The 115343-nt window shown below is 52.8% G+C and carries 100 protein-coding genes, 1 tRNA gene and 1 riboswitch (2 of these 102 running past the window's edge); of the genes, 59 read left to right on the top strand and 42 right to left on the bottom strand.

Annotation, left to right across the window (positions count from 1 at the left end):
- Positions 1–222, top strand: the 3' end of a protein-coding gene (locus tag ACT3TR_RS11185; protein WP_192535925.1) for an L-serine ammonia-lyase. It extends 1149 nt beyond the left edge of the window; the window shows 222 of its 1371 coding nt (coding positions 1150–1371); the start codon falls outside the window, past its left edge; the stop codon is at positions 220–222.
- Here ACT3TR_RS11185 and ACT3TR_RS11180 read toward each other — a convergent pair.
- Positions 219–1115 (bottom strand): LysR family transcriptional regulator, encoded by an 897-nt coding sequence (locus tag ACT3TR_RS11180; RefSeq protein ID WP_444625169.1) that lies wholly within the window; start codon positions 1113–1115, stop codon positions 219–221. The two genes, ACT3TR_RS11185 and ACT3TR_RS11180, sit on opposite strands and share 4 nt — an antisense overlap.
- 161 nt (positions 1116–1276) lie before the next feature.
- Between ACT3TR_RS11180 and ACT3TR_RS11175 the strand changes: the two genes are divergently transcribed.
- The 3 genes from ACT3TR_RS11175 (at position 1277) to mtgA (ending at position 4053) form a co-directional block, all read left to right on the top strand.
- Positions 1277–2386: an S-(hydroxymethyl)glutathione dehydrogenase/class III alcohol dehydrogenase gene (locus ACT3TR_RS11175; RefSeq protein ID WP_096278539.1), complete on the top strand. Its 1110-nt coding sequence runs from the start codon at positions 1277–1279 to the stop codon at positions 2384–2386.
- Positions 2387–2471: 85 nt separating this feature from the next.
- The gene (fghA, locus tag ACT3TR_RS11170; protein ID WP_444625170.1) at positions 2472–3326 is read left to right on the top strand and encodes an S-formylglutathione hydrolase; all 855 of its coding nucleotides are present in this window, start codon (positions 2472–2474) and stop codon (positions 3324–3326) included.
- Between the two features lie 10 nt (positions 3327–3336).
- Positions 3337–4053, top strand: coding sequence for a monofunctional biosynthetic peptidoglycan transglycosylase (mtgA, locus tag ACT3TR_RS11165; RefSeq protein WP_444625171.1), 717 nt, complete (start codon positions 3337–3339; stop codon positions 4051–4053).
- An 11-nt stretch (positions 4054–4064) separates the two neighbouring features.
- On the opposite strand, the gene ACT3TR_RS11160 is transcribed toward mtgA, so the two are convergent.
- Entirely contained in the window at positions 4065–4937 is an 873-nt protein-coding gene (locus ACT3TR_RS11160; protein WP_444625392.1) for a DMT family transporter, read from the bottom strand.
- A gap of 204 nt (positions 4938–5141) precedes the next feature.
- On the opposite strand from ACT3TR_RS11160, the gene ACT3TR_RS11155 reads away from it, so the two are divergent.
- The 3 genes from ACT3TR_RS11155 to ACT3TR_RS11145 all read left to right on the top strand — a co-directional run bounded on the left by ACT3TR_RS11155 (position 5142) and on the right by ACT3TR_RS11145 (position 8379).
- Positions 5142–5534: a DUF4168 domain-containing protein gene (locus ACT3TR_RS11155; RefSeq protein WP_096278547.1), complete on the top strand. Its 393-nt coding sequence runs from the start codon at positions 5142–5144 to the stop codon at positions 5532–5534.
- A gap of 204 nt (positions 5535–5738) precedes the next feature.
- Positions 5739–7652, top strand: a complete 1914-nt coding sequence (locus tag ACT3TR_RS11150; RefSeq protein WP_096278549.1) for a DUF294 nucleotidyltransferase-like domain-containing protein — start codon at positions 5739–5741, stop codon at positions 7650–7652.
- 1 nt (position 7653) lies between these two features.
- Positions 7654–8379 carry a 3'-5' exonuclease gene (locus ACT3TR_RS11145; protein ID WP_096278551.1) on the top strand — a complete coding sequence of 242 codons (726 nt, stop codon included), beginning with the start codon at positions 7654–7656 and terminating at the stop codon, positions 8377–8379.
- Between the two features lie 147 nt (positions 8380–8526).
- Here the strand turns inward: ACT3TR_RS11145 and ACT3TR_RS11140 are convergent, their stop codons facing one another.
- The 4 genes from ACT3TR_RS11140 to ACT3TR_RS11125 all read right to left on the bottom strand — a co-directional run bounded on the left by ACT3TR_RS11140 (position 8527) and on the right by ACT3TR_RS11125 (position 13353).
- On the bottom strand, positions 8527–10167 hold the full coding sequence (locus tag ACT3TR_RS11140) for a BCCT family transporter (RefSeq protein ID WP_096278553.1): 1641 nt from the start codon (positions 10165–10167) through the stop codon (positions 8527–8529).
- A 222-nt stretch (positions 10168–10389) separates the two neighbouring features.
- A complete protein-coding gene (locus ACT3TR_RS11135) occupies positions 10390–11265 on the bottom strand; it encodes a glycine betaine ABC transporter substrate-binding protein (RefSeq protein ID WP_096278555.1) in 876 nt (291 codons plus the stop codon).
- A 55-nt stretch (positions 11266–11320) separates the two neighbouring features.
- Positions 11321–12151, bottom strand: a complete 831-nt coding sequence (locus ACT3TR_RS11130) for an ABC transporter permease (protein WP_096278557.1) — start codon at positions 12149–12151, stop codon at positions 11321–11323.
- Entirely contained in the window at positions 12151–13353 is a 1203-nt protein-coding gene (locus tag ACT3TR_RS11125; RefSeq protein ID WP_096278559.1) for a quaternary amine ABC transporter ATP-binding protein, read from the bottom strand. The genes ACT3TR_RS11130 and ACT3TR_RS11125 overlap by 1 nt, the downstream gene beginning before the upstream one ends.
- A gap of 415 nt (positions 13354–13768) precedes the next feature.
- Here ACT3TR_RS11125 and ACT3TR_RS11120 point away from each other — a divergent pair, with 415 nt between their 5' ends.
- Complete coding sequence (locus ACT3TR_RS11120; RefSeq protein WP_444625172.1) at positions 13769–14287, top strand: hypothetical protein; 519 nt, start codon at positions 13769–13771, stop codon at positions 14285–14287.
- Between the two features lie 216 nt (positions 14288–14503).
- Here ACT3TR_RS11120 and ACT3TR_RS11115 read toward each other — a convergent pair whose 3' ends face one another.
- The 7 genes from ACT3TR_RS11115 to ACT3TR_RS11085 form a co-directional block, all read right to left on the bottom strand.
- On the bottom strand, positions 14504–15904 hold the full coding sequence (locus ACT3TR_RS11115) for a sigma-54-dependent transcriptional regulator (protein WP_096278560.1): 1401 nt from the start codon (positions 15902–15904) through the stop codon (positions 14504–14506).
- 11 nt (positions 15905–15915) lie between these two features.
- Complete coding sequence (locus tag ACT3TR_RS11110; protein ID WP_096278563.1) at positions 15916–17361, bottom strand: sensor histidine kinase; 1446 nt, start codon at positions 17359–17361, stop codon at positions 15916–15918.
- A 76-nt stretch (positions 17362–17437) separates the two neighbouring features.
- Complete coding sequence (locus ACT3TR_RS11105; protein WP_444625173.1) at positions 17438–18619, bottom strand: PQQ-dependent sugar dehydrogenase; 1182 nt, start codon at positions 18617–18619, stop codon at positions 17438–17440.
- Positions 18620–18726: 107 nt separating this feature from the next.
- Positions 18727–19602 carry an AEC family transporter gene (locus tag ACT3TR_RS11100; RefSeq protein WP_096278567.1) on the bottom strand — a complete coding sequence of 292 codons (876 nt, stop codon included), beginning with the start codon at positions 19600–19602 and terminating at the stop codon, positions 18727–18729.
- A gap of 78 nt (positions 19603–19680) precedes the next feature.
- The gene (locus ACT3TR_RS11095; RefSeq protein ID WP_444625174.1) at positions 19681–20595 is read right to left on the bottom strand and encodes a LysR family transcriptional regulator; all 915 of its coding nucleotides are present in this window, start codon (positions 20593–20595) and stop codon (positions 19681–19683) included.
- A gap of 188 nt (positions 20596–20783) precedes the next feature.
- Positions 20784–22841 (bottom strand): TonB-dependent receptor domain-containing protein, encoded by a 2058-nt coding sequence (locus ACT3TR_RS11090; protein ID WP_444625175.1) that lies wholly within the window; start codon positions 22839–22841, stop codon positions 20784–20786.
- 271 nt (positions 22842–23112) lie between these two features.
- Positions 23113–25320 (bottom strand): TonB-dependent receptor domain-containing protein, encoded by a 2208-nt coding sequence (locus tag ACT3TR_RS11085; protein ID WP_444625176.1) that lies wholly within the window; start codon positions 25318–25320, stop codon positions 23113–23115.
- A gap of 275 nt (positions 25321–25595) precedes the next feature.
- Between ACT3TR_RS11085 and ACT3TR_RS11080 the strand changes: the two genes are divergently transcribed.
- From ACT3TR_RS11080 to ACT3TR_RS11060, 5 genes are all read left to right on the top strand, one after another.
- Positions 25596–26519, top strand: coding sequence for an ABC transporter substrate-binding protein (locus tag ACT3TR_RS11080; protein WP_441684248.1), 924 nt, complete (start codon positions 25596–25598; stop codon positions 26517–26519).
- A gap of 129 nt (positions 26520–26648) precedes the next feature.
- Positions 26649–27662 carry a FecCD family ABC transporter permease gene (locus ACT3TR_RS11075; protein ID WP_096278575.1) on the top strand — a complete coding sequence of 338 codons (1014 nt, stop codon included), beginning with the start codon at positions 26649–26651 and terminating at the stop codon, positions 27660–27662.
- 102 nt (positions 27663–27764) lie between these two features.
- On the top strand, positions 27765–28841 hold the full coding sequence (locus ACT3TR_RS11070; protein ID WP_096282305.1) for a FecCD family ABC transporter permease: 1077 nt from the start codon (positions 27765–27767) through the stop codon (positions 28839–28841).
- Positions 28838–29647, top strand: coding sequence for an ABC transporter ATP-binding protein (locus ACT3TR_RS11065; RefSeq protein WP_444625177.1), 810 nt, complete (start codon positions 28838–28840; stop codon positions 29645–29647). The genes ACT3TR_RS11070 and ACT3TR_RS11065 overlap by 4 nt, the downstream gene beginning before the upstream one ends.
- 69 nt (positions 29648–29716) lie before the next feature.
- Positions 29717–31525, top strand: a complete 1809-nt coding sequence (locus ACT3TR_RS11060) for an ABC transporter ATP-binding protein (RefSeq protein WP_444625178.1) — start codon at positions 29717–29719, stop codon at positions 31523–31525.
- Positions 31526–31541: 16 nt separating this feature from the next.
- Here the strand turns inward: ACT3TR_RS11060 and ACT3TR_RS11055 are convergent, their stop codons facing one another.
- Complete coding sequence (locus ACT3TR_RS11055) at positions 31542–32117, bottom strand: hypothetical protein (RefSeq protein WP_444625179.1); 576 nt, start codon at positions 32115–32117, stop codon at positions 31542–31544.
- A gap of 183 nt (positions 32118–32300) precedes the next feature.
- Between ACT3TR_RS11055 and ACT3TR_RS11050 the strand changes: the two genes are divergently transcribed.
- The 4 genes from ACT3TR_RS11050 to ACT3TR_RS11035 all read left to right on the top strand — a co-directional run bounded on the left by ACT3TR_RS11050 (position 32301) and on the right by ACT3TR_RS11035 (position 34947).
- Positions 32301–32377, top strand: a tRNA-Ile gene (locus ACT3TR_RS11050).
- Positions 32378–32474: 97 nt separating this feature from the next.
- A complete protein-coding gene (locus ACT3TR_RS11045) occupies positions 32475–33536 on the top strand; it encodes a site-specific integrase (RefSeq protein ID WP_444625180.1) in 1062 nt (353 codons plus the stop codon).
- A gap of 113 nt (positions 33537–33649) precedes the next feature.
- Positions 33650–34447, top strand: a complete 798-nt coding sequence (locus ACT3TR_RS11040; protein WP_444625181.1) for a hypothetical protein — start codon at positions 33650–33652, stop codon at positions 34445–34447.
- Between the two features lie 170 nt (positions 34448–34617).
- Entirely contained in the window at positions 34618–34947 is a 330-nt protein-coding gene (locus ACT3TR_RS11035; RefSeq protein ID WP_444625182.1) for a hypothetical protein, read from the top strand.
- A gap of 68 nt (positions 34948–35015) precedes the next feature.
- Here the strand turns inward: ACT3TR_RS11035 and ACT3TR_RS11030 are convergent, their stop codons facing one another.
- Entirely contained in the window at positions 35016–35246 is a 231-nt protein-coding gene (locus ACT3TR_RS11030) for a hypothetical protein (protein WP_444625183.1), read from the bottom strand.
- A gap of 911 nt (positions 35247–36157) precedes the next feature.
- On the opposite strand from ACT3TR_RS11030, the gene ACT3TR_RS11025 reads away from it, so the two are divergent.
- The 11 genes from ACT3TR_RS11025 (at position 36158) to ACT3TR_RS10975 (ending at position 44963) form a co-directional block, all read left to right on the top strand.
- On the top strand, positions 36158–36370 hold the full coding sequence (locus ACT3TR_RS11025) for a DNA-binding protein (RefSeq protein WP_444625184.1): 213 nt from the start codon (positions 36158–36160) through the stop codon (positions 36368–36370).
- A 9-nt stretch (positions 36371–36379) separates the two neighbouring features.
- The gene (locus ACT3TR_RS11020; protein ID WP_444625185.1) at positions 36380–36706 is read left to right on the top strand and encodes a hypothetical protein; all 327 of its coding nucleotides are present in this window, start codon (positions 36380–36382) and stop codon (positions 36704–36706) included.
- Positions 36707–37607: 901 nt separating this feature from the next.
- A complete protein-coding gene (gene trbJ / locus ACT3TR_RS11015) occupies positions 37608–38381 on the top strand; it encodes a P-type conjugative transfer protein TrbJ (protein WP_444625186.1) in 774 nt (257 codons plus the stop codon).
- A 2-nt stretch (positions 38382–38383) separates the two neighbouring features.
- Positions 38384–38581, top strand: coding sequence for a hypothetical protein (locus ACT3TR_RS11010; protein ID WP_444625187.1), 198 nt, complete (start codon positions 38384–38386; stop codon positions 38579–38581).
- Between the two features lie 2 nt (positions 38582–38583).
- Positions 38584–40176 (top strand): P-type conjugative transfer protein TrbL, encoded by a 1593-nt coding sequence (gene trbL, locus ACT3TR_RS11005; RefSeq protein WP_444625188.1) that lies wholly within the window; start codon positions 38584–38586, stop codon positions 40174–40176.
- A gap of 263 nt (positions 40177–40439) precedes the next feature.
- The gene (locus ACT3TR_RS11000) at positions 40440–40538 is read left to right on the top strand and encodes a type I toxin-antitoxin system ptaRNA1 family toxin (protein ID WP_444625393.1); all 99 of its coding nucleotides are present in this window, start codon (positions 40440–40442) and stop codon (positions 40536–40538) included.
- Between the two features lie 13 nt (positions 40539–40551).
- Positions 40552–40926, top strand: coding sequence for a conjugal transfer transcriptional regulator TraJ (gene traJ, locus ACT3TR_RS10995; protein WP_444625189.1), 375 nt, complete (start codon positions 40552–40554; stop codon positions 40924–40926).
- 522 nt (positions 40927–41448) lie between these two features.
- The gene (locus ACT3TR_RS10990; protein ID WP_444625190.1) at positions 41449–41667 is read left to right on the top strand and encodes a helix-turn-helix domain-containing protein; all 219 of its coding nucleotides are present in this window, start codon (positions 41449–41451) and stop codon (positions 41665–41667) included.
- 12 nt (positions 41668–41679) lie between these two features.
- Positions 41680–43839, top strand: coding sequence for a DEAD/DEAH box helicase (locus ACT3TR_RS10985; protein WP_444625191.1), 2160 nt, complete (start codon positions 41680–41682; stop codon positions 43837–43839).
- Positions 43836–44519 (top strand): DUF2290 domain-containing protein, encoded by a 684-nt coding sequence (locus tag ACT3TR_RS10980; RefSeq protein WP_444625192.1) that lies wholly within the window; start codon positions 43836–43838, stop codon positions 44517–44519. Before ACT3TR_RS10985 ends, ACT3TR_RS10980 begins: the two co-directional genes overlap by 4 nt.
- A 255-nt stretch (positions 44520–44774) precedes the next feature.
- Positions 44775–44963, top strand: a complete 189-nt coding sequence (locus ACT3TR_RS10975; protein WP_444625193.1) for a hypothetical protein — start codon at positions 44775–44777, stop codon at positions 44961–44963.
- A gap of 62 nt (positions 44964–45025) precedes the next feature.
- Here ACT3TR_RS10975 and ACT3TR_RS10970 read toward each other — a convergent pair whose 3' ends face one another.
- Complete coding sequence (locus tag ACT3TR_RS10970; RefSeq protein ID WP_444625194.1) at positions 45026–45241, bottom strand: hypothetical protein; 216 nt, start codon at positions 45239–45241, stop codon at positions 45026–45028.
- Positions 45242–45465: 224 nt separating this feature from the next.
- Between ACT3TR_RS10970 and ACT3TR_RS10965 the strand changes: the two genes are divergently transcribed.
- The 3 genes from ACT3TR_RS10965 (at position 45466) to ACT3TR_RS10955 (ending at position 48214) form a co-directional block, all read left to right on the top strand.
- Positions 45466–46230, top strand: coding sequence for a hypothetical protein (locus ACT3TR_RS10965; protein WP_444625195.1), 765 nt, complete (start codon positions 45466–45468; stop codon positions 46228–46230).
- A gap of 567 nt (positions 46231–46797) precedes the next feature.
- Entirely contained in the window at positions 46798–47871 is a 1074-nt protein-coding gene (locus ACT3TR_RS10960) for a type II toxin-antitoxin system RnlA family toxin (protein WP_444625196.1), read from the top strand.
- A gap of 4 nt (positions 47872–47875) precedes the next feature.
- A complete protein-coding gene (locus ACT3TR_RS10955; protein WP_444625197.1) occupies positions 47876–48214 on the top strand; it encodes a type II toxin-antitoxin system RnlB family antitoxin in 339 nt (112 codons plus the stop codon).
- 202 nt (positions 48215–48416) lie between these two features.
- Here ACT3TR_RS10955 and ACT3TR_RS10950 read toward each other — a convergent pair whose 3' ends face one another.
- The 4 genes from ACT3TR_RS10950 to ACT3TR_RS10935 form a co-directional block, all read right to left on the bottom strand.
- Positions 48417–48659 carry a hypothetical protein gene (locus tag ACT3TR_RS10950; protein WP_444625198.1) on the bottom strand — a complete coding sequence of 81 codons (243 nt, stop codon included), beginning with the start codon at positions 48657–48659 and terminating at the stop codon, positions 48417–48419.
- Positions 48660–48925: 266 nt separating this feature from the next.
- The gene (locus ACT3TR_RS10945; protein WP_444625199.1) at positions 48926–49387 is read right to left on the bottom strand and encodes a DUF5681 domain-containing protein; all 462 of its coding nucleotides are present in this window, start codon (positions 49385–49387) and stop codon (positions 48926–48928) included.
- 39 nt (positions 49388–49426) lie between these two features.
- Positions 49427–49846, bottom strand: a complete 420-nt coding sequence (locus ACT3TR_RS10940; protein WP_444625200.1) for a hypothetical protein — start codon at positions 49844–49846, stop codon at positions 49427–49429.
- 439 nt (positions 49847–50285) lie between these two features.
- Complete coding sequence (locus ACT3TR_RS10935) at positions 50286–51116, bottom strand: ABC transporter ATP-binding protein (protein WP_441684518.1); 831 nt, start codon at positions 51114–51116, stop codon at positions 50286–50288.
- 275 nt (positions 51117–51391) lie between these two features.
- Between ACT3TR_RS10935 and ACT3TR_RS10930 the strand changes: the two genes are divergently transcribed.
- Positions 51392–53533, top strand: coding sequence for a TonB-dependent receptor (locus tag ACT3TR_RS10930; protein WP_444625201.1), 2142 nt, complete (start codon positions 51392–51394; stop codon positions 53531–53533).
- On the opposite strand, the gene ACT3TR_RS10925 is transcribed toward ACT3TR_RS10930, so the two are convergent.
- From ACT3TR_RS10925 to ACT3TR_RS10870, 12 genes are all read right to left on the bottom strand, one after another.
- The gene (locus tag ACT3TR_RS10925) at positions 53530–54513 is read right to left on the bottom strand and encodes a FecCD family ABC transporter permease (RefSeq protein WP_096278607.1); all 984 of its coding nucleotides are present in this window, start codon (positions 54511–54513) and stop codon (positions 53530–53532) included. The genes ACT3TR_RS10930 and ACT3TR_RS10925 overlap by 4 nt on opposite strands.
- On the bottom strand, positions 54510–55514 hold the full coding sequence (locus tag ACT3TR_RS10920) for a FecCD family ABC transporter permease (protein WP_096278609.1): 1005 nt from the start codon (positions 55512–55514) through the stop codon (positions 54510–54512). The genes ACT3TR_RS10925 and ACT3TR_RS10920 overlap by 4 nt, the downstream gene beginning before the upstream one ends.
- Positions 55508–56449: an ABC transporter substrate-binding protein gene (locus tag ACT3TR_RS10915; RefSeq protein ID WP_096282310.1), complete on the bottom strand. Its 942-nt coding sequence runs from the start codon at positions 56447–56449 to the stop codon at positions 55508–55510. The genes ACT3TR_RS10920 and ACT3TR_RS10915 overlap by 7 nt, the downstream gene beginning before the upstream one ends.
- A gap of 105 nt (positions 56450–56554) precedes the next feature.
- The gene (locus ACT3TR_RS10910; protein ID WP_096278612.1) at positions 56555–56887 is read right to left on the bottom strand and encodes an AzlD domain-containing protein; all 333 of its coding nucleotides are present in this window, start codon (positions 56885–56887) and stop codon (positions 56555–56557) included.
- Positions 56884–57606 carry an AzlC family ABC transporter permease gene (locus ACT3TR_RS10905; protein ID WP_444625202.1) on the bottom strand — a complete coding sequence of 241 codons (723 nt, stop codon included), beginning with the start codon at positions 57604–57606 and terminating at the stop codon, positions 56884–56886. Before ACT3TR_RS10905 ends, ACT3TR_RS10910 begins: the two co-directional genes overlap by 4 nt.
- Positions 57603–58133 carry a helix-turn-helix domain-containing protein gene (locus ACT3TR_RS10900; protein ID WP_441684515.1) on the bottom strand — a complete coding sequence of 177 codons (531 nt, stop codon included), beginning with the start codon at positions 58131–58133 and terminating at the stop codon, positions 57603–57605. The genes ACT3TR_RS10905 and ACT3TR_RS10900 overlap by 4 nt, the downstream gene beginning before the upstream one ends.
- A 237-nt stretch (positions 58134–58370) precedes the next feature.
- Complete coding sequence (locus tag ACT3TR_RS10895; RefSeq protein WP_096278618.1) at positions 58371–59159, bottom strand: SDR family oxidoreductase; 789 nt, start codon at positions 59157–59159, stop codon at positions 58371–58373.
- A 24-nt stretch (positions 59160–59183) separates the two neighbouring features.
- On the bottom strand, positions 59184–59879 hold the full coding sequence (locus ACT3TR_RS10890) for an SDR family NAD(P)-dependent oxidoreductase (RefSeq protein WP_096278620.1): 696 nt from the start codon (positions 59877–59879) through the stop codon (positions 59184–59186).
- Complete coding sequence (locus ACT3TR_RS10885) at positions 59876–61390, bottom strand: tripartite tricarboxylate transporter permease (protein WP_441684513.1); 1515 nt, start codon at positions 61388–61390, stop codon at positions 59876–59878. Before ACT3TR_RS10885 ends, ACT3TR_RS10890 begins: the two co-directional genes overlap by 4 nt.
- Positions 61390–61860 (bottom strand): tripartite tricarboxylate transporter TctB family protein, encoded by a 471-nt coding sequence (locus ACT3TR_RS10880; RefSeq protein ID WP_444625203.1) that lies wholly within the window; start codon positions 61858–61860, stop codon positions 61390–61392. Before ACT3TR_RS10880 ends, ACT3TR_RS10885 begins: the two co-directional genes overlap by 1 nt.
- A gap of 12 nt (positions 61861–61872) precedes the next feature.
- Positions 61873–62847 carry a Bug family tripartite tricarboxylate transporter substrate binding protein gene (locus tag ACT3TR_RS10875; RefSeq protein WP_441684511.1) on the bottom strand — a complete coding sequence of 325 codons (975 nt, stop codon included), beginning with the start codon at positions 62845–62847 and terminating at the stop codon, positions 61873–61875.
- Between the two features lie 67 nt (positions 62848–62914).
- Entirely contained in the window at positions 62915–63439 is a 525-nt protein-coding gene (locus ACT3TR_RS10870; protein WP_096278628.1) for a 2,4'-dihydroxyacetophenone dioxygenase family protein, read from the bottom strand.
- A gap of 124 nt (positions 63440–63563) precedes the next feature.
- Here ACT3TR_RS10870 and ACT3TR_RS10865 point away from each other — a divergent pair, with 124 nt between their 5' ends.
- Complete coding sequence (locus ACT3TR_RS10865; RefSeq protein WP_096278630.1) at positions 63564–64340, top strand: IclR family transcriptional regulator; 777 nt, start codon at positions 63564–63566, stop codon at positions 64338–64340.
- A gap of 51 nt (positions 64341–64391) precedes the next feature.
- Here ACT3TR_RS10865 and sstT read toward each other — a convergent pair whose 3' ends face one another.
- From sstT to ACT3TR_RS10845, 4 genes are all read right to left on the bottom strand, one after another.
- The gene (gene sstT, locus ACT3TR_RS10860; protein ID WP_444625204.1) at positions 64392–65615 is read right to left on the bottom strand and encodes a serine/threonine transporter SstT; all 1224 of its coding nucleotides are present in this window, start codon (positions 65613–65615) and stop codon (positions 64392–64394) included.
- A gap of 343 nt (positions 65616–65958) precedes the next feature.
- Entirely contained in the window at positions 65959–74553 is an 8595-nt protein-coding gene (locus ACT3TR_RS10855) for a GH36-type glycosyl hydrolase domain-containing protein (RefSeq protein WP_444625205.1), read from the bottom strand.
- 190 nt (positions 74554–74743) lie between these two features.
- A complete protein-coding gene (locus ACT3TR_RS10850) occupies positions 74744–75472 on the bottom strand; it encodes a Crp/Fnr family transcriptional regulator (protein ID WP_444625206.1) in 729 nt (242 codons plus the stop codon).
- Between the two features lie 47 nt (positions 75473–75519).
- Positions 75520–76149 (bottom strand): CDP-alcohol phosphatidyltransferase family protein, encoded by a 630-nt coding sequence (locus ACT3TR_RS10845; protein ID WP_444625207.1) that lies wholly within the window; start codon positions 76147–76149, stop codon positions 75520–75522.
- A gap of 292 nt (positions 76150–76441) precedes the next feature.
- Here ACT3TR_RS10845 and ACT3TR_RS10840 point away from each other — a divergent pair, with 292 nt between their 5' ends.
- The 5 genes from ACT3TR_RS10840 (at position 76442) to ACT3TR_RS10820 (ending at position 83768) form a co-directional block, all read left to right on the top strand.
- A complete protein-coding gene (locus tag ACT3TR_RS10840) occupies positions 76442–78073 on the top strand; it encodes an SLC13 family permease (RefSeq protein WP_096282311.1) in 1632 nt (543 codons plus the stop codon).
- A gap of 111 nt (positions 78074–78184) precedes the next feature.
- Positions 78185–79330, top strand: a complete 1146-nt coding sequence (locus tag ACT3TR_RS10835) for an exonuclease SbcCD subunit D (protein WP_444625208.1) — start codon at positions 78185–78187, stop codon at positions 79328–79330.
- A complete protein-coding gene (locus ACT3TR_RS10830; RefSeq protein ID WP_444625209.1) occupies positions 79327–82392 on the top strand; it encodes an AAA family ATPase in 3066 nt (1021 codons plus the stop codon). The genes ACT3TR_RS10835 and ACT3TR_RS10830 overlap by 4 nt, the downstream gene beginning before the upstream one ends.
- Before the next feature lie 150 nt (positions 82393–82542).
- Entirely contained in the window at positions 82543–83292 is a 750-nt protein-coding gene (locus tag ACT3TR_RS10825; RefSeq protein ID WP_444625210.1) for a tellurite resistance TerB family protein, read from the top strand.
- Positions 83292–83768 (top strand): phosphatidylglycerophosphatase A family protein, encoded by a 477-nt coding sequence (locus ACT3TR_RS10820; RefSeq protein ID WP_444625211.1) that lies wholly within the window; start codon positions 83292–83294, stop codon positions 83766–83768. The genes ACT3TR_RS10825 and ACT3TR_RS10820 overlap by 1 nt, the downstream gene beginning before the upstream one ends.
- An 81-nt stretch (positions 83769–83849) precedes the next feature.
- Here the strand turns inward: ACT3TR_RS10820 and ACT3TR_RS10815 are convergent, their stop codons facing one another.
- Positions 83850–85232 carry an NAD-dependent succinate-semialdehyde dehydrogenase gene (locus tag ACT3TR_RS10815; protein ID WP_444625212.1) on the bottom strand — a complete coding sequence of 461 codons (1383 nt, stop codon included), beginning with the start codon at positions 85230–85232 and terminating at the stop codon, positions 83850–83852.
- 406 nt (positions 85233–85638) lie between these two features.
- Here ACT3TR_RS10815 and ACT3TR_RS10810 point away from each other — a divergent pair, with 406 nt between their 5' ends.
- The 3 genes from ACT3TR_RS10810 (at position 85639) to ACT3TR_RS10800 (ending at position 90005) form a co-directional block, all read left to right on the top strand.
- Entirely contained in the window at positions 85639–86811 is a 1173-nt protein-coding gene (locus tag ACT3TR_RS10810; protein ID WP_444625213.1) for an iron-containing alcohol dehydrogenase, read from the top strand.
- A 79-nt stretch (positions 86812–86890) separates the two neighbouring features.
- On the top strand, positions 86891–88312 hold the full coding sequence (locus ACT3TR_RS10805) for a hypothetical protein (RefSeq protein ID WP_444625214.1): 1422 nt from the start codon (positions 86891–86893) through the stop codon (positions 88310–88312).
- Positions 88313–88406: 94 nt separating this feature from the next.
- Complete coding sequence (locus ACT3TR_RS10800) at positions 88407–90005, top strand: sigma 54-interacting transcriptional regulator (protein ID WP_444625215.1); 1599 nt, start codon at positions 88407–88409, stop codon at positions 90003–90005.
- 28 nt (positions 90006–90033) lie between these two features.
- Here ACT3TR_RS10800 and msrA read toward each other — a convergent pair whose 3' ends face one another.
- Positions 90034–90654: a peptide-methionine (S)-S-oxide reductase MsrA gene (msrA, locus tag ACT3TR_RS10795; RefSeq protein WP_096278655.1), complete on the bottom strand. Its 621-nt coding sequence runs from the start codon at positions 90652–90654 to the stop codon at positions 90034–90036.
- Between the two features lie 313 nt (positions 90655–90967).
- Between msrA and ACT3TR_RS10790 the strand changes: the two genes are divergently transcribed.
- The 9 genes from ACT3TR_RS10790 to ACT3TR_RS10750 all read left to right on the top strand — a co-directional run bounded on the left by ACT3TR_RS10790 (position 90968) and on the right by ACT3TR_RS10750 (position 102355).
- Entirely contained in the window at positions 90968–92626 is a 1659-nt protein-coding gene (locus tag ACT3TR_RS10790) for a GMC family oxidoreductase (protein ID WP_444625216.1), read from the top strand.
- 223 nt (positions 92627–92849) lie between these two features.
- Positions 92850–93053: a cold-shock protein gene (locus tag ACT3TR_RS10785; RefSeq protein ID WP_008958127.1), complete on the top strand. Its 204-nt coding sequence runs from the start codon at positions 92850–92852 to the stop codon at positions 93051–93053.
- Positions 93054–93295: 242 nt separating this feature from the next.
- Entirely contained in the window at positions 93296–95065 is a 1770-nt protein-coding gene (locus ACT3TR_RS10780; RefSeq protein ID WP_444625217.1) for an SLC13 family permease, read from the top strand.
- Positions 95066–95167: 102 nt separating this feature from the next.
- The gene (locus tag ACT3TR_RS10775) at positions 95168–95833 is read left to right on the top strand and encodes an alpha/beta hydrolase (RefSeq protein ID WP_096278661.1); all 666 of its coding nucleotides are present in this window, start codon (positions 95168–95170) and stop codon (positions 95831–95833) included.
- 72 nt (positions 95834–95905) lie between these two features.
- Positions 95906–96586, top strand: coding sequence for a hypothetical protein (locus tag ACT3TR_RS10770; protein ID WP_096278663.1), 681 nt, complete (start codon positions 95906–95908; stop codon positions 96584–96586).
- Positions 96583–98073, top strand: coding sequence for a complex I subunit 5 family protein (locus ACT3TR_RS10765; RefSeq protein ID WP_444625218.1), 1491 nt, complete (start codon positions 96583–96585; stop codon positions 98071–98073). Before ACT3TR_RS10770 ends, ACT3TR_RS10765 begins: the two co-directional genes overlap by 4 nt.
- The gene (locus tag ACT3TR_RS10760; RefSeq protein ID WP_444625219.1) at positions 98070–99575 is read left to right on the top strand and encodes a complex I subunit 5 family protein; all 1506 of its coding nucleotides are present in this window, start codon (positions 98070–98072) and stop codon (positions 99573–99575) included. Before ACT3TR_RS10765 ends, ACT3TR_RS10760 begins: the two co-directional genes overlap by 4 nt.
- Positions 99572–101344: a complex I subunit 5 family protein gene (locus ACT3TR_RS10755; RefSeq protein WP_444625220.1), complete on the top strand. Its 1773-nt coding sequence runs from the start codon at positions 99572–99574 to the stop codon at positions 101342–101344. The genes ACT3TR_RS10760 and ACT3TR_RS10755 overlap by 4 nt, the downstream gene beginning before the upstream one ends.
- Before the next feature lie 36 nt (positions 101345–101380).
- A complete protein-coding gene (locus tag ACT3TR_RS10750; RefSeq protein ID WP_096278671.1) occupies positions 101381–102355 on the top strand; it encodes a YihY/virulence factor BrkB family protein in 975 nt (324 codons plus the stop codon).
- A 117-nt stretch (positions 102356–102472) separates the two neighbouring features.
- Here ACT3TR_RS10750 and ACT3TR_RS10745 read toward each other — a convergent pair whose 3' ends face one another.
- Together ACT3TR_RS10745 and ACT3TR_RS10740 are read right to left on the bottom strand one after the other, a co-directional pair.
- Positions 102473–103882, bottom strand: a complete 1410-nt coding sequence (locus tag ACT3TR_RS10745) for a PhoH family protein (protein ID WP_096278673.1) — start codon at positions 103880–103882, stop codon at positions 102473–102475.
- A 208-nt stretch (positions 103883–104090) separates the two neighbouring features.
- Positions 104091–104975, bottom strand: coding sequence for a LysR family transcriptional regulator (locus ACT3TR_RS10740; protein ID WP_096278675.1), 885 nt, complete (start codon positions 104973–104975; stop codon positions 104091–104093).
- 115 nt (positions 104976–105090) lie between these two features.
- Between ACT3TR_RS10740 and ACT3TR_RS10735 the strand changes: the two genes are divergently transcribed.
- The 5 genes from ACT3TR_RS10735 (at position 105091) to ACT3TR_RS10715 (ending at position 109334) form a co-directional block, all read left to right on the top strand.
- The gene (locus ACT3TR_RS10735) at positions 105091–105957 is read left to right on the top strand and encodes a cation diffusion facilitator family transporter (RefSeq protein WP_444625221.1); all 867 of its coding nucleotides are present in this window, start codon (positions 105091–105093) and stop codon (positions 105955–105957) included.
- Between the two features lie 102 nt (positions 105958–106059).
- A complete protein-coding gene (locus tag ACT3TR_RS10730; protein WP_444625222.1) occupies positions 106060–106329 on the top strand; it encodes a hypothetical protein in 270 nt (89 codons plus the stop codon).
- Positions 106330–106417: 88 nt separating this feature from the next.
- The gene (gene ybaK, locus ACT3TR_RS10725) at positions 106418–106885 is read left to right on the top strand and encodes a Cys-tRNA(Pro) deacylase (RefSeq protein ID WP_096278681.1); all 468 of its coding nucleotides are present in this window, start codon (positions 106418–106420) and stop codon (positions 106883–106885) included.
- An 89-nt stretch (positions 106886–106974) separates the two neighbouring features.
- A complete protein-coding gene (gene dbpA, locus ACT3TR_RS10720; RefSeq protein ID WP_444625394.1) occupies positions 106975–108408 on the top strand; it encodes an ATP-dependent RNA helicase DbpA in 1434 nt (477 codons plus the stop codon).
- Between the two features lie 65 nt (positions 108409–108473).
- Positions 108474–109334 carry a PA4780 family RIO1-like protein kinase gene (locus tag ACT3TR_RS10715; RefSeq protein WP_096278683.1) on the top strand — a complete coding sequence of 287 codons (861 nt, stop codon included), beginning with the start codon at positions 108474–108476 and terminating at the stop codon, positions 109332–109334.
- A 108-nt stretch (positions 109335–109442) separates the two neighbouring features.
- Here ACT3TR_RS10715 and ACT3TR_RS10710 read toward each other — a convergent pair whose 3' ends face one another.
- The gene (locus ACT3TR_RS10710) at positions 109443–109919 is read right to left on the bottom strand and encodes a 6,7-dimethyl-8-ribityllumazine synthase (protein WP_444625223.1); all 477 of its coding nucleotides are present in this window, start codon (positions 109917–109919) and stop codon (positions 109443–109445) included.
- A 100-nt stretch (positions 109920–110019) separates the two neighbouring features.
- Positions 110020–110190, bottom strand: a riboswitch (FMN riboswitch).
- 219 nt (positions 110191–110409) lie between these two features.
- Between ACT3TR_RS10710 and ACT3TR_RS10705 the strand changes: the two genes are divergently transcribed.
- The 3 genes from ACT3TR_RS10705 to ACT3TR_RS10695 are packed head-to-tail and all read left to right on the top strand — an operon-like array spanning position 110410 to position 114473.
- Entirely contained in the window at positions 110410–111471 is a 1062-nt protein-coding gene (locus tag ACT3TR_RS10705; RefSeq protein ID WP_444625224.1) for an AbrB family transcriptional regulator, read from the top strand.
- A gap of 55 nt (positions 111472–111526) precedes the next feature.
- The gene (locus ACT3TR_RS10700) at positions 111527–113413 is read left to right on the top strand and encodes an ABC transporter ATP-binding protein (protein WP_444625225.1); all 1887 of its coding nucleotides are present in this window, start codon (positions 111527–111529) and stop codon (positions 113411–113413) included.
- Positions 113414–113465: 52 nt separating this feature from the next.
- Entirely contained in the window at positions 113466–114473 is a 1008-nt protein-coding gene (locus ACT3TR_RS10695) for a zinc-dependent alcohol dehydrogenase family protein (RefSeq protein ID WP_444625226.1), read from the top strand.
- Between the two features lie 100 nt (positions 114474–114573).
- Here the strand turns inward: ACT3TR_RS10695 and ACT3TR_RS10690 are convergent, their stop codons facing one another.
- Complete coding sequence (locus ACT3TR_RS10690; RefSeq protein ID WP_441671981.1) at positions 114574–114840, bottom strand: hypothetical protein; 267 nt, start codon at positions 114838–114840, stop codon at positions 114574–114576.
- A gap of 166 nt (positions 114841–115006) precedes the next feature.
- On the opposite strand from ACT3TR_RS10690, the gene ACT3TR_RS10685 reads away from it, so the two are divergent.
- Positions 115007–115343, top strand: partial view of a hypothetical protein gene (locus tag ACT3TR_RS10685; RefSeq protein WP_444625227.1) — the start only. The gene runs 809 nt beyond the window's last position; the window shows 337 of its 1146 coding nt (coding positions 1–337); it begins with the start codon at positions 115007–115009; its stop codon lies beyond the right edge, outside the window.

Genomic DNA, 115343 nt, shown 5'->3' with positions numbered 1-115343 from the left:
GACCCGGTGGGTGGGTTGGTGCAAGTGCCCTGCATTGAGCGCAATGCGATAGCGTCCGTCAAGGCGATCAACGCTGCGCGTATGGCGATGCACGGCGATGGTGAGCACTTTATATCGCTCGATAAAGTGATCCGCACGATGCGCGATACGGGCCGTGATATGCAGGACAAATATAAAGAAACGTCTAAAGGCGGGCTCGCGGTTAACGCGATTGAGTGTTAAATAGCTGCATGGCGTTGCAGCGTAGTGTCGATATTGGCCACCAGATAATCAACCATTTGGCGGATCTTCGGCGATAGGTGACGATGGCGGGGATACACCGCCCATACCGCGGTATCGTGGTGTTGAAAAGGCTCAAGCACCGCTATCAGTTCGCCGCTGGCAAGGTAAGGTGCAACGTAATAGTCGGGTAGCTGGGCAAGCCCCAGTCCCTTGCGGGCAGCATCAAGTAGGGCGGGGCCGGAGTTGCCTGTCCAGCAGCCTTCTATGCGCACTTCGCGGCGCTGGCCGTTCATATCAAATAGCCAGTTAGGCCGCGAGCCAATCAGACAGCGGTGCTGACTTAGCTCCCCCAGTGTGTGAGGGCGAGGTGCTTGGCGAAAATATCCCTTAGAGCCGACGATATATTCGCGCCGGTCGCACAGGCGCCTAGCGATCAAGCTAGAGTCCTTTAATACCCCCATCCGAATCGCAATATCGTACCCCTCATCAATTAGCTCGACCGGGCGGTTAGTAAAGTGCATGTGAATGTCGAGCTGTGGATGTAGGCGTTGAAAATCATTGACGAGTGGGGCGATAAAGCGCTCGCCGAAGGTAGTGGCTGAGGTGAGTTTAAGTAGCCCGTTAGGCGTGGCCTGGAGTTCGCTAATCGCTTGCTCGGCATCGCGTAGCCCATCAAACAGATGACGACAGTGGTCAACGTAGATAGCCCCCGCATCGGTCAAGCGAATTTGCCGCGTGGTGCGATACAGTAGCTGTACGCCCAGCTGGTTTTCTAGCTGGCTGACTAAGCGGCTGATGTGTGAGGTCGACACGTTTAGATACCGAGCAGCGGCAGAAAATGTGCCCAATCGCACTACTTCCACAAATGCTTCGATGCGATTCCAGTGCTGCATGCTATTTCCTTGCCGTAACGACGATTGTTGCTGTGTGGCAATAATCTTATGAGTATATCCCGGTTTATCAAGACCTCCCAGCTGATCTACACTGCAATCACACCAATTACGTCAAGCAGGCGGGCTTTGTCTGCTGTTGGCGATGCATTAGGAGTTAGTCAATGAAGTCACGCGCAGCTGTTGCATTGGAAGCGGGCAAGCCGCTTGAGCTGGTTGAAATTGATGTACAAGGCCCGAAAGCGGGCGAAGTACTGGTGAAAATGGCTGCGACAAGCGTTTGCCACACCGATGCTTACACGCTTTCGGGTGCTGATCCGGAAGGTAATTTCCCCGCCGTGCTTGGCCACGAAGGTGCCGGCGTGGTTCAAGAAGTTGGCGAGGGCGTTACGAGCCTTAAGCCGGGCGATCATGTTATTCCGCTTTACACCGCCGAGTGCGGCAAGTGTAAATTCTGTTTGTCGGGTAAAACTAACCTGTGTGGCAGCGTACGCGCCACCCAAGGTAAAGGCGTAATGCCTGACGGCACCTCGCGTTTTTCGCTAGATGGCAAGATGCTTCATCACTACATGGGCACCTCCACCTTTAGTGAATACACGGTGTTACCCGAGGTCTCTCTGGCGGTGGTATCTAAAGAAGCCCCCATGGATAAAATCTGCCTGCTGGGCTGTGGTGTGACTACTGGCATCGGTGCGGTACTGAATACCGCCAAGGTAGAACCGGGCGCTACGGTGGCGGTCTTTGGCTTGGGTGCTATCGGTTTAGCCGTTATTCAAGGTGCGGTGATGGCTAAAGCCGGGCGTATCATTGCTATTGACGTTAACGCTGACAAGTTTGAGCTGGCCAAGCAGTTTGGCGCCACCGACTGTGTGAATCCTAAAGATTACGCCGATTCTATTCAGCAGGTGATTGTCGATTTGACCGACGGTGGGGTCGACTACTCCTTTGAGTGTATCGGCAACGTCAATGTGATGCGTTCAGCGCTTGAATGCTGCCATAAAGGATGGGGTGAATCGATTGTGATTGGTGTTGCTGGGGCCGGTGAAGAGATCTCCACACGGCCGTTCCAGCTGGTGACGGGGCGTGTCTGGAAAGGTTCTGCCTTTGGTGGCGTTAAAGGTCGTAGTGAGCTGCCCGGTTATGTTGAGCGCTATATGAACGGCGAGATCAATATCGACGACTTTATTACCCACGATATGCCGTTCGAGAAAATCAACGAAGCATTTGATTTACTGCATGCGGGTAAGAGCATTCGTACCGTGTTGCATTACTGAGTATCATTACTGACACTATCGCTAGCATGTCTAAAACGCGGTGGGGGAGACCTCCCGCGTTTGCTGCATTTAGAGGAACCTGCCCATGAGCATGAGTGAAACTTTAGAACTGGTGTCCGCCAACCGTAGTTTCGGTGGCTGGCATAAGCGCTACCGCCACTACTCCCGCGCGCTGGACTGCGACATGATTTTTGCGGTTTACCTACCGCCTCAGGCCGAAAATGATCGTGTGCCTATGCTTTGGTGGCTCTCTGGGCTGACGTGCAATGATGAAAATTTCATGCAGAAGTCGGGCGCTCATTGCGTGGCAGCCGAATTAGGTATTGCTATTGTTTGCCCCGATACCAGCCCACGAGGCACTGATTTGCCCGGCGAACATGAAAGCTACGATTTAGGTTCAGGAGCGGGCTTTTACGTGAATGCAACCGAAGCGCCGTGGAAGCCTCACTATCGTATGTACGATTATTTAGTGGAAGAGCTGCCTTCTGTTGTACGCCAACATTTTCCGGTCAACGGGCGCGAATCGATTAGCGGCCATTCTATGGGTGGGCACGGGGCGCTAATTCTTGCGTTACGTCATCCTGGGCGCTTCCGTTCAGTCTCGGCGTTTTCTCCGATCGTTAATCCGATGAACTGCCCGTGGGGCCAGCAAGCGTTTACCGCCTATTTGGGCGAGGATCAGTCACGCTGGCGTCAGTATGATGCTTGCGAACTTGTGGCTAATGGCGCATCGCGCCAGCGTCTGTTTATCGACCAAGGTGAAGCGGATCAATTCCTGGAAGAGCAGCTGCAGCCAGAGCGTTTAGAGGCCGTTTGCGAGGAGCACGATCATCCTCTAACGCTGCGCCGTCAACCTGGCTATGATCACAGCTACTTCTTCATTGCCTCGTTTATTGAGGATCATCTGCGCTATCATGCAGACCACCTCATGAAGCGTTAAGGATACCTGGATGCTCAATCGCTCGCTGCGTCGTTTCATGCGTCTGCTATGGCGTTTTGTATGGCGCGGCCTGCTAGCGTTTGCGCTCTTATCAGTGGCGATTGTGCTGCTTTTTAGCGTGGTTCCCCCGCCGGGATCAATGGTCATGGTCGAACGCAAAGTGCAGAGTTGGATTAACAGCGAGCCAATTCGCATACAGCGGCAATGGCGCAGCTGGGATTCTCTTTCTGCTAATGCCAAGCTGGCCGTTATTGCCGCAGAAGATCAGCGTTTTCCTCATCACGGTGGGTTTGATTTAGTGGAGCTGCGGCGGGCATTGCAGGCTAGTCAAGACGGTGGGCGGCTGCGTGGCGCTAGTACGCTTAGCCAACAAACGGCCAAGAATGTTTTTCTATGGACGGGACGAAGCTGGGCGCGAAAAGGCTTAGAGGCGTGGTTTACGCTGCTGATTGAAACGCTATGGAGCAAGCAGCGTATTCTGGAGGTATATCTTAACGTGGCCGAATGGGATAGCGGTGTGTTTGGCTTAGAGGCGGCTTCTCAGCATTATTTTGGCGTTTCTGGCAACAGTCTTACTGAGCGCCAAGCAAGCCTGCTTGCCGCTATTCTACCCAGTCCTCGTACGCGTAGCGCTGCCCGCCCAGACGCCCAGGTTGAACGGCGCAGCCAATGGATACGCCAGCAAATGCGTAATTTAGGTGGCCCAGGCTATCTAAATAATCTGTAAATGTTTTGCCGCTATGCCGCCTTGTCTCTGGGTTTTCGAACCACCATGACCACACCGACCAAAGCAATCAGCATGCCTCCCAGCCCTAGCAGTGGGAGGCGTTCGTCAAATAGCCACCACGCTTGAAGCGCCGTGACCGGTGGCACCAGGTAAAAAAGGCTCGCTACCCGCGAGGCTTCGCCCTTTTTTATCAATGCCATGAGCAGCAAAATAGCGGCGACTGAGAGAATCAGCACCAGCCATCCAAGCGTCAGTGCAAAGGTGATGGTCCATTCAACCTCGCGTGTTTCAAACAACAGTGCTCCACATCCCAGCAAAACCCCTGCTGCCAAATATTGAATAACAGCTCCTGACAGCAGCGGCATACTAGTGCAGTAGCGTTTTTGATACAGCGTGCCCACTGAAATACCTATTAAAGCGGTCGTCACACACAGCAGCGCGTTTATGCCGAAGCCATCGAAAAGCGATTCGCCAATCTCAAGCTTACTGCCCAGTACAAAGACGATGCCGATTAACCCCAGCATTAACCCTAGCCATTGGCGTCGAGTAAGCCGTTCGCCTAAGAGCGGCCCCGCAAACGCTGCGGTCAGTAGCGGCTGAAGGCCGACAAGAAGAGCCGCAAGGCCCGCAGGCATGCCTAGACTAATGCCATAAAAAACGCCGCCTAAATAGGCCCCGTGGACCAAGCAACCGGCTATCGCGATATGCACCCATAGCATCGGTGATGATGGCCAGGAAATACACATCGCCACGACGAGGGGCGTTAGCAGCAACAGCGTTAGGACAAAACGAATAAACAAAAACGTAAAAGGTTCTGCATAGGGAAGGCCGAATTTCGCACCAATGAAGCCAGTACTCCATAGCAGCACAAAAAGAATAGGCATGGCCGCAAGCCCTAACGAGGTTCGGTATTTTTTGTGCAAGCTATTGAAATTAATCACTATAGTTTTCCTGAAAAGAAGGGCGTAAGCGCGCATCAGTTACTTATTGTTCTTTTTGTTACTAACTTTTACATCATAAATTGAACCTGCTTGGATACGGCGCGTCACAGTTGGCACATCCATAACGTGTGAATGAGGTTTCTTATTATGCAACGTATAACTGCTCTGTTCTCTGCTGCCCTACTTGCCACTGGTCTGATGACGGCTACTGCCCACGCCCAGCAAGAGCAAGATCCAGCGCAAGATCCGATGGCTACACAGCAAGCAGCGCCAGCCCAGGATTTCTCTGATGATCAGCTCCAGCAGTTTGCCGATGCTTCTCAAGAAATTGCGGTAGTTTCGCAAGAGTACACTCAGCGTCTGCAGGAAGCGGAAGATGAATCATCGCAGCAGGAAGTGCGCACTGAAGCCAACGACCGAATGATTGAAGTGGTCGAAGACAGCGGCCTAGATGTTGATACCTTCAACGCTATCGGTCAATCCATTCAGCAAGATCCAGAGATGATGCAGCGCGTTCAAGAAATGGCCGGTCAATCATAAGGTCGATGAGCAAGATCCGCTGACATTATTTGACTTGATTCGCAAAAATTAATGCCAGTGTGGCCTTTGCCACTTAAAGCCCGGTGCTCTCAGCACCGGGCTTTTTGCTGTTAACTGCTTTTATTATGCGCACAGGGTTTACGTCCAGGGGCCATCCCTACACAATTCACCTTAACTTTTGAACGTTACGCTCTAGGAGATTCCATGGACGTTGAGCTGTTAGAAATACGCCAGCATATGGGGCGGTTCCCGCCTTTCGACGGCCTATCGGATGATCTTCTTGATACCATTGCCGAGCAGGTGGAAGTCAGCTACTTCAAAAATGGCAGCGCTATTTTAGTGCTTAACGAGACGCTCAATGATTTGTGCTATATCCGTAGCGGCGCTGTAGAAGTTTACCGTAGCAAAGGAGAGTTACATAACCGCCTGGGTGAAGGCGATATTTTTGGTCACTTTAGCCTGCTGCGTAATCACAAGGTGCGTTTCCCCGCAGAGGCTATAGAAGATACGTTAATCTATTTTATTCCTGATGTAGTGTTCCAGCGGCTGTGTGAAGAAGACGATCATTTTGCCGACTTTGTAGAGCTTGAGCGACCACGGTTAGAAACGATCGCTGAGCAGCAAAAAAAATCCAACGATATGATGGTCACGCGGATACGCAAGCTGCTTACCCGGAATCCGGTAATGGTTGAAACCTCGACCAGCGTTCAGCTTGCCGCACAGCAGATGAGTGAAGCACAGGCCTCTGCGCTACTCGTCATCAAAGAGGGCATTGGTGATAACCCACGCTTCAGCTTTCAAGATAGCGAAGGTCGAACCTGGCAAATGTGTGGCATTCTGACCGATAGCGATTTTCGTACCCGCGTGGTGGCTGAAGGCCTACCGCCGCAAACGCCAGTAGGCGAGGTGATTTCCTCACGGCTCATCACCGTTCAATCCGACGTTTCTGTCAATGAAGCGATGCTGACGATGCTGCGTAATAACGTGCACCACTTGCCTGTGCTGTATCGTCAGCGACCCGTAGGCGTCGTACATTTATCCGATATTATCCGCTATGAAACACACAGTGGCCTCTATTTGGTTAGCAATATCTTTAACCAGTCAAGCGTGCAGGGGCTTGCCCGTTTAGCGTCGGATGTCAGGGCCTCGTTTGTGCGTATGGTGCAAGAGGGTGCTAACTCTCAGATGGTCGGTAGCGCACTCTCAACGGTTGGGCGTAGTTTTACAAGACGACTGTTGGAAATGGCTGAAGCCGAGCTTGGACCTCCGCCCGTGCCCTATTGCTTTATGGTCAATGGCTCTATGGCGCGCAATGAACAGAGCATTGTCACGGATCAGGATAATGCGCTGATCCTTTCAGATGAGTTTAACCCTGAGCAGCATGATGCATATTTTCTCGCTATGGCAAACATTGTCAGCGATGGCCTAGATGCCTGTGGCTATACCTATTGCAAAGGCGATGTTATGGCCACCAATACGCAATGGCGTCAGCCGCTAAGTGTTTGGAAACGTTACTTCCAAGATTGGATGGCTAATCCAACGCCGGAAAGACTGCTACATAGCTCGATTTTCTTCGATCTGGATAGCTGCTATGGCGAGGATCACTATGTGGAAGCACTGCAAGATCAGATTGCTCTGACGGCGCCCAAATCGCCTCTCTTCTTAGCGGCTATGGCGCGTAATGCGTTAAACCGCACGCCGCCGTTGGGATTTTTTCGCACCTTTGTGATGGAGCAAGACGGTAAGCACAATAACTCCATCAATCTTAAGCGGCGAGGCACGGCGCCGATGGTAGATTTGGTGCGGATACACGCCTTGGCCTGTGGTTCTAAGGCACAAAACTCGTTTCAGCGTTTGAATGACATCAGTCACACGCAGCTATTGGCGACCGGCATGAGCGAAAAGCTGAGCTACGCATTTGAGTTTTTATGCATGTCGCGAATACGCCATCAGATGATTGATCTTCAAGAGGATCGTCTGCCTGATAACAATATCGAGCCAGAAAATGTTGAAGATAGCGAACGTCACACGTTGAAGGATGCTTTCCAAGTGCTCAGTAACGCACAGAAGTTTTTAAAATTCCGCTATCCGATGCCCGCCCAGCGGCAGGGGCGCTAGGATGCATGGAATACGCCCACGCCAAAAAATAACGCAGGCCGACTGGGCAGGTTATATGGCTCAGCGGCTGGAGAAAGCACGTAATCCAGCCATTCAAAATTTTTTTGGTACGTTACTTCCAGATCCTGAAACGCCTATTTCGCAGGTGCCTATGGTGGCGCTGGATATGGAAACCACTGGGCTTGATGAGCGGCGGCACGCGATCGTAAGTGTCGGCATTGTGCCGTTTACGCTAGACCGTATAAAACTCGCCGAACGGCGCTATTGGGTCGTTAACCCTTCGCGCCCATTGGCAGAAGCGTCCATTGCCTATCATCATATTACCCACTCCGAAATTGCGCAGGCACCGGACTTAGAGGCAATACTCGACGAGCTATTGATGCAGCTAGCCGGGCGCTTAGTCGTGGTGCATTTTCGCAATATTGAGCGACCCTTCTTAGATGCGGCCGTTAATGCGCGGCGAGGGGAAGGGGTGCTGTTTCCAATGATTGATACGATGTCTCTGGAAGCTAGGCTACACCGTCAAACGCTATGGGCCCGTTTTCGTCGCTGGCTGGGCCGCCCACCGGTTTCGATACGCCTGAATGCTAGCCGTGAGCGCTATGGGCTGCCTGTTTATCAAGGGCACCATGCGCTGGTGGATGCCTTGGCGACGGCAGAGTTGCTGCAGGCACAGATTGCTACTCACTATCGACCGGAAACGCCATTGAAAGATCTATGGTGCTGAGCGCATAAGATTGAAAGGCTAGAAAGCAAAACGGGCAACCCAGAGGGTTGCCCGTTTGCATTGCAGCGATAGTACTTAAGACAGTCCTTAAGATAGTCCTTAAGACAGTTCTTAAGACAGTTCTTAAGACAGTTCTTAAGACAGTTCTTAGACCGCTTTAGGTTCGCTCATTAATCCTTTGATGATGGCATAACACGCCACCAGCAGGATAATAGTGAACGGGAAGCCGGTAGATACTGCCATGGTTTGCAGAGCGGTTAAGCCACCGCCTAGCAGCAGAGCAATCGCAATAGCGCCCTCAATGATCGCCCAGAACACGCGCTGAGGCGTGGGTGCATCTACTTTGCCGCCCGCTGTGATTGAGTCAATCACAAGAGAGCCTGAGTCGGATGACGTCACAAAGAAGATAATCACCAGCAAAATAGCGATGAAAGAGGTGATTTGCGACAGCGGCAGCTGCTCCAACATGATAAAGAGCTGTAGATCGACACCTGCATCCCGCACGGCCGTAATACCCTGGCTCACAAATTGGTCAATAGCCGTGCCGCCAAAGGTGGTCATCCAGAGTACCGATACCAGCGAAGGTATTAGCAGCACTGAAATCAAAAACTCACGCACTGTACGGCCGCGTGATACCCGCGCGATAAACATGCCGACGTAAGGGGACCAGGAAATCCACCATGCCCAGTAGAAGGCCGTCCAGCCTTGGCTGAAGTTAGCGTCTTCGCGGCCAAACGGGTTTGACAGCGCTGGTAAGTGAACCGCATAGCTCCACAGGTTCTCAAAGAAGCCAGTTAAAATCAGCAGCGTCGGGCCGACAGCGATGACGAAGACAAGCAGCAGCGCCGCCATGGCGATGTTGATCTTGGAGAGCAGCTGCACACCCTTGTCGACGCCCGCCACAATTGAGCCAATGGCGATAATCGTAATCCCGATAATCAGCAGGATCATCGTGACATCGCTTTCAGGCGCGCCGAATAGGTAGCTTAGGCCCGCGGCTGCTTGGCTAGCACCAAGGCCGAGCGAGGTAGCCAAACCAAACAGCGACGCAAATACCGCTAAAATATCGATGACATGACCTGGCCAGCCCCAAACGCGCTCACCCAAAATTGGGTAAAACACTGAGCGCATAGAAAGCGGCAGGCCCTTGTTAAAGGCGAACAGCGCTAGCGACAGTGCCACAATCGCGTAAATCGCCCAGGGGTGTAAGCCCCAGTGATAGATAGTCGCTGCCATGGCGAGCGATGCCGCGGCGGCAGGATCACCTTCGGCACCGCCTAATGGCGCCCAGTCACTGCCACTGAGTGAGGTGCCAAAATGTGTCAGCGGCTCATTGACGCCGAAGAACATCAGGCCAATGCCCATGCCTGCGGCAAACAGCATTGAGAACCAGCCCATGTAGGTGTAATCAGGCTTGGCATCAGCACCGCCAATACGGATTTTACCCAACGGTGAGAAAATCAGGCCAATACAGAGAATGACGAATATATTCGCCGCTGACATAAAGAACCACGCTAAATTACCGGTCAGAAAGCCGAAAATAGCGTCATAAATAGGCGCGATAGTGTCTTGTAGCGCCAGTGTTAGTACCACAAACAGCAGGACGACGATCGCCGAAATGCTGAACACCTTTCCATGTAGGTCAAGATTAAGACCCATGGTAGTGGTGGTAATGTTGTCCTGACCGATCACGTAATCCGTGTCGATTAGATTAGCCGCGCCATCTGGAGAGCGTATGCCCTCAGAGCTCGGCTCTTCAGGGGAGCGTTTATCGTCGTGGTTATCCACAGGAGCCTCTCTATGGCGATCAAAAAATAGGGTGTACAGAAACCAAAATGTGGTCGTCAACCAACATCGAATAGCGCATGGTTAGTCGCCCACAATAGCAAATCTGTTAGCAGAGCATTCAACGTATTATGCTTCGCCTTGCATAATAAATAGATTTACAACGACGGCAGAGGGCAAACGTCCTTTGCCGTCGTATCGACAAGCTTGTTTAGCTGTTTAGTCTTAGCTACCTAGCCACTGTTCGACTATGTCTTGGTTGTCTTCAATCCACTGTTTAGCATTTTCGTAAGGATCGCTTCCATCTTCCTGATTTAGCAGCATGACTTCGCCCATCTGCTCTGGTGTCCACTCGAAGGCATCGAGAATTGCATAGGCTTCGGGCATGTCGTCCTTCAGGCCTTGACGAACGACCGTGTGAATCTGCTCCGCACCACCGTAAACGTTTTTCGGATCATCTAGGTATTTAAGGTCAAAGCGCGCGAACATCCAGTGAGGGGTCCAGCCGGTGACAACGATATTTTCTTCGTTGTTGATGGCGCTAGAAAGTGCCGCTGTCATGGTGGCACCACTGCCACTACGCAGGTTCAGCCCAAGGTCATAGGTATCCACAACCTTTTCGGACAGCGCCATCAAGCCTGCACCGGGGTCAATACCGATGATCTCGCCATTAAAACTGTCGGCGTTATCGTTAAGATCAGCAATGGAGTCGATATCGGCGTACTCGGGCACGACGAGGCCCAGCTTAGTGCCGTCGAGATTAGCGCCTAGATCTTCAGTGCTGTCGCCTACGCGTTCCATGTATTCAGCGTGGGTGGTCGGCAGCCAAGCGGCAACGATAGCGTCCGCGTCACCCGTAGAAAGCGCCTGGAACATGGCCGCTGCTGAGAGAGAGGTAAGGTCAACCTCATAGCCCGCTTGTTCAAGCACGGCGGCGATAACGTTGGTGGAAGCAACTTCAGATGACCACTCCACGTAGGCCAGGTTAATCGAGCCTTTGTCTTCTTCGGCTTGCGCCGCGCTGCTAACCGCGATACCGGTTCCGGCTAATAGCGCCAGCGAGGCCATACGGATGCGGAGGTTCAATGTGCGATATTTCATTCACGTTCTCCCTTGGGTATAGATTTATTAATGTGTCGTTCTACTGCTATTTGCACTATTGCCGTGTTTTCCTGAGCGACTGTGTTAAGCGATCAAGCAACATCGCCAGAATCACGACCGCAATACCTGCTTCAAAACCATCACCAGGGCGCAGACGCTGAATGGCCCGCCACACCTCGCTGCCTAGCCCATCTGCACCAATCATCGCGGCAATCACCACCATGGAAAGGGCGAGCATAATGGTCTGGTTAATACCTGCCATCACCGTCGGTAACGAGAGTGGCAGCTGTACTTTGAATAGTTTCTGGCTCCGCGTTGCGCCATAGGCGTCGGCGGCTTCAATCAGCTCTACCGGGACTTGGCGAATACCTAGCGTTGTAAAACGTATCGCTGGCGGCATTGAAAAAATAACGGTCGCGAAAATAGCCGATACCGAGCCAATGCCGAAAAATGGAATCGCGGGAATCAAATACACGAAAGCCGGCATGGTCTGCATAAAATCTAGCGTCGGCATGATGAACCGATAAAGACGGTCCGATAAGGCCGCTGTGATGCCCACCGGTAGCGCAATAATCACGGCAACGAAGGTAGCAAAGACGACCAGAGTGAGCGTCTCAATCATAGGGTTCCACAGCCCCAGATTCCAAATCAACGCTAGGCCAGCAATAGCGCCAATGGCTAAGCGAGGGCCGGCCAGTTTCCAGCATAAGAGCGCAATCAGCGCCAGCAGCGCCCATTCAGGCAGCCACATTAAGCTATCGTTTAAGACATCAATGCCGGTTTGAGTGAAGCGCGAGATGCCCCGGGTTACCGATGAGTATTCGCTGGTCAACCAGGTCAGGCCCGTTTCGATCCAATTACCAAGCGGAATGCGAGGGATATCCATTATTGCTCTCCTGCTCGTGCCAGTTCATCGAGTACCGCGCCTTTTACCACCACGCCCAGCAGCTGCTGTTGCTGGTCAGTAACGGCGATGGGGAAGCTTTTTTCACTGAACATGGCAAACAGGTTATGCAGCGGTTCGTCCATGGGAACTTTGCGGAAATCTTGGGTTAAGTAGGGGATGATGGAGCTGGCACCTTCGTCAATTGCGCGGCTAGCCGCATCAGCCTCTAATAAACCGAGCAAGCGACGGTCACGGTCGACAACATAGATAGAGTCGATGCTATGGTCACGCATACGGTGTAGCGCAGTGCGGGGGCCATCGCTATCGCGAGCGGTCGAGCGCAACGGTCGCATAGCACTTTCAGCGGTTAATATGCGTGCGCGATCAACGCCTTGGATAAAGCGCCGTACGTAGTCATCTGCCGGCTGGGTGAGGATCTCTTCGGGCGTGCCAATTTGCACGACTTCGCCATCTTTCAGCAGCACGATCCGGTCGCCAATGTTGAGCGCCTCATCGAGATCGTGAGTAATGAATACCGTGGTCTTTTGCATTTTAGACTGCAGCTGCAAAAGCTCTTGCTGCATGTCTTTACGAATCAGCGGGTCGAGTGCCGAGAAGGCTTCGTCCATCAATAGCACCGTCGCATCGTTGGCCAGCGCGCGCGCTAAGCCAACGCGCTGCTGCATGCCGCCAGAAAGCTGATTAGGATAAGCATTTTCCCAGCCTTCAAGGCCAACCTGCTTGAGCGAACGGTGGGCAATTTCATGCCGTTCTGCCTTCTCAACGCCGCGGATCTCTAGGCCAAATTCAGCATTCTGTTGAACGGTACGATGAGGAAAGAGCGCAAAGTTCTGAAACACCATTGAAAAGTGGCGGCGACGGCACTCTAAAAGCGCCTTTTCTTTTAAGGTTGGAATGTTCTCACCGTCGATGATGATCTCACCTTCGGTGGTTTCAATAAGACGGTTGAGGCAGCGAATCAGCGTTGATTTGCCAGATCCTGACAGCCCCATGATGACTAGCAGCTCTCCTTCATAGACATCAAAGGAGATATTGGAAAGCCCGAGTGTCTGGCCTGTTTTTTCCAAAATCTCTGGGCGCTTCATGCCTTGGTTGCGAAGCTCAATGGCTTTTTGGGGATGCTTGCCAAAGACTTTACTTAAACCGCGCACTTGAATTTTGACGGGTCGTGTTTGATCCATCGACGATGCCTTTTTGTTGAGCAGAGTAGCCGTGCAGCGTCACTCCGTTTAGACCACATGAATGAGAGGGATCATTGCAATGGAGGCAGCGATACACGCTATTCATAAAAAAAATAAGAGATTCAGCTGAGTAATTTATTATTAATTATTATACATGGGCGGGCTCAATGTGTCACAACGGCCCGTTCAACGCGGCAACTAACGCCACATGTGTCATTTTTTACCCATTTAAATATGAGTGGTAAATAATATAAGCAATGTTTTTTATTTATTAAGGTATTGTTTTTAAATATATATTTTTTTTACAAAGATAAATGGCACGCGAAGTGTATGGAAGGCATATCAGTAATGTTTCAAGTTAAAGCTGTCTACCGGATAGCGAGCTTTATTAGTTTCAAGATTAGAGGTGGTAATTATGGACAAGCAATGTGACCGCGTTAATAACGATCTGGCTATGACCGATAACCAAACCACTTTAGATCAGCAGTCATCCAAGCGACCTCACTGGATGACCCTATGCATGATGGCAACGGCCGCCAGCGTTATCGTATTGGCTGGCTGTGGAGATAGCAGCGACGACGAAGCTGTACCGCCGCCTGCTGAAGAGTCTGCTCCACTTGAGCAAGATACGACGGCTGAGCCCGCCGCTGGAATGAACGAAGAGCCTGCTATGGATATGGAACAGGACCCTGGGTTAAATGACGATCCTGCTGCTCAAGGTTCAATGAATCAGAGTACAGGGGCCGGGGCTGAAGGTTCTATGTCTTCTGAAGATCCTATGTCTACCGACGACACCATGCCCGGAGACACAATGGATGAGCCTGCTGAAGGCACCATGAACCCTGATGAAGATGAGGCGGGGTTCGGTGAAGGCACAGATCCAATGCCTGGTGACAGCAATGCAGACGATGATGAAACATCAAGTAATACGTAAGCTCTGTTTTCAGCTCAGCCTCAAGGATGAGGCCAGCACTTGAGCAGGAAGTACCAGTCCCTACGATGATAAGTCGACTCAGCTGTCTGTTCCCTGCGGCTGCTCCACACGATTTATCATCTTTTTCGCCCCCGCGCCCGCGGGGGTTTTTTTTATGTCTCTTTTGTGGTTTTTAGTTTTGTATAGCGATTAACGTTCTGGCTGGCGCCATGCCTGCTATTCTTCGTTGTCTTCTAAGCGTCGGTACAGCGTTCTGCGAGCAATGCCCAGTACTTCGGCCGTGCGACGTTTATTGCCGCCAGTAGCTTCCAATACTTTGTTTATATAGCGTTTTTCAACTTCTTCTAAGCTGGGCCAGCGGGCGGTTGCGGGTGTTGATACCTGGCTTGCCGCGAGCACTTCGCCGCTAAGTGTTGCCACTAGAGGAGCGCTCGCATCAGAAACGGAGTTGACGCGCAGCCGCTCGGGTAGATCTTTATGGCTGAGTGAACCGTCTTCACTCAGCGTCACTGCGCGCATAATGGCGTTTTCTAACTCGCGGACGTTGCCTGGATAGGGGTAGTTAAGAAGGCTGTTGAGTGCTTCCGGCTCAAATTTTTCTATATGCTTACCCTGAGCTTCGGCATGCTTATCGATCAGTGTAAAAATGAGATGCTCAATATCAGTGCCGCGTTCGCGCAGCGGCGGGATGCGTAGCGAGAAAGTCTCTAGGCGGTAAAACAAGTCACTGCGGAAGTTTTCTTGCTCTATTTCTTTGCTTAAGTTGCGGTGCGTCGCTGCAATAATGCGAACATCGACCGGCTCTTCTCGCTCACCACCCACCGGGCGTACGGTTTTTTCTTGCAGTGCGCGCAGTAGCTTGGCTTGAAGGTTAATCGGCATTTCACCAATTTCGTCTAGAAATAGGCTACCACCTTGGGCGCTATGAAATAGGCCTTTACGCGCTTCGTTAGCACCGGTAAACGCGCCCTTAACATGGCCAAAAAATTCGCTTTCCATCAAGTCAGCCGGGATGCTTGCGCAGTTGACCGGTACAAACGGTTGGTCCTTGCGAGGGCTTTCCTGGTGAATAGCGCGGGCCAAAAGCTCTTTACCGGTACCGCTTTCGCCTAAAATCAGAATCGGAGCAGCGCTTTTTGCAAGGCGTGATGCATCGTGAAACAGCGCCTGCATCACCGAGCTCTTGCCCACTATGCCGTGGAAATGACTGATGTTGGTATCGGGGGAGACGGCCAAACGCTGCCTTTCCAATACGCGGAATACCGCATCGCGAATGGCATCAAGATCCAGCGGCTTGGTCAAAAAATCGTCGGCGCCCAGTTTTAGCGCTTCGACGGCTTGGTCAATGGTGCCGAATGCCGTAATGACAATAATACCCAGCTCACTGCCTGCTTGGCGTAGCTGTTGAAGCAGTTGAATGCCGGTCATGCCAGGTAGCCGCACGTCCGTGATGACTAGCGAAACCGTGGTATGGCTCAGTAAGGCAACTGCCTCTTCTGCGCTAGGGACACCCAGCGTTGTGTAGCCGGCATCCTGCAGCTCTTCTTCTAATAACTCACGTATCGCGGTGTCGTCTTCCACCACTAGCAAAGGTAAAAGGTGTTCCTGATGGGTCACAAATGTTGTCCTCACGCGGATGCGGTTTCACCAAGGGGTAGCGTAATTTCAAATCCAGCGCCGCCAAGAGCACTATCAAATACGCCAATCGTACCGCCGTGGTCGTTAATAATGCGATGTACCATGGAAAGCCCCAAACCGCTGCCTTGGCCAACGGGCTTGGTGGTAAAAAATGGATCGAACACTTTAAGATGATGGGGAGTGGGGATGCCTGGGCCATCATCTTCTACCCATATGATTAGCTCGTGATCGTTCTGTTGGGCGTGTAGGCGAATGCAGCTGACGTCGGGTGCTTGTGCCGCATTGCGCAGTAAATTGGTAAGTACCTGAATAATTTGTTGGCCGTCCGCTAATAAGTTGGGTGTCGGCGATGGTAATTCAATGACCAGACGAATATTGCGTGGCTCTAGTTCATCCTCCACCAAGTCGCTGGCGCTCTTAATAAGTTTATCGAGCGCCTGTCTGCCTTTCTCAACATTATGCTGGCGGCCTAGTTCCATTAGCTGGCGCACGATCTCAACAATACGTTCCACCTCACCGCGAATTCGGCCCAGCCGGGCGCGCTCGTCATCGCCAATCACATCGCGTCGAGCAAGGCGCTGTGCCTGGCCATTAATGACCGTCAGCGGGGCGCCTATCTCATGGGCAACGCCCGCGGCCAGCACGCCTAATTCAGCGAGTTTTTTCGATTTTCGTAAGCGTTTCTCAAGCTCAATTTCGCGCCGCTGACGGTCTTCGATATCGTGATCCTTCCCAGCCATCGCATCCAGCATGCCGTTTAACCCCGATGCAAGGCGGCGATATTCGGTGGGGCCATCTTCGACCGCGCGCTGACTACGATCTCCGCCTTCTACCAGTAGCATAACGTGGAGTAATCGATTAAGGGGGCGCTCTATATAGCGGCGGAACCCCCACCAAATACTGAATACGATTCCCCCTGCACCCACCACAAATACCAACACGGCGACGATGCTAATAAAGCCCGTGTAGGTTTCGATGCCAGTATTAAGCCGGTTGACCTGGAGCACGCCGTACACGGTACCATTTTGGGCGCGTAATGGCGTTAAGGCAGAGTAATAGTTCCAGCCATCGTGCTCACGATAATTGCTATAAAGATCGTCGCGTTCAATGACCTGCTGGATTTCTTCACGGCTAAAAATGTCTTTGCCGAGACCCAGTCCATAAATATCGCGTCCATCGGTATCAAACACATAGGCACCGTAAATGCGGTGGAAAGAGAACGCTGACTGTAGGGCTTCTTCAAGTGATGTATCGCTGCCCGGCGTGATGGAATAGCTAAGTGAGGTGCTTAACGCCCGGGTAATAATTTCGACTTCGGTCTGTAGTTTGGAGCGTACGTTGTCTTCAAGCGACTTAATGGCGACTAAGCTAAAGACCACCAGGATCACAAACAGCGGCACAATCACCGTCAGAATAATTAAATTGCGTAGTCGCATGCGATATCCATGGTGGCCTTAATACTGCGTAGTGACGGGCAGCGTTACCGGTTCGGCCCGCAAGTGAATGGGATGACTATTGATCGGTTGGCCGCAGGCGATATAAGCCACCCTGCGGGTCATCCGTCAGCACATAGATAGCGTCGTCCGGGCCTTGGCGCACATCTCGGATACGCCCTATCTGGCCTTCTAAAATCAGCTCCTGTTCGATGACGCTGCCGTTCTCTAAGCGCAGGCGCAGCAGTTTTTCGCTGCCTAATCCGCCAGCCAGTAAGCTGCCTTCCCAGTCGCCAAACGCAGCACTGGTCACTTCAGCAAGCCCCGCGGGTGCAAAGCGGCCTTCAAACACGTAGGCAGGGTCGGTCATGCCGGGCAGTGAGGGTTCACCAATAGGCTCATTCGTGGCGTAGTCATTGCCTTGGCTGACGTTGGGCCAGCCGTAGTTAAGGCCTGCTTCGATATGGTTGAGCTCGTCGCCAGTGCTCGGGCCATGCTCTGAGACCCAGGCTTCGCCGTTGCGCATTACCGTCATGCCCTGAATATTACGATTACCCATAGAGTAGATTTCATCTAGGGTTGCATCATCATCAACAAAGGGATTGTCATCAGGAACGCCGCCTGTGTCGGTAAGGCGCAAGGTAGAGCCAGCATGGTCATCGCTTGCCTGGGCGCGAGAAGGGTCACTGCCGCGATCGCCGATACTCATTAATAGCGTGCCATCAGGCAGCCATGCTAGACGGGAGCCGTAGTGACGCCCAGGCCCTGAGGCGCGATCTTGTGCAAACAAATGTTCAACCTCACCCAGTTCATTGCCCTGCCATTTAACGCGGGAAAGTGCGGCCCGGCTGTTGCTGCCGTCGGCCTTGCTCCAGGTAAAGTAAATCCAGTCGTGGGTGCCATCGCCACTAGCCTTTCCAAAATCGGGATGCAGCACGATATCCAATAAGCCACCTTGACCTTGGTTATTCACCTCGGGCATGCCTTCCAGCGTGCTGATGTCACCACTTTCAGGGTCGACTAGCTTCAACTGCCCGCTCCGTTCGCTAACCAAGTAACGGCCATCGGGTAAAAATGCCACGGCCCAAGGGTGTTCAAAACCCTCGGCGATAAGCTCAATCGAAATATTGAGAGGATCGGTTTCCGATGAGCCTTGAATAGTTTCTGCATTCGCTGTGCTAATCATGCTCGCCAGCACTAGTCCACTAACGGCAGGGATTCGTAAGCGGGAGGTTAGACTCGTCTGGCTCACATCATGCATAGCGTGTCCTCTGGTGATGGTGTCAACGCAAATCAACATAATCGGTATGTCTAGCAGTGACTCTTCTTCAGTGCGGGGGTTCCGCTAAGCAGGCTTAAATGACCAGCTTACATGAGCAAGGCGAGTAGTACCGGCAGATAAATAAGCGCGAGTAGCGTAGAGCAAAAGACGAGGCTTGCCACATAAGCGGGTTCACGCTGGGCGCGCTGAGCAAATAGATAGTTGAACACCGCCACGGGCATGCACATCTGCACCACTAAAATGCTTTGTGCCAGCGGTGGTAGGCCGACCCAGCCGGCGATAAACCAAGCGGCTGCAGCGGCGAGCGGCACGCGCACCAGGCTAAAGCCCAAACCTGAACGTAGGTTTTTAACCTGAATGCTGGCCAGTGACACGCCCAGCGTAATCAGCATAAGCGGTACCGTGAACCCTGACATTAAGTCCACCGTGTTTGCCAGCCATGGCGGCAGTGAGGTGCCGGTCAGTAGCAGCGCCATAGAAATGATAATGGCGTAGACAGTGGGTGTCTTGATAAGGGTTTTGAACGGATTGCCCTGGCTATTAAGCGCAGCGCCTAGAGTAAACTGAAACAGTGACACGGTGACCATGACCGTGATGCCGTAAGCAAACCCTGCACTACCAAAGGCATAAAGCACTACGGGTAAACCCATATTGCCGGTATTGGGGTACATCATGGGAGAAAGCAATACGCGCCAGTTTCGGCGCAATAGTTTTGCTACCAGAAAGGTGGCCGCTCCCATGGTGATGATCACCAGCGCTGAGGCCAGCATTGTTTGGCCAAACGTAGCAGCATCAATGTCAGCACCCGCCAGCGAGGCTAGTACTAGCGATGGTGTGCCGATGTTAAACACTAGCCGGGTGATGAAGTCGACCGGGTAGGGCTGGCCTAAACGTATCCATAGAAAGCCAAGTCCTGCACCGGCTAGTACGGGCGCCATAACGGCAAAAAGTTCGGCAAGCATTTACGGTCCTTGGCAGTCGTCAGCTAGCTATTGTCGTTAATCAGTGGACTAGCTGGCAAGGCAAACACGCCAATGACATTAAATCGCGGCGGCGGAGGCTTTCCATTGTAGCGGTATCTGGCTACGCAAAAATGCTAGCAGTGCGTGGGTACGTCGCGTTTGATGACCGTACGCGTAAAGCAACGTAATGGGCAGCGGCACTGGTTCCCAGCCCGGCAGACAGTTAATCAGCTCGCCAGGATGATGCTGTTCACGCTTTTCGGTTAACCAGTGAGATAAAAGACCAATGCCCTGGCTACGCGCGATGGCATCAATGTGAAGACTCGTGAGGTCTACCTTTAGTCGCGAGCGAGGCGGGTGAAATGTATATTCGCCATGTTCAGGGTGAGCAAGCATTAACCCATCTGAGGTCGACCCTAGCAAATCTATCCATGCATGCTGGTTAAGTTCATCGGGACGTTGGGGTATGCCAGCGTTAGCTAAATACTGAGGGCTGGCATAAAGGCCTCGGCTTAAGTGCCCCAAACGCTCCTGATTTAGCCCGCACTCATGGGTTGGCCCGAGCCAGACATGCACGCGATTGCTGTCCATTTTCGTGGGTGGCGTCTCGCGGGTATGCAGCGTCAATTTTACTTTTGGATGACGATTTAAAAAGGTATGCATGGCGCTTGCCAGCCAGCTGCGGGCCAGCGCCCCGTGCACTTCTAGGGTCACTTCGCCGCTAATTTCCTCACGCAGCTCCGCAAGCGCTTCCTGACTGTGGGCAGCCATGGCCAGAAGCTCGGTGCAGTAGGTATGAAACAGCAGCCCGGCCTCTGTTGGAATCAGGCGGTTCGCTTGGCGCCTCAACAGCGGTTGATTGAGCCGTGCTTCTAGCTGGCTAATTCTACGACTTAAGGTCGACTTGGCTAACCCGAGCTTTTGAGCGCTGCGTGTCAAGCTGCCCGTCGTCATCACATCGGCAAAAGCAGACAGTTCGTGGAAGTCATACATTGTCAGGCCCGCAGCGATTAAGGGTTGTCTATTGTGCCATTTAAAAGATTGAATGCAAATAATTAGCATTCATTATTTAATGAAAGTGCTGCTTGTTATCGCTCTTAAATAAATACACAGCCGCTAATAAAAAGCCCCACCATGAGGTGGGGCGAAGGATCAAATCAGGGTAGTTCGTTAAGCAGGCACTAGAAGTTGAACGTTAAGCCCAGATTGTACTGGCGGCCATCTAATACGACGCCATAATCATCATTGGTCACCTCTTTGTTGGCGATATTATAGAGGCCTGCTTTCACCTGTGCGCGGTCAGTTAAATCATAAACGACACCGGCATCGACGAAGCCATACCCTGGCGTGCCATCACCCATGCTCGTCCGAGCTAAATAATCACTTGTGGAGCCACGGTAATTGCCTTGTGTCCATAGGCTTAACTCAGGAGTTGCCTGCCAGTTAACGGCAAGATTGAACATATGCTCAGGAATTTTATTCAGTGGCTCGCCAGCAAATTCGCCGGATTTTTGTTCTGAGTCGGTATAGGTATAGCTAGAGCTTAGGCGCACATCTTGGGTAAAGTCGTAGTCTAGTGTGAGCTCTACGCCCTGCATCTCGGCTTCGTCGATATTCCGATAAGTGCTAAGAAAAACATAATCATTGCCGGCGTATGGGCATTCCCATGTGGAAGGATCGTTGCGATCCGCGTTTGGTGTGTTGCAGTAGCGATCCTCTGCAATTTTATCGTCAAACTGCGTATGGAATAGCATCATGCTGGAGCTAAGGCGTCGGTCTGGGCTATTAAAGATAAAGCCGGCTTCATAGTTTGTGCTGGTTTCAGGCTTCAGCTCTTCGTTCCCAATAATGAGTGCGCGTGAATGGGGAGCGGGAGAGCCACCGCCGCCGGTGCCGCGGCCGAAGCCTTCTGAGGCGGCGGCAAGCCCAGGCTGGGAATAGCCGGTAGATACGCCGCCCTTCAACGTCCATTCAGGCGTTAGGTGATAATTGGCATAAACGCGCGGCGAAAGGTGGCCACCGAATAGTTCGTCGTCGTCGTAACGCATACCTGTGGTAACGCTAAAGGCATCCGTAAGGCTCCATTCCATTTCGATGAACAACGCGGCAATCCAACGTTCTACGTTACGCATAGCATTGGGGCTATTGCCAATAAGCCCATTGGTATCATCAACAAGCTCTTCCTCTCGGTACTGACCACCAAAGGTCAGCATATGATCGCCCCAGAAGTAAGTTGATTGGTTATTAAGGGTTGTGACTTCTTCACGCTTTTCATCAGGTGATGGGCTGACGCGCTCCGAAATATCGTGTTGCAGGTAGGTGTCCGTCATAAAGGCACCATAAGTGCCTTTATGACCAAGGGTGAATACATCCTTATCGTAGCGATAAGTACTCGAAGTTGCGGGGTTGCCACGGCTATCTATCGTGGCAATGCTTCGGCCAGGGTTGTGTGTGAATTCTTTAACCGATGATGTGTAGCCGAAACTGTACTCGTTCAGCTCGTCTGGTGTGAGTATTAACTCAGCACCGATCTGGCGTGTATCGCTGTCTGGGGTGCTTTCGGCGTTATCGCTACCGCCTAAGTAATCACTCTCTTCTGTTCCTTGCCAGCTACCATGAACGCGTAAACCCAGCAGTCCTTCTATTAGCGGGCCGCCTGTATAGAAGCTAACTTGCTGTGAGTCGTTGTTGATATCGTTGAGAGAGTGGGTGTACTCGGTGACAACTTGGCCTGACCATTCTTCTGGCACGCTTTTGGTAATAATGTTGATAACGCCGCCCATTGCTTGAGAGCCATATAGCGAGGACATAGGGCCGCGGATGACTTCAACACGCTCAATCATTGCAATGGGGGGAAGGCCGATTTGTTTGCCGCTATCCTGGCCGTTCGTATTGACGGACCGACCGGCGGAAATGGGGCGGCCATCAATCAAATACAAGGTATAGCTATCATCCATACCTCTGATGCTGATGTCTTGAGCTCCACCTCCACCAGTAACATAAACGCCTGGGATGTTTCTGACCGCATCCGTAATATCACTATAGGATTGGCGATTCAGCTCCTCCCCGCTAATCACCGAGATGCTGGCGGGAGCATCGGCAACGGACTGCTCGTACCCAGAGGCGGTAACAACCATCGGGTCGAGAGTGGCGTTTTCTTGTGCGACAGCAGCAGCAGCTATGGCCATAGAAGACAGGCCGATGGCATTTGCTAATGCACGACGAGAGAAGTGAGGCATTTGAGTTCCTTGGTATGATATTGCTTACAGATGCTCATGGTTTTTTTTATCATATGAGATATATTGTCATATGGGATATTTATTCTATTGCTAATAGTTCCACTTTTCGAGGCAAAAAAAATGAACATCCTGTTCTGCTTTGGGCAACTGAGCGCAGCGATAGAGTTTTGATGCTGCGCTGTCTCCTGGCGATGGGTTTATAGGCATAAAAAAGCCCCGGCGAAGGCCGGGGCATCAATTCAGCATTGAAACAGGAGCGAGTAGGAACGGGTTAGAACTCGTAGGTAGCCGAGATCCAGAAGCTGCGGCCATCTAGGGCAACGCCATCGGTAGAGCGGCCCGTTTGGGTGAAGTTGTAGGCCCGCAACGTTTCACCGTTATGCTCGAAGGTGTCGGAGCTGGTGAAATCTTTATCAAACAGATTATAAATAGTGCCGGTTAACCGCACGCTGTCAGACACACGATAAGAGCTACGCAGGTTGAACAGCTCATAGCCATTCAGTTTATTGCCTAGCTGCTCGTAGAGTGACAGCGTCTCGCCGGAGGTCGGAAGGCCTGCAGAGAAACGCTCACGGGAGGAGTAATACTCTCCTTCTAAGGTGGTGCTCCAGCGGTCATTAATGGCCCAGGTTAGGTCTGCGGTGAGTTTGTGGTCAGGCGTATTAGTGAGCACCATTCCTTCGTTGTCGCCGGAGGTGATTTCAGAATCTGTAAAGGTATAGCCACCGCTAACACGCCAAGCCGGCGCAATTTGGTAGCTTGCGGTAAGCTCTACGCCACGCGTTTCAGCTTCGTCAATATTGGTTAATTGGCCAAAGCTTTCTTGCTGCGTAAAGTTACCCACGCTTAAGCAATTAGCAAGCCCTGCATTTGGGGTTTCGCCGTTACTCACGAACTGACAGTTGGGCAGGTCTGCCGCGCTGGCGATCCGGTCGGTAAAGCGGTTATAGAAAACGGTAGCACTGGTGGCAAAACCGCTTTGGTTGTCGTAAATAGCACCGATTTCGTAGTTGGTGCTTTTTTCCGGCTCTAGATCAGGGGAGCCGAGATTGACCGTGGTGCCTTGGCCGCCAAAGCCATTGATACCATCGTGAAGGTCGTTGAGTGATGGCGTCTTATAGCCGCGGCTCACGCCGCCTTTCAGCGTCCAGTTGGGCGTTGTGCTCCATACAAGGTAGCCGCGCGGGCTAAAGTGGCCGCCAAAGGCGTCGTGATGTTCATAGCGCCCGCCGACTGTCAGGGCAAGATCATCTCGCAGCAGCCACTCGTCTTCGGCAAACAGTGCCCAGCTGGTTTGTTCGAAGGTGATATCGCCTGCTGTTCCATCCTCTAGTTCGGCGTCAATATACTGCCCGCCAATGGTGGCCATATGATCGCCGATGGGGGCAACAAACTTGGTATCGACAATAATGTCGCGGTTTTCAAGGATGCGATCTTCGCCGCCTTGGGCCTCGTAACCAAAGTCTGGGGCGCTACCGGCGGGTAGGGTACGACCAAAGGTTTCGGTAGTGCTATGGGTAATGCTGCTTTCCCAAGTGCCCGGCGCATAGCGCCCCGTGTGGCCAATGGCAATCTGGTCACGGTTAAAACGCAGCTCATCCTTATAGCCATTAAAGGTGCCTGGAGAAGGGTTGCCTCTGCGGTCGGTGCCGTCCTGAGTGCCTAAGCGATTATCGTCGTTTGAATAGGTTTGGCGAGCGCGCTCGGCATCGACCCATAATTCGTTGTTTTCATCTGGCGTTAAGTTTAAGCGGCCGCCAATGGAGTAAATACGTGCTTCAGACGGGCGTGGGTCACGCCCGGCGCTGTTTTCAATCATGCGTTCTGAACGGTCGCGGTCAAACAAACGGCCGCGCAGCTGCAATCCAAGCGTGTCCTTAACCAATGGGCCTGACGTATAGAGATTGACCGCGGAGCTATTGCCGGCATCGCGGTCTTCTTGAAAGGTATTTTCGACCGTCACCGAGCCAGCCCAGTCCTCGCCTATGCGGCGAGTAATAATGTTGACTACCCCGCCCATGGCGTCGGAGCCGTAGAGTGTCGACATCGGCCCGCGAATTACCTCAATGCGCTCAATAGCCGAGAGCGGGGGCATAAAGCCGGTCGAGGTTTCACCGAACCCGTTTGGCGTGACACTGCCCGATGTGTTCTGGCGGCGTCCATCAATCAAAATCAGCGTGTATTCGCTGGGCATGCCGCGAATGGAAATATTTAACCCGCCGGTTTTACCTGTTCCCGAGCGCACATCAACACCAGGAACATCAGCAATCGCTTCGGCAATGTTGGAAAACTGCTTAAGCTCCAGCTCTTCACGAGATATAACCGAAATACTGGCTGGCGCACTATTTACCGATTGCTCATAGCCAGCAGCCGTTACCACCATATTATTGAGCTGAGCGGTTTCTTGGCCATAAGCAGCTGGGGAGATAGCGGCAAGTGCGATGGCACTGGTTAATGTAAGGCGAGTAAATTGTTGCATGACGAACCCCGTGATAATACGATTTGCTTGCTAATGATATTTATTATCAAATAGGGTTTGGATTCTAAGAAGAAAAGTTCCCATTTGCGATGCAAAAGTATGGAACGATGCGTTGCGTAAATTGCAACTTTGGCGCGACTAACGCTGTTGCCAAATATGGAACATGGCATTCAGGGAAATAGTAGTGCAAGTGATTTTGAGAATCGTTACTATTCGCTATCTGGATTGCTATTTGCCAATCAATTTATAGCGATATTTAAAAGTAGGGGACCTCAATGCTGCGTTCGGTACTACGTCATGGTTTAACAGGTGTGCTATTCACGAGCCTTATCGCCAATGCCCAAGCGCGTGAGCTGGATACCGCCTTTGGTAAAGTGGAGGTGCCTGATTCACCGGCGCGCGTGGTGACACTTTACGAAGGTGCCTTGGACGCCTCGGTCGCGGTTGGAGTGACGCCGATTGGGGCGATCGCCACGCGGGGCGGCAATGAGGTGGCGACCTATATGAGTGAACATATTGATACTCGCCAGTTGGAAATGGTGGGCGTTGCGCGCGAAACCAATATTGAAGCGGTGCTTCGCTTACAGCCGGATCTCATTCTGGCTACCCCGCAGCTTCCCGAAGAGCAGTATCGATTGCTTTCGCGCATTGCGCCCACCGTTGTGCCTGAATCAAACGGCCTGTCGCGTGAAAACTGGAAGGCCGAGTCACGCCTTTATGGGCAGGCCCTGGGTAAAGAAGCCGAGGTGGATGAGGTGCTTGAAAGCGTTGAGCAGCGCGCGGCTGAGCTTAACCAGCGCCTAAGCGAAGCCCAGGTGAGCGGTACGGCCTACTTGGCTCGCTGGATGCCCGCAGGGCCCATGGTGATGTCGTCTGAACTGTTTGCAACCGGTGTGCTGGCTTCGACCGGTATCAGCGTAGAAGACGAAGGGCTAGTTAAAGAAGGCAGTGCGCATAGCGATATTCTGAGCCTTGAAAACCTGTCTATGATCGACGGCGACTGGCTGTTTCTCGCCACGCTTAACGACGAAGGCCAGCAGGCACTGGATGCCGCTGAGCAAAGCAGCGCCTTTACGCGTCTCAACGTTGTCCAGCAAGGTCACGTGGTGCCTGTTAATGGCCAGGTTTGGAGCAGCGCCTCTGGCCCGTTAGCCGCCCAAGCCATTTTGGACGATATCGAAGAGGCGTTGTTGCCTTAGATTCTCTTGCTACCAGCGCTCTTGCTATTGAAGCGCTGGGTAACAATATGCGTGGCACAACAGTTTTCGGTGCAAAGATTCTTGTTATAAACGTCTTTGGTATACAGATACGCTCGTGAAGGAATGGCCATGAAAGTCTTCGCGCGTGCGAAACGCCTTAATCAGCGCACGCTATTGTTATGCCTACTCACCGCCCTTGTGGCGGTGAGTCTCGTTAGTTTACTGGTAGGGGCGGGCAACGTTTCGCCGTCTCAAGCACTCTCGATGCTGCTGGGCGGCGAGGACAGCGAGGCGTATTTCGTGGTCTGGGAGCTGCGTGCGCCGCGTACATTAATCGGTATTGCGGTGGGCATGGCGCTGGGCGTTTCGGGGGCACTTTTACAAGCGGTGGCCCGCAATCCCCTTGCCGAACCTGGCTTGCTGGGTGTCAGCGCGGGCGCCGCTTTTGCCGTGGCGCTAGCGTTGGTGCTGGGAGCCAGTGCGGCAACGCTGCGCATTTCAGTGGCGCAGCTGGGGGCGCTGATCGGTTGCATGTGCGTATTAGGCGTTGCTCGCTGGCGCGGGGTCGGCAATGATCCCATTCGCCTGGTACTTGCAGGGGCTGCTTTTTCAGCATTGCTCGGGGCCATGACCTCGTTAATGCTGCTATTTGATCAGCGCTCGGCCGATGAGGTGCGCTTTTGGGTGATTGGCAGCTTGGCAGGACGCCGTTTGGAAGACCTGTTGGCCGTGTTGCCATCGGCGGTGGTGTGTAGCGTATTGATAGCCCTCATTGCGCGTCCGCTTTCGGCGCTGGCGCTTGGTGAGCGTATGGCGTCGGGGCTTGGACATCATCCTCAGCTCATCCGCGCTTTGGTGGTACTTTGCGTGGCGTTGCTGGTGGGGGCGGCAACGGCGATTGCCGGACCCATTATCTTCGTTGGATTGGTGGTACCTTTTATCGCCCGTGCTTTTGCCGGGCCTGATATTCGCCGCACGCTGTGGTTTTGCTTGCCGATTGGCCCTTTGATTATTCTAGCGGCTGATATTATTTCGCGTGTGGTCGTCGCGCCTTCTGAGCTTCCGCTGGGGGTTCTTACGGCACTGTGCGGCGCGCCGGTGCTGATCGCCGCCGTGCGTGCCCGCCGCCTGCCTACGTTATGAGCTTTTTTATGAGTTTTTTTTATGAGGCCACGCTGGTTGAAATCTGATCTCAGAAAACTCAGGAAAAATAGCGCCGCTGCGCTGGTGTCCATCGCGCCCACGATGAAAATAGCCTCGAATGACGATGAATCCGTTAAGCCGCCTACCGGCTACTGGCGGTGGGGCGAGCGCCGAGCTAATGGTGCCAGTGTTCTGATTGAACGCCGCGCCGTTTGGGTCAACAGTGCACTGATGGTCGCGTTAGTATTCGCCGCTATTGCCTACCTGTCCCTTGGCAGCCTGACGCTTATGCCTCGTGAGGTGATCATGGCGCTGGCGGGGCAGGGCGACATGATGACTGGATTTATGGTTCAGGAGTTGCGCCTGCCGCGCTTGGTCGCGGCTTGCCTGACCGGCGGGGCATTCGCCCTGGCCGGTATTCTTATGCAGACACTGGCCCGTAATCGCCTGGCGACGCCGGGCATTATTGGCATTGATAACGGTGCCACGGCGTTTGCGGTTGCCTCGGTTGTGGGTATGAGTGTCTCTATAGCACCTTCGACCATGGCCTTGACCGGTGCGGTGACCGCCGCGGTGCTGACATTTGGACTCGCGGCGGGGAGCGGTACTCAGGGTTATCGCTTTATCGTCGCCGGTATCGGTGTTGGCGCTGTTTTCGGGGCGATCACGCAGCTGCTGCTGGCGCGGGTCGCGATTGATACCGCCAATGCCGCTTACCCGTGGACGGTCGGGTCACTGAATGCGCGTTCAGGTGGTTCCGTTCACCTATTGGGCGTCGGCCTAGCGGTGGGTTTTGTGACGGCACTGGCGTTAGCCCGCTCGCTGACGATCCTGCGTTTTTCCGAAGCGACGGCTAACGGGCTTGGGGTGAACGCCAAAGTAAGACGTATCCAAATACTGCTGTTATCGGTGGTATTAACGGCGCTTGCCGTTGCCGTTGCCGGGCCGGTTGGCATGGTGGGGTTGATCGGGCCTGAAATTGCGCGCGCGCTTTCTACCCCACGCCATGTGCCGGTGGTCGCGGCAACGCTTGCCGGTGCCCTGGTGATGGTGCTGGCCGATTTAATGGGGCGCACCCTGCTGGCGCCGATTGAGCTTCCGGTAGGTATTGTCACCGCTATTATTGGCGGCCCCTGGCTTTTATGGATTTTGATGCGGCCGCAACGGAGTCACGCATGAACAATTTTGAAACGCCGCCGACGCTGGCTACCGATGCGCTGAGCATGGGCTACGGCGCGCGGCGGGTCATTGATAGTCTGGATATACACTTGCCTAGCGCAAAGGTAACGGCCATTGTCGGGCCGAACGGCTGTGGTAAGTCAACATTGCTGGCGGGGCTGGCTCGCCTGCATAAGCCCGATGGCGGTTGCGTATTGTTGAACGGTGAGGATATTCAGCGATTGCCTTCTCGCCAGCTGGCCACTCAGCTGGCGCTGCTGCCTCAGGAAGCCGTCGCGCCGGAAGGCTTAACCGTGACCGAGCTAATACGCTTTGGCCGCCAGCCGCATCAAGGCTGGCTGCGCCAGTGGTCGGCAGAAGACCAGCGTGTTGTTCAGCATGCGCTTGAAGCGGCAGGGCTAGAAGATCTGGCTGATCGGCCCATTGAGGCGCTTTCCGGCGGCCAGCGCCAGCGTGCCTGGATTGCCATGACCATCGCTCAGCAAACGCCGCTATTGCTGTTAGATGAGCCCACGTCTGCATTGGATCTTGGTCATCAAATCGAAGTCTTCGAATTGGTAAAAGAGCTCGCCCATCACGGCCGTACCGTTGTGATGGTGCTGCATGATCTTGCCAGCGCGTGCCGCTATGCTGATCATCTAGTGGCCATGCGGGAAGGGCAGATAATCGCGCAAGGGCCGCCCGCTTCAGTGGTGACACCAGCGTTAGTTCGCACGCTTTATCAAGTAGAATGCACGCTAATAACTGATCCCGCGACCGGAAGCCCCCTGTTGGCCAATGTGCGGCGCTCGCCTGCGACGGTTTAATAGGCTGTCAGTTCAGTGGTTGTCTCGTCGCTTTAGCCGCACGCTAACAATCTCAAATAAGGAACACTTGTGTCCTCTCCTGCACACAGTTTTCAGGCTTTAGTTCGGCTGCTGCGCTACGCCAAAGGCTATCGGCGGCGCATTATTGCCGCGACCACCTGTTCAGTTATCAACAAGCTGTTTGATATTGCGCCAGAGATTTTGATTGGTGTCGCCATTGATGTGGTAGTGAACCAAGAGCAAAGCTTTGTGGCGAGCTTGGGCTTTGAGACGCCTCACCAGCAGATCACCATGCTGGCGATACTGACTTTTGTTATTTGGGCAGGGGAGTCGCTGTTTGAGTATTTGTTTCAAATCCTCTGGCGCAACTTAGCCCAGCGCCTGCAGGCGGATATGCGCCAAGACACCTACGAGCATGCCCAGCGGCTCGATATGGCGTTCTTCGAATCGAAAAACTCAGGCCAGCTTGTGGCCACCATGAACGATGACGTTAACCAGCTTGAGCGTTTTCTTGATGGCGGTGCCAATGCGCTTATTCAGGTGGTCGTTACCGTGGTGGCGGTGGGCGCGGTGTTCTTTGTGCTTTCGCCGCTGATTGCGCTGTTAGCCTTTACGCCTATTCCGCTAATTATCTGGGGCGCGTTCTTCTTCCAGCGTAAAGCCGGGCCGCTTTATAGCGATGTGCGTGAGAAGGTGGGTGACCTAGCCAGCCGGCTGTCTAACAACCTTAGCGGCATTGCGACGATCAAAAGCTTTACCAGTGAAGACCGCGAAGCGGAACGTCTGCGCCAAGCCAGCGAAGCGTATGTCGAGGCTAACCGCCGGGCGATTAAGGTCAGCTCAGCATTTATTCCGGTGATTCGTATGGCGATTCTAGCGGGCTTTCTGGCCACCTTTACCGTGGGTGGCATGATGGCGCTCAACGGCTCTCTGAATGTCGGTGCGTATGGCGTGCTGGTATTTCTGACTCAGCGGCTGCTTTGGCCGCTAACCGGCCTGGCCCAGGTGATCGACCTGTTTGAGCGCGCCATGGCCAGCACACGCCGGATTCTTGACCTGCTCGAAGTGCCAATCACGGTTAAAGATGCCAGCACCACTCCGCTCACCCAGCCGTTGCGTGGCGACGTCACGATTGAAAATGTGAGCTTTCATTACGCGACCAGCCGAGTGGGCGTGGATGGAATTAATCTGCATGTGCCCGCCGGCAATACCCTGGCGCTGGTGGGGGCCACTGGGTCGGGTAAATCGACGCTGATCAAGCTGCTGCTACGCTTTTACGACCCAGAAGCCGGGCGCGTACTGATCGACGGCCAACCTATTATTGACGTGAGTATGAACTCGCTGCGCCAGTCCATTGGCTTAGTCAGCCAGGACGTGTATCTCTTTGAAGGCAGTATTCGAGACAATATCACCTATGGAAAGCCGCAGGCCGATGAAGCCGAGATTATCGACGCTGCCAAAACCGCCGAGGCTTGGAGCTTTATCGAAACATTGCCTCAGGGGCTAGATACACCCGTTGGGGAGCGCGGAGTGCTGCTTTCTGGCGGCCAGCGCCAACGGCTTTCACTCGCGCGGGCACTGCTTAAAGACCCGCCGATCTTGGTGTTGGATGAAGCCACTAGTGCGGTGGACAACGAAACCGAAGCGGCCATCCAGCGTTCCCTAAAGCGCATTGCTCATGGGCGAACGGTGATTATGATTGCCCACCGGCTTTCTACCATCGTTCACGCTGATGAAATCGTGGTAATCGAGAAAGGCCGTGTCGCTGAGCGGGGCAGCCACGCCAGTTTGCTTGCCACCAATGGTCACTATGCCGCCCAGTGGCGCGTACAAACCGGCGAGGCTCTGGCGGGAGATGTAGAAGTGCTAAGGTCTTAAACGCTTTGTGTCATCGTTATCGATTCACTAACAGCGCGTTAAGCGTCACCGGCACGTTCTCATCAATTTCTTGATAACCCAGCATCGACAGCACGGTACGCACCGTGCTGTTTTCCATTAGAACCTTACCATCTATGGCCATCGGTTCAGCGTGAGTAACGCGTATTTCATTCAGGCCTTCGCGGGTAAAGCGCAGCGGCACCGACTCCTGCTGATTAACCATATCGGATTCAACCCTAAACTCCAGAGTCTCGACCAGCGATTCGCCAATGTCCAAATTGTCTAGCTGCTCAGGGGGCATTTGCGCCACTAGCGTGACCAACGTGGTGTTTGCCAGCAAACCAATCCAAGGTGGCAGTTCGCTAAAGCGTTCAAGTACATCCGTTTGGCTCAGCTTTAATGGCAGGCGCAGCGTACCGTCGCTGGATATAGTGCCCTGTAGGTCGCGTACTTGATGGTGATGCGTTTGTGGCGCTGCGCCGTTTAGCTGAGTAATCGACGCCTGCACCTGAGACTGAGCAGGGTCAAGCTGCCAATCAGCGTGTACCGGCAGGGCTAACAATAAAGGAACTAGAGCAATCAATGCTTTCACAGCGCGCCTCCGCATAAAAACTGTCCACAATACGATGAGCTACCCACAAAACTAAGAGCTGCTCAAATGATTAAACACTACCCACAAGACCCCCCAAACCGTATAAAGTGCCACAGCAGCATGAAGATAGCGCAATGGGGCTAGCCTCAACCCGTCACATTCGCTATGATATGCACGCTTTTCGGGCCTATAGCTCAGTTGGTTAGAGCAGGGGACTCATAATCCCTTGGTCGTCCGTTCAAGTCGGACTGGGCCCACCATTAAAATCAGTGAGTTAGCAATTATCTCTGGTGAGTCCCCTAGTCCAAGGGTACAGTTTCGGTACAGTGCCGATCTTTCAGACCCTGGAGATTTTTTGTGGCCACCATCGTCAAGACCCCTTCTGCAACCTGGAAAGCCGTCATCCGCAAGTCGGGTTGGCCAACCATAGCAAAGACTTTCCGCACCAAACGTGACGCCCAAGATTGGGCACGCCGCACTGAAGACGAAATGGTGCGCGGTCTTTATATCCAGCGTAGTGCCTCAGAAAGAATGACGCTTGAAGCAGCGCTAAAGCGCTACTTGGCCGATATCACTCCTACCAAGAAACCCAGCAGCCAGAAAAGCGAACGTCTCAAGGCGAATACGCTGATCGAGCATTTGGGTAAATACTCTCTAGCAGCTCTTACGCCAGAACTAGTCGCCAACTACCGTGATAAGCGCTTAAGCAGTTTGGGGCGACGAGGGGTGCCAATTAGCCCCAATACCGTGCGTCTAGAGCTTGCCCTGCTTGGCCACCTGTTTACAGTGTCGATTCAAGAGTGGGGGCTGGGCCTGACGTATAACCCTGTTCAGAATATCCGCAAGCCTAGCCCAGGAGAGGGCCGGAGTAGACGTCTTGATTCCGAGGAAGAAAAGCGGCTGTTCGCCGTGTTACGCCAGCACAGTAACCCTATGCTTGCATGGATCGCCAGAATCGCCCTAGAGACGGGTATGCGCTCGTCGGAGATCCTAACCCTCACTCGCAGCCAGGTAGACGTTAAACGCCGCCTGGTGCGCCTTACAGACACCAAAAACAACGAAGCCCGCTTGGTGCCGCTAACGCAAGCCGCGACAGAGGTGTTCAAGCAGGCAATGAACAACCCGGTGCGCCCACTCGACTGCAACTTGGTGTTTTTTGGCGAGCCTGGCAAAACAGGTAAGCGAGGCCCTTACGTCTATACGAAGGTGTGGAATCAAGCCAAAAAGAAGGCAGGGCTTGATGACTTTCGTTTCCATGATTTAAGGCATGAGGCAGTCAGCCGATTAGTAGAATTAGGACTATCTGATCAGGAAGTGGCGGCGATCAGCGGGCACAAGTCGATGCAAATGCTTAGGCGGTATACGCACTTACGGGCTGAAGATTTGGTAGTAAAGTTAGATAGAGAGGATGTGAGCTGATAAATTAAAATTTTTTTAATTTTTTAAAGACTACTTTAGTAGTCTAAAAATAGCTATTATGCTAAGAGCGTCAATGACTTTATTAATTTGTTGTGTTAAGGAAGATTAAAGACATGTTTGGAAAGGTTGTTAGCAAAATCTTCACTGATATCTTATGGCCGAAATGGCTTGGATTTGTTTCGAAGTCAGATAGTCCAAAAATATGGAAAAAAGTCTTTAGAGAATCTGCTGATAAAACGAGTACCATTCCTGTTTCTTTGGCGATTGATATTTCATCGGCTCCATCAGTAGTGCGTTTAATGTTGAACACATTTAAACCAGATAGGAGTATGCCTACTGCTAAAGACTTCGCGCTTAGCATTGCATTCGAGTTAAGTTATAAAGATTGGGGGTTGAATGTGGGTCAAGAAGTAAAAGCTTGGCAAATCAGAAATTTTGCATCAACCGTACGTAAAGAGTGGCTGTCAGCAATAAACGAAAGTCCAGTTTTGAAATCTAGGCTGAAGGATGTAAGGGACAAACACCCTTCAGGATTTTTGTCGGAATCTGCTGAATGTACACCTGCGTTAGATCCTATTCTTATCGACAAAACAGAACTTAAAAAGTCATTTTTTAAAACTTATAACACGCCCGATGCAACTGAAAAAATAACTGTTTGGCTCCCAGGTGAGCACGGTGCTGTAAGGTGGAGTCCTGAAGAACGTATAACGGTAGAGGTAGAGTTGAACGCTTCATTCGGAGCTGATTTAGGTTTTTTTAGGATAGGGCATGATTACTCATTATACGACACTTCAGAAAAGGCTGAATGGCTTCGAGCTGCATATCGTGATGATAAACGTGCACTTGAAACAATGGATTTTGGTTATAGAAGTGTAGGCGTAAGAACAAAAAATATACTATGGTTGAAGTAGATGAGAGTTAGTTGGGGGAGCGCATTCATGCCCAGGTTATTTATTAATCTTTGACAACTGTGCGCGAGCCCGGCTGGAGTCTTAGCGCTAAAAATGTTGTGATAACACCTATTTTTCCACATATTGAAAGTTGAAATCATCCACAGCGATCGGCTAGGTTGAGATTGGAGGTGGAAGTGAAGGTTACTGGAAAGGTTGAAGTTGATACTGTTACCGATGTGGTTTGCGATGTATGTCTATGCTCCACACGAGTAGCAAATGATGGACTTGAGTTCGCAACACTCCAAGCTCATTGGGGGTATGGAGCTGAGCATGATGGTGAGCGATATGAAATACACTTATGCGAAAGTTGCTTTTTCCTTACAGTAGCTAACCTAAAACAGGAGAGACGTATACAAAATTTGTTCAGCGACGATAAAGATGTAAATGCTCAGAAGGCTGAAGATAATTTCGGTCTAGTTGCTAGAGATGACTTTTTTCGCGATGGTGAAGGAATTTAGTCATGATTTTTATCAACGCCATCGGCTAACCCCTGTGTTTGTAATGTAGCTTGTTCATATTATGTGCGTTAGCCATCACTTGCCTTCTCAGCCCGTGCGCGGGTAATCGAGGTAGGCGGCTCCAGAAACATTCCATCGTCTTCTAAAAAGCAGGGTTCTTCATCAGTCCAATCTTGATTAATTTCAACGACATCATGTGCGCTCAAAGCAATTTCCTCAATAGATCCGGCAAGAGTAGCTTCGTCCTGAGTAAACTCGCCCTGTTTATTAAAAACTGTTTTATTCTTACCTAGCATCATTTATCCCTTCTTTGTTCATCCTGTGGGTGAGTAAGGTTAATATAATTCCCATTATTACTGGTGTAAATAAAAGCAAATATTGATAAAACATTAGTGCACCTATAGTTTCATTTAAAAAATCCAGCTATTTTAAATAGTCATTCAAATCCGGAGGCTTTTAGTTGATTTGTATTTTTTTCTGTCTTTTAGGCTATTAAAATATTTTTTCATAGCTAGAGAAGCTCTGCATTTTAGTGCTGAAATTACTTATTTACTAAAGTGTAGTGCATTTCAGCCCGCAGTGCCAGATAAAAGTCAATCGTATGTTTGGAGCGTCTAGCTGATAGTCAAATGCTTATTGACAATAAATTCTGGTGCTTATTGGCGGCCGTCTTGTCTTTGAGGTTACTGCTTGTGAGAAAGATAGTAGTGCCAGGAGTAGATGGCTCTATAATTCAATCAATAGCTATATTTCAATAAACTGTTTTATAAAACGTCTAAATGCCAATTAAGATCTAGTTTAGGAGGCCAGTGCTAATAGATTTCATAGGCCAAATAAAAAATTATTAATGTTAGTTGTGTTTTTTGGTTTTTTCGACATCGTGTTTTTTTAAAATTAAATATGATGCGGCTTTAATATTTGTGAATTATTTTATAGATTTTAGCGGCTAAAATTTAGTTATATTTGGTTTGTTTTAAGAAGCGTCAATTTTTTCTGCCCCTCAAGTGTCAATAAGAATGTTTTAGGTGTTTAGAAATAGTATTGTTCGATATAAAGGACGCGGTTACTTTTTTGTAAAATAATGTTTACGATATATCGAAGTCATTTTTATAGTTTTAAATATACATGTAAATAATTAGTTGATGTTATCCCTTCTTTGACGTAAAAATAAATAAAGAAGTCTAGTTTAACGTTGTTTAGAGGGTGGGTTATGACACTTGAAGAAAAAATTACTGAACGCTATGGCGTCCTTCTTTCGTTAACTGATCTAGCTGATTTGTTAAAGCGTAGCCCAGATGGCCTAAGTATATCTTTGCGAGGGCAATCTGAGTTTGCTTTAAAATGGCGTCATGCTAAGAGAAAAGTAGGTAGGCGCGTTTATTTTCGTGCAAGTGATGTGGCTGTTCTGATTGATGAACCCTGAGGAGCTATGATGGAAGATACAGCTATTATCCGTCGTCGAGTAAGGTCAGATTTTACGACACTCAATAATGATTTGATTCGAGACCATCGACTTTCTTGGAAAGCTTTAGGAATCCTTGTGTTTGTATTGCACCTTCCTGATAACTGGCAGCTTCGCTTATCACATCTATCAAAACAAAGGGAGGTTGGATCTGGTCGCGATGCAACGCGAGCGGGGTTAAAGGAGCTTCAGGATGCAGGGTATCTATACATTCAACGAGAGCGTGGTGAATGTGGGAAATTTATTCATACAACATGGCTTGTAACTGATCGGCCTGGAAATTTTACTCTTGATTAACCATGTTCGGCTTTTCCGTATACGGTTAATCCTAATACGGAAAAGCTGTGTTCGGAAAATCCAATGCTAATAAGTAAAGAGAGTAGAAAAGAATAAGTTTAGAAAATAACTAATCAATTAAAGATTGTGCGGCTTTCGCCGATTTGAACGCCAGGAAAGTAGCCTTTCTAGCTCAATTAGCTTCGCTAAGTGCAGAATTACTAAAAAATCCAGAGAGCCTTATTTTTATAATTACTTAGCTAATGAAATGAAATACCAAAAAATGAATGTAAGGGTGGTATTGGCTGAAGTGAGTGTAGCTAAGCGATGGGGGAGGTGATTGTCGAGCACCTATCCTTAGCTTTAGTTGACACTTGAGGGGCCAACTGTCTGCTTAATGGAAACTTGTGCATTTCAGTGTTTTTCTGTGCATTGGGATGTGTAAATCATCGTTATATTGCAAGGAAAATAACGTTTTTTACTTGTTTTTTAATAGTAACGGCCCTGAACAGGGTATTACATCTAAAATGCAACGTTATACACAGGAGAAAACATACATTTCCTTGGCGTAAACAACGCTGTAAGGCGGGCAGGATAGGTGAAGTAGGCCCACCAGCAAGCTGAGTGTTCCTACTTCACTTCCCTTATTCACGCCGGAGGCATTCAACGGGGAATCCTGCTCTGCGAGGCTATCGGCTACCGCCTTCAAAAGCGTAATAGCTAGGTTGATAAATTTTAGCGGCTAAAATCACAGCCCATAAATTGATCGCAGACACCGTGACATTTAAAAAGAAGGCCGGGTTTCGGTGTCGCCCAGGTCAGCTACCGTACTAGCCAAGGTGACAAGCTAGTAACGACGAAACCGCTCACTTATAGAAAGTGAAATGTGGGCGTTTTGTCACGTGGCGACGAGTAACTGACCATGCATAAACCTCATCTTTCAGCGGCTAAAATTGCCGTACTCTCCCTTTTCCTGGAGTCAAACGTCTTTTCGCCTGCGCGAGCAGGCATCCCTGTGGTTGATGGTACCAACCTCGCGCAAAACACAATGTCCGCGATAGAGTCGGTTGCGCAAACGCTAAAACAGATTGAGGAGTATCAAACCCAGCTTGAGCAGTATGAAAACCAATTGCAAAACACAATGGCACCGGCTGCTTACATTTGGGATAGGGCCCAGTCGACAATCAATGATTTAGTGCAGGCTACTAACACACTCCAGTATTACCAAAACCAAATGGGCAGTATCGATAGCTACTTGGAGCGATTCCAGGACGTTGCTTATTACCGTGGTTCCCCCTGTTTCTCCAATGCTGGTTGTAGCGATGCTGAGTGGGCAGCAATGGACGAAAATCGCCGGCTGGCGTCTGAGTCTCAGAAAAGAGCCAATGATGCAGTTTTCAGAGGGCTAGATCAGCAGCAGGACAATTTAGAGTCAGATGCTAGCCAGCTCATGCGCCTACAAGCTGCCGCTCAAGGTGCGGATGGTCAGCTCGCCGCGATTGGCTATGCCAATCAGCTCGCAAGTAACCAGGCCAACCAGCTTTTGCAGATCCGCGGCTTACTTATTACTCAGCAAAACGCAGTAACAACGCAGCTGCAGGCTGAAGCCGACCGTGAAGCTCAATACCAAGCATCCCGTGAACAGTTATTTGATATGGGCGAACCCACTACTCGCTCCAAGAACAAGGGGTTTTAACCATGTTTGAGATTAATCGCGTCATGGTTGCCTGCGTATTGCTTTCAGTTTTTCTTTTGGGATGTGGTGAGCAATCCGCCTCAAACGCACCTGAAAATGAATGTAAGAAGCAAGAACAAGTACGGTGCCAAGAAGAGAATGTTAGTCATCTCTGGGATATGGGTAAGCCAACTGATCGTTCTAAAAATGAGGGATTTTAACTATGAGCAACATATTTTTGCGGCTTATAGTGTTGCTGACTTTCCTGCTGGCGTCACAAGCTGTATGGGCTGCTATTGAGCCGGATGGTGTTTTAGATGATGTAGCCGATAGGTTTTTAACGGCTAGTAGTTTATGGGGGACTACAATTATCGAATATGCTTCATGGCTGTTTTGGACGTTGGTTCTTATATCAATGGTTTGGACGTTCGGCATGATGGCATTGCGTAAGGCTGACATTGGTGAGTTTTTTGCTGAGCTTGTACGTTTTACCATCTTCACTGGCTTCTTTTGGTGGTTGCTCACCAATGGACCTGACTTTGCGATGTCAATTATCGATTCGCTGCGAACTATTGGAGCGACAGCAGGCGGGCTAAATCGAGAGCTAACGCCTTCAGAGCCCATAAGTATCGCCTTCGATATGATCGTGAAGTCTGCAAAATCCTACAGCTTTACCAGCCCAATCGATAACCTTTCAATTTTCCTGATCACCTTGGCAATTCTGGCCTGTATGGCGGTTGTATCAGCAAATGTGCTACTTGCATTGGTGAACGCCTGGATACTGGCTTATGCAGGTGTTTTCGTGCTTGGTTTCGGCGGTTCACGTTGGACGTCAGATATTGCTATTAATTATTTCCGCAGTGTTTTAGGTATTGCCTTAAAGCTGCTAACTATGACCCTGCTGATTGGTGTGGCCATTTCGATTATGGACGGCTACTACAACGATCTATCTGAAACAGTAACGATGCGGGAATTAATGGTCGTTTTCGTGGTTGCACTGGTGTTGGTTGTGCTTATTCACTCTGTGCCTAACACGATTGCAGGCTTGATTCCTGGTGGCGGAGGTGCTGCTAGTGCGAGCGGTTCATTTAGTGCCGGAGCACTTGCTGGCGGAGCAGTAGGCGCAGGGGCTGCCGTTGCCTCAGGCGGCGCAGCCTTGGGTGGTGCTACTATGAGTGGAGCGACCAATATGGCAGGAGGCACCCAAGCCCTTATGGCCGCGTTTAATGCTGCTAGCGAGTCTGAAGGTCGCGGTGGAGGTGATGCTGGTCTGGGCAGTGTTCTCGGTGGTAGTGGTGATAGCGATGGGGCAGGTGACTACTCAGAGGCGGCAGGGCTAAATGATGGTGATGCGGTAAGCAGCAGTGGATTTAGTCGAGCCGCTGCAATGGCGGCTGGCACAACAAGCGAGCTGGCTAAAGGCATAGGCTCCAAGGTAGCTGGCAGCTTTCAAGAGAAAGTGGATCAAACTGCTGGTGGACGTTTGGCGTCTTCGATCCGCGAGGGTATGGATCAAAATAACAGTAGTAACGGTGAACAGGGTGGCGATACCGCAGAGGAGGGTGGTGATAACCCTTCATTCGGTAGTGATAGTCTTGGTGGTAGCAATGAAGGTGGTTGGGTAAACCAGGCAGGTGACTTTGATTCTCTGTCTAGCGAGGATCAGGACAATGTCCGCCAGTCACATGCTGAATGGCAAGAGCGCGACCCGGAGAAGCATACCTTTGACGTTGGAGAGTACGTGTCGTATGCCCAGGAACGCCAGCAAGAGCGCAATGACGAGATTGCAAGCTTTGTGAATCGCGACCCGCAGTAGAAATAAGGAGATACCACGATGAAGCAATGTAATTTTACCCCCGTGTTCAGAAGAGACCGTGGCTGTCTAGCACCGGTCTTTAAAAGCACACGGGCCAGCGATGGTGAACCGGCCCGCATTTCCACATACTACCTGTCAGAGAGGCACATAGATTACGAAGTTCAGAAGCAATTCATCAGGCATCGACTAAGTTATCCTCCCTAGAGTTAATCAACCAAGAGAGAGCCTGGCGGGTACCGCCAGTTGTGTAAGCCGCCGCTAATATATTTACGGTGGTGAACTGGCAAGCCGAGACTGACCGAGCGATACCGGAGGATTTTCAGGAGTCTTTAACCTCTATTCGCCAGGCGACAGCGAGCTAAGACGAACAATATGATGAATGACAAGACAGAACGAGTGACGAGGAAGGGCAGTACACCTATCAAAGTGTACTGTCTTCCCGAGGAAAAGGAACAGATCGAGGCACAAGCACAGCGAGCCGGTATGAGCGCTGCACGATATTTACGCGAAGTCGGTCAGGGTTATCACATATCTGGTGTGGTGGATTATGAACAGGTTCGAGAACTGGCCAGGATCAACGGCGATCTTGGCCGCTTGGGTGGCCTATTGAAACTATGGCTTACCGATGACGTGCGCACAGCTCAATTCGGCCAGGCAACAATACTTGCAGTCCTCAGCAAGATTGAGGCGACGCAGGAGGAAATGGGCAAGGTTATGACCAAGATTGTTATGCCTAGGTATGAGCCATGACAATATCTTACGCTAAGGGTAAGGAGCGGCCAGCTGGACGCCCTTTTGTTTTAGCGGCTAAATTGTTCCTCAATGGTGTTCATTAAATTGTGGCTTTCTGGACAGGTAGTAGAGTCGCGATTTTTCGTTTTTCGGGATGGTCGAACCGGTTAAGATAGTTGCCAAGTTTTCAATGTTGAGAGTGCCCATGAATCAACGCATTGGATACGAAGTGTTTCGACGGATGATCAGCCCCTAGACCTGCAGCTCCACGCGCTCACACATTTCGGTGTAGCGTGATCTATTAAGAAGCAGTCAGATGCAAGAATGTAGCTCGCCTTAGCTTGAGCAATGTCGCTAGGCGCTTCGGGCAGGATATACACTCGTATTGTGGCGGCTGGATCGGGTTAGGCGCCGCCTATCTGACTTGGTAAAGACTGTAGACGACCTAGAGCTGCATTCGAGAGCCTGACCCAGGTTGCGACAGGGAGTGCTGTAGGGCAAGCTGACATTTTAAGTTTTTGCTGCGCTTGCTAAGTACGAGTGTGGTTTGATCCGGGAGCGATCCCATGCTGGGCTGGCATCAGCTCGCGCCAGTGGACGGCTCGGGGGCGTACGTCGAAGTTAGACGATCGGCAGGTACGTGAGATCAGGACTTTATTGAGTGACCCTGATGTCCAGGTGGCTGAGGTTGCTCGCCGCTATTGTGTGTCGCGTACTACCCTTTACAAGCATGTCGGCATCGTCACGCCGCGTCGATAAGGATTAGAAATAATGAATGAAAAAGTAACCATCACGCGCGGCGTGAATAAAAAACCAGTTACAACGGATGTCTTAGAGCACAGTCTGGAAGCTCTATATGGTATTCAAGGTGAGGCTTTTACAGGCTATCCGTTGATTGCTACACCAGATGGTAAATACTCGATAGACGCAACCTTGATAAGTCCCAATAAAGGAATTGTGCTTTTTGATCTGATAGAGGGGGCTGATGTAGGAAGCTATGATGAACGCCAAGATGACTTGGCTAACAAGATTGAGGCCCGACTTAAGCTGCACCGTGAGCTAGTAAAAGGCCGTAAATTGCTTGTCCCACTTTCCGTAATTTCGTTCGCTCCAGCGATCACAAATGTCGAAGATTTATCCGTTGAGGGTTATCCGCTTGTCAACGAACATGGCCTTGCTGCTGTACTGGATGAGCTAGATTGGACAGATAGTAGTGATGAACTTTACCGAATGACATTGTCGGCTATCGAGAGCCTTAGCAGCATTCGTAAAAGTCGTTCCAAACGAGAAGTTATTAGACCTGATTCGCGTGGTGCCAAGCTCAAGCATCTTGAAGACTCTATCGCCACATTGGATCATCGACAGAATAAAGCTGTTATTGAAACAGTAGAAGGGGTTCAGAGAATACGAGGGTTAGCCGGTTCTGGAAAGACCATAGTTCTGGCACTTAAGGCCGCTTATTTACATACACAGTATCCAAATTGGCGCATTGCTGTAACTTTCCATACACGATCCCTCAAAGGGCAGTTTCGCCGGTTGATCAACAATTTTTGTATCGAACAGAGTGGTGAGGAACCCGATTGGACAAAAATTAGAGTTGTCAATGCCTGGGGGGCGCCGGGAGGAGATACAAGAGATGGGATGTATTATGAGTATTGCCGTGCGACAGGAACACAGTTTCTAGACTTCAGGAGCGCAGCTCAGCGGTTTGGGGGGAGTGATAAAGCTTTTGATGGAGCCTGCCAAGAAGCGTTGGTAAATGCTTCAGATGCTGCTCATTTGTACGATGTTATTCTTGCCGATGAAGCACAAGATTTTGCCCCAAGCTTTCTGAAGCTTTGCTATTCCATGCTGAAGACTCCAAAACGACTCGTCTACGCATATGATGAGCTTCAGAATCTATCTGGGATATCGCTTCCGCCACCTGAAGAAATTTTCGGCACCGATTCTCGCGGGCAGCCATTAGTGACGTTTGGAGATGACCGCAAACGAGACGTGATTTTGCAGAAATGCTACCGAAATTCGCGTCCTGTCTTAGTGGCTGCTCATGGTCTTGGCTTCGGGATTTACAGGAATGCCCCACAAGGCACGGAAACTGGCTTGGTTCAGATGTTTGACTACCCAGCGTTATGGGAAGAGATTGGATACCAAGTCCAGAGGGGGCAACTAACGAAAGGGCAGCATGTTGTCCTTGAGCGTACAAAAGAAAATAGTCCTAGGTTCTTAGAACAGCATTCAGAGATTGACGATCTTGTTCAGTTCATAAAATTTGAGGACGAGGCAGAACAAAATGCGTGGCTTGTACAGCAAGTTCAGGAGAACTTAGCTGAGCAAGAGCTTCGTCATGACGATATCGTCATCATTCACCCTGACCCTCAGACGGCCCGCCGTTGTACTGGCCCCATTCGGAAGCAGCTTTTCAACGTGGGTGTTCAGACCCATTTGGCTGGTGTCGATACGGATGCTGATGTTTTCTTCCAGACCGGAACGCCTTCAGTTACCTTCACAGGGATTTACCGAGCAAAAGGTAATGAAGCGGGCATGGTCTATGTCATAAATGCTCAGGACTGTAATAGTTCTGGTCCAGGACTTGCTAGCTTGCGCAACCGTTTATTTACTGCGATTACTAGAAGTAAAGCATGGGTTCGTGTAATAGGGTATGGCCCTAGGATGCAAGGGCTGATTGACGAGTTTTCCATTTTGAAGCAGCACGGCTTTGTTTTGGATTTCGAATATCCTGATGATGCTTTGCTAGGAAAGCTGCGCATAGTTCACCGTGATTTGTCTCCGCAGGAACGTCAGCGCCTCGAGCACCGGAAAGGGCAGCTCGAGGAATTTCTGAGTGATCTAGAAAAAGGGGAACTACACCCCGAAGATCTTGATGAGGCGACTCGTGAGAAAATTATGAGACTTCTTGGAGGCAGTGAATGACAGCACTTACTCCTTCAAGCATAAAAAAAGATATTGATGGTCTCATTGCTGAATTGATTAGTAAGGGAGTTTGTGACGACTCAAACTTTTCAGCTGTTCGGTCAGCAGGCAGTAAGGCAGAGATTACGTTCGGCGGGGCGGAACATATTTCCATTGCGCTGAGTGATATTGAATACGCTGAGGTTTATCGTGAGTTGGCTGGCAAGCGTTCATATAACATGAGACTTGTCGATGGTGCATTGCTTCAGATGATGTACCGACTAGATGGTGATAAATTGCTACAGCACAGGTTGGCTTTTTACCCTTCGCCAAACCTGCTGCCATTTCAAGATGATTCGGATGCATACATGCGCGATGAACTGTTTATGGAGATCGTTCAACGAAGAATCGTCCCATTTCCTTTGCGCTTCGATTTTGATGGGCGAGAAGGCGTTCATGTCGATGTGGTTCATGCCAAAAGTCATCTTACGCTGGGTGATGTAAAGGGCTGTCGAATACCTGTGACGGCGCCGTTGACGCCACGGTGGTTTGTTGAGTTTATTTTGCGGAATTTTTACCAGACAAAGACACATGATTTCGTCAGTGATTTGCCGAATCACACAATAAAATTTCCAACATCTATCACTGAAAATGAGTCTGGTCTCATGCATATAGTAATCCCTTATGAACCAAGAGCGTGATGGCTCCTAGTTTTTAAGGCAGTAGCAGGTGGTGGTGAATTGACTTGACATGAAGTGGAAAGCTAGGAATTTAAGAGAGCTTGTACATATTATTTTTGGGGACACGGATCACTTGCTCTCCTCCCGATGCGATGATGTCCCGTGTGGGGCCGGCATGCGTTTGCCCGACGTCACCCCCAGATTGCGAGACTATTGAAGGCCTAAGCTGGGAGGTATGATCGGCTTTTCATGCATCACGTAGATAGGAAGGTATTCATGCAAATTACAGTAGGCCAATTAAAGGAAATGCTCGAAGGGTTTGATGGTGGCGATGAACTGGGTTTTTCAGGGCTAGATTTCTATCGCCTAAAAAGGCGAGGCCCTGATCTTGTGCAGGTCGAATTCAACCAACAGGTACACAAAGACAAGGTCACAGGAAAGGTAACAGTAGAGAACCTTGACTGAGTATCGATAGACGGGAGTGACCACCTAAGGGCTGTAACATCGAAGGCGTTAACCACGCTAGTTTACCACTCTCTGTTATGGATTATCTTACGACCCAAGATAAGCGCTTGGCCTATAGCCTCGGCTCTAGTGCGGTAGTAATAAGGCTCACCACAGGCCGCATGAGTCAGCTCTAACCCATCGTGCGTGCTGATTTTTACTCTTGCGCCGTAGCCAGGCTCAAAGCCGACAAACTCAACAGTGATGATATAGCCCTTATAGGATACTGATCGTTTCATGGTGTTGTCTCCTGGATAGACAACCCACACCATGTCGTCACGACAGATCTCTAAGCAAATATTTCTACGCGTTCAAACGCTCTTTAAATTCCGTTTCAACCTATTCTCTAAACAAGCGGCGTTCTTTCTCAAACTTTGCGACGCTCTACCCCCTGCTGAAGTTAGCAAAATTTGGTAGACCTGGTTAGTATCGAATGCTCCAGCTTAACCAAAATGAGAAGTAAATGTCTCGAAAAAAGCAAAAATCAAAGCCAAGAGATACATGGACATATTTTCAGTTCTCTCATGAAACGGATCAGATTATTTGTCATACCGACGGGCACACAGTAGAGATAGAAGGGGCTGATCCCAAGTATACAAGGACTGTGAGAAGCTACGAGCGAACATCAGGTAAAGACAAAGTAGAAGTTTCTATCCCAAGCCGAGATGGCAAGGCTTCGTTCTCCTCAGATAACCAGCTTATAAGGCAGTACAAATGGCTAATCGCGGTAGACACCAATTACAAAGTTATTGAGGATATACGATATGCCTGCACCTCTATCTATGTGACCACCGGCGACCTAGCTCCAGGAATAAAAGAGGTTCCATTTGCAAACCTAGCTGTATATTTAATTAAAGAGCCGATGCTGGGTATCAACCCCGAATTGATTGGTTGGAAGTTAGCCTTGGATCACGTCCAGCAGCCAGCATGCGGTGGTTTGGTAGGAATGGTTGTAGATAGCGAAGCAGACAAGCTGGCTGATTTTAATTCTCGCACGGTGCCTTATTTAGAAAAACATTATTTGCCTAGCCACATTGATCTCATTTATGCCTCTGCTGATAAAGGCAGTCTGCTTCCAAACAAGATGATTCAATATTGCGATAAAACAGCATCACAGGCACTAACACACCTACAGCATCAGTTTGGCTCGGCGCTAAGCTCAAACAAGCATGAGTGCGGGCTTTATAAGGATCTCGCCTTACTAGTGCCCAAGAAGCAGTCCAAGTGACGCCCCCTTTTACCTCACACTTATATGGAATCAGTGGAAGCTTATCTCGATGCCAGATCCGGAGTTTACACTGGGTGGCACAGAAAAAGTGCTATACATTACGTCCTAAAGGTACACCAACGGTACACACACTAGCTTCGCATGCTATCCTCTAACTTCGCTAAATTACTGATTCTAAACAACTGTACCTTTTTCTAAATTACGGCTACTTTCCTTTATTTGTCAGTAACTTATTGTTATAGTAGCCAACTCATAATCCCTTGGTCGTCCGTTCAAGTCGGACTGGGCCCACCAATTAAATCAATAATCTATAAATATTTAGCCATCGTTATTTCCGATCATGTAGTCGTAATGTAGGCAAGCAGCTTGCAGTATGGCGTCCAGTAGCCCAGCTGGTTAGAACACTCAACACATAATCGATTGGTCGCTGGTTCAAGTCCAGTAAGGCCCACCATACCAAGTCTCGAGCCATAAGGTTTTCGTGATTTTTATCAACGTTACGGCGCTACTGTCCTAAGCTTACTTCCGCTTACATTGGGGCTGTATATCTGGTCACAGGAGTGGAAGATGTCCGACTACAAAGAACTGAACCTTAATCGCGAAACCCTTGATGCGAACATTCAGAGCTTCTTGGAGTCACATGGATATCAGTTAGACGGGCAAATCCAAAAGCTGGACAACCGGAAAAGAGTCGTTTTTGGCTCCGGAGGGGCAGAATTTGCGATGGTTGACCTGCACCTTAATAACACCGGCACCACGACCATCCAGTGGAAACTTGGAAGGAATCAACTGCTTGGTGAAGTTCTAGCGGTTTACCTGAAAGGCACAATAGACCCAGCAGAATTTGAAAATGTGAACTATTCCCTTCAGGGGATAACCACAGATGCATTTGACCCAATCCTAGACTGTGTTACTGAATCAGAAGATATTGAATGTGACGTGACGCGGGACGAAGATAAATGCAAGCAAGTAACCCTGAAAAGCATTGCGCACCAAGATAAATTAACGCTGACGCATCACCGAGGAACCAAAGTCCTACAGATTCAAGGAAAGCCCTTATCCTGCTATCGCCGTATCATTTTTCTTCTGACAGACCTGTTAGATCTCAAAGGGCTGGAGCAAGTCCTGTACCGTAAAGATGACAGCAGCGCAGAAATAGTTCGAAAGGAGATGGCCGAGGATTATCTAAAGACGGTGTTTACACGCAGCTATGACCACCTGCCAGAGAGCGTAAAGAAACTGTTGATCTCTAGCTGCTGTGTTAAGCTTGCTGCGCCCAAGCTCCCTGATTATTGCTTACTGCTCTACCCTGATCTTCGTGCACTTGAAGGCGTACTCAAGGAATTGATGAGCGGTTACAACATGTCACTAGAAGACGCAGAACATGGATTTGGCGATTTTTTCGACAATCGCGGAGGCATCTGCTCTTTGAAATCTGAGTTTAGCGCACTAGTGGCACATCCTCAGATGGAAGATGCCTTCAATAGGGGCTACAGTTTTTATAGGAAAAACCGGCATACCTTGTTCCATATGGAAGAATTTGCAGATGGTAGCCGGATGATTGATACGCTAGACAAGGCTATCAGCCTGTCTAAAGACGCCTACCAGGCGATTGATAGCCTCTACACGGCTAGAATGTGAAATTATGATTCAGAAAATTCGTGTGGTCGGTGGGATAGCTGTCGTTACAGCCACAGCTGAGTTCCATCCCCTCCGCCAGTTAAAACAGTTAGCTAATGAACTTGAAGCTATTGGCTTTAAGGGTAATGTGCTTTTTGATTTGCTAGCCGTGAACGGCTTGGCAGAGAATCGCTTTGCGTCTATTGATTTCACAGGTCATGAGTTTGATAAAGCCTCGTTCGCGGTAGAATCAGATGTAAATCAAAACATCAAAAGCGAACAGAATTCATTTGCAAAAACTGACAAAACGTTCCTCCTCGGAAGTGTTCTCTCATCTAATGAAATCGAAAAGTTCACACACTGATCGAAATACCACGCGCTAGTGCAATTGCTTACGTTGCGCTTTCAAGATACTTCCAAGTGCCGAAACCTCCCAAAAACTACAATCATATAGTCTGCTTGAAACATTTATTCAGACTTATTTTTTAGTCCTGCAAGTTTACTGGCTTTGCAGTCCTCGCTGCCGGTAGCGTACTGACGGCGAACCGATTGCCGCCTGTGCCAGTTTAGGTAGCATCGATGAGCACGACGCCACCATTGCCGTCTCTAATAGGGTCGGGGGCCGTAATACCATAAATATCCGCCAGCTTGATAAGTGCTCGCACCCGCGTCATGTGGTCCGGGCCTTCAGCCTGGAGCCAGAAAGAACTTACCAGTGTGTCCTCATAACTTTGCTCGCGTGCCCAGCGGTCTAATCCCCCTAGCCCACCTTCGGCTGCCTCTAAGCGGCGCAGTGTTTCGCCTTTCATTTCACCTCTCCAAGCAATTACGGTAGCGAACTGCCCAAAACAATTATCCTCAAAGAGATGGGGGCGTTCCCGCTGAAGTTGCGCTTTTGCTTCTTCGATTCCCTTAAGCACTGCCGCATACAGTTGTTGCGGGGTGCAGCGGGGGCCTGTTTGCGTAATTAGATGGGTAAGTTTTCCGACCTTGAAAATATATTGGTCAGGGTCGTCTGTTGTCGCATAAATCCGGAGTCCCCTGTGGTCTTCATAGCGAAGAATTGGCATGTTGTTCATTTGGGTACTCCCACAGGCAGGGACGGGGGCTGAACAGCATGGGCTCGGTTAAGAGTCATCTCAATCAGCTCTAGGCGCGTGGCCAGTTCATCCTGCTCACGCAGCTTGGCGAAGGCGCTAATGCTGTCGATTAATAGTTTTCCTGTTTCAGGATCAATGTCGCCCTTCGATACAGCCTCAAGAACTTGCCTTGCCTGTTGAGTCAAGGGAGCGTCAGTATCAAGTTTGAAGTTGACTCGTTCAGCCCGTGACCTCAAAGGTGGCTGTAAACGGCTTAGGACAATGTTCGCCGCTTGCATATCTCCTTCAAGTGCCTTCTCGCAGACCACGCGGGCAATTTCTTTGCCATCTTCCATTAATGCAGCGGCAATTTGAGTCTTCTTGTTTAAAGTCCCTTTCGGGCGCCCATTAGGGTTGCCAGATTGTCCCGGTTTCCAAAGATGTTCTGTCGTAGACATGGCACCGCTCCTGTTTTTTGCAGGTAAAAAAGAGCTTAATTAAACCGCCTGGAAGGCTCGCTCTGCCTCATCTTTTGCTTTCTTGATGTGATTCACTTCATCCCAGTTGGCGCCAACAGCTTTGGTTACCTCGCTCCAGATAAGGGGCGAGTATTTATCAATAATAGTTAAAGCACGTTTGGTGGCATCAAGGCGTTTGACTAAGTTGGGATTCTGTTGCTCGTGAAAGGATCGGGTGTAGGCTGTCCGATATACTTCCTTAAGGCCGCTCAAGTAACCGGGTGCACCAAGCATTGCGGACAGGGTTTGGACATCTTCTGAAGCTAGGGCATGGTTGATAAAAGCTGAGCGATTTTTATCTGAAAGGCCTTTTGCATGGGCTCTAATCCATAGAAACGCTTGCTGTTTACCCTCGGGGCACCGGAACGCCTCGACGCTCTTTTTCGTGAGCTTAGCCATTCTGTTGTTCTCCCTGCTATGTAGGCATCATGTAGGCACAACAGGTAAAGTTTAGCAGAGGTTAGTAAATCTGGGTAAAATCGCAATCAATTGATTAATAAGTAAATTAAAAGATTGGTAGGGTAGGGTCTAGCAGGGTAAAACCATCACACATGTTACTCATAATCCCTTGGTCGTCCGTTCAAGTCGGACTGGGCCCACCATTTCTATACTTGTCTATTTCAAATAGCAGCTCATCTTACGTCCTGTGCTTTACCGCTCATTATTAGCAGAACCCGCATCCCCCTTTTCAGTAACTGCTAACAGCAGGTCCGTTAGGGCTGTTAACGCTCAAAATCTCTAGTTGCCCCGGTAATCCCTCCTCTCTGTTTCAATACCCTTAGTTGCTTTTATTAGCAGGTTATTAGCAGGCATCAATGACGCTCAAATAGTCAGCTATTTACGATTGGATTGGCGCAAGCCCGCGGGCAGGTTGCTTGCGCGGTACGCATACCGGGCTGCCGCTTTCGGGGTCGTGGAGCACGCGTGCATCTAGGTCAAATACGCGCTTTAGGTTTGCGGCGGTAAATATCTCGCTGGGCGGGCCGCTGGTGACTATGCGGCCATCACACATCATGACTAGATGGTCGGCGTAGGCGGCGGCCAGGTTCAGGTCGTGGAGCACTAATAACAGGGTGCGACCATGTTCGTGGGCGAGGCGAGATAGCAGCTCTAGAAGATCGACCTGCACCTTTAAATCAAGAAAGGTGGTGGGTTCATCGAGCAGAATTAAATCGGTTTTCTGCGCTAGCACCATGGCAATCCAGCAGCGTTGGCGCTGCCCACCAGAAAGCGCATCCACGTTGCGGTCGGCGAACTCGGTAACGTTGGTGTAAGCCATTGCCTCGCGAATGGCCTCGGCATCCTGCTTAGTGTCCTGGCGCCACAGCGTCTGATGGGGAAAGCGGCCCATACCAACTAGCTGTTTAACGGTTAGCCCTTCAGGGGCGATGGGCCCTTGGGGGAGTATGCCAAGCCGTTTCGCCACGTCTCGCGTATTGCTGTGGTGAATGTCCTTACCATCTAAATGCACGTGGCCGGCGCTGGGCTTAAGCGTTCGTGCAAGCGTTTTTAAAAGCGTCGATTTGCCACTGCCATTAGGCCCTAAAAGCACCGTTAACTTGCCTTGCGCTATGGCGATATCCACGCCTTTTAATACGGGGCGAGTCTCGTAGCCAGCCGATATGGCTTCGCCGGTTAATCGAGGCTGTTGGTCTGAAAGGTCGGTCACGGGTGGGCTCATTGCATGGCCTAGGCAGGCAGCACCGTAAGGTAAAACATTCTCATTTTCAATATTTAACACTTTACGTTAGTGGGCGCTTACTAGGTAGTGCCATCGTCTACAGAGTAGCGAATCATAAACGCAAGCAAGATGATTGCAAAAAAGTGAACGGTGCGTTCAGGTTTGGTAGACCTGAATACGTTTATATGCATAATACAATCATTATCATTTGTATATGTATTACGCTTTCTCTCGATCGTTCACTCCAAAGGTATAAAAAGAACATGCGCATTAAGAATCGTCCAGTGTTTTGGCCAACGGTAACACTCGCTGGTTTGGTGGCTATGAGTCAGGCCCACGCGCAGAATACGGCTGTATCAGATTCACAACGTAGCCGTGGTGACGCCGATCAAACAATGGTCGTGACCGCCTCACGGACTAATGCCACGAAAGACGATTCTCCCCAAACGGTGCGCATTATCACTAAAGAGGAAATCGACCAGCAGCTGCAGATTTCCAGCGATTCATCGCAAGTATTAAGCAACCTGCTGCCGTCCTATTCGCCTAGCCGCCAGAAGATGAGTGGCAGCGGCGAGACGCTACGCGGACGCACCCCGCTGATTTTGATTGACGGTATTCCCCAGTCTAATCCGCTACGTCCCACAGGGCGTGAAGCACATACCATCGATTTTTCCATGGTTGAGCAAATTGAGGTCATTCAAGGTGCCAACGCCACCAATGGCGTTGGGGCGGCTGGCGGCGTGATTAACCTGATTACCAAGCGCCTGGAGCCAGGCTCTTACAACCAGCATGCAGAAATTAGGGTGACAACCCCTACCAGCGAGCTGGATAGCGACACGCTGAGCTATGAAACGAATTATGGCGTGAGTGGTAATACCGGCGATATCGATTATCTCTTCTCGGCGAGCGTCGAGAGGCAGGGGCTTTTCCTCGACGGTAGCGGTGATGCTGTCGGCGTCGATAACACGCAGGGCGATCTGATGGACTCTCGCTCCTATGACTTTTTGGGCAAGGTGGCCTACTGGATCGATGATAATCAGCGCCTGCAATTGACCCTGAATCACTTTGATATTGAAGGGCAAAATAATTACGTCAGCGTGACGGGTGACCGTGCCAACGGTGTGGTGACCACCTCTGAGCGTGGAACCCCAGAGGGCGATGTGCCTTATAACCGCGTGTGGACGACGGGGCTGAGTTACGATAACTACGATCTCGCTGGGATGCGCTTAAGTGCTCAGGTGTTCTACCAGGACTATGAGGCACTGTTTGGCGCGACCAACTCCGGGACCTTCCAAGACCCTGCTATTGCGCCAGTGGGTAGTTTTTATGATCAAACGTTGGCGACGACTAGCAAATTTGGTACCAAAGTATCGCTGACTAAGGATGATCTATTTAGCGACCGGCTCACGCTGACCGGCGGCTTTGATACACTGTTTGATGAAACGGAGCAGTACCTGTATCAATCTGACCGTACCTATGTGCCGTCGACAGAGTACACCGATCTTTCGCCTTTCATTCAAGCCGAGTTTAGGCCCATCGATTCGCTGCTTTTATCCGCTGGCGCCCGTTATGAATATGCCAAGCTAGATATCGGTGGCTACCAGACCGTTGCGGCTAACAATGGCGTTGAGGTCGAAGGTGGTGCCCCCAGCTTCAATGAAACGCTGTATAACGCCGGGGTTGTGTGGAAACCCGTTGATAACTGGAGCCTCTTCGCCAACTACTCCGAAGGGTTTGTGATCCCAGATGTAGGGCGTGCACTGCGTGGTATTTCGACACCCGGACAGTCGGTCAATAGCATTGATAACCTTCGCCCCATCGTCACCGATAATGTTGAGACCGGCGTACGTTTTGAGAACGGGCGCTTAGCGGCTGAGCTAAGCTATTACGAATCGTCCTCTGAGTTCGGCAGCCGCCTGACGGAAATCGATGATGTCTTCTTTTTGAGCCGCGAGGAAACCGAGATTAAAGGGCTGGAAGCCTCGGTGGATTATCAATTTACCGAGCAGCATTCCGGCCGCGTGGCCTACTCACGTATGGAAGGGCGTTTTGACAGTAATGAGGACGGTAGCCTAGATTCCCAACTGTCAGGGCTTGATGTGTCGCCGGATCGCCTGGTCGCCAGCTGGTCAGCGAATTGGACGGATGAACTCTCGACGTTTGTACAGGCAAACTATGCCTTTGATGAAACCTTTGACGAGGAAGATCGTGAGTTTGATGGCTATCTGTTAATGGATGCGGCGCTGGGATATAAACTGCCGGTCGGGCAGGTCAGCGTGGGCGTTGCCAACCTGTTAGACGAGCAGTACGTCACCTACTATTCGCAAAGCGCGCTGGTTAACGACGAGCGTTATTTTGCAGGGCGTGGCAGAACCGTTACCTTCGGCTATCGTTTGGATTTCTAACGCTGTCGGCGCGTTCTATGCAGTAGATAGACAAAGAAGGGCGCGCCGATGCCTGCTACGAAAATACCCGCAGGCAGGTCTTTCGGTAAGAAGGCCACTCTGCCAAGCAAGTCGGCGTACAGTACGATCAGCGCGCCGACCAGCGCAGAGGCGGGCACTAGCCGTGCCATATTACGCCCCACCAGCCTAGCCGCTAGGTGGGGCGCAATCAGGCCCACAAAGCTTAAGCCACCGGCGAAGGCCACCGCGGCACCGGCTAGCGCTACGCTACAGGCGAGTAATATCATCCGACTGCGCAAAATCGGCACTCCTAGCCCTTCGGCAACGCTGTCACCCAATGCCATGGCATCCGCATGACGCGCAAAGGCCAAGCAGATGGGCACAGGCACCAATAGCCACGGCAATATTCCTTCTACATCCTTCCATTGCGCGGCATACAGGCTGCCGGTTAGCCATACGTAGGCGGTCATGGCGGCGGCGTCATCGCTGATCACAATCAACAGCGTGGTACCTGCGCCAGTGGCTGCTGCAAGGCCGATACCGACCAGCACCAAGCGTGATGGGTTGATGCCGTTTTTCCAACTGAGGCTAATCACCAGCAGCGCTGATATCAGTGCGCCTAGCATGGCCGCGAAAGGCAGCCAGTGAAGACTAAAATGGGTACTCAGTAACGCTAAAAAAAGCACTGCCGCTAACGCCGCGCCGCTGGTAATGCCAATCACATCCGGAGACGCCAGCGGGTTGCGCACAATGCTTTGCAGAATAGCTCCCGCCATCGCCAGGGCAGCACCAACGAGTATTGCCAGCGCAATGCGAGGCAGCCTCAATTCCCAAATGATAAAGGTAATGTCGCTATTTTGCGGCGCGGTCAGGGCGCCCAGTACCTCGAGCGGCGGCGTTGGAAAGCTACCTAAGCATAGCGAAAGACCGGCGCTAGCCGCTAGTAACAGGCTTAGCAAAAGCACGGTGGATTTAGTCATTGGCTAGTCATCTTGCGTCGCGCCAAATAAATAAAGAAGGGCGTGCCAATGAGGGCCGTCATCACACCCACCGGCACTTCTTGCGGCGGCATTAAAAACCGTGAAGCCACGTCGGCCAGCAGCAGCAAGCAAGCGCCGAGTAACGCGCAGCTGGGCAACAGCCAGCGATGGTCAATACCAAAGATGCCTCGCGCCATGTGGGGTACGATCAGGCCCACAAAACCAATCATGCCTGCTAATGCAACAGAGCTGCCTGCCAATACAATCACGATAAGCCCTAACAGCAGTTTGATCGTGGTTGCCTGCATGCCCAGTGCCGTAACCATGTCGTCGCCTAGCATTAATGCGTTTGCGTGGCGCACTAACAGCGCGCTCAGCAGCATTGCAGCGCCGAAAAGAGGCAATAGCGGCGTGACTAGCGAAAGGTCGCGCCCTGACACCGACCCCGCCAGCCAGTAAAGGACGCTTTCAAAACTTTGCTGATCCATCACCAGCAGCCCTTGGCTGAACGAGACAAACATAGCGGTGACGGCAACGCCCGCTAACACAACGCGAAGAGGCGAAAGCTCGCCGTGACGGCCTCTGCTGAGAATGACCACGAGCGCCGCGGCGACAAGCGCGCCTAGCAGTGCGGCCCACACATAGTCAGCGGGTGTACGCAGCGGTAGGAAGGAAACCGCGACCACCACAAAAAACATTGCACCTGCGTTGATCCCCAAAATCCCCGGTGATGCCAGCGGGTTGCGTGTCATGGTCTGCATGAGCGCCCCGGCAATAGCTAAGCTGGCGCCGACCAGCGTGGCAATCACCGCGCGGGGTAAGCGCTCGGTGAATAAAATGATGTGATCGATTTGGGTGGGGTCATAGTGATGAACTGCGGCCGCTAATGATGCCAGCGGAATGTCGGTGGTGCCGAGCATAACGCTAGCGAAAAAGGCCGCAAGTGCCGTCAAGGCTGCTAGTAAAAGCCCCAGGCTTTTTGCAGTGCGGCTGTTCAGCATGTCGTTTGCTCCACGCTAGTGGCGGCAAGAGCGCGGCAGGCTTGGCGGGGCAGCGGTTGCGTCAACCCATAATGGCTATAGAGTTCATCTAGCATGGCATTTGCGGCCAGTATGCCGCCGCCCATCATCCAGCTCACGGGTTCGGCTTCATACACGCGCTGGTTTTGAACGGCGCTTAATTGTTGCCATAACGGGTGAGAAGACCAGTGGCGGTAATTATTAGCAATGGCGGCATCGTCTGGCTCTAGCAGTACAAAGATGACGTCGGCATCCAGTGCCGGAATATTTTCAGTGCTGGAAAGCTTCATACCCCAGCCCTGGGTTTGTAGGGTATCGGGTTGCTCAAAGCCCAGTTCATCTAAAATGGAGCCCGCAAAACCACTGGTATAAATGCGAACGTGGTCGCTCTTGAAGCGAATGACGGCAACCTTTTGCGGCCATTCATTGCCCATTTGGGCGGCTATCTGCTGGCGAAAATCAGCAACCCGAGCGTCCCAGCGTTGCAGTAGCTCGCTTGCCTGTGCCTCTCGCCCGGTGGCATTGGCGATCATGGTAAGCGTTGTTCTGAAGCCGAACACGTTAGGCGCCGTCACCGTGGTGGCGATAGCGCTCAATAGCGGCGCTACGCGGGCATGACGAAAATCGCTGGCAACCACTAAATCAGGCGCGAGCCAGGCAATTTTTTCTAGGTTGGGCTGAGTTTCTAAGCCTACGTGCTCTACGTTAGTAAGCGCGTCACGCAGGTAGTGATACATGGGTTTTTCTAGCCAGGAATCGACCACACCAATGGGCGTAATACCTAGGGCGACGGCACTATCGGTCGCGCCCTGATACAGCGTGACGATGCGGGCTGGCGTAGTGGGCTGCTCTTCGCTAGCCTCGGCAATGGCGTAAGCCAGCGTTGCACAGGCCGCCAGTAGCACGCACCGTAACATTTTGCGGTAATGGCGGTGAGCGTTCAGGTTGAAGATCACTTTCAGACCGGCGGAAATTAGAGAGCCGCGATGATGTCATGCAGCAAAAGTCAATGCAACGCATTATCAAATGTGAGCGGCTATTTGCACTAGGCCAAAAACGGCCACCCCAGCGGCCACGGGCCAGCCTAATGAGCGTAGCCGCGACCATACTGCCAGCGTGACGGAAAGCCCAATGGCCGTTGCGATCCAGGCAATAGCACTGGGATTAACCGGCATAATCGAAACGCCCAGTACAGCGGCAATCATCAGTGGGCCGAGAATACCCAGCCACTGAGGCATATTATTGATGCCGGTATCGCTATTGAGGCGGCGCTGCATCCATAGGAAAGGGACGACGCGCATTAACAGCGTGCCGATGGCGCACGCTATAACGGCGATCCATAGCTCGGTGCTCATAGCGTGCGTCCTCCCGCCTGGAACTTCACGATATAGAAACACAGCGCGCCGCAGGCAGCGGCCAGCGGAATAGCCACATTGCTCCAGCCATAAAGCGTGAATAACAGTGCTGAAAGAATGGTGCAGCCCATCGCCAGTGCCCAGCGCTTATCGGTGAAGCGCGGCGCCACCATGGTCAGAAATAGTGCGGGCAGAGCAAACGGCATAACCTCGCCAAGCAGCGGCCAGCGTGCGGTTAACGTTTCTCCTGCGGTGGCGCCTACTACCGTGCCCACTATCCACACGCCCCATGCCAGCAAAGAGGCCCCCATAAACCAGCTAAAACGCTCGGGCGCAGACAGCTGAGGCAGCCGAGTCAGGGCGAGGGCAAAGACCTGGTCGGTTAAACCATGCATTAACCAAGGCCAGTGGCGGCTGGGTGGCAGCCATGACGCTAAATTAGGACCGTAAACGACATGTCGTACGTTGATGAGCAGGGTCATTGCCACCACTAGCCATAGCGGTGAACCCGCCGCCACCATGCCTACAAATAGAAACTGCGATGCACCGGCGTAAACAAGCGCTGAAATCGCGGCGGCTTCCCAGGTGCTAAAGCCTGCTTGAGTCGCCACCAGGCCAAAGGAGAGTGAGACCGGTATATAGCCTCCCAGCAACGGAATGGCTTCCCGGACACCTTGTACGGTTGAGCGAATAGGTGTGTGACGAGCAGGCTGGCTCATGGCGTATTGCCTTTTTCACCATAGGTGATGGTCATTATTAAAGTGGCCTCCACGGCCTGGGTGCGATAAAGATGCGGCTGGTCGGCGGAGAATGTCACCGTCTGCCCTGGGGTAAGCGCTATCGTCGCGCCATCTGGCCCCGCTTCCAGGCAGCCGCTAATCAGCGTTAGCGACTCTCGGGTTCCAGGCGTATGAGGTTCGGCGTGGCGAAGCGTATGGGGCGCACAGCGCATCCAGTAGGCATCCACTTGCGGGATGCCTTTGCCTTGATCAATCAGGCGCACCTGAACGCCATCCTCGCCTAGCGGCACGGTAATTGGGGCTACCAGCGTGCCGAAGGGGACATTGAGCTGTACCGCCAGCCGCCAGATAGTATCCAGCGTGGGGTTGCCGTTACCCTGCTCAAGGCGGCACAGGTTAGATTTAGCGATGCCCGCGTCATTGGCCAGCTGCGAAAGCGACCAGCCCCGCTCCATGCGCAGCGTCTGCAGGTGTTGACCTAGGGTACTGAGTGAAAGCTTATCCATGACGTACCGCCCAGCTGTTCTTTATATAGAACGTTCTATATAAAGAACGGTAGCCTGTCAACGATTAGTGCGCCGGTCAGTAGAGCCAGCGCGGTAATCGTGTGCCGGATCTGGGCAGGCCTGGTGTATAGATAATGGCGAGTATCATTGATAGGCAGCTGCCTGCTTTCGAATTTTCATCCGAGAAACAGGCAACTGTGAGGGGCAAGGAGTGCAAGCGAGGAGGAAGAGCAAACGTTAAAAAGTGCCGGGGTAGCTACCGCCATCCAGCAAGAAGTTTTGCCCCGTCATGTAGCCTGCATGCTGGCTGCAAATAAATGCGCAAAATGCGCCAAACTCTTCTGCCGTGCCAAACCGACCGGCAGGCACACCGCTTAGACGCTTTTCAGTCACGTCTTTCAGGCTGTGGCCAGAAATGTTGGCTTCAGATGCTAAGGCGCTTTCAAGGCGTTCTGTCTCAAACGGGCCAGGCAAAAGATTATTGATGGTGACGTTGCGACTCACCAATTGAGGCTGACGCGATAATCCTGCAATAAACCCCGTCAGCCCACTGCGAGCGCCATTAGACAGCCCAAGTACTTCGATCGGGGCTTTTACGGCACCGGAGGTAATATTCACCACGCGCCCAAAGCCGCGTTCCGACATGCCATCAACGGTGGCTTTGATAAGCTCGATGGGTGTGATCATGTTGGCTTCTAATGCCTTGAGCCAGTCCGACCGGCTCCAATCACGAAAATCGCCCGGCGGCGGCCCGCCATTATTATTGATAAGGATATCGACCTGGGGGCAGGCCGCTAACATCGCCGCACGCACCTGCGCATCACCAATGTCGCCAGCAACGGTGACGACGTCTATACTCGGGTTCAGCGCTTTTAACTGTTGTGCCGTGGTCGCCAAGGTTTCGCTATTGCGGGCATTGATGACCAGATTCACTCCCTCTTGGGCAAGTGCCATGGCGCACCCTTTACCCAGACCCTTGCTCGCGGCACAAACCACTGCCCAGCGACCTTTAATTCCTAATTCCATCGTGGCTCTCCTGATAAAGATTGTTTAACGAGCGGCGTAGCCACCGTCCACCGGCAGAATGACGCCGGTCACAAATTTTGCTCCGGGTGATGCCAGAAACAAGGCGGGCCCTATCAAATCATCGGGTGCTCCCCAGCGACCCATAGGCGTCCGGTCTATAAGCTCCGCCGAACGCTCTTTGTCTTGAACTAACGCTGACGTTAATTCTGTCGCTATCCAGCCGGGTGCTAGCGCATTGACACGGATACCTTCGGGCGCCCAAGCAATCGCCAGTGAGCGCGTCAGCTGGGCGATGCCTCCTTTAGATGCGGAGTAGGCGGGAACAAATCCGCTGCCAAAAAATGACAGCATCGACGCCGTATTGACAATACAGCCACCTGCGTTCTTAAGCGCTTCAAAGGCCGCCTGACAGCAACGCTGGGTCCCGTTTAGATTAATATCCACGACATCGGCGAAACCTTGAGGCGTAAATTCCTTACCACCGCGTAGGATGACGCCCGCACAGTTAACCAGCACATCAATGCGAGTGAATTGAGCAAAGAACGTCGTCACGGCATCGTCATTGCGAACATCAAGCTGATATTGAAGGGCGCCGAAATCAGTGACGCCGTTGTCTGACGCCTCAACGCCCGTTATATGAACGCTTGCCTGTTCTGCAAAGGCGGAGGCGATTGCCCGGCCAATGCCGCTGCTGCCTCCAATTACGACCACGGTTTTCATGTGTTTTCCTTGTTAGCTACGTTGGGCCGGCTGCGAGCGGCTGACATGAGCGCAGACGCAATAATCGCGACCCAAACCAGCACGGCAAGGGTGCCTAGCGTGGCCGCAATCGGGCGGTCAAATAGCATCAGCAGATCACCGTTTGCTTTGATCATAGAGCGCAGGAAATTGCCTTCAACCACAGGCCCTAAAATGACCGCAAGAATCATTGGCCCGATAGGGAAGTCGTGCTCGACCATGACATAAGCAAATAAGCCTAAAATCAGCATAATCCAGATATCGAGCATGCTGTTATTAGCCGCATAGGCGCCGACGATGCAGAACAGCAAGATAAGGGGATACAGCACGCCGTGAGGTACGGACAAAATATGCCGCGCGCTTCGTATGGCGAGTAGACCCAGTGGGATCAGCAAAATATTGGCGAGAATAAAGACAATAAAAATCGCGTTAACTAACACCGCATCGGTGGTGAATACGTCCGGCCCTGGGGTAATGCCTTTCATCATCAGTACGCCGATAATGATGGCGGTGATAGTGTCGCCGGGGATGCCGAACACAAGAGCCGGTATATAGGCGCCTGAAAGCGCAGCGTTATTGGCTGAGCTAGCGGATACCAAGCCCTCTGGATGCCCAGTGCCGAATTTCTCCGGTGTGCGCGAGAGCTTGCGAGCCAAGGCATAGCTTATCCACGATGCTATATCCGCACCGGCTCCCGGCAGCGCGCCGATCAGCGTGCCCAGCAGGCTGCTGCGCGCCACCCCACCTTTGTATTTCCACAGCAGCCCGCCGACGCCTTCAAAAGGCTTCTTAACAAGCGGCATCTTAGATAGCGATATCGTGCCAATTTCAGGCAGCCGCCGCAGTAGCTCCGCTATCGCGAATAAGCCAATTAACACCGGTAAAATCGCAATGCCGTTGAGCAGTTCAGGCACCCCAAAGATAAACCGCATCTGCCCGGACACTGAACTCATGCCCACCATCGAAATCAGCAGGCCAAGCAGCATCGAGATTGCCCCTTTCACAGGATCGGTTCCTGACACGAGCACCGCACAGGAAAGACCCAGCAGGGCTAGCCAGAAATACTCATCACTGGTGAACTGGATGGCAAATTCTGCAACCAATGGCGCAAAAAAAGCCAGAATCGCAACGCCAATGACGCCGCCCACGACAGAGCAGGCCAAGTTGACGCCCAACGCCTGACCCACTTTCCCCTGGCGACCCATGAGATACGCTTCGTCAGTATACGCGGCTGATGCGGGGGTTCCCGGTATGCGAAGCAATGCGCCCGGTATATCCCCTGCGACAATCGCCATCGCAGTGGCCGACACAATGGCACCAATGGCGGGAAGAGGGTCCATGAAAAATGTGAGAGGGACTAACAACGCTGTTGCCATGGTGGCGGTCAGTCCAGGGATCGCGCCAATGAAGAGCCCGAAGATTGAGGCCCCTAGAATCACTAGCAGCACCTGCCAATCAAATACCATCGCTAATGATTGCTGTAGTTCCATCATTAGTAGATCACCTCTTCTAGGATGCCTAATGACAGTGGAACGAGCAGTAGCTCGGCAAAGGTTAGCCAAATGATGAGCGTCGCCACGGCAGCCACGCTAATCGCTAGCCACCATCTTCCCTTAGTGAAGACGCCGATGAGCACGGTCAGCATGATGAGTGAGACAATGGGAAAGCCAAGAGTCGGCGCTAGGAGTATGTAGCCAGCCACGGCTACCACCACGGCCATGATACAGAACAGCACATGGCCGATAGGAATAGCGTCTTGCCAAACAATTAACGGCCCTTTTTGAATCCAACCGCGTAGACAAAGTATCAAGCCCATCGCTATTAATAAGGCCGCTACCAGCGTCGGGAAGGTTCCCGCGCCATAGTCCTGGCGCGGAAGAGAGGGAAAGTCTTTTGAGAGCCAAACGGTAATAGTGCCGAGCAGAACGGTTAAAAGCCCCAGGATAAAATCGTGAATACGCATGGTCTTCCGGCCTTACTGGGCCAGCCCCAGCGTTTCGATGATCTCGGCATTATTAGCATCTGATTCGGTCATGAACTGAAGGAACTCTTCTGGTCCACGCCACTCGGTTCCAAAGCCACGCTGCTGCATGAAAGACTGGAAGTCATCGGATTCGTAAACTTTCTGAGCAGCTTCGGCAAGCGTTGCGACGATATCCTCAGGCAGCCCTTTGGGCCCCGCTAGCCCGCGCCATGTGCCGGCTGTCCAAGGCTGGCCGGTCTGCTCTGCGGCGGTAAGAATGTCTGGAAAGGTCGACAGCCGCTCATCTGAGAATACGGCGAGCGTATCAATACGGTCTGCTTGGCGCATGGACTCAGATTCCGGCAGTGACGAGAATACGAAGTCCACGCCGCCGGCCGCTAGCTCTTGTAGTCCAGGCGCGGCACCTTCACTCGGAACAAGGGCGACAGAGTTGGGATCAATACCCTGCTGGTTAAGCAGGCCAGCAAAGGCCAAGTGGTAAGCCGCCCCCGGGGCCGACCCCGAAACAGTGTACTGATTAGGGTTTGCTTTGATGTCGTCAAGTGCTGCCTCTAACGAATCCCAGCCGGAGTCCGCATTGACACTGAAGGCGGCAGAATCAAAGTTGACTAGCGCGATGGGGGTAAGGTCTTCATATGAAATGGCTGACGTGCCGATATGCCGATACGTCGTGATCTCAGCCGTCGGCAGTCCAAGCGTGTAGCCATCGGGCTTGCTCATGGTGATCGCCGTATGGCCGATAACGCCAGCACCGCCGGTTCGGTTGACCACGTTGACCTGCTGCCCTAGTTCTTTCTGTAAGCCACTTGCTAACTGGCGCGCAACGGCGTCCGTACCACCGCCGGCGGACCAAGGCACAATCAGTTGGATAGGCTTCTCGGGGTAGTCGGCTTGAGCAGCCCCAGCCGATAGAGCGATGGCCAGGAAACCGGCGCCGAGAACGAGGGGAGAAGAGGTTATTTTCATGGATGCATTCCTTATTACTTGTTGTTCGTGGAGGGTTGTTTGCATAAATGAAGCAGCGGTAATGGGCTTAGCGAATGAACTGGTCGACGTAATCGCTGCCCAGACCACACTCTGAGTAGTGTTTGCGGCACATATCAATTTTAGAGAAAACATCCTCATACCCCAGATGCTTGCCCCACGGGTCGACGTAGTACATCACGCCGTTTACCTGAAATAGCGTGATCATTTCCTCAACATCGTCATCGACCACCAAGGTGTGTGTTTCCCCTGGAGGCTCATAAACGTAGCTGCCCTCCGTGGCCTCCCAGTCGTGTTCGAGGTAGCGCCATCTGCCTTTGAGCACTACACCATGTACGGGATTGGGATGACGATGGCGACTCAGAACGCCGGATTTACGCACCCGCAGCAAGTTCACCCAGTAACCCTGTGAAACGTTGAGGCATAAGGGGCGAAAATGGACGTTTTCAGCCTGGGGTACCCAAATACGTTCGTCTGTGGGAATAGCGTGCGGCACGACAATATCCGCAGCAGCTTCCGCTGGCTGGGCGTATTGATAAGGCATCCGTTTATGTTGTTCTTGAATATCGGTCATCTTATCTCCGTCCATAATGTGGACATTTAAATCATAATGTGGACAATTGAAATCTAAGACACCCAGGTCACTTCGTCAATCATGGTTAAGTCGCACGATATTAGACATTCGTCTTGGAGGACGTATGAGCGAGAGGATTGAGTCCATTACCCAGCGGCCACCGGTACAAGGAGCCGCAGCGCTCGTCAAAGGTTTACGCGTGCTGCAAGTGATTCCCGAGTTAGGGCCACAGGCGCATGCAAAAAATATTCAGGAGCGCCTCGGCTTGCCGCGTCCTACCGTGTATCGACTGCTCAATACACTTGAGCAGGAGGGCTTTATTGAGCGCAATCCAATAAGCGATGAATACGCTCTTGGTCGTCAGTTGATTCACCTGGCACATCAATCGCTGACTCGCAGTGATTTGCGCGAGAGGGTGCGGGGAGTGATGCACGAGATCAGCCAGCAGACAGGGGAGACCGTGCATCTGGCGATTCCGTATGGTTATCACATGACGTTTATCGATAAGGTCGAATCGGCCGACGCCGTGCGTATGGCCTCTTATATCGGTATGCCGGTGCCTATGCACTCAACCGCGGTGGGTAAAGCCTACTTGGCCGCACTGAGCGAAGAAGCCTGCGAACAATACCTAGCGCGGCTAACGCTGGAACCGATCACGGTACAAACATTGACGAGTCTGGAGGATTTACGAGGGGCACTGGCAGTGACGCGCAAGCAGGGCTATGCCATTGACGATGAAGAAAATGAGCTAGGTATTATCTGCTTCGGTCAAGCGGTGAATGGCGTCGATGGGCGCGTCTCGGGGGCGATCAGCGTTAGCGTGCCGCGCTACCGTTTTCAGGAGGGGACCGCCCACCATATCGTGACGACCATCCAAGAGCACCTTAGCGCGCTGCACTGAGGGCTCTTGCAGCGCTTATTATGAAAACAAGCCATTCCTCTAGATTGGCGGTTAAGAGTGCATCTTTTCTCTCGCCTGACAGGCCGCTGCGGTGAACAGTACATCAGTCGAGGAGTTAAGCGCGGTTTCGGTTGAGTCCTGCACCACGCTGATCACAAACCCAATAGCCACTGCTTGCATGGCCACTTCCGTCGGGATGCCGAACAGGTTAGCAGCCATGGGAATCAGCATTAGTGATCCGCCCGCCACGCCTGAAACGCCGCAGGCCGCTAGCGCTGAAACCATGCACAGCAGCAGCGCTGTGGGGAAGTCAACGTTAATGCCCAGCGTATGGGTAGTGGCCAGCGTTATCACTGTAATGGTGATAGCCGCACCACACATATTGATCGTCGCTCCCAGCGGAATCGAAATAGAGTAGGTATCGGCATCTAACTTCAGGCGGCGGCACAGCTCCAAGTTAACCGGAATATTTGCGGCCGAGCTACGAGTGAAAAAAGCGGTAATCGCGCTGCCACGCAGACAAGTAAATACCAGTGGGTAAGGGTTTTTTCGGGTAGTTAAGTAAACCAACAGCGGATTGGTTACTAGTGCGACAAATAGCATGCAGCCCACAATTACGCCCAGCAGCTGGGCGTAATTGAGTAGCGCCTCAACGCCAGATTCTGCCAGCGTACCGGCCACTAAACCAAAGATACCCAGCGGCGCTAAGCGAATCACCAGCGTTACAATGCGGGTTATCGCCGTGGATAAATCACTTAAGGCTTGCCGGGTGGTATCGCTAGCTTGGCGAAGCGTTAAGCCAAGGCCGATTGCCCACGCTAGGATAGCGATAAAGTTCGACTCCATCAGCGCGCCAACGGGATTGGTAACCGCATTTAACAACAGGTCGCGTAGAACGTTAACGATGTTCCCAGGCGGGTTGCCCTCCACTTGCACTGCGTTCAAGGCAAGTTCAGTGGGAAATAGAAAGCTTGCTGCTACCGCAATTAACGCAGCGATTAGAGTGCCTACCACATATAGCACCAGCACGGGACGAATATGGGTTGGCTGACCTTTTTGATGAGCAGAGATGGCAGCGGCGACCAGTACAAACACCAAAATGGGAGCCACCGCCTGCAACGCGGCAATAAATAGCTGGCCAAATAGTGCCACATTGCCAGCCATGCCCGGTGCAAACAGGGCTAGCAGTACTCCAGCAACGATACCCATTAAAATCTGTGGGATAAGACCTAGCCGTAAAAATGGCCGAAAAACGGCTTGGACAGTAGCGATCATTGCGCAACTCTTAGATAGTGGGAAGTGAGTGGCGTTGCGGCAAGGGGCCGCTAACGCGCTTGAATCGGGCGGTATTCTATCAGTTGCGGGTATGCCATGGGCGGCTGTGTCAAAATCTTGGCGCACATCTCCTAAAAGAGAAACAGGATATATAATGCGTTGGACGTTGAGTTTTAACATTCAGTGATGCATAAAGCGTAACTTGCTACTTTCTATAACAATTCAGGCAAATTTCTAATGCTTATCAAAACGTTGTTGGTTGCACTTGTAGCGCGAATGATTTCATCATTCGCGCTAGCTGCTGACTACTATGTGGATATTACTAACCGCACTGGCTATACCATCATACCGCGCTGCCTGGCGCTATGAACATCTCAAGCTGATGGCGCTCGCCGTCCAGCGGGATACGAACATCGCCCTGTGGTCGTGTCAGTGAATGGCCATCTAGTAACGCATAAGCTTCCTCGCTAGTTGTGGCTATGGTGACGGCATAGTGCGTGGCGCCGATGCTGAAGGCGGCACTAAAGCCTGGCCAGTCGCTAGGTAAGCAGGGGGCGATAACCAGCCATCCACCTTCTCGGCGGATACCCAAGATGCCCTCAATACCCGCTCGGTACATCCAGCCTGCTGACCCCGTGTACCATGTCCAGCCACCGCGCCCTGTGTGCGGCGCAACGGAGTACACGTCCGCGGCGACAACATAGGGCTCAACGCGATAACGAGCCGCGTCATTGGCCGTTCGAGCATGGTTGATCGGGTTGAGAAGTGAAAAGAGCGCGTGCGCCTTGCCGCCTTCGCCGAGCTTAGCAAAGGCTAATATCGCCCACATAGCTGCATGGCTATACTGCCCGCCGTTTTCACGCATACCCGGTGGATAGCCGCCAATATAGCCAGGGTCGCGCTGGGGTTGGTCGAATGGAGGCCAGAACAATAGCGCAAGCTGTTCGTCTTGCAGGATGAGTTCGCGTTCAAGCGAACCCATGGCAAGCGCCGCCCGGTGCGGCTCTGCTGCCTCCGAAAGTACTGCCCAGGACTGGGCAATCGAATCAATCCGGCACGCATCGCTTGTCTTGCTGCCCAGCCAGCTACCGTCATCAAAGGTGGCGCGCCGATACCACTGACCATCCCAGGCGTTACTTTCCAACGCTAAACGCAGGGCCGTTGCGTGGGCGCGCCATCGTTTGGCTCGGCTAGCCTCGCGCTGCTCTGCAAAGGGTAAAAAAAGCTCAAGGGTATGTAGCAGCAGCCAGCCTAACCAGACACTTTCGCCTTTGCCCGCTTCGCCAACACGGTTCATGCCGTCGTTCCAGTCGCCTCCGCCGATCAGCGGCAGGCCGTGTTCACCCGTTAATGTCATGCTCTGGTCTAAGCCGCGGGCGCAGTGCTCAAATAACGAGGCGCTTTCTGCCGCGACCATCGGCTGGAAGAAACAGTCGTGCTCGTCAGGCGCGAGCAGGGCGCCTTCAAGAAAGCTTACCGGCTGGTCGAGCACATCTTCGTCATGGGATGTCGCGATATATCGGGCGCAGGCATAGGCTAGCCATACTCGGTCGTCGGAAATGCGCGTGCGCACGCCTTGGCCAGAGTGTGGTAGCCACCAGTGCTGCACATCACCTTCAACAAACTGGCGCGATGCGGCCCGCAGCAGGTGCTGTCGAGTGGTTTCGGGGCTGGAAAAGGTTAGCGCCATACCGTCTTGCAGCTGGTCGCGAAAACCGTACGCGCCGCTGGCTTGATAGAACCCAGAGCGAGCGGTGATCCGACAGGCAATGGTTTGATAAAGCAACCAGCCGTTAAGCATGATATCCGTGGCGCGGTCGGGCGTGGTTACCTGCACGGCATTGAGCTGGGCTTGCCAGTGTGCGTGAACCGCGGCGAGTTCAGCATCAATGTCGGCCTGGCGATAACGCGCAATCAGCGCCTGTGCCTCCGCGGTTGATTTCCCCTGGCCCATCAAAATGACCACATCCACGCTTTCGCCCACCGCTAGTGTCACGCTGCGCTGTAGCGCGGCACACGGATCTAATCCCGCACCGTGAGCGCCAGAAAGCGGCGCCTTAGTGCGTAGCCCCGCAGGCGCTGACAGACTGCCGCCAAGGCCAATGAATTCGCCGCGGTCGGCTGTCCAGCAGGCAGGCTGAGAACCGACATCGACAAACGCGACTCGGCCTGGAAAGGCAATGTTCCAAGGTTTTTCGACCATCAATGCACCGCTTTCAGCATCCGGATGCGAAATTAGCAACGGTGCCGAGGCGCTGCGCGATGTGCCCATCACCCACTCTGCATAGGCGGTTACCGATAGCTTGCGTGGCCGGTCTGAATGATTGCGCAGACTTAATCGTGAAATCCTAAGGGATGCATCTAAGGGAACAAAGTGTAGTAATGCTAGCGCGATACCGTCGGTTTGATGCTCAAACTGGCTATAGCCGAAACCGTGCCGCGCCAGGTAGCGGCCCTGATCCCGCACCGGGCGGGCGGTGGCGGTATAAAGTGCCAGCGATTCTTCATCACGGACATAGATAACGTCGCCACAGGGGTCTGCCACCGGGTCGTTTGACCACGGCGTTAACTGGTTTTCGCGGCTATTATCCGCCCATAGATAGCCCGCGCCCTCTGCCGATACTTGGAAGCCAAAGCCCTCATTAGCGATAACGTTAATCCAAGGGGCGGGTGTTGAGCTGCCTTCATCAAGTACTGTGACGTACTCGCGGCCATTGTCGGCAAAGCCGCCTAGGCCGTTAAAAAACTCAAGCGCTGGAAGCGGCTCAGGTGCAGGATCGCTGGCCTTAATGGGGCTGTGCTTGGGCAATAAGGTGCGCTGTAAGTCTGGCAGCACCGATTTAGCGGGATGGGCGGGCAGCGTCAACGCTAATTGATGGGCAATGTTGCCTCGCTGCGCCATTAATGCAACGCAGGCCACCGACTGCAGCTGCATGCGTACTTCCAAGCTTATGAGATCAGCACGCAGCGCTACGATGCTGCCGTGGACATGGCCAGAGCGCAAATGTGGCCGCGCCTGGCTGCTGAGTACCGCGGTCTCGATGGCTTGCTGCAAATCTTGAATATAGGAGGAGGCTCGCTCGTTGATAATCACTAGGTCCACGACTAAGCGTTTCATGCACCAGTATTCATGCGCGCGCAGCAGCTGATGCACCTGGGCAAGATCATCAATCGTGTCGATACGCAGCAGCACAATGGGCCGATCACCGGAAATCCCATGTTGCCAAAGCCGTGACTGTGGCCCGGCGCCTCGCTCTATGGCATCCGCAGGCGCTCTAAAACGCGCGTCTGGATATAAAATCGGCGCGGCTAAGCGTTGAAAATCAGCGGCTTCCTCCGGTTGAATGGCTAAGTGGCGAAGCTGAACCTGAGCCTGAGTCCAGGCCAGTGTTTTGGCGCGTTCAAAGGCGCTGTGATGATGGTGCTTATCTATTAAGTCGATAAGTGCTTCGCGCGAGGAAGCCACCACGGTCCAGTAAGCGATCCGAGCGGCTTTGCCTGGTGCTAGGCGAAGGCGGTAACGCAGTGCAAATATTGGGTCCAGAACGCTGCCGACCGTACTTGACAGAGGCTGCCCATCGTTAAGCGAGGCGGCGCTTAACATACTTTCACCACGTCCTAAGAACCGGGCGCGGTCGGTCTCAAACTGCAGCTCGCCCACAGTGTCGCCTTCCACGACGGCAAAGTGGGCCGCCCATACCGGCTCTTCGTCAGGCGTGCGCTTTCTGCGTGTGGCCACTAGCGCGCTGAAAGCTTCCAAATACTCGGTCATCACAAACATTTTAGCGAAGGCCGGATGAGCATTGTCGGCATCCGGCGTGGTCAGCACTAATTCTAAATAAGAAGTAATGTCTATATCGCGGGCGCGCCGACCGCTGTTAGTCAGCGAGAGGTGGCGTACTTCGCTATCGTCCTCGCCGGATACCAACACTTCCATATGCGTGGTGATATCGTTGTGACGATGCGTGTAACGCGCGTAATCCTCGGCAAAGGTTACCTGGCTATGCTGGTCGGTGATGTCGGCCGCGTGCCTAGCCATTTGTCCTGTCGCGGTCCATATGCCGGGAGATTGGCTGTCGCGTAGAAAGATAAAGCTTCCCAGGTGGTCGCGGGTGGCGTCCGGCTGCCAGCGGCCAATCGCGATGTTGCGCCACCGACTGTAGCCGCCACCGCTGGCCGTTAGCATCACTGAGTAGCAGCCGTTAGAGAGTAAATGAGTCACCGGCGCGGCGCTGGCCACCGTGGAAACGTGGCGCATCGTTTGCGCCTCGTTAATACTCTGGCTGGCGGTTGATTTCACCTCTTCAGCGCGGGGATGAATGATGGCTACATCGCGGGGAACACGCTCTTGCAGTAACAGCTCGCTGGCCTGAATCATTGGCTCGCGGTGAAAGCGCGCGCGCATTTGACCATGATTCAAGGTATTGGCAATCGCCACGATAGTCATGCCCTGATGATGGGCCATAAAGCTGCGCACAATGACCACCGTTTCGTCAGCCGGCAGCCTTGAACGGGTAAAGTCGAGCGCTTCATAGAAACCGTAGCGGCCTAATGCGCCCATCTCCGCTAGGCGGTTAAAGTTTCGACAGGCGCCGCTGGGGTCAACCATGGTGGCTAAACCGGTGGCATATGGTGCGATTACTAGGTCCGCAGAGAGCCCGCGCTTGAGGCCCAGGCCCGGCACGCCGAAGTTGGAGTATTGATAGGTTAATTCCAAATCTCGGGCGCTGTAGGCTGATTCGGAAATGCCCCAGGGGGCGGAGCGCTGAGCGGCATAAATTTCTTGGCGTTTCACTACCAGTCGATTGGTTTGTTCGAGTAGGCTGCCGCCGGGGGCGCGCATCACCAGTGACGGCATCAGGTATTCGAACATTGAGCCTGACCACGAGATCAGCGCAGAGCCGAACGTTAATGGGGTTGCCGCACGGCCAAGCCTAAACCAGTGGCGAGTAGGAATATCGCCTTTGGCAATGGCAAACAGGCTGGCTAGTCGCGCCTCGGAAGCCAGCAGGTCATAACAGCTGGTATCCAGGCAGTGATCATCCAGCGAGTAGCCAATCGATAGCAGCTGGCGCTCAGTATTGAACAGAAAGGCAAAATTCATCCCCATGGCAAGGCGTCTAGTAGATTCAGCCAGTTGCTTCAGGCGCATGACGAGTTGACTGTCTTCCTGATGGGACTGTTCCTCTTGGTTTTCTCTGTCCTGGCGGTGCTGTATCACGGTGGCATGCAGTGTTTGTATCCAGAACAGCAGGTCATCGCTATTGCTTACCAAACTGAGGGTTTTGTCGGTGAGTAGTGCGGTATTCGCCAGGCATTCTGGCCCCATTGCATCGCCTTTGAGCTGACCTTCAATGGCATCAAAGTGCACGGTGAGCTGAACCACGTCTTTTTCTGGAAGTGTTGAGGCCTGTGCAAGTGCCTGACGAGTAAGATATAAAGTGTCGGCGATGCCTGCGCGTGGGTCGGGTAGATAGGTGGCTTGCTGCCAGGTTTCGCAGGCGTTAGCGATGACGATGAGATGGCCTGCCAGGTTGCCGCTATCAACCGTTGAGACATAGCGTGGGTTCAGCGGGCGTAGGTCGTGAGTCGCATACCAGTTATAGAAGTGCCCTCGGTAGCGTGGCAGCGTCAGCATAACGTTAAGCGTCGCTTCGAGGCGCTCTAGCGCTTGATGGGTACCTATCCAACCAAAATCTCGGGCGGCCAGTGTGGAAAGAAGATACAGCCCCATATTCGTAGGCGAGGTACGTTGAGCCAGTACGGGCTGTGGGTCTTCTTGAAAGTTATCCGGCGGTAAACGGTTATCGGTGGCGGTGACAAAGGTTTCAAAGTAGCGCCACGTGCGCCGTGCAATCACGCGTAGCTCAAGGGCTTCATCGGCCGAAATAGAGGGCTGAACCACGGCACTTTTATTGCTGCTTAGCCACCAGGCAGCGGCCGGTGCCGCCAACCAAAGTAGCGCCATAGGAACGGCGATTGGCCACACATCGCCTGCTGACCAAAGCGCACTAATGGCCACCGCTAGCCCAAGCGCAGTGCCCGGTGCCATGCGTTGGTAAAACCCTAAGATGCTCAGTGCCGGGCTTTTCATCGACTGCGCCGCCGAGGTCCATTCAAGCAGGTGCCGGTGAGTGATTAATACACGGTTTAAGGTTCTAGCAATGGCATCCAGCATGCGCCATGCCTGATCGGGTAAAAAAACCACCTGCAGCAACACCTGACTGCTACCCAGCGTTAGTTCGTCAAACCAAAGATGATAATGATGGCGTAGCTTGGCTTTCGCTCGGAAAGGGATAAACGATGTGGCTAACGAAAGCAGCACCGGGGCTCCCATAACGACCAACAGCAATAGCGTGCTGATGATGGCCATGCTGAGCGGTAGCTGCCAACTGACGGCAAAGCCTGCAAGCATCAGGGGGGGCAATAGTGAGCGGCGCAGATTGCCCAGCATTTTCATCCGCCCGGTAAGCGGCAGGGCTGAGGTCTTTAGCCATGGTAGTAGCTGCCAGTCGCCGCGGGTCCAGCGGTGCTGTCGCTTAGCGGCAACGTCATATCTTGCCGGAAAATCTTCAATTACCTCGATGTCAGAAGCGAGCCCCGCGCGGGCAAAGACGCCTTCAAACAAATCATGGCTGAGTAGGCTATTGTCGGGTACTCGACCCGCCAACGATGCTTCAAAAGCATCAATGGCATAGATGCCTTTACCCGCAAACGAGCCTTCGCCGACTAAGTCCTGATAAAGATCTGAAATAGTGGCGGCATAGGGGTCAATGCCGCCGGGGGATGAGAAGAGCCGCTGATAGATAGAGCCTTCGCCCCCGGTAGGTAACGATGGGGTGACACGAGGCTGTAAAATCGCGTAACCCTCTACTACTCGCTGTTTTCGCTGATGAAGGCGCGGCTGGTTTAACGGGTGTGCCATTTTGCCGATCAGCCGGCTTGCCGCACCGCGAGGCAGGCGCGTATCCGCATCGAGGGTGATCACATAGCGAATATCACCAGGCACTGCGGGTGGATTGATAAAAGTGGTGTCGGTGGCTCCGCGCAGTAGACGATTAAGTTCATGCAGCTTGCCGCGTTTACGCTCCCAGCCCATCCAGGTGTTTTCAGTACGGTTGAATACCCGTCGCCGATGCAGTAAGAAAAAGCGCTTATCGCTGCCAGTGACGCGGGAGCTGGCTGACGTTTGAGCGCTACCCGCCAGGCCATAACGTTCATTTAACTGCTCGATCAGCCTGTGGCCCGTGGTTAATAGCACTGTCTCTGCTGGAGAATCCGCTTGATGAGCATCAATGCCGTCAGTCAATAGCGCGTAGGTTAGTGCCCCGTCACCGCTAGATAAATGATGTACTTCCAGACGCTCAATCTGTTCACGCAGCTCCTCTTCACTGGTGAGCAGCGTTGGCACGACCACCAGCGTACGACAGTGGGCAGGAACACCTTTGGAGAAATCGAGGCTGGGCAGCGGCTGGGCATCGATGCAGTTAATAAACAAGCGATTAACGATCAGTGTGGCCACTTCAACAATAGGCAGTAGTGCGAGTACGCCGAGTAGGAGTAGCCAAGCTAGCGAAGCATCGCTTATCGCCAATGGCAGGGCGGCTAGTGTACTGCCGGCCAGCACTATTAAACACAGTGTCACCGCCGCCACTGTCACGATATAGCTGCTAATCCCGTAGTGAATAAGTGTGCGGCGCAGCCGTTGACGAGGGGAGGGGGCAAATCCCACCGTTTGTTCGAGAGTAGTGCGCCCCGAGCCAATTAAAAAGTAGCCAGGATCGCCCATGCGGGCAGCTTCTATTGAGTCATCGGTGCTTGCCACTGTCTTGTGCGATAGAGCAAGCGCTGCATCCACAATCTCAAGCTCTGAGTGCTTAGAGCCACGCGCGAGTTGTTCTATTGCGCTGCGATACTGGTTGCGGGTGGGGAAATCTAACTGCTCAAAGCCGCTGTGTTGCCCCAGCCTTCTATCCACTAAGCTGACGCTTTCAAATAGCTCCGCCCAGTCGATGCTGGACACCAGCCGCATACTGGTGATGACATTGCGCACGCTAACGTTGGCAGCACCTTGGCGCTGTTGAGCGTGCTGAACCACTTCATCAATGGTTTCACCCTGAAGGCGGAGCTGTTCCTCTAGCCAGCCAATGAGCGGGCTGCTGCGCGGGTCTAAGCCGCGTACTCGTTTAGCGAGTTGAGCGATAAACGGCTCAGCCAGCGCTCCTTTGTGAGAGTTAAAGGTACGAATGCCTTCACTTAGAGTGTCAAGCGCCATTGCCGCTGGCTGATCGGACGGCGCTAGCCATTTAGCCGCGAGGTCATCGGCTGCGTCTCTCGCCGTTTGTTCGCTGATCATTTGATCGGCTAGCCGGCGCAGATTTTCCACCAGCACAATGCGCAGCGTGATAGCAACGGCCCATAGCTCGCCAATGGTGAGCGGTTGAACACGCTGATATGCGCTAATAAAGGTGTGTAGATTAGCCAGATCAACATGACTATCGGTGTGCGCCACAAATGCCCATGCGATGCCAAAAACTCTTGGATACCCGGCGAATGGGCCGCTTGCAAGCTTAGGTAGCTGGCGATAGTAGCCGGGGGGGAGATCGCTGCGAATCTCTCGAATTTGAGATTCAATCAGGTGGTAGTTATCAAGTAGCCAGGCGGCTGCGGGAACGATGTCGCGGTTGTTTGCGAGCGCTGATGCGCTAACGCGATAAACGCTTAGCAGCGTTTGCGCGTTAGCGTCGAGTCGTCGCGTTAGTGATACTACTTTGGGTGGGATGCTGGTTACTTTTTGAGCCAGTGCCAGGCTGCCAGCATGCTGTTCCAGGCGCTCTGCGCTGAAGAGTTCCTCTCTAACGGGGGTGGTAGAATCCCACGGCGCTGCAAACGCATGGTGCGGACGCACAAAACGGAGAAATTGTTTCACAGGTTCCATCCTGGTGAGAGTGCGCTTCAAGAGCCACACAAACGATACTTCCTTACCAGGACAGTGGTCGTGCCGCGCGCCTTCGTCCGTGCGCTAGCGCACATAGCATGGATTAATTGCGCTTTGTTTAGATGTTTAAGCCTTGTTAGTTATTAATTATCAGTGATTGGTTATTTTGGATTGGTTTTTTACAACCCGTTTATTTAAAGCTATAAGCGCGTTGATAGGGCATTAAACGATCGCTTTCTGCTTTTACGACGGCATAGCACTCACAGCTAAGCTGTTCCAGTAATGCTCTGTTTAGAACGGTAATATGCCCGCGTCGATAGTCAATGGCACCGCGTTTATGCAGTTTTCCGGCCGCCTCGGTGACGCCTTCACGCCGCACGCCAAGCATATTGGCAATGAGTTCTTGCGTCATGACGAGCTCGTTGCCGGGCAGTCGGTCTAGCGATAGCAGCAGCCAGCGACACAGCTGTTGGTCAATCGAGTGGTGGCGATTGCACACCGCCGTTTGCGCCATTTGAGTAATCAGCGCTTGGGTATAGCGCAAGAGCAAGTGGAGCATTGCTTCATGGCGGCCGAACTCTTCGCGTAAGCTCGCCGCGGGTAAGCGCAGCGCGTGCCCGGCACTTTGCACGATAGCGCGATTCGTTGTGCTTTCCCCACCCATAAACACGGCAATGCCAACCAACCCTTCGTTACCGACGACCGATATTTCCGCCGAGTCACCGTTTTCGGTAACATACAGCAGCGAAACAATTGCGTTAATTGGAAAGTAAACGTGCGCAAGCGTAACACCTGGCTCGTAAAGCACCTGGCCTAACGACAAGTGGAGCGGTTCAATTAGCGGAGTAAGCCGCCGCTGAGCGTCAGCCGGCAAGGCTGCGAATAAATGATTCTGTGCCGTTAAATCACGATCTTTCATCTGTCATCATCCCTGAGAGAGCGTGTCATCCTGCGTTTGAGCATACGCTATCGTTCGTTGGCTTCATGCCTGCGCAGTGTCCAGTAGCCTCCCCATAGACGTGTTGCCGTGGTGACAAGACATGCACTGGCAAAAAGGGTCGCCAGGGTCGAAAAGTGACCAGGGAAAAGGCAAAAAACCACCAGGGCGAGTACGGTTTCAGTGCCCTCGGTTAATCCTTCTAAATAATAGAACGCTTTGTTAGGAAAGTTGGGGCGAGTAAGGGATTTTTGTTTAGCGGCAATGGCGAATGCCAGAAACGACGTGCCGGTACCGATAAAGGCAAACAGCAGCAGGGTCGCTGCAAGCGCATTTTGGGCTGGATTAGCCAGCGCAAAACCAAGCACGACAGCCGCGTAGAAAACAAAGTCTAGCCCGATATCAAGAAACCCGCCTGCCTCGCTGGTGCGACCACTTATGCGTGCTAATGCACCGTCCACGCCGTCGCCGATGCGATTGAGCACAATGGCGAGTAAGGCGAGACCATAATGCTCCCAAGCTAACAGTGGCAGGGTGGTCATGCCGATCAAGAAAGCCCAGAGCGTGGCCTGGTCCGGCGTTATACGCCATTTGTGCAACGCGTTGGCGAATCGCTTGAGAGGGCGCTGAGCCAGCGGCATCGTCCATCGGTCTAGCATACGCGGCTCCTTACTCTGCATATAATAAATTAATTAACCATGGCAGTAGCTTGCGAGCTAATAAAGCCGTTTTAATAGCTAGCGATAGCTAATGATTAGAACTAAAGGCTGTTAGACTTTGGTGGTAAATTCGGGTAAATGACTGGACTGAATACCTATTGCAGTGAAATAAAGGGCGCCATAGGAATACCCGCAACGCGTGTTAGTAGGCTAACCGACTACGCGTGCATCCTCGACATCCAATCACTAATATCTCGAAAGCGACGCTAATTGTATGCATAAAACTGCCCTGATGACGGTGTGGGATCAGCTATGGAATTCCCATTACCAAGCCAAAAACCTATTGATGTGCGCACTGCCCACCGGTGGTGCCGCGAAGGCAGCGGCTTCCAATGCCAAGCGCGAGCCATCCCCTGACCCTAAACCACCGGCCTACACGCCGCCGCAGAAGGTGGGGTTACTGCTTGGGCCTTTGCTATTTGCTTTTGTCGTGATGTTTTTTCATCCCGAAGGCTTAAGCTTTGAAGGGCGTATGGTGCTTGCGACCACGCTGTGGGTGGCCGTATGGTGGATCACGGAAGCCATCCCTATTCCCGTTACCTCGCTATTGCCCATCATCTTACTGCCGATTACCGGCGCGCTTGAAGGCAGTAAGGTCACCGCTGCGTACGGTAATCCGATCATATTCCTATTCCTAGGCGGCTTTATGATCGCGCTGGCCATGGAAAAGTGGGATTTGCACAAGCGTATAGCGCTGTCGATTATTGCCGTATTGGGTACCAGCATTAATAACATCGTGTTTGGCTTTATGGCCGCCACGGGCTTTTTATCGATGTGGGTATCCAATACGGCGGCAGTCATGATGATGCTGCCGATCGGGTCGGCTATTGTTTACCAAGTGAGCCAAGAGCTGAAAAAAAGTGATGAGGATCACAGCGGCGAAATTGATAAATTTAGCAAAGCGTTGATTTTTGGTATTGGCTATGGCGGTACTATCGGTGGCCTGGGTACGCTGATTGGCACGCCGCCGAATATTATTCTCGCGGCAATTGTTAACGAGCTTTTCGGTATCGAGATCTCTTTTGCTGGCTGGTTAATGTTTGCTTTTCCCGTTGTCGTGGTACTGCTATTCGCCACATGGCTGCTGCTGACTCGCGTATTTTTCCGAATCAAATTTAATCATTTGCCGGGCGGACGTGAACTCATCCACAAAGAAAAGGCTGCCTTAGGCACTACTAGCTTTGAAGAAAAAGCGGTGCTGGCGGTGTTCCTGCTGGCTGCCTTTTTGTGGATCACCCGCTCATTTTTATGGCAAGGGCAGATCATCAATATTCCGGGTATCAGTGACACGATGATCGCGATTTTTGCTGCAATTCTGCTGTTTTTGATTCCCTCCAAGAACAAAGGCGGCTGCCTGCTAGGTTGGGACGTTGCTAAAGACGTACCTTGGGGCATTTTGCTGCTGTTCGGTGGAGGCTTGGCCATTGCCGCAGGCTTTGGTTCTTCAGGCTTAGCAGAGTGGATCGGCGGACAGATGAGCGTGCTGGAAGGTGCTAACTTCCTGCTAGTGATCCTGCTGGCAACCGGTATGGTACTGTTCTTAACCGAAATCACTTCGAATACCGCAACGGCGACGATGATTCTTCCGGTGCTGGCGTCACTGGCATTGGCGCTGGATATTCATCCCTTCGTACTGATGGTGCCTGCTGCCATGGCAGCTAACTGTGCCTTTATGCTGCCGGTGGGTACTCCACCAAACGCGATTATCTTCGCCACCGGTAAGCTTAAAATTATTGAAATGGTGCGTACCGGCTTCTGGATCAACATCATTGCCATGCTTTTAATCGTGGCAGCGGTTTACTTCCTGCTACCCGTGATGTGGAACGTTGACTTAACCAGCTACCCAGATGCCTTCCGTCGCTAATATGCCATGCTAGTGTCTGAAAGCCCTGCCTCGAGCGGGGCTTTTTGTTATTGGGAGATTGTGTGGGTTGATTGTTATGATGCCGCTACACCCTTTGCAATTGAGCCTGTTATGCGACTACTTCACACCGCTGATTGGCACCTGGGACGGCTATTTCACAACCTTTCGTTGCTGGATGATCAGCGCCATGTGCTCAGCCAACTCCTTGAGATCATTGATCGTGAAAAGGTCGAGGCGGTACTGATCGCGGGTGATATTTACGATCGTTCGGTGCCTCCTTCCGCCGCGGTAACGCTGCTGGATGAGGTGCTTCACGCGCTGTGTGAGGTGCGCAAACTTCCGGTCATCATGATTTCAGGCAATCACGATGGCGCTGAACGGCTGCGGTTTGGCGCACGCCACTTGCGTCAAGCCGGGCTGCATATTCTCTCTGACCTAGCTGACTTCGCGACCCCCGTGACGCTCACTATTGATGGCGTTGAGGTAGATGTTTTCGGTATTCCCTACGCTGATCCTGAGCATGTGCGCAGTCACTTTAAGGTCGACGTGCACGATTTTGACGGTGCCCATCGTTATTTGGTCGAGCGAATTAGCGAGCAGCGTCACCCAACGCGCCGCTGCATATTGATGAGCCACTGCTTTGTTGCTGGCGGCAGCGCGTCAGATTCGGAGCGTCCGCTGACTTTAGGCGGTGCCGAAAGCGTTGCCTGGGAGCCGATGCAAGGCTTTGACTATGTGGCGCTTGGCCACCTGCATGGCCCGCAGTATCGCGGTGGCGAGCACATTCGCTACAGCGGCTCAATACTCAAGTACAGCTTTTCTGAAGCCCGCCAGCACAAAGGCGTTACGCTGGTGGATTTAGAGGCAGGTGGCGTCACGAAGATTGAACAGATTCCGCTGGTGCCAAGCCGGGAAGTCCGCGTGCTGGAAGGCGAGATTGACGCCTTGATCGCCCAGGGGAGAACCGATAAGAATGCAGACGATTACCTGTTGGTGCGGTTAACCGATCGTCACGCTATTCTCGATCCGATGGGTAAGCTGCGCGAGGTTTATCCTAACGTGCTGCATCTCGAAAAGCCGGGCATGTTAGAAACCCGCGGGGGGCAGCAGCTTGATCGGGAGCGTTTACGTTTTGATGCGCTGGATATGTTTGGTGATTTTTTCAATCAGACCAGCGGAGAGGCGATGAGCGAAGAGCAGGCGCGGGCCATGGCAGAACTCATTAACCAGCTACAGCGCGATGAGGCTCAAGGATGACGCCATTAACCCTGACCATGCAGGCATTTGGTCCTTTCGCGGGGACTGAAAACATTGATTTTACTGCGCTAGGCACCAGCCCGCTGTTTCTTATTAACGGCCCGACTGGGGCGGGCAAAAGCTCGATTCTGGATGCCATTTGCTTCGCACTATACGGCCAGAACACCGGCAATGACCGCGATCCAACGCAGATGCGCTGTGATCAGGCGTCCGATACGCTGTTAACGGAAGTAACGCTGAGTTTTCGCCTGCGCGGTGTGGACTACCGGGTAAGGCGTGTACCTCAGCAAGAGCGCCCCAAAGCGCGCGGTGAAGGTACCACCACCCATAGTGCTGAAGCGCAGCTATGGCGGCTAACCACGGGTGGCGAGATAGATACCTGCCTAGTGGCGCGTAAGGTCAACGATGCGACCGCTGAGCTGCAGGCGTTAATCGGGCTAAATGCCGACCAGTTCCGCCAAGTGATGGTGCTGCCGCAGGGCAAGTTTCGCGAACTGCTAATCGCAGATTCCGCCAAGCGGGAAAGCATTTTTTCTCAGCTGTTCCAAACGCAAATTTTTCAGCGCATTGAAGAACGCTTGCGCACCCAGGCTAATCAAATCGTGCGGGACGTTAATGATCATCAGCATCGGGTAAAAGGCATCTTAGAAGCCAGCGATGTTGAAAGCGAAGCGGCGCTGAGTGAACTGCTGGAATCGCTCATGCCAGATCAGCAGGTCGCCAACGATGCGTTAGCCGCCGCTAAGCAGCAGCGTGAAAACGCGCAGTCGGCCGAGCGTCAGGGGCAAGAGCATCAGGCGTTGTTTGACGGGCAGGCGGCGCTGATTGAAGAGTATCGCCTGCTGCTACAGCAACAGCCTGAGGTCAATCACGCCCAAGAGCGTTTAAGCGCACATGAGCAAACGCAGGAGCTGGCGGCGCCGTTTCACAGCCTCCACATGGCGCAACAATCGTCGCAGACTACTCAGCAAGAGTATGGGCAGGCTCAGGCGAGCGTCGAAAAACAGCGCACGGCCTACCATCAGGCTCAGCAAGTGCTGCAGAAGGCGCAAACTCATTATCACCAGCTGCCTGAACGGCGAGAGCAGGTCGGTCGATTACAGCAAGCCCTTGAGCAGTTTCAAGCGTTAAACCGTGTCGAAAAGACGTTGCATCAAGCCCGTGAGGCGTGGCAGGCGTTAGATCAGACCGTCGGCCAGCAATTACATCAGCGCGACACCATCGCTCAGCAAGGGGAGGCGCTAGCCGCGCAGTTGAAAGCGGAGCAGGCGGAGCGCAATAGCTTGGCAGGCAGTGAAGCAGTGCTGCAAGGCCGCCAGACCCTGCGCGACCAGCGGCACACGTTGGCGGGGCTTGAGACTCAGCGCAGTGTACTCGGCGAAAAGGTAGCTCAGGCGAGTAGCCAAGTAGCAAGTCACCAGCAAACCCTCGAGCGCTGTCAGCAGCGTGCCACTGAGCAAGAAATGCATTGGCACCAGGGTCAGGCAGCGCTCCTGGCAGCTCGGTTGGAGATTCACCAGCCTTGCCCAGTTTGCGGCAGCTGCGAGCATCCCGCGCCCGCCCCGCCAGACCAAGCGCCCGTGACTCAGGCGGATGTAAAGCGTGCGCGCGTGGACTACGAGCAAGCGCAGCAGGCGTTGGTGAAAGCCCAGCAGCTGCAGCAGCGGCTAGCCCAGCAGCTTAGCTATAGCGATGAGCAGAGTGAGCAATTACGCCGCACGCTAGGCGAGTGGAGTAGTGAGCCTCTCACGGCATTGGAGGCCGCCTGCCAAGAGAGCCAGCGCGCTTTGGAACGCCATCAAGCGCTTGTTCAACACATACAGACGCAGGAGCTTACCCTTGAGCAGCGGCGTAGCGAGTGGAAAACGCTGGATGCTCAGATAAAGTCTCAACAGCCCGAGGTAGAGAGTGCTCAAAAGCGCTGCCACCAGTTAGAGGCTCAGTGTGAGCAGCTGCGCGCGTCGTTGCCTGAAGCACACTCATCGTTGGAGGCCTTACAGGCAGAGCTGACCCGCTTGCAGGGTGAAATTCAGCAGGGCGAGACGGCATGGCAGTCGGCTCAGCAGACTGCCCATCAGGTACAAACAGCGCTTGCCCAGGCTGACACTACGCTAGCGGGTAGCGCCCAGCGTGCAACAGCAACGAGCGAGGCATTAACGACCGCCCAGCAAGAATGGCGTAGCGCGCTTGAACGTAGTGTGTTTGAAAATGATGCCGGCTTTTTGCAGGCCCGCTTGGAAACATTGGCGCGCCAAGCGCTGGTTGAAACCGTTATGCACTTTCAGCAAGAGCTTGCCAAGCTAGAGGGCCAGCTTGAAGCCAGCAAGGCGCGTCTTGAGGGGCTGGCAGCGCCTGACGTAAAGGCACTCGCTGAACGGGTGGCCGTAGCGCAGGCCCGCGAGCAAACCTGCGATGAAACCTATCAACGCCTGGCGGCACGCATAGCCCAGTTAACCAATACCCAGCAGAAGCTTAAGACGGCCCACACGGCTCAGGCGGCGCTTGAAGCCCAGTACCAGCTGTGGGGCACGCTAAGCGAGGTTGCTAATGGCCGCACCGGGCATCGTATTAGCCTGCAACGCTTTGTGCTTGGTGTGCTGCTCGATGACGTGCTGATTCAAGCCTCCGCGCGGCTGGTACGCATGAGTCGCGGGCGCTACCAGCTAGTGCGTCGAGAAGACCCGTCAAAAGGCAACAAAGCGTCAGGCCTTGAGTTGGATGTAGCGGACACCTATACCGGCAAAAATCGTTCGGTAGCGACACTTTCCGGCGGTGAATCATTTATGGCCGCGTTAGCACTGGCGCTGGGGCTTTCGGATGTTGTGCAGGCTTACGCTGGCGGTATTCAGCTGGATACACTATTCATTGACGAGGGATTTGGCAGCCTGGATCAAGATGCCTTGGATCAGGCCATTGCCATGCTTAGCGAGCTGCAAATGGGCGGGCGCATGATTGGTGTTATCTCACACGTCAGCGAACTCAAAGAGCAAATGCCCGTCCGTATAGACGTGCGTGCCAGCCGCCACGGTAGTTCGGTGGAAATAAAGGGCGCACTTCCTTGATGTCTAAGCTTTTTAATGCCTCAGTCTTTAATGCCTCAGTCTTTGCTGTCTGAGCCAGCGTTAGTTCACGCTGCGTTCATACAGTATGTTTTATAACGTGAGTTAATCTTTAAACGGGCCTAAAGATAATATCGATCTAGGAGTACAAGGATGAACGCAAGTAAAATTTTGCAGCAGCTGATGCAGCAAGCCGGCGGTAGTCAGAAGGGCGGTAGTGGCAGCGGTGTCGATGTTAAGGGAATGCTGAGCGGGCTTTCTAAGCAGTTAGGCGGCGGTGGCGGCAGTAGTCAAGGCAGCGGATCTTCCGGTGGTTTTGACGTAAAGAGCCTGCTGGGCGGCGGTGCTATGGGCATGCTTGTAGGTTCCAAGCGTGGCCGCAGCATGGGCGGCAAAGCGCTTAAGTATGGCGCTATTGCGGGCGTGGGCATGCTGGCTTGGAAAGCGTGGCAGAGTTCACAAGCTGCTAAGGACGGCGGCGCGCAGCCCTCTGCTGAACAGGCGAGTGCGGCAGAGGGCGAGCGGGTAGAAGTGCTCAGCGGTGAATTCCAAGAGCGGCGTAGTCTTGAACTGCTGCAGGCGATGATCATGGCCGCACGCGCCGATGGCCACATTGACGAGCAAGAGCAGGCGCTGATTACCGAACAAATTGATGCGCTAGGGGCCGACCAGGAGATGCACAACTGGGTAGAGCAGCAGCTAAAAGCACCGCTGGATGCCCAGGCGTTGGCTCGCGAAGCAGACTCCCCACAGGCCGCGCGTGAGATGTACTTGATCAGCGTGGCGGTCACTGACGATCAAAACCCGATGGAACGTGCTTGGCTAGACCAGCTGGCCAGTGCTCTTAATCTATCCAAAGAGATGACGACTGAGCTCGAGCACCAAGCTCAGCAGGCTGGTTAATGCTCGAAACGTTCAATCTATGGCTGGCCACTGGCTTTGGGCTAGGGCTGGCGCCAATAGCGCCGGGTACGTTTGGCTCGTTGCTGGGTGTTCCACTGGCATGGTGGCTGCTGGGCAGGCCGACGTCTCATCAGGCGGCGATCATAGCGGTATTGATAGCCATTGCGATACCGGTTTGCCATGTCGCTTCGCTGCATTTTGCCGGCTTGGATCATGGCAGCATTGTGGCCGATGAGTACGTAGCTTTCCCTCTCGCCGTGATTGGCCTGCGAGCGGCGCGCCACCCGCTGGTAATGGCACTGGCATTCGGCGTTTATCGTTTTTTCGACGCGTTAAAACCACCGCCGATACATTTAGCCGAGGCGGTGCCGGGTGGTTTCGGTATTGTGCTGGATGATGTTATCGCTGCACTAATCACCTGGCTTATCGTGGCGGCTGCATTGGGGCTTTGGCAGCGTCGAGCCGGCACTATCTAATACGTGATCGCAATAAAAAACCTCGCAGGCAATGGCCTGCGAGGTTTTAGTTTTAGCAGCTTAGTGGCCTTGTCGGATGACTTACTCCTTAACCACAATCACCGACTTGGCATTGACGAACTCAAGCATGCCGAAGCCGCCATGCTCGCGTCCATAGCCAGAGTCTTTTACACCGCCGAAGGGCATTTCTGGTGTTGCGACGCCAAAGCCATTGATAAATACCATGCCGGTATCAAAGTACTTGCTGGCAAGCTCTGTCGCGCGCTTAACGTCTTTAGAGATGATCCCACCCCCCAGACCATAACGGCTGTCGTTGGCGATACGCATGGCGTCTTCATCGTCTTTGGCGCGAATCAGTGCCGCCACCGGGCCAAACAGTTCGTCATCATAAGCGGGCTGCCCAGGGGTCACGTTGTCCAGCACTGTGACCGGGTAAAACGCGCCTTTACCTGAGGGCTTTTTACCGCCGCAGAGAATTTTTGCGCCTTTGCTTACGCTCTCTTCTACTTGCTTATGAAGAGCATCGCGCAGATCAACGCGGGCCATGGGGCCAAGATCGCTACCTTTTTGGTTGGGGTCGCCCGCCGTCAGTGCCTGCATACGAGCCACGTAGCGTTGTTTAAACGCATCATAGTTCTTTTCAGTCACCACAAAGCGTTTCGCCGCAACGCACGTTTGGCCACCGTTATAGACACGCCCTTGAACACAGGTTTCTACCGCGAGATCGAGGTCGGCATCGTCAAGCACAAGATAAGCATCGTTGGAGCCTAGTTCTAACACGGTCTTTTTCAAATGTTCGGCGGCTTTAGCGGCGACTTTCCGGCCTGCACCGTCACTGCCGGTAAGCGTGACGCCGCGAACCGCAGAATGGCCAATGACTTCATCAGACACGCCGTGAGAGATCACGAGCGTGCGGAAAACGTTTTCGGGAAGGCCCGCTTCGCGATAGATTTTTTCCAGCAGCAGGCCGCTTCCGGTCACGTTTTCGGCGTGCTTAAGCAATACGCCGTTACCCGCCATTAGATTGGCAATTGAGTAGCGCACGACTTGATAAGCCGGGAAGTTCCAGGGCTGAATGCCGTAGATGACGCCCATCGGCGAATAAGTGACAAAGCCGCGTTCACCGTTCCCAGGCTGGCGCTCTTCGTCAGCTAATTTTTTAGGACCATGTTCAGCGGTGTAATCACAAATGCCGGTACACAGGTCAACTTCTTGGCGCGCCTGGTCAGGCAGTTTGCCCATTTCTTTGACCATCAGATCGGCCAGTGCTTCTTTATGCTTTTGAAGCGCTTGGCCAATCGCTTTAACCGTTTTAGCGCGACTTTCAAGGGACTCAAGGCGCCATTCCAGAAATGCCTCGTAACAAGCATCCACTACCTGCTTGGCTTCACCGCTACTCATTAGCGTATAGGTATCGAGAGTTTCGCCGTTAGTCGGATTAATCGTCGTGATATTGTTGCTCATAAGATCTCCTATCTTTAGATCAACGTGTTGGTCAAATCGCCCAGCTCCTGGGCGCTTAATCGACCGGTCTATTTCAAGTGTGCGTTCACCTTATTACAAAGTGAGGGCTTATGCACAATGAAGCACTTATTGTCGGGCAATGAATTATGAGAGTGGTTCCATACGCTTGTTAAAAGCGCTTTGCATCATTGATGCTTTTTTTCATCAATCAAGTATTTTTTGATGATTTTTTTCTTTTCTTAATCAGAATCCTATTATTTTTATTAAATTATTATAATTAAATCATTGGCTTATGGTTTTTATGTTATTGGCATGGCATTTGCTTTGAATTTGTTAGCCGGCGAAGTCGCCTTCGTATTAGCAGCGCTGCTAGAACAATCAATAACATTTCAATAGGAAACGCCACATGCAGTTAAGCCGTCTTAATCAAGTAAGTAGCTTTAAAAGCGCTGGTAAGCTGGTCACTGGTCACGGAGCTGCCCAGCAGTTGCAGCTCTATGTGCAGTCGCTGGGGATGCAACGACCGTTGATCGTGACCGACAGCGGCGTAGTGGCTTCAGGCACACTGGATATCATCACCGAGCAGCTCATGGCGCTAAATGTGACTTACGCAGTATTTGATCAGGTTACGCCCGAGCCTGAAGTGGAAATAGTTGAAAATTGCACGCGTGCTTTTAATGGTGGTCAGCATGATAGCGTTATCGCCGTAGGCGGCGGAAGTGCGATGGACATCGCCAAGTGCGTGGCGGTATATGCACACTATGAAGGCCCGCTTGAGGGATTGTTTGGTGAAAATAAAGTTGCCCAACGTGAGGTGCCTTTAATCGCCATGCCAACCACGGCGGGCACAGGATCTGAAGTAACCAATATCGCAATTTTGTCGGATAAAGTTCAGAAGATGAAAAAGGGCATAGTAAGTGATTGCCTACTACCTGACGTAGCTATTGTAGCGCCGGAGTTGACGCTGAGCTGCCCGCGTTCAGTAACGGCGGCCAGCGGGGTCGATGCGTTGGTGCATGCGATAGAAGCCTACCTTTCTAACTTCGCAACGCCGATTACCGATGCCTTAGCGGTTAAAGCCATGAACTTGATCATCCATGCGCTACCCAAGGCATTTGCTAACCCTAACCACCTTCAAGCCCGTGAAGACATGGCTACTGGCAGTCTCTTGGCGGGATTGGCGTTTGGTAATGCTGGTGTTGGGGCGGTGCATGCCTTGGCATATCCATTAGGTGGGCGTTACCACTTGGCTCATGGAGTAACCAATGCACTCTTATTGCCATTTGTGATGGAGTGGAACAAGTTGGCCTGCGTCAATCGCTTTCGTGGCATTGCGGTGGCCTTTGATGAACCCGTGGCTGGGCTTTCGGATGATGCCGTTGCCGATGCGGTTATCAAGCGCATGCATAAGCTGTGTGCTGATGTGGAGATTCCTGCCGGTTTACGCTCTTTTGATATTCCTGAATCCGCCATTCCCGAGTTGGCCGCCGAGGCCATTAAGGTGGAACGTTTGCTACGTAATAACCCGCGGGTATTAACGCTTACGGATATTGAGGCGATTTACCACGACGCTTATTAATGCGCCGCTAATTAAAACGCCATAACGACAAAACGTTTATTAAAAAAATACTAACAATTTTAAAATAGGAGCCCATGCCATGAGTGCTTGGAAACATCGCGTTGACGGTGAAGAGAGCCCGTACACCCCATTAGGGCCATTTAAGCTACGCCTGCCGTTTTATCATTACCGTTTTGAACTGCCCGATTACCTGCAGGGCCTATTAATGTGTGCGGTGGATCTTGCCGCTATTCCATTGATGATGCAGTTACTAGGCATGCCGTTTGAAGCAGCGTTGGCCATTGTAATTTTAAATGGCTTGCTCTATTTGATGCATCACCTCCTGGGTGACCCGGTTATCCCAGGTTGGATTACCCCCGCTATTCCTCTGTTGATGGCTTATGTGTCGACCTTTCCTGAGGGGGTAGACAGAGTTCATGCGCTGATTGCCTTTCAGATGCTACTGGGGATTCTTGCGCTTGGGCTTGGGGTAACGGGTATGGCGAGCAAGGTGGTGCGGCTAATCCCTTCTGCTATTAAAGCGGGTGTCATTATGGGCGCTGGGCTGGCGGCCATTGTCGTGGTGTTTGATGAGGGTGGTCGCTTTGAGCAGTATCCTTTTACCATTGCGATTGCGGTAGGTGTTGCGTTTTATCTGATTTTTTCTAAGCACTTTAATAAGTTGAAAGCGCAGGGCGGGCTTTGGGGCGCGATCGGTAAGCTGGGTATTTTTCCCATTATTGTACTGGCCATCGTGGTGGCACCACTGTTTGGTGAAGCACCGTGGCCTGATGTGGAGTGGGGGTTTAGCCAGCCTGATTTCGCGCTGATGTTTAGTGAATACACGGTGTTTGGTGTTGGTTTACCGCCGTTGACGATGTTTTTGACCGCGTTACCTACAGTTATCGCCGCTTACATTGTGCTGTTTGGCGATGTGCTTCAAAGCAAGGCGTTACTGGAAGAGGCTGATGAGAAACGCCAGGACGAAAAAATCGACTATAACCCTAATCGTGCACACATGATTTTTGGTGGGCGTAACTTCGGGATGAGTATCTTTGGTCCCGATGTGGTGATGTGTGGCCCGCTGTGGGCAGCGATGCATGTAGTAACGGTGGAGCGTTACAAGCAGGGCAAAGCAGCGATGAACTCTATCTTCGGCGGCTCCGGCTCGTTTCGCTGGGGTACGAATACCGGTTTGCTGCTGTTGCCAATTGTTAGCTTGGTGGAGCCCATCCTGGGGATTGCATTGGCGCTGACGTTGTTAATTCAGGGCTACGTGAGTGTACGTATTGGCATTATGGAAGCGCGCAGCCAGCGAGACTTAGGTATCGCGGGAATTATTGCTGCCATGCTGGTCATTAAAGGCGCTACCTGGGCTTTTGCGGTAGGTATCTTGCTCTGCGCGTTAATTTACGGCAAACGCTTTTTCTCAGGTGAGGTGGATAAAACCTTCGTGAAGGACTGGGACGAGGCATCGTTACCGGAGGCTGATCCCGAGCCGGAGGTGCCATTGCGCAAATAACAGACACTGCCTCTATAGTGGCTTAAACGCTATTAGGTAGAAAATCAATGTCCACCGCGAAAGCGGTGGGTGTGGTCTATCAGGGGGAGCTGTTATGCAACGTATCGACGAGTGCCTTTCGTTGGAAGCCGCGCTGCCGTTATTTGATTTGCACGGCACTGATGCAGTGGAGGTATTTGATATCCAGGGCCAAGTGATTGGAGTATTAACCCGCACCGATATTGAAGAGGCGCAGGGCAATACGTCGTCAGGTCAATTGGTGGGTGAATGTATGCGTTATCGTGTAACGGGCATTACCCCCCCTAGCGAGGCCCAAAGCGTTGATGCTTTTGGTTTTGATCAGGAGCCGTTGAGTTCTTTGTTGGATGCCTTGCACGATGGTGTCTATATCACCGATGCCAGCGGGATTACGGTCACGATCAATAAGGCTTATGAGCGTATCACCGGAATTTCTCGGGCAGAGGTGGTGGGCTTTCATATGGCCGACTTGGTGAAAGCGGGGTTTATCTCTAAATCGGCCTCGTTGGAAGTTATTCGTGAGCGTCGTCCGATTACACTGGTGCAGACTATTCATGATAGCCGGAAAATCGTGGTAACCGGCATGCCCATGTTCAAAGCCGATGGCTCGATTGCGTATGTGGTCACTAGTGTGCGTGATATTACCGAGTTGCTGTTGGCGAAACACGCTCAGGAGCAGTTAGAACAGATTCAGCGCATGCGTGAGACGTTTAAGGTGCCGGAAGTAACGGCGCTAAGTTCGTCTGGGGTGATTATCAGCCGACAAACGGAGCCTTGCTTTGAACTGGCCAGGCGAGTAGCAAAAACGTCCGCGAAGATACTTATTCGAGGCGAGACGGGCACCGGTAAAACGCTATTGGCACGCTATATTCATCAGCACAGTGATCGCGCGGATGGGCCGTTTATGGAACTTAACTGTACAGCGTTCCCTGAAGGGCTGCTGGAGGCAGAGCTGTTTGGTTATACCGCTGGTGCCTTTACCGGAGCGGCACCAAAAGGCAAGCAGGGGCTGCTGGATGTTGCTCATGGTGGCACGCTATTTCTGGATGAAATTGGTGACCTGTCGCTCGCGTTACAAGTGAAACTGCTCAAAGTAGTGGAGGAAAATCGCTATTTACCGGTCGGTGGAACGGCGTTTCGTCAAACCGATGTGCGCTTGATTACTGCTACTCATCAGGATTTACATGACCGGGTAAAAGAAGGCTGCTTTCGCGAGGATCTATTTTATCGCATTAGTGTGGTGCCTTTGTGGTTATCGCCTTTACGACAGCGACGCGATGAGATTATTCCACTACTTAGCTATTATTTGAGTCATTTTAATAAGCTGCATGGGCTGTGTCGGCGATGGGATCCGGAGGCCTTGGAACTACTTTCCAGCTATCCATGGCCTGGCAATATTCGTGAGCTGATTAATTTAACCGAGCGTTTAACCGTTACGGTGTTAGAAGACCTAATAACCGCTACGTCGTTGCCGAACGAGGTATTTCCCTGTGCCACGCTTTGTGTAAAGCATGTTAGTGGCGACCTCCGCCAACAGGTCATGCACTTCGAACAGCAGTTAATTCACCAAGCACTTGCTAGCCATGGCTCTACCCGCGCTGCAGCCACTGCATTGGGGGTCGACCAGTCGACTCTGGTAAAGAAGCAGCGGCGCTGGCGTCAGGCGAGCATCTGATAATAAGTGGTGTTATATGGCAAGGTTTTTAGAACTCTGGCCCACCAGCTTCTTCGCCCCACACCTCGTCTAAACGTCCATCGCGCCCACAGCTGAAGCGATAGAACTTATAGCGCACCGGGTTTTTCTGGTAATAATCCTGGTGGTACTCCTCCGCAGGCCAAAACGCCGTGGCGGGTACTATTTGGGTGGCGATATCCTTGTCAAAGCGAGCCTCCATGTCGGTTTTGGATGCTTCAGCCAGTTCTCTCTGCTCTTCATTGTGATAAAAAATCGCCGAGCGGTATTGATCGCCTACGTCGCAGAACTGTCGGTCCACCGCGAAGGGGTCGATATTGCGCCAGAATATGTCTAATAGCTGCGAATAGCTGATTTCTTCCGGGTCGTATTCAACTTGGACAGCTTCAGCGTGACCGGTGCCGCCCCGCGAAATATCCTCGTAGCTAGGATTCTCTAGCTCGCCGCCGATGTAGCCAGAAATGGTGGCGCTGACCCCTGGCTGCTTATCGTAAGGTGGTTCCATGCACCAAAAACAGCCGCCGGCAAACGTAGCTTCAACGGTCGCCTGGGCTTGAAGTGACGGGCTGGCGAGGCCTGCAGCGGCCACTACGCAAAGTGCTAATGGACGAAAAAGGGGAAGTCGGGTCATTCAAAGCACTCCAGTGGCGGTAGTGATACGGTTCGAGCTTAAGCCTATTAATGGCTTGGGGCTTAGCTTGCTGACAGCGGCATTAAACTAACGCCTAGGCTCCCTTGGCTAACTCAGTAGGCTAGTCTCTAGTTATACGTTTATCAGCAGCCTTTTCAAAACACGTTTTTTATTAAAGGTAGGCCCATGACAACAACAATCCAATTAATTAATGCGCTTTTTAGCCACAACGCCCAGGTGGCAAAGGTTGGCACGCACGCGAGTACAGCGCTACTGATGGCGAAGTAGCGCCCTAACGTTACCGGAGTCCGTGATGCCAGAACTAGCTAATAACCACTATGATTATATTGTTATCGGCGCAGGCACTGCCGGGTGCCTGCTGGCCAATCGTTTGAGCGCAAACCCCAAACATCGCGTGCTGCTGATAGAAGCGGGAGGACGGGATAACTACTACTGGATTCATATTCCCGTAGGGTATCTCTACTGCATCAATAACCCGCGTACCGATTGGCTGTTTCGCACCGAGCCCGACAAAGGGCTCAACGGCCGTTCATTGATTTATCCACGCGGCAAAACCCTGGGCGGCTGTTCCAGCATCAATGGGATGATTTACATGCGCGGCCAGGCGCGAGACTACGACCACTGGGCTGAGGTGGCGGGAGACGATGCTTGGCGTTGGGAAAACTGCTTGCCCGATTTTATCAAACACGAAGACCACTATCGATTAGATGCGGGCGGCGATGGCGACGCTAAACATCGCGACTTTCATGGGCATGGCGGCGAATGGCGGGTCGAAAAACAGCGCCTGAAATGGCCCGTGTTAGACGATTTTGCCGAGGCTGCTGTGCAGGCGGGCATCCCGCGCACCGATGATTTTAACCGCGGTTCAAACGAAGGCGTGGCCTATTTCGACGTCAATCAGCGCTCGGGCTTTCGGTGGAATACCGCTAAAGCATTTTTACGCCCGGCACTTAAGCGCGACAACTTAACGCTATGGCATTCCACGCAGGTTAATCGGCTGTGCTTTAACGAAGAGGGAGGTATGCCGCGGTGTTCGGGCGTTGAAGTTGAGCGCAATGGCAGTGTCCAGCGAGCGACAGTGAGTGGGGAAGTGGTGCTATGTGCCGGTGCCATTGGTACGCCGCACTTGCTGCAGCTTTCCGGCGTGGGGCCTGCCGAGCTGTTACGCAAACACGGCGTTACCTTGGTACATGAGCTGCCGGGCGTCGGCGAGAATCTGCAGGACCACCTGCAGATTCGCTCAGTCTATAAAATTACCAATGGCAAAACATTAAACGCCATGGCCAGTACGCTATGGGGAAAGGCCGGTATCGGGCTTGAATATTTACTCAAACGTTCTGGGCCTATGAGCATGGCGCCTTCGCAGCTGGGGGCATTTACTCGCAGCTCGCCAGAGCACGCGCACCCCAATATTCAATACCATGTGCAGCCGCTGAGCCTTGAGGCTTTTGGCCAACCGCTGCACGCATACCCAGCCATTACCGCAAGCGTGTGTAATTTGAACCCCACCAGCCGAGGGACAGTGCGTCTAAAAAGCAGTGACCCGCATCAAGCGCCGGCCATTTCGCCTAACTATCTGAGTACGCCTGAAGACCGTAAGGTGGCAGCGGACTCACTGCGCGTCACTCGGCATATTGCCGAGCAGCCTGCTTTTAACAAATATGCGCCTGAAGAAGTGAAGCCGGGCGCTGAGTATCAAAGTGATGATGAGCTTGCCCGGTTGGCGGGCGATATAGGAACGACCATTTTTCACCCCGTTGGCACTGCGCGCATGGGTCGCAAAGACGATGTTATGGCGGTGGTGGATGCCCGGCTTAGAGTGCGCGGTATCAACGGTTTGCGAGTCGCTGATGCCAGCATCATGCCCACCATTACCAGTGGCAATACGAACTCTCCAACCTTAATGATTGCCGAGAAGGCTGCCGATTGGATCTTAGCGCCACATAGCTGAAATTCAGCGAAAGTCCAGGAATTTAGGGGCTTTTAGCTAGGTATTATAGTAGTGTTGACGGGTGCATGGGTTAGGCGCAAAATACGCTCAGTTGGTTAGCAAGTCGAACGTTGTCAGCAGTATAGAAACGCCTCAAGCGTTAATTCTGGTGAAAGTTTCTTGTTCTACCCACTGTAATTCGGGTATTTCCCGGTTTTGATTAGCTACATCGAGGATTTCGATCATGGCAACTGGTACCGTTAAGTGGTTCAACGACACTAAAGGCTTCGGCTTCATTTCTCCTGACGACAATGGCGACGACCTGTTCGCACATTTCTCTGAAATTCAGTCTGAAGGTTTCAAATCTCTGCAGGACGGCCAGAAGGTTTCCTTCGACGTCACTCAGGGTAAAAAAGGCCTTCAGGCTTCTAACATCAAAGTTGTTTAAGTTAATTCTTAAACCATGAGATGTTAACAATTAGCGCTTAGCGTTGATTGATCGTAAAGCCCCGCCAAGCGCGGGGCTTTTTGTTGCCCGTCATTTAGAGAGTGCTCTAAGCCGCGATATTGACGCCACTATGGCTATTCTTATATTCTTTTTTGTTCTTTAAGTGTTTCTAAAAATAACTTTTTAGAATATGCGGTTGGCGTCACAATAGCCCATGCTTGTGGATTAAGAATGGGGTGGGTATGTCGCTGGATGCATGGATTGCGGTAGCAGTGGTGGTTACGATCTTTCCGCTCATGGCTTTTTCACGCCTCGGGCCCGACATTATTTTGCTGGGTGCGGTTATCGTGCTGATGACGCTGGGAGTCATTGATCCTCAGCAGGCGTTAGGCGGCTTTTCCAATAGCGGTTTATTCACCGTCGCGTTTATGTACGTGCTGGTGGCTAGCATTCGTGAAACCGGTGGGATTGATCTCATTATTCGCTATGTGTTGGGGCGCCCTGCGAGCGAAAGAGGCGCCCTGACGCGCCTGCTATTACCCGTGGCGATGCTCAGTGGTTTTGTCAATAATACCCCGGTAGTGGCTACCTATATCCCCGCGGTGATGAGCTGGAGCCGGCGGCTGCGTTTATCTCCACAGCGGCTGCTCATGCCGCTCAGCTTTGCTTCTATCCTGGGTGGCACCATTACCCTGTTCGGCACCAGTACTAACTTGGTCGTGCATGGACTGTTACTTGACCGTTATCCCGAGCGCGGCATGGGCCTTTTAGATCTCGCTTGGGTCGGGATTCCCGTGGCCATAGCGGGCCTAGTCTATCTGATTGCACTAGGGCCGCGGTTGCTACCGGCGCGTTCCGGGGTGGCCAGTGCGTTTGCCAATCCGCGTGAGTTCACGATTGAAATGGAGGTAGACCCAGCTGGTGTACTGGTCGACCGTAGCGTGGAGGAAGCCGGGCTGCGCCATCTACAGGAGCTGTTCCTGGTGGAGATTGAGCGTGCAGGCAATATTGTCAGCGTTGTCGGGCCTGGGGAGCAGCTTAAAGGTGGCGACCGTCTAGTGTTTGCCGGAACCAGCGATGCAGCGGTAGAGCTCCAGCAAATCCGTGGCCTCATTCCTTCTCGAGACGACACTTCCAGTTTAGAGAAAGAGTTTAAAGAGCGCCGTTTGGTCGAGGCCGTTGTGTCTGACCAGTGCCAGTTTATTGGCCAGCGTATTCGCGATGGACGGTTTAGAACGCTGTATGGCGCAGCGGTGCTGGCGATATGCCGTGGCGGTGAGCGGGTAAAAGGGAATTTAGGTCAAGTGCGCTTGCAGTCAGCGGATGTGCTGCTGCTAGAAGCACGCCCACCGTTTATTGAACGTCATCGTCAGTCCAGAGACTTTTTGCTGATAAGCGAGCTTAATGGGTCAGCACGGCCGATCCATGAAAAGGCGCCGCTTGCGTGGGGGATCTTACTGGGTGCCGTGGTGCTTGCAGCGCTGGGCGTGCTTAGCATGCTCAATGCCGCCATGTTAGGGGCTGCGCTAGTGCTACTCACCGGCTGTTGTTCGGTGGGAGCGGCTAAGCGAGGCCTTGATACCCAGGTGCTGCTAACTATTGCCGCCTCGTTTGGCGTCGGGGCCGCGCTACAAAGCTCCGGTGCGGCGGAAGTGATTGCCGGTGGTTTGCTGGCGCTAGTGGCGGGTAATCCTCTACTCTTGCTGATAGGGACCTACTGTGTCGTAGCGCTTCTCACAGAGCTAGTCACTAACAACGCTGCGGCAGTGATTATTTTCCCGGTCGTGATGAGCGCTGCAGAAAGTTTAGGCGTTAGTCCGATGCCTTACGTCGTGGCCGTTATGTTTGCTGCCTCGGCCAGTTTCTTAACGCCTATCGGCTATCAAACGAACTTGATGGTGTATGGCCCCGGCGGCTATCGGGTGAGTGACTTTCTACGCTTAGGCAGTGGTTTAAATGTCTTAACCGGTGCGATAGCGCTGGTGTTGATTCCTCAGGTATGGCCTTTTTAAAATAGCTTTTGGCGGTGTCTTGGCTCCTTTAGGCGCGCCACTACTCGCGGTTAGCACTGGTTTGCGCTAGGGTTGCTTTTTTTGCACAAGGAATGAGAGTCGATGACTGATCCTGGCGAACTGATTATTGAGCCGAAAAACGGTCAACCTGCCGATGCGTGTGTCTTTATTATTCACGGTTTAGGTGCTGACGGGCACGATTTTGAGCCGCTAGTGCCCGCGTTAGCACTGCATAAAAACTCGCAGGTTCGTTTTATCATGCCCCATGCGCCGCGCCTGGCCGTGACGATTAATGGCGGCATGGTGATGCCCGCGTGGTATGACATTCTCGCCATGGATTTGGGGCGTCGGGTGGATAAAAGCCAGCTCAAAAAATCGGCTGAGCGATTACAGGGGCTGATGCAAGAGCAAATTGATCAAGGAATCGATAGTCGGCGCATTATTGTGGCGGGTTTTTCGCAAGGCGGCGCCGTTGCCTACGAAGCCGCGCTCACTTTTCCCGCGCCCTTGGGCGGCTTGTTAGCGATGTCGACCTATTTTGCCACTGCCGACAATATCGTTCTGAGCGATGCAAATCGACAAATGCCTATTGAAGTACAGCACGGTAACTTTGATCCTATCGTGCCCGAAAGCCTGGGGCGCAGCGGCGTAGACCGCCTGAAAGAGATGGGTTACACGGTCAATTACCGCCAGTACCCAATGGCCCACGCGCTCTGTCCACAGCAGGTTAATGACATCGGCAAATGGCTGGGCACACGTCTAAGCTAGCATTCGCCTAAGCTAGCATTTGCCTAAACTCAGCGCCTATTCGTGCCCGATGCAAGGACGTAGCGAAAACGAATGATAGCTTCCATTGATGTGGTAGAAGTAGCGCTAGCGCTGTGCCTTACGGGGACGGCGCTGGTTTGCTTGTTTGATCGCCATCTTCTGCGCGCCTGCCGCTTCTTTGTGGCTTTTGCTATCGCTATGGCATTGGCATGGTGGCAACTAGGTGCCATTTGGTTAGCAAGCGCAGAGCTACTGCTAGGAGCAGTGCTGACAGGGCTCTGCTGTTTTTATGCTCTTGGCCACGTTGGGTCTAGCGGCTCATCTGTTTTAGCGCACGATCATTTTAGCGAGCCGTGGACACGAATTGCCATGCGAGTGGTGTTAGCGCTGGTTTGGTTTGTCATGGTCGCTGTGGCGATTGGCTATGTACTAACCGATATGCAGCACTCGCCTGCTGAACATCCGCTTTTGTTGGCTGGGGTGGTGATTGCTGCCAGCGCCATGGCCTCCTTTGCACTACACCGTCATCTGTTAAGACGTTTGCTGGCGTTTAATCTACTCGGTTCTGGCGTATTTATGTTGCTTGCCGGCGTGGCGGGTACTACTCCGACTGCCCAGGTTTTAATCAGCGTGGGGCTGCTAGTGGCGGCGCTTGGGTCGATGCTCGGTGTCTTGCTGATAAGACAGCTTTTACATTTGCAAGGCGTTAATGCCTTGGACCACGACAGCGGGCCCAAAGAGAGTGCGACATGATCTGGCGCTTTGGTCTCTTCGATAGCACCTTTACGCCGCTTGCCACAACCCACTGGGCGCTGTTGACGGTGCTTTGCCTACCGCTGTTAATGGGGCTGTTGGCGGCATTATTCCCCCCTAAACGAGCATGGCCCGTGCTACTTGCCAGCGCGCCGATAGTGGCGGCTGGTTTAATGCTGCTGTTCGCCTTTAACGATGCGGGGCTACTGCGCTGGCAGTGGGCGGTGGCGGATATCCAACTGTCGCTGCGTTTGAACGGGCTCAGCGTACTGCTGCTATTAACGACCCAGTGGATTGGCGTTGCCGCAGCGCTATATACGCCGGGCTATTTGCGCTTAAGCGACCCCGGCCCGATGGCACGCTGGCTTTGGCCGCTGATGGGGACGTTGATAAGCGCGCTTTCATTAATGTGGCTAGCCACTGATCTACTCACCCTCTATGTTGCGTTGGAGCTGATGGGCTTGGCGGCGGTCGGCATGCTGCTGCTATCGGGGAAAGCGCCTGCCCTTAAGGCGGGGATGCGCTATTTGCTGCTAGCGCTGGTGGGGTCATTGGCTTATCTGCTGGGCGTTGCTTTGATTCTAGGTCACTGGGGCCGGTTAGATTTACAGGGTTTAGCCGAGATAATCGAGCCCGGCCCCGTGGCATGGTTCGCGGCGGCGCTGATGGGCGCCGGGCTTGCGTTGAAAGCTGCGCTGTTTCCGCTGCATGCCTGGCTGTCGCCTGTCCATGAAAATGCCTGGACGCCGGTGAGCGCATTGCATGCCGGGCTGGTGATCAAAGCTTCACTTTTTATGCTGGTGCTGCTGTGGAGCATTCTACTGCCGGATGCTTTCTATGCATCGCGTGTTATTGCCTGGCTAGGCATGCTGGCGATTGTATGGGGTGGCCTATTAGCATGGCGAACCGACTCACTGAAAACGTTGGTCGCCTCATCAACCGTCGCGCAGCTGGGTTATTTGATGGTGATTTTCCCGCTGCTACTGGGAGCAGACGTTGCTCCGCTGCCTCGCGCCTTAGCGTGGGAAGGCTTTTGGCTACAGTTAATGGGGCACGCTTTTGCTAAGGCCGCGATGTTTATGGCTGCCGGCAACCTGATTCTGGCGACCGGTGAAAGTACCTTAAAGGGCCTTGCAGGCACTAGCCGGCGCTTGCCGCTTTCGCTGTTAGTATTTGGCATTGCTTCCATCACGTTAATGGGCCTGCCACCCAGCGCTGGTTTTACCGCAAAATGGCTGCTCTTTGAGGCCATGATTATCACGCAGCAGTGGTGGGCGGTGGCGTCACTGCTTGTCGGTACGTTACTTACCGCTGCCTATATATTCCGCATGTTTCGCTATTCGTTTGACGAGTCGGCACCGCGCCAGCGTTATCAGCCTCTTGCGCCGGGGATGGACTTAATCGCCCTGACGCTGGCGCTAGCCGCTTTCGCACTGGGGCTTTTCGCGCATTATCCATTGGGATTGATGCATGGAGGTGGCGTATGACTGCTGAGTGGCTACCCATCACCGCGTTGGTTATCGCGCTGCTGGTCACCGGGATTATTTTTGTGCTGCCGGAAGAATCCCATCGTCTACGCACCACGATTAATCTGCTGGCGGCGGTCACCAATATTGTTCTGGTCACCTTGATGGTCAGGCGAGTAGCCGCTGGGTATGAAGATATTTTCAGCTTCCAGGTTGTCGGCGGTGTTGATTTCGTATTGCGCACGGATGCGCTTGGGGTGATGTTCGCCGGGTTATCGTCACTGCTTTGGCTGTGTACGACGATTTACGCGATTGGCTACTTGGAAGGGTCTGCCAACCGGAAGCGCTTTTTTGGCTTTTTTAGCCTCTGCGTGGCCAGCACCATCGGCATTGCGCTGGCTGATAACTTGTTTACCTTTTTGATTTTCTACGAAATGTTGACGCTCTCCACGTACCCGCTAGTGGTGCACCGGGGTACGGAGCAAGCGCTCAACGCGGGCCGCGTCTATTTGCGCTATACCCTCACGGCTGGCGTGGTGCTGCTCCTGGGCGCGGTGCTGCTTTATAGCCTGACGGGGGACCAGTCGTTTTCTTCCGAAGCAGGCTTGGGCGATTATTTAAACGATAACCGTGGCTTGCTAACGCTAATATTTGCGCTACTGGTGGGCGGGTTTGCGGTTAAGGCTGCTATGGTGCCGCTGCACGGCTGGCTACCAAGAGCCATGGTTGCGCCAGCGCCGGTGAGTGCGCTGCTGCACGCCGTCGCGGTCGTGAAGGCTGGCGCGTTTGGCATCTTGAGGGTGGTTTATGATCTTTATGGCATTGAGCTTAGCGTGGAGCTTGGTGTCATTACCGCGCTGGCGGTGGCGGCGTCTATTACGATTATTTATGGGTCGTTGAGAGCCATCGCGCAAGAGGAGCTGAAACCACGCTTGGCGTTTTCTACCATCAGCCAAGTTTCCTACGTTATTCTCGGCATCGGCTTATTTGGGCCTTTCGGCACTATTGGCGCGTTAGCGCACTTACTGCACCAGGGTTTAATGAAGGTCACGTTATTCTTCTGTGCGGGTAACTATGCAGAAGAGCTGGGGATTCACCGCATTGACGAGATGGACGGTGCCGGTAAGCGCATGCCGTTAACCAGTATTGCATTCACGATAGGCGCGCTAGGAATGATCGGCCTCCCGCCCTTTGCTGGTTTTATTACCAAGTGGTACCTCGGTATCGGCGCGATCCAGGCTGAAATGTACTGGGTGGTGGCCGTGTTGGTGATCAGCAGCACGCTCAACGCGATGTATTTTTTACCGATTGTGCATCGTCTGTGGTTCCGTTTAGGGCCTTCTCATGGCAAAGGCAGTTGGCCCGACGAACAGCGTTTAGGCCGCTTTGAAACCCATGGCTGGTTGCTTTTACCGATGGTGTTTACCGCGCTGGTGAGCCTCGCTGCTGGTTTGTTGGCAGGCTTGCCGTTTAGTCCGCTGGACTGGGCAACCCGCGTCGCAAACGGGGAGTACTTGCTATGATGACGCTGCTGCTGGCGCTGTCACTGCTATGGCCGCTGTGCGTCGCCGGGTGTTCAGCTTGGCACGCCTATCGCACACCAAGCTCACGGCGCGACTATTTTTCCCTGCTGTGGGTGAGCGCTGCTTGGCCTGCCTTACTGTTAGCGTACGGTGGCGAAGCGCAGTGGACTATCGATGCCTGGATGCTGGGCGGGGAGTGGGCGTTAAACTCGCTCAGCCGCCCATGGCTGGCGTTTACCGCGCTGCTGTGGAGTTTAGCAGCCGTGCACGCGCGAGGTTATTTTGCGGCGGAGCAGAAGCAGGCTCAGGCGGGCGATCAAGATGCTCAGCGTCGCCTGCAGCGTTTGTCACTGCTGTGGCCAATGACCTTATTAGGCAACGTGTTATTGGTTGTCGCCCAGGATATTGCCAGCTTCTATTTAGGCTTTGCGCTGATGACGTTTGCCGCTTATGCCCTCGTAGTGCACACCGGTACACAAGAGGCGCGGCTGGGGGCGCGGGTATATTTAATACTGGCCGTGGTCGGCGAAGGCCTTATTTTAGCCGGCTTTTTATGGGCCGCCGGTGAGGCCGACACGCTAACGCTGCAAGGCGTGCGTGAGGGAATGTTAATCGCAGAGCAGGGCGCATGGATGGCCGCCTTGCTGTGCTTAGGCTTCGGGGTAAAAGCCGGCGTTATCGGATTGCACGTATGGCTGCCGTTGGCGCATCCTGTAGCGCCCGCACCGGCCAGTGCGGTGCTTAGCGGGGTGATGATTAAAGCCGGCCTGCTTGGCTGGATAAGCGTGCTGCCGCTGGGTCATGACGAGGTATCTGGTGCCTTAGCCCAGTTTGGCCACGTTATGCTGATAGCCGGGTTGGCAGCCGCCTTTGCCGCTGCGCTTTACGGTGTGTTTCAGCGCCATCCAAAAGCCGTGCTAGCGTATTCAAGTATTAGTCAAATGGGCATGATGACCGCGCTGGTGGCAATGGGGCTAGTGGCGCCGGATGTTTGGCCACTGCTGTGGCCGGGCTTGGTGCTGTTTGCCGCTCATCACGCGCTGGCCAAAGGCAGTCTATTTATGGGCACCAGTATTAGTGAGCACCTGCCACGCTGGCCGTTGCCTCTGGTGTGGGCGTTGATGGCGCTGCCGGGCATATCGCTGGCTGGTGCTATTGGCGCAGGTATGATCAGCAAATGGGGCGTCAAAAGCCCGCTTTATGAGATGCATCATGAATCGTTAATTAAGCTGCTGAGTTGGGCCGCCGTTGGCACCGCGGCGCTAGTCAGTGTTGCGCTTTGGCGCCAGTGGCAGCAGCGCGAGCAAGGCGGCAGCAATCCGTGGCAGTGGGGTGCTTGGCTTGCAGGCATTATGGCGGCGCTCGTAACGCCGCTGTGGTTACCGCTACCTACGGGCAGTATTGAAATGCCGCCTCTTAGAGAGTGGTTGGGGATTATATGGCCATTTCCGGCAGGTGTTCTGCTCGCTGTAGTGGGCTGGCTATTAACTCGCTCCTTTAAGGGTAAATCGCCCCCCGCAGGTGATCTATGGTGGCTGTATGCCTTTATAGCCAACGCTGCGCTAGTGCCTATACGTTTGATAGGCCACGCCTGTGGCAAGATTAAAGCGGCCAGCGTGACTGCCGCGCAAAGTATGGAAAAGAGATTCATGGTTTCTTTATCACGCGGATTGGCCGGGGAGAGCTGGTTGCGGCATCATTCAAGTGGTTTGATGATGGTGCTTGCCGCAGTGCTTGCGGCGCTACTTATGTGGGAAGGCCAAGGATGATGAGAATGCCGCAACCGTGTTGGGCTTTGACGCGCTATGAGTAATCTTGAGCGTGGCCGGCATGCCGAGGTGCCGGGCGAGATTCCCGCTCGTGGCTGGCATGATATTGTCTGGCGAGTAGTGCGCGCCGCGCGGCGGGACCGCATTACTATGCTGGCGGCCGGTGTCGCTTTTTACGCATTGCTCGCATTGTTTCCCACTATTGCCGCGGTTATTTCGCTCTGGGGGCTGCTGTTTGACCCCTATGAGGCGGGCCAGCAGCTGTACGAAATTAGCCGTTTTATGCCACCCGATGCGGCCAAGTTAATTGATCAGCAGGCCCAGAAGGTAGTGGAAAGTGCTGAATCAAGTAACGTGATGGCCACGCTAGTCGGTCTATTGATTGCCATGTTTGTTGCCTCAAAAAGCGTGGCGGTATTAGTGATTGGATTAAACGTGGTGTATGGGGAAACGGAAAAACGCTCACTATTTCATCGCAGCACGGTGTTGGTGTCGCTGACGTTTGGTTTGATTATTATGACCTTGGTATCACTGGGTTTTATCGCCATCGTACCCATGCTGGTTGATGCGCTAGCCATTGATCCACCCCTGGATAAGCTGCTGAAATGGTTACGTTGGCCTGCGCTCTTAGTGCTAATGAGCGTGCTGATCGCGTTACTTTATCGTTTCGCACCCTATCGGCGTTCAGCGCAGTGGCGGTGGTTAAGCTATGGAACGCTACTCGCCACTTTTATGTGGCTATTAGGTTCTGGCGGGCTTTCGCTGTACGTACGCTATTTCGCAACCTTTAGTGAGCTCTATGGATCACTGGGGGCCGTCATAGCGTTAATGATATGGTTTTGGCTCTCTGCCTTCGTGGTGCTGTTTGGCGCAGAAGTGAACAGTGAAATGGAGCGTCAGACTTACCGCGATACAACTGTCGGTTATCCGCGCCCTCTTGGCGAACGCGAGGCGTTTGCCGCAGATACTATTGGCAGCCCTCAGCCGTGGCGGGCATCAGACGCTGAGTAGCCGATTCAGCCCTCGTGCGCATGGCTTCTTGGATCAGCTTTCTTGGTTAACGTTACTTGGCTACATCATCCCTCACCCGGTCCCAGCGTGAGGGATGGTGTTTAACAATCGCTAGTCTTATAACAGCTCTTCAGCGGCAAGTGCTAAGCGAGAACGTTCAACGCTTTTCAAGGTGATATGGCCGGCATGAGGCCAGTCTCTAAAACGCTCAACGACGGCCGCCATGCCGCAGGTATTGGCGGTTAGGTAGGGGGTGTCGATCTGACCAACGTTGCCCAGGCAGACAATCTTGGTATTGCGCCCCGCCCGTGTCACCAGCGATTTTAGCTGTTTGGGGGTAAAATTTTGCGCCTCATCAATGATTAGAAACGTGTCATTTAAGGTGCGGCCGCGCATAAAGCTTGGCGAGCGAATTTGTACGCGTGAGCCAATCAGTTGGCGAGTAGCACCATTATCCCAGCTGGACTCTCCCTCCTCATTGCGCAGCAGGTTATCCATGTTGTCGTGGAAAGCCCCCATCCACGGTGACATTTTCTCCTCTTCGGTACCGGGTAGAAAGCCGATGTCTTCCCCCATAGGGATCGGCGCGCGGGTAAATACAATGCGCTCAAATAGCTTGGCATCCAACGTTTGTTGAAAGGCGGCCGCCAGCGTCATAAACGTCTTACCGGTACCGGCGTTACCGGCCACCGTCACCAGGTCAATATCCGGGTCCATCAGCAAGTTTAAGGTGAAGTTTTGCCGGCTGTCATGTGCATGAACGCCCCACACGCCGGCATGATGGCGGTAGTTGGTCAGTAGCTGAAGGCGGGCTGTGGAGGGGCCCAGTTCGCGAACGATCGCCTCGAACTCTGCGCCATTCTCACTATCCGACACCAGCATGCCAACGTGCCAATGCCGGGGCATCACACCATTGAGCTGATAGAACGTGTGATGACCAACGCGCTCGACGGTGACATCGACATTGAGGCCTTCCCATAGCGTGGCGCCATCTTGCCCTGCTGAGGCATAGACTTGCGCGCCTTCAATCATGGCATCGCTATCAGAGAACGCGCGGTCGTTTAGATAATCCTCAACCGGTACCTTTAGCGCGGCGGCTTTAACGCGCAGGTTGATATCTTTGGTGATCAGAATCACCGAGGCATCGGGGCGTTCATCGCGCAGGCGGCAGGTCTCCGCCAATATGCGGTTATCGGGGCTGTCATCAATGGCGTCGAGGAGTTTTAAATCGTTGTAGCATAAAAAGTGCAGGCGACCTGATTCGCCGCTAATTCGGGGGATTGGAATACCGAGCTGAATTTCATCAAAGGTGACTTGGCTAGTAAGGTCAGAAAGCGTACGGCTAATTTGGCGGGCCGTGCGGGCGATTTCACGAATACCGTTTTTGTGCTTATCCAGTTCCTCCAGAACTGTCATCGGGATAACAACATCGTGCTCATCGAAGTGATAGAGCGCGGCAGGATCATGAATGAGGACATTAGTGTCCAGCACGTACAGCCGAGTGGCTTTCTTATCGAGTCGTACCATCGGTGGAATCACTCCTTGGTTGACGGCAACTTCGACACTGGCAGGTGCGTATTACGCCCAGATGACACTTGCCTGTGTCCCTCACATGGCGTGTCCTGGCATCTCCTTCGTTTTTTAATGGCTGAGCACTTTGTAATAGCGTGGAAGGCTTTGGCATTTTTTGCCAATTAAATTATTTCAACGCTGTGTCAGTCTGCTTGAGCAGCGGTTAAGAAAACTCGGATTGGCGCAGCGTGGCTAAAAAGTGTGCCACCTTGTTCAGCAGCGCTGCGGCCACTACGCCACGGTTATCGCTTTCTACATAGCGATAATGGTGGCTGTCTAAGACGAGATCATGATTGAGCGTACATAAAGTGCCTGCCTCCAGGGCACTTTTGACCAGCGGATAAGGGAGTAGCGCCCAGCCGGTGGCATTAATCACAGCGTCGCGTATGACTTCAAACATGGTGAGCCCAAGATAATTGCCTGAAAACAGCGCCTCGCTGATCAGTTTGTCGTCTTGTACGTGGGTTAAGCACACCTGCGTGTACTGGGCTAAGTCATCGCGATTGACGCTAGGAAGGCGGCTGAGAGGATGCTGCGGCGCGGCCACCAAACGCATCGTGACCGGGGCAAGGTTGGCCGCGTTAGCATCAATGCCTTCAGCGGTGTAAAGGCCAAAAGCGATATCTACCGTTTGGCGCTGTACAAACTGGGCATGTTCCTGGGGAGGCACCAGATATACCGATATCGCCGTTAGCGGGAACTGCTGCTTTAAATCATGCATTACTTGGCGCCAAAAGGCCTCTGGCAGGGCATCGTCACGCGCAATGCCGAGCTGGCTTTCAACACCCTGCAGATGCTGGTGGCAGTGCTTTTTGATCCTGCTGGCGCTGGTTAATAGGCGGTAGCAGTCGGGCAGTACGCTGTCTCCAACGGCGCTAAGCGTTAAGCTATTACCTGAACGCTCAAAGAGCGCCACGCCGAGGCTGTCTTCCAAGGCATTGACCGCGGCGCTCAGCGTACTTCGCTTTACTCCCGTGTGTCGGGCCGCAGCGGCAAAAGATCCATGTTCGGTAACATCAACAAAGGCCTGCACCTGTTCAGCACGCATAATCGTCTCGTTTAAAGGTGTTAGCGCCAATAAAGCTAGCGCTGAGCGATTGGTTATTCATACAGCCTCCTTCTATTATGGCGCAAAATTTGCCCAATGTGATGGAGTTATCCGCGTGACCCCCTTTGTAGCCGAGCGCCGTGCGCTAAGATTTTCAGCCGTTTCAGCCAGCCTCTTTGCATCCACTGGCCTTGTTTTAGGGATCGCCAGTGGCTCGATAACGATTCTTTTTGACAGCGGCTATTCCTTACTAAGCCTATTGCTAGCATCGCTATCGCTCTATGCGCTTCACCAAGCGCGTAAGCCTGCTGATGATCACTACCCCTTTGGGCGGCTAACGGTTGAGCCGCTAGCGGTGCTGCTCAAAGGCGTAGTGATCGCCATGGTATGTGTCGTGTCGCTTGTGTCAGCACTTTGGAGCCTATCGGCAGGAGGGCGGTTAGTGACGCTAGATTTAGCCTTAATGTTTGGCGTGGTCAACGTGACCGGCTGCTTGTTGACCTGGTGGTGGCTGGCCCGCTATGCCCGCGTGGCACGCTCGTCGCTGCTAGCCGCGGAATTGCGTCAGTGGCAGATGGATACTTGGTTAAGTGCTGCAGTGATGCTGGGCTTTGTGCTCACTTGGGGGCTAATGCAAACGCCATGGGCGAGCTACGCACGCTTTGCCGATCCGATCATGGTGCTGGTGATTGCAGGCTACTTCCTACCGATGCCAATTCGCATGGTGAAAGGCGCTCTACGTGAGCTGATGTTCGGTGTGCCGAGTAACTGCGTGCGTCGCGATGTCATGAAAGACGTTGCTGATTTTGATGTCACCGATGACGATGTGCGCCTGGCACAGGTAGGCAGTTTCTTGATGGTAGACATCCAGCTCGATAAGCAGCAGTTTCACGATGCCCAGGAAATAGTTGATAGCGTGGAGCAACGCTGCAAGCGATTAAATCTGCGCCCAATCACCAGTCTTACCCTGATTGCCGGCTAAGCGGCGTTAAAAAAGATTGACGTTATTTGTACAGCGGTGCTATTTAGCGCTACCGACAAAAAGTGTCGGGCTAATGATCGCTACGTTGAGGGTTGTAATAACATGCCATTGTGCCGCTGTTTACCCGCACTGCTGCTGACTATTCTGGTCGCTGGCTGTGCAAGCTCTACCATTGCTCCCCGCTATACTTCCGATAACCCAGACGTGATGCGTATTGGCGGAGAACGTCCGGCTAATCGCGATACAAGCGTTGAAAGTGCCGGTTCTTTCTGCTTGGAAACGGCCGAGCGCTGGAACGAGCACGGACGTACGCCCGATGGGCAAACCCTTTGGGCGAAAGACATCATGCGTAAAGTAGTGTCTTGTCAGTAAGCGCTGATATTTTAACTGTATAAACACTAACGCCAGCTTTGTTAAGCTGGCGTTAGTGTTTCAGTTCCTAGCAAAAAAAGAGAGCGACATGACGCCGGCGATTAATAGCGCAAAACATGCAGGGGTTGCCTTCCAAGTTCATGAGTATCATCACGATGTTGCCGCGCAATCCTATGGTTTAGAAGCCGCTGAAAAGCTGGGTGTGTCTGCCGAGCAGGTTTTTAAAACGTTAGTTGTGAAGTTGGATGGCAAGCAGCTGGCAGTCGGCATCGTGCCTGTTACGGGGCAGCTAAGCTTAAAGAAAATTGCCAAAGCGGCCGACGTTAAAAAAGCCGTCATGGCCTCGCCAGAAGAAGTAGAGCGCACCACAGGCTATGTGTTGGGCGGGGTGAGCCCGCTAGGCCAGAAAAAGCGCCTAGTCACGTTTGTGGATTCGTCAGCTGAAGCATTCGCTACTGTGTATGTCAGCGCGGGCCGACGAGGGCTTGAAATTGAACTGACGCCGAGAGACCTGGCCACCCTGAGTGAGGCCACTTTTGTATCCCTGGCAACGTGATGGCGGCGCAGATCGAGGCACTTTCTGGTATGGTGCGGTAACGTTTGTGTGCGTCGACTGCCCTCCAGAGGGCGCGCACTGTATTTATGATGGCCGCACACCTGTGGCCCAAGCAAGGTAATATCGTGTCTGACTCTTCTTTCTCCTCGTTAGCGTTGCCGAAAGCTTTGCTGAGCAACCTTGCATCTCTTGGCTACCATGAAATGTCGCCGGTGCAGGCGCAAAGCCTGCCGCCGATGCTGGCCGGGCGCGATGTGCTAGCGCAGGCGAAAACGGGTTCAGGTAAGACGGCGGCATTCGGTTTGGCGCTGCTGGCGGCGTTGAAAGTAGAAAGCTTTGCTGTGCAGGGGTTAGTGCTGTGCCCAACCCGTGAGCTCGCTGACCAAGTGGCAGAAGAGCTACGTCGGTTGGCCCGCGGTATGGCTAATGTGAAAGTGCTGACGCTTTGTGGTGGTGCGCCGTTCGGTCCCCAGCTTGGCTCTTTAGAACACGGTGCGCACATCGTGGTGGGTACGCCGGGGCGCATTGATGAGCATTTGCGCAAAGGCTCGCTGACGCTGGATTCCCTTGCCATGCTGGTGCTGGATGAAGCGGACCGGATGTTGGATATGGGTTTCCAGGCAACCATCGACGACATCATTGCCGACACGCCCGCGTCGCGCCAAACGCTGCTATTTAGCGCGACGTTCCCGGACGAACAGGCGTCCGGCGGCTTAACCGAGATGACCCGTGGCATTATGCGCGAACCGGTGACGGTGAAAATCGCCGAGGTGCACGATGCGCGCACGATTCATCAGCATTTTTATACGGTGGCAAATGAAGAGGCGCGATTTGATGCGCTTCGCCAGCTGCTGCTGACCTATCGACCCACCACCAGCGTTGTGTTTTGCAATACCAAGCGCGAGACTCAGGCAGTGGCTGAGCAGTTGACGGACGCCGGGTTTAGCGCGGTCGCTCTCAACGGTGATTTAGAGCAAAAAGACCGTGACCGCATACTGATTTTGTTTGCCAATCAAAGTGCTTCTATCCTGGTGGCCACTGACGTGGCCGCTCGTGGCTTAGACATTGCACAGCTGGACGCCGTATTTAACTACCAAATTGCTCGTGAGCTTGATGTGCATGTGCATCGAGTTGGGCGCACCGGGCGCGCCGGCGCCAGCGGCATTGCCTGCACGCTGGTGACTCCGAAAGAAAGCTATCGATTGGAAAAGCTGGAAGTGTTGCTGCAGCAACCGCTTGCCACTGAGCCACTCCCAAAACCTCAGCTGTCGGTGCCGTTTGAGCCGCTGATGGCGACGCTGCAGCTAGCCGGTGGCAAGAAAGATAAGCTTCGCCCTGGCGATATTCTGGGCGCGCTGACCAGTGAGGGTGGGCTGCGCGGTGATCAAGTGGGTAAAATTAAAGTGCTCGCCCGCAGTGCCTATGTCGCGGTTGAGCGCAATGTGATTCAACAAGCTCAGGCCAAGCTTGAGCGTGATAAATTAAAAGGGCGGGCTTTCCGCGTTCGTCGTATTCGTTATTGAGCCAATAATCACTGAACGTAGATGGCAACGATACAGAGAGTAAAGAGGAGCCGACGCAGCTAACCATGAAAATCCCTAAACGATTACAGCCGCTGGTCGATGATGGAATGATCGATGAGGTGCTGGTGCAGTTAATGAGCGGCAAAGAGGCGCAGGTTTACGTGGTGCGCTGCGGTGACGATGTGCGCTGTGCGAAAGTGTTTAAAGAGGCCAAACAGCGTAGCTTTAAACAGGCGGTACAGTACCAAGAAGGGCGTAAAGAGCGTAACAGCCGCCGCTCAAGAGCGATGGCGAAGAAAACACGTTACGGTCAGAAAGAGCAGGAACAGGCATGGCTTAACGCGGAAGTTGACGCGCTTTATCGCCTGGCGTCAGCGGGCGTGCGCGTACCCGAGCCCCACGGCTTTGTAGACGGTGTACTGCTGATGGAAATGATCAGCGATGCCGACGGTAACGTGGCCCCGCGCTTAGATGAAGTCACGCTGACTCCAGAGCAGGCCGAAACCTACTACGCCAAGGTTATTCAAGATGTAGTACGCATGCTGTGTGCGGGCTTAATTCATGGCGACTTGTCGGAATTTAACGTGCTAGTGGATGCCACCGGCCCGGTGATTATCGATTTGCCTCAAGCCGTTGACGCCGCCAGTAACAACAGTGCCGCTGCCATGCTTTATCGCGATGTCGATAATATGCGCAACTATTTTGGTCAGTATGCCCCCGCGCTACTGAATACCCATTATGGCAAAGAGATGTGGGCGCTGTATGAATCAGGCGAGCTGCATCCCGATAGCAAGCTGACCGGCCACTTTGATTTCGATAATCACATTGCCAACGTGGATGAATTGATGGAAGTGATAGACGATGCCAAAGAGGAAGAGGCCGAGCGTCAAGAACGTATGCGTGATGACGATGATGACGAGTATTGAGCGATCATATTTACAGAGCTAAGACGTAACAGAGCGAAGACGTAGAAGTGGGCAGCCCTATAAGGCTGCCCAGCGTTTTCAGGCCAGAATGTTAATAGGCGCTGTGTCCTACGCTAGCTCATGAATTTTGCGATGATTATTGAGCGTCATCACCACGGCATCAGCTGCTTCCTTTCCTTTGGCGCGGAAGTGGGAGTGGAAAAAGTCGTGGTGGGTGGCGTGCTCATGAAAATGATGCGGCGTTAGCACAACAGAAAGAATTGGTATTTCAGTTTCCAGCTGCGCGTGCATCATGCCTTCGACTACGGCTTGAGCGACGAAGTCGTGGCGGTAGATACCCCCATCAATAACAAATCCCGCGCCTACGATGGCCGCGTAGCGCTTCGTTTTGGCTAATAGTTTTGCCTGCAGCGGAATTTCATAAGCGCCTGCGACTTGGAAGGTCTCTACTTGCTCTGCGGCAAAACCATGCTGGCTCGACAGCTGAGCAATAAATGCGTCTCGGGCTTGGCTGACGATATCGTGATGCCAGGAGGCTTCGATAAAGGCAATGCGAGGTGATGAAGAAACGCGGGTCTGATTCATGGTTATCCTTTTGGATTGTTTACCAGAATCAGGGCATTAGGAATCCAACGGCACACGTCCAGGCCTATTAAAAATAGGCACTGTCATACGCACAGCATGGAAACCTTCTCTTTTATCCGGACTATGACCGTCGGCTCCGGAATCTCACCGAATCTGCTGACCTCAGCCACTAAAAGCGATTAGCTGGCTGAGCGCTCGTGGGCTTATCCGCAATGACGATTGAAGCGGCTTTACCACCGGTGGGGACTTGCACCCCGCCCTGAGAAAGTTTGCCATTAATGGCAGCTGCTTATTATACGCGTGCTGCAGGGTGTGTGTAGATGGCATCGCCAAAAATTACGTTTTGCATCCGCTTATGCGGGCGTAAAAGGGAGGTTCACGCGCGATCCTGAAGCCCAAAATGGCCTTGTCGGTGGTAAACTGGCGGTTACGCTTAGCAGGTTAATGATTGCGTAGCGATGAGTAACGTTTTGGAACCAAGGGAGTTGGCGTGAAGGATATCCAGATAAATGCAGGGAGCGTCAAAGGGCTGGCAGTATCGTTAGCGGTTGGCGCGGTCGGCGGCACCGCCTTTCAACTGACAGGGCTACCCCTAGCCTGGATGCTGGGCCCGCTGATTGCCAATTTACTGGTCTCATCTCAAGGTGTGAAAGTCGCAGTACCTGAGCCGGTCCGCAATATTTTCTTAGCTATCATGGGCATGGTGCTAGGCAGCCAAGTAACGCCGCAGTTGGCGCATCGGGTGGTCGATTGGCCAGTGTCCGCTGGGCTACTGCTATTGGGAGTCGCGGCGTCTACGGCAGTCGCGGCCGCCTGGTATCGCCGCTGTGGATTTGATCCTGTCAGTGCGTGGTTTGGAGCTGCCCCCGGCGCTATGACGGCGATGATACTATTGGGTGAAAAATGCGGTGGCGACCCTCAGCGTATCGCGGTGGCGCAGTCGCTGCGTATCATCCTGGTTATTCTGTTTTTACCGCCACTGTTTTGGGCCTCTGGCGATGGTGGGGAGGGCATTGGCCCCGTCCAGAGCGGCTTAGAACATGGCTGGATGCTGTTGACGATACCGCTTGTGCTGCCACTAGGTCGCTTTTTACGAATCCCTAGTTCAGCGCTGCTGGCACCGCTATTAATGGCAGCTCTATTGTCCGGTTTTGATATAGCCAGCCTCGTGTTACCGGGCTGGGGGATGAATGTCATGCTCTGGGTGCTGGGCAGTGCTATTGGCTCGCGCTTTCAAGGCATGACGCGCAAGCTGCTCGGGCGCTATTTGTGGCAGTCGGGCATCGCAACCCTGCTCGCATTAGCCGTACTGGCATTGTTTGCCGAGCTGATTCATCAAATATTGGGTGTGGGGCGCGACGTGGCGCTGTTGGCGCTGGCGCCCGGGGGAATTGGTGAAATGGCGATTTTGGCCGTCGCGCTCAACATTGACCCGGTGTTCGTTGCTTTCCACCATCTGCTGCGAATGGTGACCCTAATGATCATTGCACCCTTTTGGGCGCGCTGGTTAATGCGCAGACCCGCTTCTTATGACACCAATAAGACACGCTAATAAATAACGATTCCAAAGACCGTTAAAATCAACGTCAGTAACGTAAGGAAGACTCATGCTATCGCGTGTTTTAAAACCGCTATTTCGCTACTTCGAAACGCGGATTAATCCCTATCCTGAAGGCGACGTTAAAACACCGCCCAAGGGCTTAATGCCCTTTATTGTGCATTTTTCGCGCCCCATGCTGCCGCTGCTGCTGCTCATGACACTGTTTACGGCGCTGGTGTCGGGTGCCGAAGTGGTTTTTTTCAGCTACATGGGCCAGCTCGTGGATTGGCTGGGTAACGTTGAACGAGCGGGCTTTTGGGCCGAAAATGGCCTATGGCTGGCAGGCTTGGGGCTTGTAATGCTGGTCGGTTTGCCGCTGCTCGTGCTGCTGCAGTCGCTGGTGACTCATCAAAGTATTTTCGGGAATTATCCGATGATTGGCCGCTGGCTTTCGCATCGCCATATGCTTAGCCAAAGCCTAGCGTTTTATCAGGATGAGTTTTCTGGGCGGGTGTCGCAAAAAGTCATGCAAACAGCGCTGGCGATCCGTGAAACGGTCACGAAGGTGATGGGCCTGTTGGTCTATGCCATTGTGTATTTCACCGGCGCCGCCTTTTTGCTCGGGCGGGCAGACCTTTTGCTGCTGATACCGCTTGGCCTTTGGCTAGTCGGCTACTTAGCGATTATGCGTTTTTTCGTGCCCCGCCTGCGCGACGTTTCGATGGCTCAGGCCGATGCTCGCGCGCAAATGACCGGCCGTGTGGTCGACAGCTACAGCAATATTCAAACCATCAAACTGTTTGCCGACACTCAGCGCGAGCAGCGCTACGCGCGTGATGCGATGGAAGGCTTTATGGTGACGGTGCATGATCAAATGCGACTGGTCACGATTATGAGTGTCGGGCTGACGCTGCTGAACACAGCACTTTTGGTGGGCACGGCGGCCATGGCTATTAGTGCCTGGTACATGGAAGCTATTTCCCTGGGGGTGCTGACGATCGCGATTGCGCTGGTGATGCGTATTCGCTTTATGTCTGATTGGATTTTATGGGAAGTGGCGGGGCTGTTTGAAAATATCGGCACCGTACAAGATGGCATGAATACTATCGCCCAGGAACCAACGGTGCGCGACGCGCCTGATGCACCGTTATTAGTAGTCCCCCAAGGTGAGATTCGCTTTGAAGCGATGCGGTTTGGCTACGACCAAGCTAAAGGTGAAAGTAAAACCGTGTTTGATGGGCTAAATCTCACCATTGCTCCGGGCGAAAAAATTGGCTTGATTGGTCGCTCCGGCGCGGGTAAGTCAACGCTTGCTAACCTGCTGCTGCGTTTTTATGACGTACAGAGTGGTCGCATTTTGATTGATGGGCAGGATATTGCCCAAGTAACCCAGACGTCTTTGCGCCATCAGATTGGCATGGTGACACAGGACACCTCGCTGCTACACCGCTCGCTGCGCGACAATATTCGCTACGGCAGTCCGCAGGCTAACGATGAAGATGTTTGGAACGCGGTATGCCGCGCCCATGCCGATTCCTTTATTGATCAGCTGGTCGATCCGAAAGGGCGTCGAGGGTTAGATGCCCACGTGGGTGAGCGGGGCGTTAAGCTGTCAGGAGGCCAGCGTCAGCGGATTGCTATTGCCCGCGTGCTGCTTAAAAATGCGCCGATTCTGGTCCTCGACGAGGCAACCTCTGCATTGGACTCAGAAGTGGAGGCCGCCATTCAAGAGCAGCTGGATACGCTGATGGAAGGTAAAACGGTCATTGCCATTGCCCATCGCCTTTCCACGATTGCCATGCTTGATCGATTGATCGTCGTGGATGAAGGGCGCATTGTCGAAACCGGCACGCATCAGGAACTCCTGGAGAAAGGCGGCATCTATGCAAGCTTATGGCAACGTCAGTCCGGTGGCTTTTTAGGTCTAGACGTGTCGGAAAGTGATGCGCCTTAACGTGTGCTTTACATCAAATCACTAGCAGCGAGCGCTGCAAGGGAGGTAGACGATGCAAGTCATTACACTGCAGCATCCAGGTGGGCTAGAGAACCTTAACGTACAACAGATGGATGCGCCCGATGAGCCGATGGCCGGTGAGATTCGCGTGCGCCTGCACGCAAGCTCGCTGAATTTTCATGACTACGCGGTTGTCGCTGGCATGATTCCCACCGAAGATCAGCGTATTCCCATGTCGGATGGTGCGGGCGTTGTTGAGGCGGTCGGCGAGGGCGTGACGGAGTTTGCCGTGGGCGATCACGTTGTGTCTACCTTCTTTCCTCACTGGCTGGAAGGCCCCGCGCGAGTCGGCGATTTCCGTACGACGCCAGGCGATGGCGTGGACGGCTATGCGCGAGAGCAGGTTGTACGCCCCTTTGAGTGGTTCACTCACCAGCCTAAGGGCTATAGCCATGCTGAATCGGCTACCTTGACCACCGCAGGTTTAACCGCTTGGCGGGCATTGGTGGTCGATGGCAATATCAAAGCGGGTGATAGCGTTCTGGTGCTTGGTACCGGCGGCGTATCAATCTTTGCCCTGCAGTTCGCGCGCATGATGGGCGCGCGGGTCATCGCCACTTCATCGTCTAGCGAAAAACTGGCACGGCTGAAGGAAATGGGCTCTGAACACACTATCAACTATAAAGAGACACCTGACTGGGGTAAGCGCGTTAAAGAGCTCACCGACGGGGAAGGCGTTGACCATATCGTTGAAGTGGGTGGTCCCGGTACGCTGTCTCAGTCGATCGATGCGGTAAAAATTGGAGGCAAGATTGCGCTGATTGGCATTTTGACCGGCCGTGAAGGTGAGGTGCCGACCGCCAAGTTAATGGCCAAGCAAGCCAATCTTAAAGGGCTGATAGTAGGCAGTCGTCGGCATCAAATTGAGATGGTTCGTGCGCTGGAAGCCCTGGATATGCATCCTGTGATTGATCGCGAGTTTCCGCTGGCTGACATCGCTGACGCCTTTCGACATCAGGCATCAGGAAAACACTTTGGGAAAATTTGCCTGACGTTTTAAGATATTCTGATGTTTTAAGACATGCTGATGCTTCAAAACATTAAGGCTCGCTGAGATCCTGCACGCCTTGCTACTGGTTCAAGGCGTGCAGGAACGGGTATTAATCTAATAAACGGCTGTAAACGACGCCTTTTACTTCAAGCTCAAGTATATCTTCATAGGCCACTGTCATCCCTTCTACATCGCCGGATGACTTGTGGCTATTCTTGATTTCAGTGTCTGGAATCACTTTCACGCCCGCCGTTGTAGCGTGCTGTATCCGGGCACTGAACCGATTGCCATTCTGCTCAATCAGTAGCCGTTCCCCAGCAATACACTTGCCTATTTTATCGTGCAGCTCTTCTTCACTGACATGAACGACACTCATCGCTTGCTCCTTTAGCTCGCAATCGCTATGGCAAAACACATCCGTACGCTAGGTACCTTAATGGCCTGTCTATGAAGACTTTATTTTAGACCATAAGTTCGTGTGCCGTTAGAAGCCGAGTGCATCGTGCTAAAGTGATGACTTACGCAGCCATAGGGAAAGTGTCATGGGGGAGTTCTCAACAACAGGCGTCTCGCCACTGTGGGAAGTGGTCGCGCTGGATCAGTTTTGTCCCCCCGAAAAGACGCAGGCGAGCCAGTGGCGACGTCGTTGGCGTTCCGCTTCAAAGTGGTTAATCGGTAAAAAAACCTCAGAACAGCAGGTAAAAGAGGAGCATGAGCTGCGCTCCTTACCCGAGATTAGGCTGGCTCATTTAGTGCCCCCGGTCGACTGGGCGCCCGCTGCTAGCATGTTAGCGCAGGCACTTGACGCTCAGGACGCGCCGGTCACGTTTTTTATTACGCCGCCACATGGCGGTCACGCCTCTGTGGTCACCCATTGGG

The sequence above is a fragment of the Halomonas sp. AOP12-B1-6 genome (assembly GCF_052379225.1).
GTDB classification, from domain to species: Bacteria; Pseudomonadota; Gammaproteobacteria; order Pseudomonadales; family Halomonadaceae; genus Vreelandella; species Vreelandella casei.
The sequence above is the reverse complement of the archived record's forward strand: the minus strand, read 5'-3'. Positions and strand labels throughout refer to the sequence as shown.

Coding starts and splice junctions, on each gene's coding strand:
- ACT3TR_RS11180 (WP_444625169.1), bottom strand. CDS start 1,115: ATGCAGCACTGGAATCGCATCGAAGCATTTGTGGAAGTAGTGCGATTG.
- ACT3TR_RS11175 (WP_096278539.1), top strand. CDS start 1,277: ATGAAGTCACGCGCAGCTGTTGCATTGGAAGCGGGCAAGCCGCTTGAG.
- fghA (WP_444625170.1), top strand. CDS start 2,472: ATGAGCATGAGTGAAACTTTAGAACTGGTGTCCGCCAACCGTAGTTTC.
- mtgA (WP_444625171.1), top strand. CDS start 3,337: ATGCTCAATCGCTCGCTGCGTCGTTTCATGCGTCTGCTATGGCGTTTT.
- ACT3TR_RS11160 (WP_444625392.1), bottom strand. CDS start 4,937: ATGCCTATTCTTTTTGTGCTGCTATGGAGTACTGGCTTCATTGGTGCG.
- ACT3TR_RS11155 (WP_096278547.1), top strand. CDS start 5,142: ATGCAACGTATAACTGCTCTGTTCTCTGCTGCCCTACTTGCCACTGGT.
- ACT3TR_RS11150 (WP_096278549.1), top strand. CDS start 5,739: ATGGACGTTGAGCTGTTAGAAATACGCCAGCATATGGGGCGGTTCCCG.
- ACT3TR_RS11145 (WP_096278551.1), top strand. CDS start 7,654: ATGCATGGAATACGCCCACGCCAAAAAATAACGCAGGCCGACTGGGCA.
- ACT3TR_RS11135 (WP_096278555.1), bottom strand. CDS start 11,265: ATGAAATATCGCACATTGAACCTCCGCATCCGTATGGCCTCGCTGGCG.
- ACT3TR_RS11130 (WP_096278557.1), bottom strand. CDS start 12,151: ATGGATATCCCTCGCATTCCGCTTGGTAATTGGATCGAAACGGGCCTG.
- ACT3TR_RS11125 (WP_096278559.1), bottom strand. CDS start 13,353: ATGGATCAAACACGACCCGTCAAAATTCAAGTGCGCGGTTTAAGTAAA.
- ACT3TR_RS11120 (WP_444625172.1), top strand. CDS start 13,769: ATGGACAAGCAATGTGACCGCGTTAATAACGATCTGGCTATGACCGAT.
- ACT3TR_RS11110 (WP_096278563.1), bottom strand. CDS start 17,361: ATGCGACTACGCAATTTAATTATTCTGACGGTGATTGTGCCGCTGTTT.
- ACT3TR_RS11105 (WP_444625173.1), bottom strand. CDS start 18,619: ATGCATGATGTGAGCCAGACGAGTCTAACCTCCCGCTTACGAATCCCT.
- ACT3TR_RS11100 (WP_096278567.1), bottom strand. CDS start 19,602: ATGCTTGCCGAACTTTTTGCCGTTATGGCGCCCGTACTAGCCGGTGCA.
- ACT3TR_RS11095 (WP_444625174.1), bottom strand. CDS start 20,595: ATGTATGACTTCCACGAACTGTCTGCTTTTGCCGATGTGATGACGACG.
- ACT3TR_RS11090 (WP_444625175.1), bottom strand. CDS start 22,841: ATGCCTCACTTCTCTCGTCGTGCATTAGCAAATGCCATCGGCCTGTCT.
- ACT3TR_RS11085 (WP_444625176.1), bottom strand. CDS start 25,320: ATGCAACAATTTACTCGCCTTACATTAACCAGTGCCATCGCACTTGCC.
- ACT3TR_RS11080 (WP_441684248.1), top strand. CDS start 25,596: ATGCTGCGTTCGGTACTACGTCATGGTTTAACAGGTGTGCTATTCACG.
- ACT3TR_RS11075 (WP_096278575.1), top strand. CDS start 26,649: ATGAAAGTCTTCGCGCGTGCGAAACGCCTTAATCAGCGCACGCTATTG.
- ACT3TR_RS11070 (WP_096282305.1), top strand. CDS start 27,765: ATGAAAATAGCCTCGAATGACGATGAATCCGTTAAGCCGCCTACCGGC.
- ACT3TR_RS11065 (WP_444625177.1), top strand. CDS start 28,838: ATGAACAATTTTGAAACGCCGCCGACGCTGGCTACCGATGCGCTGAGC.
- ACT3TR_RS11040 (WP_444625181.1), top strand. CDS start 33,650: ATGTTTGGAAAGGTTGTTAGCAAAATCTTCACTGATATCTTATGGCCG.
- ACT3TR_RS11030 (WP_444625183.1), bottom strand. CDS start 35,246: ATGATGCTAGGTAAGAATAAAACAGTTTTTAATAAACAGGGCGAGTTT.
- ACT3TR_RS11025 (WP_444625184.1), top strand. CDS start 36,158: ATGACACTTGAAGAAAAAATTACTGAACGCTATGGCGTCCTTCTTTCG.
- ACT3TR_RS11020 (WP_444625185.1), top strand. CDS start 36,380: ATGGAAGATACAGCTATTATCCGTCGTCGAGTAAGGTCAGATTTTACG.
- trbJ (WP_444625186.1), top strand. CDS start 37,608: ATGCATAAACCTCATCTTTCAGCGGCTAAAATTGCCGTACTCTCCCTT.
- ACT3TR_RS11010 (WP_444625187.1), top strand. CDS start 38,384: ATGTTTGAGATTAATCGCGTCATGGTTGCCTGCGTATTGCTTTCAGTT.
- trbL (WP_444625188.1), top strand. CDS start 38,584: ATGAGCAACATATTTTTGCGGCTTATAGTGTTGCTGACTTTCCTGCTG.
- traJ (WP_444625189.1), top strand. CDS start 40,552: ATGAATGACAAGACAGAACGAGTGACGAGGAAGGGCAGTACACCTATC.
- ACT3TR_RS10985 (WP_444625191.1), top strand. CDS start 41,680: ATGAATGAAAAAGTAACCATCACGCGCGGCGTGAATAAAAAACCAGTT.
- ACT3TR_RS10980 (WP_444625192.1), top strand. CDS start 43,836: ATGACAGCACTTACTCCTTCAAGCATAAAAAAAGATATTGATGGTCTC.
- ACT3TR_RS10975 (WP_444625193.1), top strand. CDS start 44,775: ATGCAAATTACAGTAGGCCAATTAAAGGAAATGCTCGAAGGGTTTGAT.
- ACT3TR_RS10970 (WP_444625194.1), bottom strand. CDS start 45,241: ATGAAACGATCAGTATCCTATAAGGGCTATATCATCACTGTTGAGTTT.
- ACT3TR_RS10965 (WP_444625195.1), top strand. CDS start 45,466: ATGTCTCGAAAAAAGCAAAAATCAAAGCCAAGAGATACATGGACATAT.
- ACT3TR_RS10960 (WP_444625196.1), top strand. CDS start 46,798: ATGTCCGACTACAAAGAACTGAACCTTAATCGCGAAACCCTTGATGCG.
- ACT3TR_RS10955 (WP_444625197.1), top strand. CDS start 47,876: ATGATTCAGAAAATTCGTGTGGTCGGTGGGATAGCTGTCGTTACAGCC.
- ACT3TR_RS10950 (WP_444625198.1), bottom strand. CDS start 48,659: ATGAAAGGCGAAACACTGCGCCGCTTAGAGGCAGCCGAAGGTGGGCTA.
- ACT3TR_RS10945 (WP_444625199.1), bottom strand. CDS start 49,387: ATGTCTACGACAGAACATCTTTGGAAACCGGGACAATCTGGCAACCCT.
- ACT3TR_RS10940 (WP_444625200.1), bottom strand. CDS start 49,846: ATGGCTAAGCTCACGAAAAAGAGCGTCGAGGCGTTCCGGTGCCCCGAG.
- ACT3TR_RS10930 (WP_444625201.1), top strand. CDS start 51,392: ATGCGCATTAAGAATCGTCCAGTGTTTTGGCCAACGGTAACACTCGCT.
- ACT3TR_RS10925 (WP_096278607.1), bottom strand. CDS start 54,513: ATGACTAAATCCACCGTGCTTTTGCTAAGCCTGTTACTAGCGGCTAGC.
- ACT3TR_RS10920 (WP_096278609.1), bottom strand. CDS start 55,514: ATGCTGAACAGCCGCACTGCAAAAAGCCTGGGGCTTTTACTAGCAGCC.
- ACT3TR_RS10915 (WP_096282310.1), bottom strand. CDS start 56,449: ATGTTACGGTGCGTGCTACTGGCGGCCTGTGCAACGCTGGCTTACGCC.
- ACT3TR_RS10910 (WP_096278612.1), bottom strand. CDS start 56,887: ATGAGCACCGAGCTATGGATCGCCGTTATAGCGTGCGCCATCGGCACG.
- ACT3TR_RS10905 (WP_444625202.1), bottom strand. CDS start 57,606: ATGAGCCAGCCTGCTCGTCACACACCTATTCGCTCAACCGTACAAGGT.
- ACT3TR_RS10900 (WP_441684515.1), bottom strand. CDS start 58,133: ATGGATAAGCTTTCACTCAGTACCCTAGGTCAACACCTGCAGACGCTG.
- ACT3TR_RS10895 (WP_096278618.1), bottom strand. CDS start 59,159: ATGGAATTAGGAATTAAAGGTCGCTGGGCAGTGGTTTGTGCCGCGAGC.
- ACT3TR_RS10890 (WP_096278620.1), bottom strand. CDS start 59,879: ATGAAAACCGTGGTCGTAATTGGAGGCAGCAGCGGCATTGGCCGGGCA.
- ACT3TR_RS10885 (WP_441684513.1), bottom strand. CDS start 61,390: ATGATGGAACTACAGCAATCATTAGCGATGGTATTTGATTGGCAGGTG.
- ACT3TR_RS10880 (WP_444625203.1), bottom strand. CDS start 61,860: ATGCGTATTCACGATTTTATCCTGGGGCTTTTAACCGTTCTGCTCGGC.
- ACT3TR_RS10875 (WP_441684511.1), bottom strand. CDS start 62,847: ATGAAAATAACCTCTTCTCCCCTCGTTCTCGGCGCCGGTTTCCTGGCC.
- ACT3TR_RS10870 (WP_096278628.1), bottom strand. CDS start 63,439: ATGACCGATATTCAAGAACAACATAAACGGATGCCTTATCAATACGCC.
- ACT3TR_RS10865 (WP_096278630.1), top strand. CDS start 63,564: ATGAGCGAGAGGATTGAGTCCATTACCCAGCGGCCACCGGTACAAGGA.
- sstT (WP_444625204.1), bottom strand. CDS start 65,615: ATGATCGCTACTGTCCAAGCCGTTTTTCGGCCATTTTTACGGCTAGGT.
- ACT3TR_RS10855 (WP_444625205.1), bottom strand. CDS start 74,553: ATGGAACCTGTGAAACAATTTCTCCGTTTTGTGCGTCCGCACCATGCG.
- ACT3TR_RS10850 (WP_444625206.1), bottom strand. CDS start 75,472: ATGAAAGATCGTGATTTAACGGCACAGAATCATTTATTCGCAGCCTTG.
- ACT3TR_RS10845 (WP_444625207.1), bottom strand. CDS start 76,149: ATGCTAGACCGATGGACGATGCCGCTGGCTCAGCGCCCTCTCAAGCGA.
- ACT3TR_RS10840 (WP_096282311.1), top strand. CDS start 76,442: ATGACGGTGTGGGATCAGCTATGGAATTCCCATTACCAAGCCAAAAAC.
- ACT3TR_RS10835 (WP_444625208.1), top strand. CDS start 78,185: ATGCGACTACTTCACACCGCTGATTGGCACCTGGGACGGCTATTTCAC.
- ACT3TR_RS10830 (WP_444625209.1), top strand. CDS start 79,327: ATGACGCCATTAACCCTGACCATGCAGGCATTTGGTCCTTTCGCGGGG.
- ACT3TR_RS10825 (WP_444625210.1), top strand. CDS start 82,543: ATGAACGCAAGTAAAATTTTGCAGCAGCTGATGCAGCAAGCCGGCGGT.
- ACT3TR_RS10820 (WP_444625211.1), top strand. CDS start 83,292: ATGCTCGAAACGTTCAATCTATGGCTGGCCACTGGCTTTGGGCTAGGG.
- ACT3TR_RS10815 (WP_444625212.1), bottom strand. CDS start 85,232: ATGAGCAACAATATCACGACGATTAATCCGACTAACGGCGAAACTCTC.
- ACT3TR_RS10810 (WP_444625213.1), top strand. CDS start 85,639: ATGCAGTTAAGCCGTCTTAATCAAGTAAGTAGCTTTAAAAGCGCTGGT.
- ACT3TR_RS10805 (WP_444625214.1), top strand. CDS start 86,891: ATGAGTGCTTGGAAACATCGCGTTGACGGTGAAGAGAGCCCGTACACC.
- ACT3TR_RS10800 (WP_444625215.1), top strand. CDS start 88,407: ATGCAACGTATCGACGAGTGCCTTTCGTTGGAAGCCGCGCTGCCGTTA.
- msrA (WP_096278655.1), bottom strand. CDS start 90,654: ATGACCCGACTTCCCCTTTTTCGTCCATTAGCACTTTGCGTAGTGGCC.
- ACT3TR_RS10790 (WP_444625216.1), top strand. CDS start 90,968: ATGCCAGAACTAGCTAATAACCACTATGATTATATTGTTATCGGCGCA.
- ACT3TR_RS10785 (WP_008958127.1), top strand. CDS start 92,850: ATGGCAACTGGTACCGTTAAGTGGTTCAACGACACTAAAGGCTTCGGC.
- ACT3TR_RS10780 (WP_444625217.1), top strand. CDS start 93,296: ATGTCGCTGGATGCATGGATTGCGGTAGCAGTGGTGGTTACGATCTTT.
- ACT3TR_RS10775 (WP_096278661.1), top strand. CDS start 95,168: ATGACTGATCCTGGCGAACTGATTATTGAGCCGAAAAACGGTCAACCT.
- ACT3TR_RS10770 (WP_096278663.1), top strand. CDS start 95,906: ATGATAGCTTCCATTGATGTGGTAGAAGTAGCGCTAGCGCTGTGCCTT.
- ACT3TR_RS10765 (WP_444625218.1), top strand. CDS start 96,583: ATGATCTGGCGCTTTGGTCTCTTCGATAGCACCTTTACGCCGCTTGCC.
- ACT3TR_RS10760 (WP_444625219.1), top strand. CDS start 98,070: ATGACTGCTGAGTGGCTACCCATCACCGCGTTGGTTATCGCGCTGCTG.
- ACT3TR_RS10755 (WP_444625220.1), top strand. CDS start 99,572: ATGATGACGCTGCTGCTGGCGCTGTCACTGCTATGGCCGCTGTGCGTC.
- ACT3TR_RS10750 (WP_096278671.1), top strand. CDS start 101,381: ATGAGTAATCTTGAGCGTGGCCGGCATGCCGAGGTGCCGGGCGAGATT.
- ACT3TR_RS10745 (WP_096278673.1), bottom strand. CDS start 103,882: ATGGTACGACTCGATAAGAAAGCCACTCGGCTGTACGTGCTGGACACT.
- ACT3TR_RS10740 (WP_096278675.1), bottom strand. CDS start 104,975: ATGCGTGCTGAACAGGTGCAGGCCTTTGTTGATGTTACCGAACATGGA.
- ACT3TR_RS10730 (WP_444625222.1), top strand. CDS start 106,060: ATGCCATTGTGCCGCTGTTTACCCGCACTGCTGCTGACTATTCTGGTC.
- ybaK (WP_096278681.1), top strand. CDS start 106,418: ATGACGCCGGCGATTAATAGCGCAAAACATGCAGGGGTTGCCTTCCAA.
- dbpA (WP_444625394.1), top strand. CDS start 106,975: ATGGCCGCACACCTGTGGCCCAAGCAAGGTAATATCGTGTCTGACTCT.
- ACT3TR_RS10715 (WP_096278683.1), top strand. CDS start 108,474: ATGAAAATCCCTAAACGATTACAGCCGCTGGTCGATGATGGAATGATC.
- ACT3TR_RS10710 (WP_444625223.1), bottom strand. CDS start 109,919: ATGAATCAGACCCGCGTTTCTTCATCACCTCGCATTGCCTTTATCGAA.
- ACT3TR_RS10700 (WP_444625225.1), top strand. CDS start 111,527: ATGCTATCGCGTGTTTTAAAACCGCTATTTCGCTACTTCGAAACGCGG.
- ACT3TR_RS10695 (WP_444625226.1), top strand. CDS start 113,466: ATGCAAGTCATTACACTGCAGCATCCAGGTGGGCTAGAGAACCTTAAC.
- ACT3TR_RS10690 (WP_441671981.1), bottom strand. CDS start 114,840: ATGAGTGTCGTTCATGTCAGTGAAGAAGAGCTGCACGATAAAATAGGC.